General features: G+C 66.2%; 99 protein-coding genes (1 of these 99 only partly in view). 38 read left to right on the top strand and 61 right to left on the bottom strand.

The annotated features are described in order from the left end of the window. Nucleotides 1-335: 335 nt before the first annotated feature. The 9 genes from ACQR1L_RS03685 to ACQR1L_RS03725 all read right to left on the bottom strand — a co-directional run bounded on the left by ACQR1L_RS03685 (nucleotide 336) and on the right by ACQR1L_RS03725 (nucleotide 11405). Nucleotides 336-1508 (bottom strand): fumarylacetoacetate hydrolase family protein, encoded by a 1173-nt coding sequence (locus ACQR1L_RS03685; protein ID WP_434856583.1) that lies wholly within the window; start codon nucleotides 1506-1508, stop codon nucleotides 336-338. A 205-nt stretch (nucleotides 1509-1713) separates the two neighbouring features. Continuing rightward, nucleotides 1714-2667, bottom strand: a complete 954-nt coding sequence (locus ACQR1L_RS03690) for a DMT family transporter (RefSeq protein ID WP_434857225.1) — start codon at nucleotides 2665-2667, stop codon at nucleotides 1714-1716. A gap of 198 nt (nucleotides 2668-2865) precedes the next feature. After that, nucleotides 2866-3705 carry an aldo/keto reductase gene (locus ACQR1L_RS03695; protein WP_434856584.1) on the bottom strand — a complete coding sequence of 280 codons (840 nt, stop codon included), beginning with the start codon at nucleotides 3703-3705 and terminating at the stop codon, nucleotides 2866-2868. Nucleotides 3706-3864: 159 nt separating this feature from the next. Beyond that, nucleotides 3865-6558 (bottom strand): nitrate reductase, encoded by a 2694-nt coding sequence (locus ACQR1L_RS03700; RefSeq protein ID WP_434856585.1) that lies wholly within the window; start codon nucleotides 6556-6558, stop codon nucleotides 3865-3867. Nucleotides 6559-6575: 17 nt separating this feature from the next. Then, a complete protein-coding gene (locus ACQR1L_RS03705) occupies nucleotides 6576-7790 on the bottom strand; it encodes an NAD(P)/FAD-dependent oxidoreductase (protein WP_434856586.1) in 1215 nt (404 codons plus the stop codon). Nucleotides 7791-7795: 5 nt separating this feature from the next. Then, the gene (locus ACQR1L_RS03710) at nucleotides 7796-8221 is read right to left on the bottom strand and encodes a globin family protein (protein ID WP_434856587.1); all 426 of its coding nucleotides are present in this window, start codon (nucleotides 8219-8221) and stop codon (nucleotides 7796-7798) included. 87 nt (nucleotides 8222-8308) lie between these two features. Then, nucleotides 8309-9103 carry an ABC transporter ATP-binding protein gene (locus ACQR1L_RS03715; RefSeq protein ID WP_434857226.1) on the bottom strand — a complete coding sequence of 265 codons (795 nt, stop codon included), beginning with the start codon at nucleotides 9101-9103 and terminating at the stop codon, nucleotides 8309-8311. 10 nt (nucleotides 9104-9113) lie between these two features. Continuing rightward, nucleotides 9114-10022, bottom strand: a complete 909-nt coding sequence (gene ntrB / locus ACQR1L_RS03720) for a nitrate ABC transporter permease (protein WP_434856588.1) — start codon at nucleotides 10020-10022, stop codon at nucleotides 9114-9116. 66 nt (nucleotides 10023-10088) lie between these two features. Next, entirely contained in the window at nucleotides 10089-11405 is a 1317-nt protein-coding gene (locus tag ACQR1L_RS03725; protein WP_434856589.1) for a CmpA/NrtA family ABC transporter substrate-binding protein, read from the bottom strand. Nucleotides 11406-12108: 703 nt separating this feature from the next. On the opposite strand from ACQR1L_RS03725, the gene ACQR1L_RS03730 reads away from it, so the two are divergent. Both ACQR1L_RS03730 and ACQR1L_RS03735 read left to right on the top strand, forming a co-directional pair. Beyond that, on the top strand, nucleotides 12109-13383 hold the full coding sequence (locus ACQR1L_RS03730; protein WP_434856590.1) for a serine hydrolase domain-containing protein: 1275 nt from the start codon (nucleotides 12109-12111) through the stop codon (nucleotides 13381-13383). 239 nt (nucleotides 13384-13622) lie between these two features. Beyond that, nucleotides 13623-15137, top strand: coding sequence for a sensor histidine kinase (locus ACQR1L_RS03735; RefSeq protein ID WP_434856591.1), 1515 nt, complete (start codon nucleotides 13623-13625; stop codon nucleotides 15135-15137). A 10-nt stretch (nucleotides 15138-15147) separates the two neighbouring features. Here the strand turns inward: ACQR1L_RS03735 and ACQR1L_RS03740 are convergent, their stop codons facing one another. Together ACQR1L_RS03740 and ACQR1L_RS03745 are read right to left on the bottom strand one after the other, a co-directional pair. Next, nucleotides 15148-15882 carry a cytochrome c biogenesis CcdA family protein gene (locus ACQR1L_RS03740; RefSeq protein ID WP_434856592.1) on the bottom strand — a complete coding sequence of 245 codons (735 nt, stop codon included), beginning with the start codon at nucleotides 15880-15882 and terminating at the stop codon, nucleotides 15148-15150. A 310-nt stretch (nucleotides 15883-16192) separates the two neighbouring features. Further along, a complete protein-coding gene (locus tag ACQR1L_RS03745) occupies nucleotides 16193-16438 on the bottom strand; it encodes a hypothetical protein (RefSeq protein ID WP_434857227.1) in 246 nt (81 codons plus the stop codon). Between the two features lie 526 nt (nucleotides 16439-16964). Between ACQR1L_RS03745 and ACQR1L_RS03750 the strand changes: the two genes are divergently transcribed. The 3 genes from ACQR1L_RS03750 to ACQR1L_RS03760 all read left to right on the top strand — a co-directional run bounded on the left by ACQR1L_RS03750 (nucleotide 16965) and on the right by ACQR1L_RS03760 (nucleotide 19805). Next, nucleotides 16965-18191, top strand: a complete 1227-nt coding sequence (locus ACQR1L_RS03750) for a LysR family transcriptional regulator (RefSeq protein ID WP_434856593.1) — start codon at nucleotides 16965-16967, stop codon at nucleotides 18189-18191. Between the two features lie 7 nt (nucleotides 18192-18198). Next, on the top strand, nucleotides 18199-18594 hold the full coding sequence (locus tag ACQR1L_RS03755; RefSeq protein WP_015668220.1) for a helix-turn-helix domain-containing protein: 396 nt from the start codon (nucleotides 18199-18201) through the stop codon (nucleotides 18592-18594). 389 nt (nucleotides 18595-18983) lie between these two features. Further along, nucleotides 18984-19805 (top strand): enoyl-CoA hydratase, encoded by an 822-nt coding sequence (locus ACQR1L_RS03760; protein WP_434856594.1) that lies wholly within the window; start codon nucleotides 18984-18986, stop codon nucleotides 19803-19805. Here the strand turns inward: ACQR1L_RS03760 and ACQR1L_RS03765 are convergent. From ACQR1L_RS03765 to ACQR1L_RS03775, 3 genes are all read right to left on the bottom strand, one after another. Next, on the bottom strand, nucleotides 19802-20881 hold the full coding sequence (locus ACQR1L_RS03765) for an isocitrate/isopropylmalate dehydrogenase family protein (protein ID WP_434856595.1): 1080 nt from the start codon (nucleotides 20879-20881) through the stop codon (nucleotides 19802-19804). The two genes, ACQR1L_RS03760 and ACQR1L_RS03765, sit on opposite strands and share 4 nt — an antisense overlap. Before the next feature lie 137 nt (nucleotides 20882-21018). Beyond that, nucleotides 21019-22086, bottom strand: a complete 1068-nt coding sequence (locus ACQR1L_RS03770; RefSeq protein WP_434856596.1) for an alcohol dehydrogenase — start codon at nucleotides 22084-22086, stop codon at nucleotides 21019-21021. 232 nt (nucleotides 22087-22318) lie between these two features. Next, on the bottom strand, nucleotides 22319-23488 hold the full coding sequence (locus tag ACQR1L_RS03775) for a CaiB/BaiF CoA transferase family protein (RefSeq protein WP_434856597.1): 1170 nt from the start codon (nucleotides 23486-23488) through the stop codon (nucleotides 22319-22321). A gap of 239 nt (nucleotides 23489-23727) precedes the next feature. Here ACQR1L_RS03775 and glgA point away from each other — a divergent pair, with 239 nt between their 5' ends. Then, nucleotides 23728-25143 carry a glycogen synthase GlgA gene (gene glgA / locus ACQR1L_RS03780; protein WP_434856598.1) on the top strand — a complete coding sequence of 472 codons (1416 nt, stop codon included), beginning with the start codon at nucleotides 23728-23730 and terminating at the stop codon, nucleotides 25141-25143. Nucleotides 25144-25289: 146 nt separating this feature from the next. Here glgA and ACQR1L_RS03785 read toward each other — a convergent pair whose 3' ends face one another. The 13 genes from ACQR1L_RS03785 to ACQR1L_RS03845 form a co-directional block, all read right to left on the bottom strand. Beyond that, nucleotides 25290-26720 (bottom strand): methyl-accepting chemotaxis protein, encoded by a 1431-nt coding sequence (locus ACQR1L_RS03785; RefSeq protein WP_434856599.1) that lies wholly within the window; start codon nucleotides 26718-26720, stop codon nucleotides 25290-25292. Further along, nucleotides 26717-27406, bottom strand: coding sequence for a hypothetical protein (locus ACQR1L_RS03790; protein ID WP_434856600.1), 690 nt, complete (start codon nucleotides 27404-27406; stop codon nucleotides 26717-26719). Before ACQR1L_RS03790 ends, ACQR1L_RS03785 begins: the two co-directional genes overlap by 4 nt. A 194-nt stretch (nucleotides 27407-27600) precedes the next feature. Beyond that, entirely contained in the window at nucleotides 27601-28767 is a 1167-nt protein-coding gene (locus tag ACQR1L_RS03795; RefSeq protein ID WP_434856601.1) for a DUF3734 domain-containing protein, read from the bottom strand. 111 nt (nucleotides 28768-28878) lie between these two features. Then, entirely contained in the window at nucleotides 28879-29064 is a 186-nt protein-coding gene (ccoS, locus tag ACQR1L_RS03800) for a cbb3-type cytochrome oxidase assembly protein CcoS (protein WP_434856602.1), read from the bottom strand. Continuing rightward, on the bottom strand, nucleotides 29055-31250 hold the full coding sequence (locus ACQR1L_RS03805; RefSeq protein WP_434856603.1) for a cation-translocating P-type ATPase: 2196 nt from the start codon (nucleotides 31248-31250) through the stop codon (nucleotides 29055-29057). Before ACQR1L_RS03805 ends, ccoS begins: the two co-directional genes overlap by 10 nt. Nucleotides 31251-31263: 13 nt before the next feature. Then, on the bottom strand, nucleotides 31264-31764 hold the full coding sequence (locus tag ACQR1L_RS03810; protein WP_434856604.1) for a FixH family protein: 501 nt from the start codon (nucleotides 31762-31764) through the stop codon (nucleotides 31264-31266). 18 nt (nucleotides 31765-31782) lie between these two features. Further along, the gene (gene ccoG / locus ACQR1L_RS03815) at nucleotides 31783-33264 is read right to left on the bottom strand and encodes a cytochrome c oxidase accessory protein CcoG (protein ID WP_434856605.1); all 1482 of its coding nucleotides are present in this window, start codon (nucleotides 33262-33264) and stop codon (nucleotides 31783-31785) included. 97 nt (nucleotides 33265-33361) lie between these two features. Next, entirely contained in the window at nucleotides 33362-34234 is an 873-nt protein-coding gene (gene ccoP, locus ACQR1L_RS03820; RefSeq protein WP_434856606.1) for a cytochrome-c oxidase, cbb3-type subunit III, read from the bottom strand. A gap of 6 nt (nucleotides 34235-34240) precedes the next feature. Next, entirely contained in the window at nucleotides 34241-34405 is a 165-nt protein-coding gene (locus ACQR1L_RS03825; RefSeq protein WP_035639721.1) for a CcoQ/FixQ family Cbb3-type cytochrome c oxidase assembly chaperone, read from the bottom strand. A gap of 18 nt (nucleotides 34406-34423) precedes the next feature. Further along, complete coding sequence (gene ccoO, locus ACQR1L_RS03830) at nucleotides 34424-35158, bottom strand: cytochrome-c oxidase, cbb3-type subunit II (protein ID WP_035646365.1); 735 nt, start codon at nucleotides 35156-35158, stop codon at nucleotides 34424-34426. A gap of 11 nt (nucleotides 35159-35169) precedes the next feature. Beyond that, nucleotides 35170-36816: a cytochrome-c oxidase, cbb3-type subunit I gene (gene ccoN, locus ACQR1L_RS03835; protein WP_434856607.1), complete on the bottom strand. Its 1647-nt coding sequence runs from the start codon at nucleotides 36814-36816 to the stop codon at nucleotides 35170-35172. 509 nt (nucleotides 36817-37325) lie between these two features. After that, nucleotides 37326-37751, bottom strand: a complete 426-nt coding sequence (locus ACQR1L_RS03840; RefSeq protein WP_434856608.1) for a CBS domain-containing protein — start codon at nucleotides 37749-37751, stop codon at nucleotides 37326-37328. Between the two features lie 38 nt (nucleotides 37752-37789). After that, nucleotides 37790-38623 (bottom strand): universal stress protein, encoded by an 834-nt coding sequence (locus tag ACQR1L_RS03845; protein WP_434856609.1) that lies wholly within the window; start codon nucleotides 38621-38623, stop codon nucleotides 37790-37792. Between the two features lie 251 nt (nucleotides 38624-38874). Between ACQR1L_RS03845 and fixL the strand changes: the two genes are divergently transcribed. The 4 genes from fixL to ACQR1L_RS03865 all read left to right on the top strand — a co-directional run bounded on the left by fixL (nucleotide 38875) and on the right by ACQR1L_RS03865 (nucleotide 42278). Then, a complete protein-coding gene (gene fixL / locus ACQR1L_RS03850; protein ID WP_434857228.1) occupies nucleotides 38875-40386 on the top strand; it encodes a sensor protein FixL in 1512 nt (503 codons plus the stop codon). After that, nucleotides 40379-40996, top strand: a complete 618-nt coding sequence (gene fixJ / locus ACQR1L_RS03855) for a response regulator FixJ (RefSeq protein WP_434856610.1) — start codon at nucleotides 40379-40381, stop codon at nucleotides 40994-40996. The genes fixL and fixJ overlap by 8 nt, the downstream gene beginning before the upstream one ends. A gap of 77 nt (nucleotides 40997-41073) precedes the next feature. Then, nucleotides 41074-41478, top strand: a complete 405-nt coding sequence (locus ACQR1L_RS03860) for a response regulator (protein ID WP_434856611.1) — start codon at nucleotides 41074-41076, stop codon at nucleotides 41476-41478. Between the two features lie 110 nt (nucleotides 41479-41588). Continuing rightward, complete coding sequence (locus tag ACQR1L_RS03865; RefSeq protein WP_434857229.1) at nucleotides 41589-42278, top strand: helix-turn-helix domain-containing protein; 690 nt, start codon at nucleotides 41589-41591, stop codon at nucleotides 42276-42278. Between the two features lie 10 nt (nucleotides 42279-42288). On the opposite strand, the gene ACQR1L_RS03870 is transcribed toward ACQR1L_RS03865, so the two are convergent. The 4 genes from ACQR1L_RS03870 to ACQR1L_RS03885 all read right to left on the bottom strand — a co-directional run bounded on the left by ACQR1L_RS03870 (nucleotide 42289) and on the right by ACQR1L_RS03885 (nucleotide 48229). After that, a complete protein-coding gene (locus ACQR1L_RS03870) occupies nucleotides 42289-43608 on the bottom strand; it encodes an MFS transporter (protein ID WP_434856612.1) in 1320 nt (439 codons plus the stop codon). Nucleotides 43609-43699: 91 nt separating this feature from the next. After that, complete coding sequence (locus ACQR1L_RS03875) at nucleotides 43700-44203, bottom strand: PRC-barrel domain-containing protein (protein ID WP_434856613.1); 504 nt, start codon at nucleotides 44201-44203, stop codon at nucleotides 43700-43702. Further along, nucleotides 44200-46398 (bottom strand): amylo-alpha-1,6-glucosidase, encoded by a 2199-nt coding sequence (locus ACQR1L_RS03880; protein WP_434856614.1) that lies wholly within the window; start codon nucleotides 46396-46398, stop codon nucleotides 44200-44202. Before ACQR1L_RS03880 ends, ACQR1L_RS03875 begins: the two co-directional genes overlap by 4 nt. 67 nt (nucleotides 46399-46465) lie before the next feature. After that, complete coding sequence (locus ACQR1L_RS03885) at nucleotides 46466-48229, bottom strand: ABC transporter ATP-binding protein (protein ID WP_434856615.1); 1764 nt, start codon at nucleotides 48227-48229, stop codon at nucleotides 46466-46468. Between the two features lie 288 nt (nucleotides 48230-48517). Here ACQR1L_RS03885 and ACQR1L_RS03890 point away from each other — a divergent pair, with 288 nt between their 5' ends. Beyond that, nucleotides 48518-49588, top strand: coding sequence for a glycosyltransferase family 4 protein (locus ACQR1L_RS03890; RefSeq protein WP_434856616.1), 1071 nt, complete (start codon nucleotides 48518-48520; stop codon nucleotides 49586-49588). Nucleotides 49589-49625: 37 nt separating this feature from the next. Here ACQR1L_RS03890 and ACQR1L_RS03895 read toward each other — a convergent pair whose 3' ends face one another. The 5 genes from ACQR1L_RS03895 to bioB form a co-directional block, all read right to left on the bottom strand. After that, the gene (locus ACQR1L_RS03895; RefSeq protein ID WP_434857230.1) at nucleotides 49626-51491 is read right to left on the bottom strand and encodes an alkyl/aryl-sulfatase; all 1866 of its coding nucleotides are present in this window, start codon (nucleotides 51489-51491) and stop codon (nucleotides 49626-49628) included. Nucleotides 51492-51657: 166 nt separating this feature from the next. Next, nucleotides 51658-52923 carry an adenosylmethionine--8-amino-7-oxononanoate transaminase gene (locus tag ACQR1L_RS03900; protein WP_434856617.1) on the bottom strand — a complete coding sequence of 422 codons (1266 nt, stop codon included), beginning with the start codon at nucleotides 52921-52923 and terminating at the stop codon, nucleotides 51658-51660. Then, nucleotides 52920-53549 carry a dethiobiotin synthase gene (bioD, locus tag ACQR1L_RS03905; RefSeq protein ID WP_434856618.1) on the bottom strand — a complete coding sequence of 210 codons (630 nt, stop codon included), beginning with the start codon at nucleotides 53547-53549 and terminating at the stop codon, nucleotides 52920-52922. The genes ACQR1L_RS03900 and bioD overlap by 4 nt, the downstream gene beginning before the upstream one ends. Then, nucleotides 53480-54688, bottom strand: coding sequence for an 8-amino-7-oxononanoate synthase (locus ACQR1L_RS03910; protein ID WP_434856619.1), 1209 nt, complete (start codon nucleotides 54686-54688; stop codon nucleotides 53480-53482). Before ACQR1L_RS03910 ends, bioD begins: the two co-directional genes overlap by 70 nt. Nucleotides 54689-55004: 316 nt before the next feature. Further along, nucleotides 55005-56051: a biotin synthase BioB gene (gene bioB, locus ACQR1L_RS03915; RefSeq protein WP_434856620.1), complete on the bottom strand. Its 1047-nt coding sequence runs from the start codon at nucleotides 56049-56051 to the stop codon at nucleotides 55005-55007. 118 nt (nucleotides 56052-56169) lie between these two features. Here bioB and ACQR1L_RS03920 point away from each other — a divergent pair, with 118 nt between their 5' ends. Then, nucleotides 56170-56805 carry a GntR family transcriptional regulator gene (locus ACQR1L_RS03920; protein WP_434856621.1) on the top strand — a complete coding sequence of 212 codons (636 nt, stop codon included), beginning with the start codon at nucleotides 56170-56172 and terminating at the stop codon, nucleotides 56803-56805. An 873-nt stretch (nucleotides 56806-57678) separates the two neighbouring features. Here ACQR1L_RS03920 and ACQR1L_RS03925 read toward each other — a convergent pair. Then, entirely contained in the window at nucleotides 57679-58122 is a 444-nt protein-coding gene (locus tag ACQR1L_RS03925; RefSeq protein ID WP_434856622.1) for a CBS domain-containing protein, read from the bottom strand. Between the two features lie 496 nt (nucleotides 58123-58618). On the opposite strand from ACQR1L_RS03925, the gene ACQR1L_RS03930 reads away from it, so the two are divergent. The 8 genes from ACQR1L_RS03930 (at nucleotide 58619) to soxA (ending at nucleotide 66141) form a co-directional block, all read left to right on the top strand. Then, nucleotides 58619-60016, top strand: a complete 1398-nt coding sequence (locus ACQR1L_RS03930; protein ID WP_434856623.1) for an MFS transporter — start codon at nucleotides 58619-58621, stop codon at nucleotides 60014-60016. Nucleotides 60017-60156: 140 nt separating this feature from the next. Beyond that, a complete protein-coding gene (locus tag ACQR1L_RS03935) occupies nucleotides 60157-60606 on the top strand; it encodes a (2Fe-2S)-binding protein (protein ID WP_434856624.1) in 450 nt (149 codons plus the stop codon). A 10-nt stretch (nucleotides 60607-60616) separates the two neighbouring features. Continuing rightward, the gene (locus ACQR1L_RS03940) at nucleotides 60617-62800 is read left to right on the top strand and encodes a molybdopterin cofactor-binding domain-containing protein (RefSeq protein ID WP_434856625.1); all 2184 of its coding nucleotides are present in this window, start codon (nucleotides 60617-60619) and stop codon (nucleotides 62798-62800) included. A gap of 54 nt (nucleotides 62801-62854) precedes the next feature. Then, nucleotides 62855-64132, top strand: a complete 1278-nt coding sequence (locus ACQR1L_RS03945; RefSeq protein ID WP_434856626.1) for an FAD-dependent oxidoreductase — start codon at nucleotides 62855-62857, stop codon at nucleotides 64130-64132. Beyond that, nucleotides 64116-64562 (top strand): sulfur oxidation c-type cytochrome SoxX, encoded by a 447-nt coding sequence (gene soxX, locus ACQR1L_RS03950; RefSeq protein ID WP_434856627.1) that lies wholly within the window; start codon nucleotides 64116-64118, stop codon nucleotides 64560-64562. Before ACQR1L_RS03945 ends, soxX begins: the two co-directional genes overlap by 17 nt. Nucleotides 64563-64568: 6 nt before the next feature. Beyond that, the gene (locus ACQR1L_RS03955; RefSeq protein WP_434856628.1) at nucleotides 64569-65048 is read left to right on the top strand and encodes a SoxY-related AACIE arm protein; all 480 of its coding nucleotides are present in this window, start codon (nucleotides 64569-64571) and stop codon (nucleotides 65046-65048) included. Next, nucleotides 65048-65368 carry a thiosulfate oxidation carrier complex protein SoxZ gene (gene soxZ / locus ACQR1L_RS03960; protein WP_434856629.1) on the top strand — a complete coding sequence of 107 codons (321 nt, stop codon included), beginning with the start codon at nucleotides 65048-65050 and terminating at the stop codon, nucleotides 65366-65368. The genes ACQR1L_RS03955 and soxZ overlap by 1 nt, the downstream gene beginning before the upstream one ends. Further along, nucleotides 65365-66141: a sulfur oxidation c-type cytochrome SoxA gene (gene soxA / locus ACQR1L_RS03965; RefSeq protein WP_434856630.1), complete on the top strand. Its 777-nt coding sequence runs from the start codon at nucleotides 65365-65367 to the stop codon at nucleotides 66139-66141. The genes soxZ and soxA overlap by 4 nt, the downstream gene beginning before the upstream one ends. 155 nt (nucleotides 66142-66296) lie before the next feature. Here soxA and ACQR1L_RS03970 read toward each other — a convergent pair whose 3' ends face one another. Continuing rightward, entirely contained in the window at nucleotides 66297-67256 is a 960-nt protein-coding gene (locus ACQR1L_RS03970; protein WP_434856631.1) for a LysR substrate-binding domain-containing protein, read from the bottom strand. Between the two features lie 99 nt (nucleotides 67257-67355). On the opposite strand from ACQR1L_RS03970, the gene ACQR1L_RS03975 reads away from it, so the two are divergent. The 3 genes from ACQR1L_RS03975 (at nucleotide 67356) to ACQR1L_RS03985 (ending at nucleotide 68919) form a co-directional block, all read left to right on the top strand. After that, nucleotides 67356-67787, top strand: coding sequence for a DoxX family protein (locus tag ACQR1L_RS03975; protein WP_434856632.1), 432 nt, complete (start codon nucleotides 67356-67358; stop codon nucleotides 67785-67787). A 63-nt stretch (nucleotides 67788-67850) separates the two neighbouring features. Next, nucleotides 67851-68315, top strand: a complete 465-nt coding sequence (locus ACQR1L_RS03980; protein ID WP_434856633.1) for a hypothetical protein — start codon at nucleotides 67851-67853, stop codon at nucleotides 68313-68315. 112 nt (nucleotides 68316-68427) lie between these two features. Next, nucleotides 68428-68919 carry a TlpA disulfide reductase family protein gene (locus ACQR1L_RS03985; protein WP_434857231.1) on the top strand — a complete coding sequence of 164 codons (492 nt, stop codon included), beginning with the start codon at nucleotides 68428-68430 and terminating at the stop codon, nucleotides 68917-68919. Nucleotides 68920-69166: 247 nt separating this feature from the next. Here ACQR1L_RS03985 and ACQR1L_RS03990 read toward each other — a convergent pair whose 3' ends face one another. The 6 genes from ACQR1L_RS03990 to ACQR1L_RS04015 form a co-directional block, all read right to left on the bottom strand. Beyond that, the gene (locus tag ACQR1L_RS03990) at nucleotides 69167-70822 is read right to left on the bottom strand and encodes a regulator (protein WP_434856634.1); all 1656 of its coding nucleotides are present in this window, start codon (nucleotides 70820-70822) and stop codon (nucleotides 69167-69169) included. 73 nt (nucleotides 70823-70895) lie between these two features. Beyond that, nucleotides 70896-71582 (bottom strand): cysteine hydrolase family protein, encoded by a 687-nt coding sequence (locus ACQR1L_RS03995; RefSeq protein WP_434856635.1) that lies wholly within the window; start codon nucleotides 71580-71582, stop codon nucleotides 70896-70898. Nucleotides 71583-72740: 1158 nt separating this feature from the next. Further along, a complete protein-coding gene (locus ACQR1L_RS04000; protein ID WP_434856636.1) occupies nucleotides 72741-73775 on the bottom strand; it encodes a S1C family serine protease in 1035 nt (344 codons plus the stop codon). A gap of 67 nt (nucleotides 73776-73842) precedes the next feature. After that, entirely contained in the window at nucleotides 73843-75096 is a 1254-nt protein-coding gene (locus tag ACQR1L_RS04005) for a c-type cytochrome (RefSeq protein ID WP_434856637.1), read from the bottom strand. A gap of 8 nt (nucleotides 75097-75104) precedes the next feature. Further along, nucleotides 75105-76871 carry a GMC family oxidoreductase gene (locus ACQR1L_RS04010; protein ID WP_434856638.1) on the bottom strand — a complete coding sequence of 589 codons (1767 nt, stop codon included), beginning with the start codon at nucleotides 76869-76871 and terminating at the stop codon, nucleotides 75105-75107. Nucleotide 76872: 1 nt separating this feature from the next. Continuing rightward, nucleotides 76873-77664 (bottom strand): gluconate 2-dehydrogenase subunit 3 family protein, encoded by a 792-nt coding sequence (locus ACQR1L_RS04015; protein ID WP_434856639.1) that lies wholly within the window; start codon nucleotides 77662-77664, stop codon nucleotides 76873-76875. A gap of 278 nt (nucleotides 77665-77942) precedes the next feature. Here ACQR1L_RS04015 and ACQR1L_RS04020 point away from each other — a divergent pair, with 278 nt between their 5' ends. Next, a complete protein-coding gene (locus tag ACQR1L_RS04020; RefSeq protein WP_434857232.1) occupies nucleotides 77943-78659 on the top strand; it encodes a thermonuclease family protein in 717 nt (238 codons plus the stop codon). Between the two features lie 171 nt (nucleotides 78660-78830). On the opposite strand, the gene cyoD is transcribed toward ACQR1L_RS04020, so the two are convergent. The 6 genes from cyoD to ACQR1L_RS04050 all read right to left on the bottom strand — a co-directional run bounded on the left by cyoD (nucleotide 78831) and on the right by ACQR1L_RS04050 (nucleotide 85482). After that, complete coding sequence (gene cyoD, locus ACQR1L_RS04025; RefSeq protein ID WP_434856640.1) at nucleotides 78831-79223, bottom strand: cytochrome o ubiquinol oxidase subunit IV; 393 nt, start codon at nucleotides 79221-79223, stop codon at nucleotides 78831-78833. Continuing rightward, on the bottom strand, nucleotides 79220-79861 hold the full coding sequence (gene cyoC, locus ACQR1L_RS04030; protein ID WP_434856641.1) for a cytochrome o ubiquinol oxidase subunit III: 642 nt from the start codon (nucleotides 79859-79861) through the stop codon (nucleotides 79220-79222). The genes cyoD and cyoC overlap by 4 nt, the downstream gene beginning before the upstream one ends. 24 nt (nucleotides 79862-79885) lie before the next feature. After that, nucleotides 79886-80719, bottom strand: coding sequence for a COX aromatic rich motif-containing protein (locus ACQR1L_RS04035; RefSeq protein WP_434856642.1), 834 nt, complete (start codon nucleotides 80717-80719; stop codon nucleotides 79886-79888). 72 nt (nucleotides 80720-80791) lie between these two features. Continuing rightward, entirely contained in the window at nucleotides 80792-82114 is a 1323-nt protein-coding gene (locus tag ACQR1L_RS04040; RefSeq protein ID WP_434856643.1) for a PQQ-dependent sugar dehydrogenase, read from the bottom strand. Nucleotides 82115-82189: 75 nt separating this feature from the next. Next, nucleotides 82190-83992 (bottom strand): chloride channel protein, encoded by a 1803-nt coding sequence (locus tag ACQR1L_RS04045; RefSeq protein WP_434856644.1) that lies wholly within the window; start codon nucleotides 83990-83992, stop codon nucleotides 82190-82192. 257 nt (nucleotides 83993-84249) lie between these two features. Then, nucleotides 84250-85482, bottom strand: a complete 1233-nt coding sequence (locus tag ACQR1L_RS04050; protein WP_434856645.1) for an acetyl-CoA C-acetyltransferase — start codon at nucleotides 85480-85482, stop codon at nucleotides 84250-84252. 505 nt (nucleotides 85483-85987) lie between these two features. Between ACQR1L_RS04050 and dctA the strand changes: the two genes are divergently transcribed. Both dctA and ACQR1L_RS04060 read left to right on the top strand, forming a co-directional pair. Further along, nucleotides 85988-87304, top strand: a complete 1317-nt coding sequence (dctA, locus tag ACQR1L_RS04055) for a C4-dicarboxylate transporter DctA (RefSeq protein ID WP_434856646.1) — start codon at nucleotides 85988-85990, stop codon at nucleotides 87302-87304. Nucleotides 87305-87537: 233 nt separating this feature from the next. Beyond that, the gene (locus ACQR1L_RS04060) at nucleotides 87538-88455 is read left to right on the top strand and encodes a PepSY domain-containing protein (protein WP_434856647.1); all 918 of its coding nucleotides are present in this window, start codon (nucleotides 87538-87540) and stop codon (nucleotides 88453-88455) included. A gap of 3 nt (nucleotides 88456-88458) precedes the next feature. On the opposite strand, the gene ACQR1L_RS04065 is transcribed toward ACQR1L_RS04060, so the two are convergent. Next, nucleotides 88459-89211, bottom strand: a complete 753-nt coding sequence (locus ACQR1L_RS04065; protein WP_434856648.1) for a TetR/AcrR family transcriptional regulator — start codon at nucleotides 89209-89211, stop codon at nucleotides 88459-88461. An 84-nt stretch (nucleotides 89212-89295) separates the two neighbouring features. Between ACQR1L_RS04065 and ACQR1L_RS04070 the strand changes: the two genes are divergently transcribed. The 7 genes from ACQR1L_RS04070 (at nucleotide 89296) to ACQR1L_RS04100 (ending at nucleotide 99972) form a co-directional block, all read left to right on the top strand. Then, on the top strand, nucleotides 89296-90876 hold the full coding sequence (locus ACQR1L_RS04070) for an efflux transporter outer membrane subunit (protein WP_434856649.1): 1581 nt from the start codon (nucleotides 89296-89298) through the stop codon (nucleotides 90874-90876). Beyond that, complete coding sequence (locus tag ACQR1L_RS04075; RefSeq protein ID WP_434856650.1) at nucleotides 90876-91991, top strand: efflux RND transporter periplasmic adaptor subunit; 1116 nt, start codon at nucleotides 90876-90878, stop codon at nucleotides 91989-91991. The genes ACQR1L_RS04070 and ACQR1L_RS04075 overlap by 1 nt, the downstream gene beginning before the upstream one ends. 28 nt (nucleotides 91992-92019) lie before the next feature. Continuing rightward, entirely contained in the window at nucleotides 92020-95094 is a 3075-nt protein-coding gene (locus ACQR1L_RS04080; RefSeq protein ID WP_434856651.1) for an efflux RND transporter permease subunit, read from the top strand. A 120-nt stretch (nucleotides 95095-95214) separates the two neighbouring features. Next, nucleotides 95215-95919, top strand: coding sequence for a PadR family transcriptional regulator (locus ACQR1L_RS04085; protein ID WP_434856652.1), 705 nt, complete (start codon nucleotides 95215-95217; stop codon nucleotides 95917-95919). A 30-nt stretch (nucleotides 95920-95949) separates the two neighbouring features. Next, nucleotides 95950-96252 carry a DUF3861 domain-containing protein gene (locus tag ACQR1L_RS04090; RefSeq protein ID WP_434856653.1) on the top strand — a complete coding sequence of 101 codons (303 nt, stop codon included), beginning with the start codon at nucleotides 95950-95952 and terminating at the stop codon, nucleotides 96250-96252. A 208-nt stretch (nucleotides 96253-96460) separates the two neighbouring features. Beyond that, nucleotides 96461-98209 (top strand): glycosyltransferase, encoded by a 1749-nt coding sequence (locus ACQR1L_RS04095; protein ID WP_434856654.1) that lies wholly within the window; start codon nucleotides 96461-96463, stop codon nucleotides 98207-98209. Then, a complete protein-coding gene (locus ACQR1L_RS04100; protein ID WP_434856655.1) occupies nucleotides 98206-99972 on the top strand; it encodes a glycosyltransferase in 1767 nt (588 codons plus the stop codon). Before ACQR1L_RS04095 ends, ACQR1L_RS04100 begins: the two co-directional genes overlap by 4 nt. On the opposite strand, the gene ACQR1L_RS04105 is transcribed toward ACQR1L_RS04100, so the two are convergent. The 4 genes from ACQR1L_RS04105 to ACQR1L_RS04120 all read right to left on the bottom strand — a co-directional run bounded on the left by ACQR1L_RS04105 (nucleotide 99954) and on the right by ACQR1L_RS04120 (nucleotide 103844). Then, nucleotides 99954-101165, bottom strand: coding sequence for a glycosyltransferase family 4 protein (locus ACQR1L_RS04105; RefSeq protein WP_434856656.1), 1212 nt, complete (start codon nucleotides 101163-101165; stop codon nucleotides 99954-99956). The genes ACQR1L_RS04100 and ACQR1L_RS04105 overlap by 19 nt on opposite strands. Then, nucleotides 101162-102337 (bottom strand): glycosyltransferase, encoded by a 1176-nt coding sequence (locus tag ACQR1L_RS04110; RefSeq protein WP_434856657.1) that lies wholly within the window; start codon nucleotides 102335-102337, stop codon nucleotides 101162-101164. The genes ACQR1L_RS04105 and ACQR1L_RS04110 overlap by 4 nt, the downstream gene beginning before the upstream one ends. A 311-nt stretch (nucleotides 102338-102648) precedes the next feature. Next, nucleotides 102649-103485 (bottom strand): class III extradiol dioxygenase family protein, encoded by an 837-nt coding sequence (locus ACQR1L_RS04115; RefSeq protein WP_434856658.1) that lies wholly within the window; start codon nucleotides 103483-103485, stop codon nucleotides 102649-102651. A 5-nt stretch (nucleotides 103486-103490) separates the two neighbouring features. Continuing rightward, nucleotides 103491-103844 (bottom strand): protocatechuate 4,5-dioxygenase subunit alpha, encoded by a 354-nt coding sequence (locus tag ACQR1L_RS04120; protein ID WP_434856659.1) that lies wholly within the window; start codon nucleotides 103842-103844, stop codon nucleotides 103491-103493. Nucleotides 103845-103967: 123 nt separating this feature from the next. On the opposite strand from ACQR1L_RS04120, the gene ACQR1L_RS04125 reads away from it, so the two are divergent. Further along, a complete protein-coding gene (locus ACQR1L_RS04125) occupies nucleotides 103968-104900 on the top strand; it encodes a LysR family transcriptional regulator (RefSeq protein ID WP_434856660.1) in 933 nt (310 codons plus the stop codon). A 16-nt stretch (nucleotides 104901-104916) separates the two neighbouring features. Here the strand turns inward: ACQR1L_RS04125 and ACQR1L_RS04130 are convergent, their stop codons facing one another. The 3 genes from ACQR1L_RS04130 to ACQR1L_RS04140 form a co-directional block, all read right to left on the bottom strand. Beyond that, entirely contained in the window at nucleotides 104917-105303 is a 387-nt protein-coding gene (locus ACQR1L_RS04130) for a VOC family protein (protein ID WP_434856661.1), read from the bottom strand. 72 nt (nucleotides 105304-105375) lie between these two features. Beyond that, nucleotides 105376-106653, bottom strand: a complete 1278-nt coding sequence (locus tag ACQR1L_RS04135) for a flavin monoamine oxidase family protein (protein ID WP_434856662.1) — start codon at nucleotides 106651-106653, stop codon at nucleotides 105376-105378. Further along, on the bottom strand, nucleotides 106646-107365 hold the full coding sequence (locus ACQR1L_RS04140; RefSeq protein ID WP_434856663.1) for a RibD family protein: 720 nt from the start codon (nucleotides 107363-107365) through the stop codon (nucleotides 106646-106648). The genes ACQR1L_RS04135 and ACQR1L_RS04140 overlap by 8 nt, the downstream gene beginning before the upstream one ends. A gap of 160 nt (nucleotides 107366-107525) precedes the next feature. On the opposite strand from ACQR1L_RS04140, the gene ACQR1L_RS04145 reads away from it, so the two are divergent. Further along, on the top strand, nucleotides 107526-109052 hold the full coding sequence (locus ACQR1L_RS04145) for a serine aminopeptidase domain-containing protein (RefSeq protein WP_434856664.1): 1527 nt from the start codon (nucleotides 107526-107528) through the stop codon (nucleotides 109050-109052). Between the two features lie 48 nt (nucleotides 109053-109100). Here ACQR1L_RS04145 and ACQR1L_RS04150 read toward each other — a convergent pair whose 3' ends face one another. Together ACQR1L_RS04150 and ACQR1L_RS04155 are read right to left on the bottom strand one after the other, a co-directional pair. Then, entirely contained in the window at nucleotides 109101-109289 is a 189-nt protein-coding gene (locus tag ACQR1L_RS04150) for a hypothetical protein (RefSeq protein ID WP_434856665.1), read from the bottom strand. Nucleotides 109290-109433: 144 nt separating this feature from the next. Next, complete coding sequence (locus ACQR1L_RS04155) at nucleotides 109434-111035, bottom strand: GMC family oxidoreductase (protein ID WP_434857233.1); 1602 nt, start codon at nucleotides 111033-111035, stop codon at nucleotides 109434-109436. A gap of 265 nt (nucleotides 111036-111300) precedes the next feature. Between ACQR1L_RS04155 and ACQR1L_RS04160 the strand changes: the two genes are divergently transcribed. Together ACQR1L_RS04160 and ACQR1L_RS04165 are read left to right on the top strand one after the other, a co-directional pair. Next, the gene (locus ACQR1L_RS04160; protein ID WP_434856666.1) at nucleotides 111301-112410 is read left to right on the top strand and encodes an excisionase family DNA-binding protein; all 1110 of its coding nucleotides are present in this window, start codon (nucleotides 111301-111303) and stop codon (nucleotides 112408-112410) included. Between the two features lie 23 nt (nucleotides 112411-112433). Next, nucleotides 112434-112787 (top strand): DUF2200 domain-containing protein, encoded by a 354-nt coding sequence (locus ACQR1L_RS04165; protein WP_434856667.1) that lies wholly within the window; start codon nucleotides 112434-112436, stop codon nucleotides 112785-112787. Between the two features lie 18 nt (nucleotides 112788-112805). Here the strand turns inward: ACQR1L_RS04165 and ACQR1L_RS04170 are convergent, their stop codons facing one another. Then, nucleotides 112806-113723, bottom strand: a complete 918-nt coding sequence (locus ACQR1L_RS04170; RefSeq protein WP_434856668.1) for a PaaI family thioesterase — start codon at nucleotides 113721-113723, stop codon at nucleotides 112806-112808. Nucleotides 113724-114023: 300 nt separating this feature from the next. On the opposite strand from ACQR1L_RS04170, the gene ACQR1L_RS04175 reads away from it, so the two are divergent. Continuing rightward, nucleotides 114024-114678 carry the 5' portion of a hypothetical protein gene (locus ACQR1L_RS04175; RefSeq protein ID WP_434856669.1) on the top strand. It continues 20 nt past the right edge of the window, so only the first 655 of its 675 coding nucleotides appear in the window; the start codon lies at nucleotides 114024-114026; its stop codon lies off the right edge, out of view.

Raw genomic sequence — 114678 nt, forward strand, 5'->3', positions numbered from 1 at the left:
GCATTATGACGTGTCGGCTATGTCTCCGAACACCTGTCGGTGATGTATCCGGGCTGAACATCAAGCCGGGCGATGACAACTGAGTGCTGTGGGGCGTCCCGGGCCGTTCCTGATCGGCGTCCCATGACGTCTTCGCCGACGGCCACTCCAACCTGGTCGTCGCTCCGGGGCGCTCGCGATAGCGAGCGAGCCCGGAGTCCATAACCACGAACCTGCGTAGTGGAGCGCGATCGCAACTCAGACCATCTGCCTCACGCCCGCTGCGGCGTATGGATTCCGGGCTCGCGCTGTCGCGCGCCCCGGAATGACACCGAGTTTGTGGAAGCCGCCGTACCTCAGATCAGCTTCCGCCGCGCGAGACTCCGCATCAGCGCACTCACGCCGAACGTCCAGGGCTCGCATTCGTCGCTGTTGCGCATGCGGTTGACGAGGCGGCCGAGCTGGGGGGCGGAGATGGTGACAATGTCGTCGCGCTTGTGGGTGAAGCCCTGGCCCGCCGCGTCGCGGTCCTTGACGGGTGCGAACATCGTGCCGAGGAACAGCGCGAAGCCGTCGGGATATTGATGCACGGTGCCGATGGTCTGGGCGACGAGATCGGTCGGATCGCGGCTGATCTTGCTGATCGACGAATGGCCGTCGAGCACGAAGCCGTCGCTGCCGGTCACGTTGAGCGCGACGTCCATCTTGCGGACGTCATCCAAGGTGAATCTCTTGTCGAACAGGCGCAGCAGCGGGCCGATGGCGCAGGAGGCGTTGTTGTCCTTGGCCTTGGACAGCAGCAGCGCGGAGCGGCCCTCGAAGTCGCGCAGATTGACGTCGTTGCCGAGCGTGGCGCCGACGATCGCGCCCCGGCTCGACACCACCAGCACGACCTCCGGCTCCGGGTTGTTCCAGGTCGATTTCGGATGCAGCCCGGCGTCCATGCCGGTGCCGACGGACGACAGCGTCGGCGCCTTGGTGAAGACCTCGGCATCGGGGCCGATGCCGACCTCCAGATACTGGCTCCAGGCGTTCTGCTCGATCAGCACCTGCTTCAGGTGCATCGCCTGGTCCGAGCCCGGCTTGAGCTTGGAGAAATCGTCGCCGACCAGGCGCACCACTTCTTTGCGGATCGCCTCGGCCGAGGCCGGATTGCCGCGCGCGCGCTCCTCGATGACGCGCTCCAGCATCGAGATCGCGAAGGTGACGCCGGCAGCTTTCAGCACCTGCAGGTCGACGGGCGCCAGCAGCCACGGCTTGGCGGGATCGCGGCGGTCGGGCGGCGTGTTGGCAAGGATGGCGGCGAGGTCGCCGATGCGATCGCCTTTCATCGCATTCAGCGCCGCGGCGGGATCGTCGTGCTCGCAGAGCGCGGTGACGGTCGGGAAGGCCGAGGTGACGTCATAAACGCCATCGGCGCGCACAGCGACCACGGCCGGGCCGTCGGCCTCGGGGCGCCAGACCCGGCCGACCAGCGTGCCGCTGGCGCCGTCATCAGGCAATACGGTCTCGGGCGTCAGATCGATCATCGCGGCGTGCTCCCCATTGTTCTTGTTGCTCGGGAGCAGAGGTAGCATCGGCCGGAGCCAACTCCAAGCCACACGCTCCGTCATTCCGGGGCAAGGCCATAGGCCTTGAACCCGGAGTCCCGAGATGAGGCGCGGGAGCAAGACAAGCGCGAGATTCCGGGTTCGAGGCCTTCGGCCTCGCCCCGGAATGACGTGGGCTTAACGTCTAAGGATTCGGCGAACTCTCGCCGGCCACTTGCAGCAGTTGCGAGCGGCGGACGCGCTCGCGATGGGCGGTGTAGAGGCCGCTGGAAACGATGAAGGCGGCGCCGACGATGGTCCAGACATCCGGCAGCTCGCCGAACACCAGGAAGCCGAGGATGCTGACCCACAACAGCTGGGTGTAGGAGAACGGCGCCAGCACCGAGGCGTCGGCATAACGGAAGGCGAGCACGACGATCCACTGCCCCATGGTCGAGGCGACGCCGACCAGCACGCCGAAGCCGATGTCCTGCCAGGACGGCGTCACCCAGACGAACGGCACCATCGCCGAGAGCAGGCAGACCCCGGCGATCGACGAATAGGTCATGATGGTGATGGCATGCTCGCGACCACTCATCATCCGCGTCATGATCAGGGTGCAGGCCCAGGCGAACGCCGAGGCGATCGGAAACAGCGCGGCGAGATGGAAGGCGCCGGTGCCCGGGCGCAGGATGATCAGCACGCCGAACAGGCCGACGGCGGTCGCGATCCAGCGGCGCAGGCCGACCTTCTCGCTGAGGAAGACGATCGACAGCGCCGTCACGAACAGCGGCGCGACGAAGCCGGTGGCGGAGGCTTCCGCGATCGGCAGATAGCGCAGGCCGGAGATGAACATGATCGACGAGCCGAGCAGCGCGACGCCGCGCAGCAGATGGAACCCGACCCGCTCGGTGCGCATCGCAAACAGCGGCGAGGCCGGGATCATCGCCGGCACCATGATCAGCGCGAACACCACGAAGCGGATCCAGGTGATCTCGATCGAGGGCAACGTCTTGGAGAGATATTTCGCCGTGACGTCCGAGGTGCCGAGAAACACGGTCGACAGCAGGATCAGCGCGATGCCGCGGAACGGGCGGTCGGCGCGTGCGGGCGCACGCTTGGGCGAAGCGGCGGGCTTCTGCTGCACGGAGGTCGGCACGTCGTCGAGTCGCGCGGCGGCTGCCGCACTCGGGGGCGGGGTCACGGTCGAACTCGAAAGGTTGAGAGACGGAACGATTCGGTGAGAGGCGACAAAACGCCAATCACGCCGTGGCGACAACCCGTTGAAAGCGGGCAGCATCTATGCGCTGACCACGCGCCGGAGTAGCAAAACTCCGTAAGATTCCGTGATGCTGCACTACAGCATCGGCAAGCCCCGTGGCTTCGGCCCGCGCGGGAAGGCGCGATCGATCGCGGCGATCTCGGCCGCGGTCAGCTCGATGTCGCCGGCGGCGGCGTTCGCCTCGGCGTGCTCCGGGCGCGACGCTTTGGGGATCGCGAGCAGCGACGAGGCGCGGGTGAGGAAGGCGAGCGCGATCTGGCGCGGCGTCGCCTGGTGCTGATCGGCGATGCGCTGCAGCACCTCGCCACCGGGACTGCGGCGCTCGGGGAAGTCGTCATGGCCGAACGGCGAATAAGCGACCACCGCGACGCCGTGCTGGCCGCACCACGGGATGACGGCATGCTCGATGGCGCGCTCCTGCAGATGATAGAGCACCTGGTTGCAGGCGATCTTGCCGGGGCCTGCCACGTCGAGCAGCTCGTCGAGATCGTCGACGTCGAAATTGCTGACGCCCCAGGAGGCGATCTTGCCGGTGGATTTCAGCTCCTCGAATGCCGCGACCGTCTCTTCCAGCGGATAAGAGCCCGGCCAATGCAGCAGGTAGCAATCGAGACGGTCGGTCTTGAGCCGCGTCAGCGAGCGCTCGCAGGCCGTGATGGTGCCTTTGGGCGACGCGTTGCTCGGCAGCACCTTGGAGACCAGGAACACCTCGTCGCGGCGGCCGGCGATCGCCTCGGCGATGACGAGCTCGGCCTCGCCGTACATCTCCGCGGTGTCGATATGCGTCATGCCGCGGTCGAGCCCGCGCTGCAAGGTCGCGATGGCGCGCTTGCGATCGGCGTGGTCGAGATACCAGGTGCCCTGCCCGATCACGGACACGCCGGTGCCGCCGGTTCCGAATGTCTTGTGCTTCATGGAGGGGAGCATAGAGGATGCGGTGCGCGACGTCGATCACCGCACGCCGTCATTGCGAGCGCAGCGAAGCAATCCAGGATGGTGGACGGGACTCTGGATTGCTTCGCTTCGCTCGCAATGACGAGGGCTGCGCCCTCGTCTCAGGGTCGTCGATCGAGGCTAGCTCGCCACTTTCACGGCATCAGCCGCCTGCGCCGGCACCTGCGCAATCAGGCGCTTCATCTCGGGGATGCAGGAGCCGCAATTGGTGCCGGCCTTGAGCTGCGCGCCGATCACCGCCGGCGTGCGGGCGCCCGCGGCGATCGCGTCGCAGATGGTGTCGCGGCCGACGCCGAAGCAGGCGCAGACGATCGGGCCGCCGCCCGTGCCATCCGGCGCGCGTCCCGACAGCAGCATGCGACGCTGCTCGTCGTCGAGACGGTCGGCGGCGAACATCGTCTTGACAACGTTCCAGTCGCCGGCGTCATGGCCGGGGCCGACGAACACGGAGGTCGCGATGCGATCGCCATCGAACGACGCGGCGCGATAGACGCCGCCGCCGACGTCCATGTAGTCGGCGACATCCTCGGTCGCGCGCGCCTTGAACCAGCCGGGCCAGCGCATCAGGTCGCCATTGTCGGCGAACAGATAGCCGAAGCCGCCGGGCACGGTCGCGCGCACCCACCATAGATTGGACGGCAGCGCGAGTTCGGTGCGAGACAGGATGAAGCCGCGGAAGACGTACTCGTAAGGTGAGATCGCGGCCGGCGTCGCCTTGGCCTCGGGCTGCCCGGAGAACGGATCGGTGTGCGAGGCGACCAGCGCGCCGACGCGGCCATGCGAGGAGTTGGTCGCGTTCCAATGAATCGGCGCGAACAGCATGCCGCGCTGCTGGCGCTCGCTGACGACGACTTTCAGGATGCACTGTCCGTGCTCGGTCGTGACCTTGGCGAAGCCGTCATGCATCAGGCCGTAGCGCAGCGCGTCGTCCGGATGCACCTCGACGAACGGCTCCGGCAGATGCGCGCCGAGACGCGGGCTGAGGCCCGTGCGCGTCATCGTGTGCCACTGATCGCGAATGCGCCCGGTGTTCAGCCGCAACGGACGCGCGGCGTTGGTCTCGCTGCGCAGCGCCGGCACCTCCGGCGCGACGAAGCGCGCCTTGCGGTCGTTGGTGTAGAAGGCGCCGTCGGCGAAGAAGCGCGGCTCGGGCGGCTTGCCCGCGCGAACCGGCCACTGCACCGGCGCCATCGTGTCGTATTCCTCATCCGACAACGTCGAAAGGCCGCCGATGTCGAAGTCGCGGCTGCCGTCGTTCTCGAACGCCGACAGTGCGGCGTGCTCGCGGAAGACGTCGGCGGCGGAGGTGTAGTTGAACGCGGCCGCGTGGCCGAGCCGCTTGCCGACCTCGCTGAGGATCCACCAGTCGGGCTTGGCCTCGCCGGCCGGCGTCATGAACGCCCGCTGGCGCGAGATGCGGCGCTCGGAATTCGTCACGGTGCCCGACTTCTCGCCCCAGGCCTGCGCCGGCAACAGCACATGCGCGCCGACATCGACGGTGTCGTTGGAGCGGACGTTCTCGGAGACGACGAACAGTTCGAGCTTCTTCAGCGCAGTGCGGACAAGATCGGCATCCGGCAGCGACACCGCCGGGTTAGTACCGATCACCCACAGCGCCTTGATCTGGCCGCGCGCGATCGCCTCGAACATCTGCACCGCCTTCAAGCCCTCATGGGTGGCGATATCGGAGGCCTTCCAGAAGCGTCTGACACGATCGATGTCCGGCGGCGTGAAGCTCATGTGAGCGGCGAGCTGATTTGCGAGGCCGCCGACCTCACGGCCGCCCATCGCATTCGGCTGGCCCGTCAGCGAGAACGGCCCCATGCCCGGCCTGCCGATGCGCGCGGTGGCGAGATGGCAGTTGAGGATCGCGTTGACCTTGTCGGTGCCCTGCGCCGACTGGTTGACGCCCTGCGAGTACAGTGTGACGGCCTTGGGCGTGTCGCGGAACAGCTTGAAGAAGGCCGCGACATCGGCCTCCGAGAGACCGGTGGCAAGCGCGGTCGCGGCGGCACTGCCCGCGAGATTGCGGGCACGCGCCAGCGTCTCGTCGAAGCCGCTCGTGTGCCGCACGATGTAATCACCGTCGAGCGCGCCGCTGTCGGCGAGATGCACCAGCAGGCCGGAAAACAGCGCGGCATCGGTGCCGGGTTTCAGACCGAGAAAAAGGTCGGCTTCGCTGGACGTATCGGTGCGGCGCGGATCGATGACGACGAACTTCGCGCCCCGGTTCTGCTTGTTGGCCAGCATGCGCTGGTACAGAACCGGATGGCACCAGGCGGCGTTGCTGCCGACGAACACCAGCAGATCGGCCTGGTCGAGATCCTCATAGGTGCCGGGCACGGTATCGCTGCCGAACGCGCGGCGATGGCCGGCGACCGAGGACGCCATGCACAGCCGCGAATTGGTGTCGACATTGGCCGAGCCGAGAAAGCCCTTCATCAGCTTGTTGGCGACGTAATAGTCCTCGGTCAGCATCTGGCCCGAGAGATAGAACGCCACCGCGTCCTCGCCGTCGCGGGCGACGATGTGCTTCAGCCGTGTCGCGACGTGGTCGAGGGCGTCGCTCCAGGCCACCCGCTCCATGCCGTGCTTGCAGCGGACCATCGGATACAAGAGCCGGTTCTCGAGGCCCAGCGTCTCGCCGAGCGCCGAGCCCTTGGAGCAGAGCCGGCCGAGATTGGCGGGATGCACGGGATCCCCGGAGATGGCCGCGCCGCCGCTGCCGTCGGGCGTGGCGAGCACGCCGCAGCCGACACCACAATAGGGACAGGCGGTGCGCACCGTACGCAATTTCGGATCAACGCTCGTCATCGTGCGAGGCCCCTCTCTCACGCCGCCTTCGGCCGCGTCCCCACGCGGCCGAACATCATCTCGGTCCGGATCGATACGATCGATTCCCGGCTGCGGATCAGATCGCGATACCAGAGCGCATCCTGCGTATCGCCGATCAGCACGGCGCCGGTCAGGCGGCCGTCGGCGATCACGAGCTTCTTGTAGATGCCGCGCCTGACATCGTTGAGCACGATCGCCTCGCTGCCGTCGGCGCCGATGAAGTCGCCGGCCGAAAACACCGCGACGCCGGAGACCTTCAGATTGGTCGATACGATGCTGCCGCTATAGGCCGCCTTGCGGCCGGCAAGATGCCGGGCCAGCACCCGCGCCTGCTCGTAGGCGGGCTCGACCAGGCCGTAGCAGGTGCCGCGATGCTCGGCGCATTCGCCGAGCGCGAAGATGCCGGGCGCCGAGGTCTGCATAACGTCGTCGACGGCGATGCCGCGATTTACGGCGAGCCCCGCCTCCCTGGCGAGCGCCACGTTGGGCTTGATGCCGGCGGCGAAGATCACCGCGTCGGCAGCGATGCGCCGGCCATCGGCAAGCTCGACGCCTTCGACCCGGGCCTCGCCATGGATCGCCGCCGTGCTCGCCTGCAGCAGGACCTCGATGCCCTTGCGCTCGACCAGGACTTTCAACAGCGCCGCTGCGGGCGCATCGAGCTGCCGCTCCATCAGCCGGTCCATCAGATGCAGCAGCGTGACCTGGGCGCCGGCGCGCGCCAGACCGTAGGCGGCTTCCAGCCCCAGCAATCCGCCGCCGACCACGACGACGCGCGCTTTCTTTGCAGCGAGACTCAGCAGCACATCGGTGTCGCGGCTGTCGCGAAACGTGTGCACGCCCGCCAGATCAGCTCCGGGCACGGGCAGCCGCAGCGGCAGCGAGCCGGTGGCGAGGACCAGACGCGAGAACGCGACGTTTTCGTCGTTCTCGATCTGGAGCTCGCGCCGGCCGACATCGATGCCGGTGACACGCGCGCCGTACTTCAACGTCACGCCGCGTTCACGCCACCAATTGGCCGGTTTGAGCTCGATCTCGTGCAAGGCCGCCTCGCCCGCCAGCACCGAGGACAGCAGCACGCGGTTGTAGGCGAGCCGCGGCTCTTCGCCGATCACGGCGATCGCGTAACGGCCGAGCGCCGCGTGCGACAGTTCCTCGACCAGCTTCGCAGCGGCCATGCCGTTGCCGACGATGACGAGCGGCTCACTCAATGCGCTTACTCCGCGGCCTGCGCCTTGCCATAGGCCTCGGCGATCATGAAGCCCGACAACGTGCCATAGGCGGCGGTCCAGGCGTCGGCGACGTCAGGCGTCCAGGCCGCGCCTAATCCCTTCTCCAGCGTCCACAGCAGCGCGGATCCGACGATCGGGTAATGCTCGGGCTTCGCGCCGTAGCCGACATGGCGCTTGGCAAGCGCGCTCGCTGCAGGAAGGATCGCGGGCAGGTTAGACAACCCGTTCACGACCAAGGCGAGCGTCGCCATCAGCTTCTTGCGCTGCTCGGTGAGATCCTCGGGAAACATCGCGCGCACCTGCGGCGCGACCTCGAACAGGCGGTTGTAGAAAATCACGGCAGCCTGGTCGGAAATCGGGCCGACCTTGGCAAAACTCTCCTGGACCAATGCGATCTGAGACGGCGTCATGGGAAATCCTTTTGCTGAAACGAGAACCCGTTAGTCGCCGGAGGCGGAGAGCGGTTCGATCCGCTCTCCGATTCGGTCATGCAATGATCAGGCCGCCTCAACGAAGCGGTGCCGCTCGTAGAGGAATTCGAGCACGCGCTGGCGACACTTGACGTAGGTGGCATTGGTCGCGAGCTCGAGCCGCTTGCGCGGGCGCGGCAACGCGACCTCGAGCACCTCGCCGATATGGGCGCTGGGACCATTGGTCATCATCACGATGCGATCCGACAACAGCACGGCCTCATCGACGTCGTGGGTGATCATCAGGATGGTGTTGCCGAGCTTTTGGTGCAGCGCCATGACCGAGTCCTGCAGATGCGCGCGCGTCAGCGCGTCGAGCGCGCCGAACGGCTCGTCGAGCAGCAGCACCTTCGGCTCCATGGCGAGCGCACGCGCAATGCCGACGCGCTGCTTCATGCCGCCGGAGATCTCGTTCGGACGCTTGTCCTTGGCATGGGCCATCTGCACCAGGTTGAGATTGTGCATGGTCCAGGCGTCGCGCTCGGCGCGCGTCTTGGTCTTGGCGAACACCTTGTCGACGCCGAGGCGCACGTTCTCATAGACCGTGAGCCACGGCAGCAGGCTGTGGTTCTGGAACACGACGGCGCGGTCCGGTCCCGGCGAATTCACCTCGCGCTCCTCCAGCAGCACGCCGCCAGTGGTGGCCTGGGTGAGGCCGGCGACGATGTTGAGCATCGTCGACTTGCCGCAGCCGGAATGGCCGATGATCGAGACGTACTCGCCCTTCTCGATCGTCAGGTTGATGTCCTTCAGCACCTCGGTGGTCGCGGCGCCGCGGGTGAAAGTCTTGTCGACGTGGTCGAGCTTCAGATAGGCCATGATGCTGTCCCTCTCAGTTCGTCGCGGTGCCGCGGGTGACGATCTTGCCGACGACCGCGATCAGGCGGTCGAGCACGAAGCCGATGATGCCGACATAGAACAGGGCGAGAATGATCTCGCTGATATGCGAGGAATTCCACGCGTCCCAGATGAAGAAGCCGATGCCGACGCCGCCGATCAGCATTTCCGCCGCCACGATCGCGAGCCAGGACAGGCCGATGCCGATGCGCAGGCCGGTGAAGATGTAGGGCGCGGCCGCCGGGATCATGATCTTGGCGAAGAACTCCAGCGGATTGAGCTGCACGACGGCCGCGACATTGCGATAGTCCTGCGGGATGTTGCGGATGCCGACCGCGGTGTTGATGATGATCGGCCACACCGAGGTGATGAAGATGACGAAGATCGCCGAGGGCTGGCCGTCGCGGAACGCGGCGAGCGACAGCGGCAGCCAGGCGAGCGGCGGGATCGTGCGCAGCACCTGGAAGATCGGGTCGAGCCCGCGCATCGCCCACACCGACTGGCCGATCAGGGTGCCCAGCGCGACGCCGACGATTGCGGCAATCGCATAGCCGATCGCCACGCGGCGGAGACTGGCCTCCAGATGCCAGAACAGGCCCTTGTCAATGCCGCCGTGATCGAAGAACGGATCGAAGATCAGCTCGCGCGTGTCCGAAAACACGCGCGACGGCGGCGGCAGCGCCGAGCCGGCGCGGCGGCAGAGCAGCTCCCAAACGATCAGGAACAGCGCCAGCACGATCAGCGGCGGCACGATGCGCACCGCGGCCTCGCGGGCCATCTTCACATAGCGCTCGGCGCGCGGCTGCTGCTTCGGCGTCATCGTCACGATGGACGCGGAGGTTGAGGGTGACGCGGCAGGCACGATCTTCGGAGCGTGATCATTGGTCAACGCTGGCATGGACATCGGAAGCCTTTCTCCGTGCAATGAGAGGGGCCGCGCGCGTTGTCCGCGCGCGGGCGAAGGTCCTGATCAGGCGTCGATGCGCTTGATCGACAGCGACTTCAGATAGGCGGCGGGATCTTCGGGATCGAACACCTTGCCGTCGAAGAACGTCTCCTTGCCGCGCGACTTGGAGGTCGGGATCTCCGCCACTGGGACGTTCATCTCCTTGGCCGCCTCGCGCCAGATGTCCTCGCGGTTGACCTTGGCGATCAGCGACTTCGCATCGAACCCGGCCTCGTACTTGCCCCAGCGGATGTCCTCGGTGATGAACCAGAGATCGTGGCTCTGGAACGGATAGGAGGCGAAGTCGCGCCAGTACTTCATGATATGCGGCGAGTTCTCGACCACCTTGCCGGTGCCGTAGTCGAACTTGCCGGCCGTGCGTCCGGCAACGTCATCAACCGGGCAGTTCATCCACTGCCGCTTGGCCATGATGGTCGCAAGCTCCTGCTTGTTCTCCATCTTATCGGCCCACTGCTGGGCCTCCATGACCGCCATGGTCAGTGCCTTCGCGGCCTTCGGATATTTGTCGACGAAGGCTGAGCGCATCGCGAACGACTTTTCAGGATGCTTGTTCCAGATTTCGCCGGTGTTGACCGCGGTGTAGCCGATGCCCTGGTTGACGAGCTGCGCATTCCACGGCTCGCCGACGCAGAAGCAGTCCATGGTGCCGACCTTCATGTTCGCCACCATCTGCGGCGGCGGCACCACGATGGTCTCGATGTCCTTGTCGGGATCGATGCCGCCGGCGGCGAGCCAGTAGCGGATCCACAGATCGTGGGTGCCACCGGGGAAGGTCATCGCCGCCTTCACCGACTTGCCGGACGCCTTCTTCTTCTCCAGCGCCGCCTTGAACGGAGCGGTGTCCAGGCCGAGCTTGAAGTCGGCATATTCCTTGGCGACCGAGATGCACTGCGCATCGAGATTGAGCCGCGCCAGGATGTACATCGGCGTCGGCTGGTTGTTCTGCGTTACCTTGCCCGAGGAGATCAGGTAGGGCATCGGCGTGAGGATATGCGCGCCGTCGATGCCGTTGCCTTCGGAGCCGAGCACGAGATTGTCGCGCGTGGTGCCCCATGACGCCTGCTTCTGCACGTCGACGTCGGGCATGCCGTACTTCGCGAAAATGCCCTTGTCCTTGGCGACGAACAGCGGGCCGGCATCGCTCAGCGCGATGAAGCCGAGCTTGGCGCTGGTGACTTCCGGCCCTGCGCCTTGCGCGAAGGCACCAGCCGGCAGGTTCAGCTTGGCGGCGGCGAGCAGTGCAGCCGTGCCGGCGCCGGCCTTGAGAAGCTGACGACGGCTGATGCCGTTGCGGCGAGCGGGATGGGCAGTCTTCGTCATGAGTGCTGTCGTCCTTTGTCTGAAAAGCGCTCGATCGGTTGAAAAGGCCCGTCCGTCAGGCGCCGTTCGATCGCGCACAGGGGCGCGTTCCGAGGAGGTGCCTCGGAGGGGCAGCGTCAGATGTCGGATGGGGTTTGCGCAGACGGCATCGATGGCGTCGGAACCATCTATTCAAGCATTGTGCCAAGCATCGAGTTTGGGCGAAGCGTTGTATGATCAACAAGTTAGACGAAAGCGCCGGCGGCTCCGGAGGCACGAAGCAGCATCTAAAATTTGCGATTCGCCCACTTCCTGTGCGTTGCACAAGAAGTGGGCGGGGCGCTTTATGGTCTCACGGCCGGTCCGCCCCTGCGCCTCGCGCGCGCGCGTCTGGCCCACCTGCCCCGTCCCCAGGCTGAGATTCTCATGACCTGAATCTGCGGGCCCAAGACTGGTGACCCGAAGCTGCCCGCAGCCTCGTCCATCGCCGGATCGGCCCGATTTGCCGCGTCTCGAAAAAAGCGGCGTCTCATCTCTTGAGAACTCCAGCAGCCTCACTCAGCGGCGTGGATGAACCACTCCTTCTTTTCGCGGATGCGACTCCTACGGCAGGTGCCATTGGAAGGACTGGCGATTTCGGCTATCACGCTGGCGCCCCTCGGACGCGTGCAGCCGCGCTGCCACGCGCGTCATGACAACAAGATCAAGCTTGCGGAGACGCCCGATGCTCGCCCCCACCCCCGCCTCGCCCGAATCCGTCGGCATGTCCAAGGCTGCGCTGGACCGCATCGATGCGCATCTGCAGCAGCGCTACGTCGACGCCGGCCGCTTCCCGGGCACCCAGCTGATGGTCTATCGCCGCGGCAAGATCGTGCATGCGAGCTCGATTGGCTACGCCGATGTCGAGCGCAAGGTACCGGTCAGCGATCAGACGATCTACCGCATCTACTCCATGACCAAGCCGATCACCTCGGTCGCCTTCATGATGCTGGTGGAAGAAGGCAAGGTCGCGCTGGACGAGCCGGTCGCGAAGTACATTCCGGAATGGAAGAACCTCGGCGTCTTCGTCGCGGGCACGGCGCCGGCCTTCATCAGCCGGCCGCCGACGCGGCCGATGCTGATCGTCGACCTGCTGCGCCACACGTCGGGTTTGACCTACGGCTTCCAGCAGCGCTCCAACGTCGATGCCGCCTATCGCGACGCCAAGATCGGCGCGGTCGAGAAGGCCGGCACCTTGCAGTCGATGATCGATGACCTCGCGAAGATTCCGCTGGAGTTCTCGCCCGGCGAGGCCTGGAACTACTCGGTCTCGACCGACGTGGTCGGCTATCTCGTCGGCAAGATCGCCGACAAGCCGTTCGAGCAAGTCCTGAAGGAGCGCATCTTCGATCCGCTGGGGATGGCCGACACCGACTTCCACGTCCCCGCCGCCAAGGCGCACCGTCTGGCCGCATGCTACTCGGCCGATCCCGCGGGCATGATGTCGTTCCATGCCGCCGACCGCAAGGGCGGCCTGACCCTGCAGGACGATCCCGCCACCAGCACCTTCCTGAGCCCGCCCGACTTCATCTCCGGCGGCGGCGGCCTGTGTTCGACGACGGCGGACTATCTCACCTTCTGCCGCGCGCTGATCAATGGCGGCGAGCTCGGCGGCGTCAGGCTGCTGGGGCCGAAGACGCTGAAGCTGATGACGTCGAACCACCTGCCGGGCGGCGTCGACCTGCCGGCGCTGTCGCGCTCGATGTTCGCCGAGGCCGCCTACAACGGCATCGGTTTTGGTCTCGGCTTCTCGGTGACCATGGATCCGGCCAAAACGCTGATCGCCGGCAGCGCCGGCGAATATGCCTGGGGCGGCGCCGCCTCGACCGCGTTCTGGATCGACCCGGCGGAGGAGCTGATCACGATCTTCATGACGCAGGTGCTGCCGTCGAGCGCCTATCCGATCCGCCGCGAGCTGCGCACCATGGTCTACGCAGCGATTGCGGAGAGCAATTTGTAGTAGCCGCTGTGGCGAAAAAGCCGCTCAGGGAACCGGAGATTCGCGACGCATTGGTCTTGGCGGGCGCAGACCTCGCTCCTATGCTGACGGGGATGTGAACGGCCGCAACCGCAAAGCGATTGCGAATGCGGCCGCCGCAGCCTGATATCCGCTCGCCGCAGCCATCCACCTCCACGCTTCCGTATCTGTCCTTCCCGCGGCGCGGAACGGCGAACGCGAACGCCACCAACGGGGCATCAGTGCCGAAGCTCACCCTGCCGGTCCGGCTCGCTCTTCTGGTCGCAGGGACCACGCTTCCGCTCATCCTGTTCGCGGGCGGGATCGTGTTTCACAACTACATGCAGGACCGCAACGACGCGCGGCAGCGGGTGCTCGACACGGTGCGCAGCATCCGCCTGACGCTCGATGCGGAGATGCAGCGCATGACCGGGGGCATCCAAGTCCTCGCCTTGACCGATGCCCTGACATCAGGTGATTTCGAGCGCTTCCGTCCGATCGCGATGGGCTTCCTCCAGCAGTACGGCAAGGACGGCACGATCCTGGTCGCCGACCGCGAAGGACACCAGCTGTTCTCCTCGGCGACGACGGATACGGCAAATCTGCCGCTCCGTAGCAACCGCGAGATCACGCAGCGGGTGTTCGAGACGCGGCAGCCGCAATATTCCGACCTGTTCTACGGCATCGTGAAGAAGAGCCTGATCGTCACGGTCGAGGTGCCGGTGCTTCGCGACGGCCAGGTCATCTACGACATCTCGTTCAGCCCGCCGGTGGGCATGTTCCAGAACATGCTCGAAAAGCAGCTTCCGAGTGCGGACTGGACCTTGTCGCTGCTCGACCGTCAGGCCACCGTGTTCGCGCGCGTCCCCAATCCGGCGGCAACGATCGGCAAGAAGGCGTCGCCGACGGTAATCGATCGCATGATGAGCGAGCCCGAGGCGACGCTCTCGAGCACCTCGCTCGAAGGCGTGCCGCTGCTATCGAGCTTCACCCGTTCGAGCCTGACCGGCTGGATCATCGGCGCCGGCATCAGCGAGGAGTCGCTGGTCGCGCCGCTGTGGCGCAACCTTGCGATCACGAGCCTGCTCGGCGGCATCATGCTGGCGATCGGCCTTGCCTTCGCGGTGCGCATGGCGACGACGATCGCGCGCGCCGAGACGCTGCACGATCTGCTGATCGAGGAGCTCAACCACCGTGTCAAGAACACGCTGGCGATCCTGCAGGCGATCGCGGTGCAGAGCTTCCGCAGCGCCAGCCGCGCCGAGCGTGAGAAGTTCGAGGGCCGGCTTGGCGCACTGGCCGAAGCACATAACCTGCTCAGCAAGGAGAAATGGCAGGGCTCCGAGCTCGAGGACGTGATCGGGCGCGTCCTCAAGCCGTATCAATTGAACAATCCCGAGCGCATCCGCATCACCGGCCCGAAGGTCGCGCTGTCACCGCGGCTCGCGGTCGTGCTGTCGATGATCGTGCACGAGATCGCGACCAATGCGGCCAAGTATGGCGCGCTGTCCAACGACACCGGAGCGGTGGATCTGTCCTGGGAGTTCACTCAGCCGGACGCCGCCAAGAAACTGCCGGGCCGCCTGCGGCTGGTGTGGCGCGAGACCGGCGGCCCCGTCGTCTCGGCTCCGATCCAGCGCGGTTTCGGCTCGCGCCTGATCGAGCGCAGTGCGCGCGATCAACTGGGCGGCGAGGCCACCGTCGACTTCCTGCCGCCCGGCGTCGTCTACACCATCAGTTGCAAGCTGGAAGATTGAGCCACTGAACTCAGCCGAACTTCTGCAGCGCCGGGAAGGTCTCGAGCAGCCAGATGCTGAAGGTCGACACCGCGCCGGTGAGGAAGCCGATGCCGGTTGCGATCATCAGCACGCCCATCGCGCGCTCGACATTGGCGAGATGTCCGCGCATGCGCATGAACAGCGCCGAGAACTGCTCGATCATGAAGGCCGCGACCAGGAAAGGAATTCCGAGGCCCGCGGAGTAGACCGCCAGCAGCCCGGCGCCCTTGGCGACCGTGGATTCGGCAGCCGCGATCGACAGGATCGCCGCCAGGATCGGACCGATACATGGCGTCCAGCCGAAGGCGAAGGCGAGCCCCATCACGTAGGCGCCCCAAAGACCGACCGGCTTAGGGATCGGCAGCCGCCCCTCGCGCATCAGGAAGGCGATCCGGGTGAGGCCGAGGAAGTGCAGGCCCATCACGATGATCACGATACCGGCGAGGATGGAGAGCTGCTCGGAATAGGCCCGGATCAGGCCGCCGATCAGCGAGGCGCTCGCGCCGAGCATGACGAACACGGTGGAGAAGCCCAGCACGAACAGCGCCGCCGAGATCATCACCGCACGGCGGGAGGCCGACGGCGGCTCCTCGCTCTCGATGTGCTCGATCGTGGCACCCGTGAGATAGACCAGGTAGGGCGGGACCAGAGGCAGCACGCAGGGAGAAAGAAAGCTCACCAGTCCGGCGATGAACGCGGCCGGTATCGATACGTTCTGGATCATGCTGTTCCCGCGATACGCCCCACGAGCGGCGCGATCAGGCCGGGGCACGACGCTTCTTGCCGCCGATACCGGGAATACGCAACAGACGCGCCGATATTACGGAAGGCGCCGGACAGCGCGGGCCCCGGCAGCCGGCCCGGCCACGCCGGCCAATCGACCGCGCCGCGCGCTCCAGGCAAGCCGCAGCCCGCCCGCGAGCCCGGCATCGAGAGCTCAAGCCCGAATCGTGTGAGCGGAGCGCAGCCCAAATCTGTAAGGAAAGCATATCACGATTGCGCTAAATGCACCTTTGTGCACATAACGAACCGTGCTATTTCACCACGCGCAGGAGCGGCTGACGACGTTGGCCGGGCTGCAGCTTCGAATCACGCAGCTTGTCGGGGTTGTCGGCTTGGACCATCTCATCGCACAGCGACTTCAGATCGTCCTCGCTCAGCCGGTTGAGCTTCATGCGCAGGTCAAGGATGGCCACTGAGACCAGATGCGCCGATTCGCGATTGCCCGTCGCGGCGAGAGCCGCGCGGCACTGCTCCAGGGATGCAAGCACTGCAAGCATTTGTTCGTCTGAATTGGCCACCGGCGTCGTTCCGTTCTAGCGTGCAACGAGATGGAGCCGAGCAAGTCCCGACCACATGGCTTCCAAGTTCGTCGCGTCGTTGTTCCCCTGCGCGTTCTCCGTGCGTCTCGCCGAGACTCGTGTTCCGGCCGCACCATCGCGCCCAGACACATGACCCGTCCACACGCATCCTGCCATGACCCGTCGCAAAGACGAATGAGAAAATCCCGGCATTCGAGGAGTCAGCGCCACAATCCGTTCATCAAGATAGCATGACGAGGGGCCATCTTCGAATACCATTTCATTGCAGTCGGGACAAAAACCGTCGATGCTGGCGCCGACTCGCGCTAAACGTGTCCACATCGTACAAGACATGACCTTCCGCGCCGTTGCGGGCGGTAACAGCATGCTGCAGAGGACTGAAGACACTCGACCCAATCGATCCTCGATCTCTGAACCAACCCCGGCCACGACTGGCCATGTCCGTACTTTCTCGGAATCACTCTAGCAGGCGGAGACAGCTTGTATGCGCGTTGCGGCGGAACGGGGCGTTCCTCAAAAGGAACGCCAGGACCTGGCCGACCCTGGCGCGCCGCTGGCGCCGGCGAGCGAAAGTGATTGGTCCGTAGTGCCTGACTCTGACAGCAAGTCCGCGACCGACAGCGGCGCCAGCCCGAAGGGCGCGACCGAGACCAAGTCGTCGACGCGTAGCGCGATCGGCCGGCCCACGCCAAGCAAGGCCGCGATCAGCAAATCCGCGCTCGCCAGTCTCACCGACTGGGATGCCGCGCGCATCTTCCTCGAAGTTGTCAGGGCCGGCAGCTTCCGCTCGGCCGCCGAGCGGCTGACGCTTTCGATCAACGCGGTGCGGCGCCGGATCGACGATTTCGAGCGGCAGATCGGCGCGACGCTGTTCACGCGCGACGTTCACGGCGCTCGCCTCACCGACGAAGGTGCGCTGGTGGTCTCCGCCGTCGAGCGCATGGAAGCAGCCTCCTTCGAACTGCTGCGCGCCGGAGACGGGCTCGCCGGCGCGGCCTCGGGCGAGGTGCGGGTTGCCGTCACCGAGGGACTCGGCACGTTCTGGCTGGCGCCGCGGCTGGTGGAGTTTCAGCAGAGCTTCCCGAACGTCATGGTCGACCTCTATTGCGCGATGCGTTCGGCCGACGTGTCGCGCCATGAAGCCGACGTCGCCATTCACCTGTCGCGGCCGGCGGCGCTCGACGTCAAGCTGGTGCGGCTCGGCCGCATGCATCTGATGTGCTTCGCCAGCGAGAAGTATCTCGAAACCTATGGCACGCCGAAGTCGATCGACCAGCTGGTGAAGCACCGGCTGGTCCTGCAGGTGGCGGACGAGGCCGCGGCCAATGCAGCCTTCGCGACCATCTTCCCCGGCTACGAGCAGCGCGACCTGATCGTCATGACCACCAACGTCTCCAGCGCCAACTACTGGGCGGTCGCCCACGGCGCCGGTATCGGGGTATTCCCAACCTATGCGAGTGCGCTGGGCGGGAAGATTGTCCCGTTGGAGGTCGAGCTGAAATGGTCTTACGACATCTGGCTGTCCTACCACGCCACCACCGGCCGCATCCCTAGGGTGCGCCACATGATCGACTGGCTGGTGGAGGCTTTTAACCCTGGCAAATACCCGTGGTTTAAAGACGAATTCATCCATCCACAGCAACTTAAAACAGTATATATGGGTGAACCCCTGACCCATCTGTTCGGGGGATTTCCGATGGAAGGACGGTAAAATCAGTATGAATAAATCAGCGGCAAAGAAAATGAAGCAGCGCAGTGCCGGCAAGCCGGACATTGAGCTCGGCAAGCGCATTCGCCTCCGGCGTGTGGAGCAGAAGATCTCGCAGGCTGAACTCGGCGAAAAGCTCGGCGTGAGCTTTCAGCAGGTCCAGAAGTACGAGAAGGGCGTGAACCGGGTTGGTGCCGCGCGTCTTCAGCAGATCGCGACCGCGCTCGACGTGCCCGTGACGTTCTTCTACGACGGCGACAGCAAGGCCCGCGAGGTCGAGAGCCTCCTGTTCCTGGATTCGGCCTTCAGCCTGCGGTTGCTGCGCGCCTACAGCAAGATCAAGGACCAGACCGTCCAGCGTCAGCTGGTGTCCCTGATGGAATCGATCGCAGCGAACGAAGAATAGGCAACGCCGTCTGCTCCGTCAGACCGGCTTGCCCGTGATGGGTATGGGCCATCTTCGCTCGAGGGCGCAACTTGGGGGCGCCAGGCGCTCTGCCGGCTCGGGCGAGTTCACTGCATCGGCCTGAAGGCCGACCGATCGACGCGGCCGGTCCTCCCGGCCCCTCTCGTCCGCCCGGCAATGGCTGAGCGGTCCGAGGCTGCGTCACTGTTCTGATCTCGCGATCACTGCCGTCATAGGAAGTGGCGGCATGCCGGCGTCTCGCCTCGGCGGGTCGGGGCCGGAGCCATCCGCTTTTCGCAGCCGATCATTACCCGTTTGATCTCGCATTGACGCCGCAGCGCGAAACGGCGAACGATGCAGGCCGCCTGCCCTCCAGTCGACGGACTCTCATGCCGACCAGTCCCGCGCATTCCTCCGCTCTTGCCGACGGCAAGATCCTCATGGGCAAGACCGGCGACGGCGTCGGCACCATCACCTTCAACAATCCCGACAAGCGCAATGCGATGTCGCTGGAGATGTGGGAGGGGCTCGGCGAGGCGCTCGTCGCGCTGCGCGACGACCAGGACATCCGGGTCGTCGTGCTCACCGGCGCCGGCGGCAAGGCGTTCGTCTCCGGTGCCGACATCAGCCAGTTCGAGCAGAGCCGCCACAACGCCGCGGCCTCCGAGGCCTATGCGCAGAAGAGCGCCGCCCAGCGCGCGCTGCTCGCGGCCTATCCGAAGCCGACGATCGCCTGCATCCAGGGCTTCTGCCTGGGTGGGGGATTGCAGATCGCGATGTACGCCGACATGCGCTTCGCATCGGAGGACAGCCAGTTCGGCATTCCCGCCGCCAGGCTCGGCATCGCCTATGGCTATGAGGGCCTGCGCAACCTGGTGTCGCTGGTCGGCCCGTCCCAGGCGCGGCTGCTGCTCTATACGGGGATGCGGATCGATGCGGCGGAGGCGCTGCGGATCGGGCTGATCGACCGGATGATGGCCGCAAACGAACTGATGCCGGCCACGCTCGACATCGCCCGCACCATCGCCGCCAACGCGCCGCTGGCGGTACAAGCCGCCAAGATCACCATCGCCGAGGTGCTCAAGGACGAGAGCCGCCGCGACATGGACGCCATCAAGCGCATCGGCGACGCCTGCATGGACTCGGACGACTTCCGCGAGGGCCGCCGCGCCTTCATGGAGAAGCGCAAGCCGCGGTTCAAAGGACGCTAAAGCGCCTCCAGGACGGCCTTGGTGACGTCGATCGTGCCGGCGTGGCCGCCGAACTCGAACGGCTTGAGGCCGGACGCGTAGACTTGATCGACGGCCCGCTCGATCCGCTGCGCCGCCTCGGCCGCGCCCTCGATGCCGTGGGTGTCGGCCAGCCAGTCCAGCATCATCGCCGCCGACAGGATCATCGCGGTGGGGTTGGCCTTGCCCTGCCCCATGATGTCTGGCGCCGTCCCGTGGCAAGGCTGAAACACGGCGTGACGGTCGCCGATGTCGGCCGAGGGCGCCATGCCCATGCCGCCGACAAGGCCGGCGGCGAGGTCGGACAGAATGTCGCCGAACATGTTCTCGGTGACGAGCACGTCGAAATCCCAGGGACGCTTCACCAGCATCAGCGCACAGGCATCGATGTAGAGCCGCTCCGTCTTCACGTCAGGATGAAGCTCCGCGACCTCGTCGAAGATCTTGCGGAAGTAGGCGAAGGCCTTGAACACATTGGCCTTGTCGACGCAGCCCAACGTGCCCGGGCGGCCGCGCGCCTTGCGCCGCTCGGCGAGCTTGAAGGAGAAGTTGAACAGCCGCTCGGATGTCTTGCGGGTGATGACGAGCGTCTCGCGCGCCTCTTCATGTGTCACCACACCTTTGCCCATCGAGGCGAACAGGCCCTCGGTGGATTCGCGGATGACGACGAAGTCGATGCCTTTGCTGTCAGCACCGACGATCGGGCTCGGCACGCCCGGGATCAGCCGCGCCGGCCGCACACCGGCATAGAGATCGAAATGGAAGCGCAGCTCGATCTGCGGCGCGATCTCGGTGTTGTCGGGATAGCGCACCGACGGCAGTCCGCAGGCGCCGAGCAGGATGGCATCCGCCTCCTCGCACAGCCGGATCGTCGACTCCGCGATCGAGGCGCCGGTCGCGAGATAGTTGTTGGCGCCGGCCTGAGCCTCGGTGAAGCGGAACGACAGGCCGGCCTTGGCTTCCACCTTGCGCAGGACTTCAAGTGCCGGCGACATGACCTCAGGCCCGATGCCGTCACCGGGGAGAACTGCAATGTGGAGGGCGTTGCTGGAGAGCATGGGGCGAAGCTTTCTGACACAATATGGACAGCCGTCATGCCCGGGCTTGACCCGGGCATCCATCACTTCAAGCGACATAGCGCCCGGGGCGTGGATGGCCGGGTCAAGCCCGGCCATGACGAGGAGAGCACTGCCGCTTACGGCGTCAGCACCGCGCGGCCGACCAGCTGGCCCTTCTGCAAGCCGTGCAGGGCGTCGTTGGCCTTGGCGAGCGGCATCGGGGTCACCGGGATCGGCGGGATGTTCTTGGTGCGGACGAGGTCGAGCAGCTCTTTCGTCTCGCGGAGATTGCCGACATAGCTGCCCTGGATCGTCACCGCCTTGATCGGGATGAGCGGCAGCGCCCACGGCGCGCCGCCGCCGAACAGGCCGACCATGACGAGCTTGCCGCCCTTGGTGAGACAGTCGAAGCCGAGCTGCGCGGTGGCGGCATTGCCGACCAGGTCGATCACGGCGCGGATCGGCTCGCCGGCCGCCCTGTTCAGCTGCTCCAGCGCATCCGGCGCCTTGCCGTCGATCGCTGCCAGCGCGCCCGCCTCGAGCGCGGCCTCGCGCTTGCGCGCGTCGATGTCGACGACGATCGCGCCCTTGCCGCCCATGGCCTTCAGCAGCGACAGCGCCATCAACCCGAGGCCGCCGGCGCCGAAGATCACGATCGGCGTATCGAAATCCTTCTCGACCTTCTTCAGCGCGCTGTAGGTGGTGACGCCCGAGCAGGCGTAAGGCGCCGTGGTCACCGGATCGAGCCCCTTGAGATCGATCAGGTGGCGCGGATGCGGCACGGTCATGTGGTCGGCATAGCCGCCGTCGCAATACACGCCAAGCGACGCGGGCTTCAGGCACATATTCTCGTCGCCGGCGAGGCAGGTGGCACATTTGCCGCAGCCGATCCAGGGATAGACCAGCGCGACGTCGCCGACCTTCAGCCCGCCCTTCTCCGCCTCGGTGACATCGGGCCCGAATGCGACGATCTCGCCCGCGCTCTCATGGCCCATGGTCCGCGGCAGCGAAACGCCACGGTCCTTCAAGGACAACGGCTTGCGGCCGTGGCCGAGATCATAGCCGCCTTCCCAGATGTGCAGGTCGCTGTGGCAGACGCCCGCCGCCTTCACCTTGATCAGCACCTGCTTGCCGAACGGCTGCGGCGTCGGCTCGTCGACCTCGGTCAGCGGCGCATTGAAATCGGTGACCTTGAAGCTCTTCATCATTTCACTCCCGTGGTCCGGTTGGCTGGCGGGACCGGACGGCACATCGACGGGGCGAACGGCGGCTGCGCATCACAGCAGCGCCTTCGGACATCCTCCCGGCACGAGCGCGTCCGGCTGGTCCGGACTGTTGTTGCAACGCCGGGAACATTGGCGGGAAACGCGCGGAGCAGCAAGGCCGCGCGCAATGCGCGCGGTCATGGCTGCCCTGCAGCCTTTTGTCTCGGCCGAGTCAGCGCGGTTCGGCGGCGTCGGCGCCGACCTCGCTGAGAACGTCCGCCGTATGCTCCCCGAGACCCGCCGCCCATGGCGCCGCGCCGACCTTTGCCGCCGACATCCGGAACGGCAAATTGACGACCTTGAAAGTGCCGGCGGCATCCTCGACCTCCGCCAGCGCGCCGCGATGCGCGATCTGCGGATCAGCCAGCGCATCGGCGACGCTGCGATAGGCCGAACTGGGCACGCCGCCCGCGTTCAACGCCTCCAGGCATTCGGCCACGCTGAGCCGCCGCGACCAGGCCTCGACGCCATCCATCAGCGCACCCCAGTTTGCCCGCCGGTCGGAATATTTCTCGAACCTCGCATCCTGCACCCACTCCGGATGGCCGATGACACCCATCAGGTTCTGGAACGTCTTCTCGCTGGCGATCGCGATCATGACGTAGCCGTCGCGGCACTCCGCCGGACCGAAGGTCGGCCGTGACGGCGGGGCAACCGGAAATTGCGACCATTGGATTTCGTTGAGCGTCAGGCTCAGCATCGATTCCAGCATCGAGCAGTCGATGTGCTGGCCCTGCCCGGTGCGCTCGCGCTGGTAGAGGGCCGAGGCGACGGCGCCGAAGGCATAGGTCCCGGTCACGACGTCGGCGTGATAGATGCCGCAATGGTCCGGCCGGTTGCGTCCGGGCTGATAGGCGAGATGCGCCATGTCGTAGCCGGAAGCGGCATGGATCACCGGCGCATAGGCCGGGAGTTCCGCCGACGGGCCGGTCTGGCCGTAGCCCGAGATCGAACAGTAGATCAGCCGCGGGTTCAAAGCGCTCAGGGCGGCATAGGACAGCCCGAGCCGCTGCATCACGCCGGGCCGGAAATTCTCGACCAGGATATCGGCGGTTGCGACCAGCCGACGCACCGCGTCGATATCCCCTGCGCATTTCAGATTGAGCACGACGCTCTTCTTGCCGACGTTGAGCTGGCCGAAGGCGGTGGAGCAGCCGCTGCGCACGGGCGGCCGGGTGCGCATGGTTTCACCTTCGGCTGACTCGATCTTGATCACCTCCGCACCCATATCTGCAAGCATGCGTGCACAGTGTGGGCCGGCAATCGTGGTCGAGAAATCCAGGACGCGCAGACCTGCGAAGCACCCTGTCAAACGGCTCTCATCGTTCCCAACTAGACTCAAAGGCGTAGCTCCCTCGTGGAGTTCTCATTTCCGCAGACCAGGACGGCAGGATCCGCGGCGTGCTCGTTGATTCACGAAGCGGTAGCCATCCGTTGCGGTGAGCTCAGAGTCTAGATCGAACCATTCGATGTCGAAAGCGTTTGGCCTTTTGCGGCGCTGCGGCATCGCTCTTTTATTGATGGCAGACTTTGGACCCTTTCTTGCATAGGACGAACATGGGGCTTGATCGAGGACATCTCTTGCGGGTTCTGTTCGTTACGACCGAAATGGACGATTTCGTCCGGGTGGGCGGACTGGCTGCGGTTTCCGCAGCACTTCCCCGGGCACTGCGCTCTCACACCGACGTCAGGATCATGCTGCCCGGCTACCGGGACGTGATCGAGCAACTCACTCACATCGAGATCGTCGGCCACTGCGCGCCGCTGGCAGAGATGCCGGGATGCGCGCTCGGCCGATCATCGACCCGCGACGGCCTGCCGGTCTACGTCCTGCTCTGCGACGAGTTGTACGACCGGCCCGGCAACCCTTACGGCGACGAGAACGGCAACGACTGGGCGGACAACGACATCCGCTTTGGCCGGCTGGCCGCAGCCGCTGCCGAGCTTGCCGCCGGAACCCTGGACACGAGCTGGGCGGCGGACCTGGTGCACGCCAACGACTGGCAGGCTGCGCTGGTGCCGGCCTATCTGGCGTGGCGCGGGGTCGAGGTTCCCTCGATCCTGACGATCCACAACCTTGCCTATCAGGGCCTGTTCCCGCGGGAATCGCTGCGCCGGATCGGCGCGCCGGAGTCTTCGTTCCACATCGACGGTCTCGAGTTCTACGACAAGCTGTCGTTCCTCAAGGGCGGCCTGATCTATGCCTCGCACCTGACGACCGTCAGCTCGACCTACGCCAAGGAGATCACGACCTCCGAGCTCGGCTGCGGCCTGGAGGGCCTGCTGCGCCAGCGCTCCAATGCGCATGAGCTGACCGGCATTCTCAACGGCATCGACGAGAGCTGGGACCCGCGCTACTGCCAGCAGCTTGCGCAGCCCTTCGCCGCCGGCGACTGGAACGGCAAGAAGGCCAATGCGGACTACGTGCGCAAGCAGTTCGGGCTCGCGGTGTCGCGCGGCCCGATGTTCGGCATCGTGGCGCGGCTGGTGCATCAGAAGGGCATCGACCTGGTGCTGGAAGCCGCCGACGAGATCGTCGGCGCCGGCGGCCAGATCGTCGTCACCGGCACCGGCGAGCCGTCGATCGAGCGGGCGCTGATGGACGCCCATCGCCGCCGTCCCGATGCGATCGGGGTCGCGATCGGCTTCAACGACGCCCAGGCGCGGCGCATCTTCGCCGGCAGCGATTTCACCCTGATGCCGTCGCGCTTCGAGCCGTGCGGCCTCAGCCAGATGTATGCGCAGCGCTTCGGCTCATTGCCGATCGGCCATCAGACCGGCGGCCTCGCCGAGACGATCACCGACGGCGAGACCGGCTTCCTGTTCGAGAAGCCGTCGGCGGAATCCTTCCTCGGCGGCGTCAAGCGCGCCTTCTCGGCCTTCAAACGCACCGAGCAGCTAAACGCGATGCGGCTGTCGGCGATGGCGCGCTCGTTCAGCTGGGACCTCTCGGCCGCCTGCTACAACGCGCTGTACCGAAAGATGCTGGCGTCTTGATTGCAGTCGCCCGGATGAGCGCAGCGACATCCGGGTTCAACGCCAGCAGCGCGTGAGACCCCGGACATCGCTGCGCTCATCCCGGCAACCTTAAACAAAAAGCCCGGACACGGTCCGGGCTTTTTCCTTGTCGTTGAGCTGCTGGTTTACGCCGCGCGCACCGCTTCGAGGAAATTGCCGACTTCGCGCTTGAGGCGGTTGGAGTCGCCGGCGAGCGATTTGGCCGAGGAGAGCACCTCGGAGGACGCCGAGCCGGTCTCGGTCGCCCCGCGCTGCACGTCGGTGATGTTCGACGAGACCTGCTGGGTGCCGTGCGCGGCCTGCTGGACGTTGCGGGAGATTTCCTGGGTCGCGGCCCCCTGCTCCTCGACCGCGGCGGCGATCGCCGCGCCGATCTCGGCCAGCCGCTCGATCGTCGTGCTGATTGCCTGGATCGCATTGACCGATTCCTGCGTCGCCGTCTGCACGCCGGAGATCTGTTGCGAGATCTCGTCGGTGGCCTTCGCGGTCTGCTCGGCCAACGCCTTCACTTCGGTGGCGACGACCGCGAAGCCGCGCCCGGCCTCGCCGGCGCGGGCAGCCTCGATGGTGGCGTTGAGCGCCAGCAGGTTGGTCTGGCCGGCAATCGTGTTGATCAGTTCGACGACGTCGCCGATCCGCGCAGCCGCCTGCGACAGCTCGGCGACGCGGCTGTTGGTCTGGCGCACCTGCTGAACGGCGTCACCCGCCATGCGCGCGGAGGTCTGCACCTGCCGGCTGATCTCGTTGACCGAGGAGGACAGCTCCTCGGTCGCGGACGCCACCGACTGGACGTTGGCGGAGGCTTCCTCCGACGCCGCCGCGACCACCGTGCTGAGCTCCTTCGAGCGGTTCGCGGTGCTGGTCAGCGTATCGGCCGAGGTCTCGAGGCCAGACGCGGCCGACGACACGGTGTTGACGATGTCGGCGATCGTCGCCTCGAAATTGCGGGTCAGCGTGTCCAGCCGGCGGGCGCGATCGATCTGCGCCTGGGCATCGCGCTGCGCCGCCTCGTCCGACGCCTTCTTGGCGATCAGCGCATCCTTGAAGATCTTCAGCGCGCGCGCCATGGCACCGATCTCGTCCTTGCGGGTGTCGTTCGGGATCTCGGCGTCGAGCTCACCATTGGCGAGACGCAGGGTCACGCCGGTCAGGCCGACCAGCGGGCCGATGACGCCGCGGACGACACCGATGACCACAGCGACCGAAACGGCCGCGACCAGCAGAAGCACGCCGAGCGCAATGGACAGCCGCAGCCGCGCCGCGCCGATCGCCTGGTCGATCGACTGATGCGCCGTTTTCAACGCCGCGTCGCGCAGCACGATGACATTGTTGAGCATCGGAGAGGTCCAGCGGCCCCACTCCTCGGCGGTGATCGGCGATGGCTGGGCGTCGCGCGCGGCGGTCACGATGGCGCGATAGCGGCGCTCTCCGTCACCCATCAAGGTCGAGCGGACATGTTCGAGGGCCGCGGAGACCTCCGGCGCATTGCGAACGCTGCGGGCGGCGAGTTCGATCTGCTGCCACAGCAGGGTCACCTGCCCGCTATTTTCGGTCACATCGGCGAGACGGTCCAGCTGGTGTTTTGGATGAAGAAGCGCAGCACCGCCGAGCGGGCGCCATTGATCGTGCGCATCGACTGCGACAGCTGCGCCAGCTGGGCGGATGGCAGAAGGTTCTCGACCTCCCCGCCGGACCGCGCCAGCTCGATCGCCGTCTCGTCGATGGCAGCGCTGAGCGCGTCGGCCGCCCGGCCGAGACCATCGGTCGTCGCGGCCTGGCTATTGGCGGGGCGCTGGGCCGCCGCAAGCTGCGCTGCGCCACGGCCTGCCGAGCGGACATCCTTCAAGGTCTGCATGGCGGCGTCGACATTCCGGGTCGGCAACCCTGCCACCTGCACCGCGCTCTTGGCCTGTGCGAGCGCCTCGTCCGTCGTCGCGATCGCCTTGTCGAGCTTGGCCATGTCCTCGGCCGACGCCGCTCCGGGTGCTCCGAGCACGTTCCACTGGCTGCGTTCGAGCGGGATCAGCGCGTTCACCTTCATCACCAGTTCGAAGGCATCGAGCACGCGCGCGGCCTGCTCACGCTTGCCGAGATCCCCCCAACTGCTCCAGGCGAGCATGCACGCGAAAGCCATGGCAAACACGCCGGTCAGCAGATTGCCAGCCAGGATCTTCCATTTGAGACTGACCGCTCCAGCCTCCCGGTGAACGGGATCGTTCTGCATCATCGCAAGGTCGGACATCGGTCATTCCCAATCGATCGCCGTCGGCCGTGTGGCGACCCGCATGGTCAGCCGGCGCGGACCGCGTCATCTTTGCCGCGTCCTCATCATTAAGAACGAATGACCACCAATCCATTAAACCGCCTGGTTTTGGCGGTACTCGAGTGCCGATTAGTTCGATGAACTTGACAGTTTCGGGGATCGTTCACCCGCCGCTACTCGGCGGCGGCCTTCGTGACAACTTCCGGATCGTGCACCACGACGCCGGACAGCGGATCGAACTCACCCCTCCAGGGCATCCGCTCCAGCACCGAGCGCGTATGCTGATAGCCGGCGCTCCAGCGCGCGGCAATGCCGCGCTCGCTGAAGTCGATATCCTTGGTGTGGTTCTCGCGATCGAGCTGCGGCGCCAACAGCCTCACCACGTGCATCCTGGTCTGGCAGCCATAGCTCGCGAGCTCGCGCACGGCCGGATCGTTGCGGAGGGAGTCCGGCAGCCGCGCGGCCAGTTCCTTGATGATGTGGCGGAGCCGGTGGATCTGCTCCTGGCGGGCGATCTGGCTGCCCATACGGCTCGCATATTGGACATCCTTGTGACGGTTGAACACCTCCGCCATCGTCACCGGCTCGGTCCCTTCCGGATTCCACAGATTGACGGCGAAGATCAGCGAATCCCGGCGCGGATTGTCGTCGAACACGACCTCGGTCGGCGTGTTCGAAAGAATGCCGCCGTCCCAATAGAGTTCGCCGTCGATGCGGACGGCCGGAAACGCGGGCGGCAGCGCGCCGGAGGCGAGGATATGACGGACGTCGAGCGTCCCGTCGCGGCTGTCGAAATAGTGCATCCGGCTGGTCCGGACATGCGCGGCCCCGACCGTGACGCGGAGGCTACCGCCGTTGAGCAGATCGAAATCGACCAGTTCCCGCAGCGTCTCGCGCAGCGGAGCGGTGGCATAATAGCCGGCCTGCTCAGCGCCGAGTGGAAACCCATCGCCGGCGTGTGCCAGCGCGTTGGGCTTGAAGAACCCGGGAATGCCATGCGTCAGGGTCGTCCAATAGGACAGCCTCTCGTCGAGATCCGGAAAGGCGGTGCGGAGGCCCCAGATCGGACGCGCGTGCATCCGCATCCAGAACTCCCGCAGCCGGGCCATCCGCTCCTGCACCGCACTGCCGGCGATCAGGGCGGCATTGATGGCGCCGATCGAGGTCCCGATCACCCAGTCCGGTTCAATGCCGGCTTCGCTCAGGGCCTGATAGACGCCAGCCTGATAGGCGCCGAGCGCGCCGCCGCCCTGCAGCACGAGGACCACCTGCCCAGGAAGCGTGCTGCGATCGATCGTCGCGCGCCCCGTGTCGCCGCCCTCGGCCAAATCTGCGGCCATGTCTGCCTCTTCATCCGCGTGAACTCTTGGCCTGTTCGCAAGGCCCGCGTCATTGTTACGACAGGGGCGGTCGATGCGACAGGGGCAGCGCTTGCGCGGATGGTACGGGGATCACGACCTCGAAGGAGCAGCCTCCGGCTGAGCCGGGGCGGCCGGCTCATCATCATCGGCGATGGCGCGCCAGGCCGCGCCTTCGAGGTCCTCATACTGGCCGCTCTTCAGCGACCAGAGGAAGCCGACCAGTCCGGCCAGACCGAGCGCCAGCGCCAGCGGCACCAGGATGATCATCACTTCCATGACGCGGCCTCCTCGCGGACCTTGCGGGCCCGCAGCGCGTTCAGCATCACCAGGATCGAGGAGCCCGACATCGCCGCCGCCGCGATCAGGGGCGTGACGACGCCGCTGATGGCGAGCGGCACGGCAAGCACGTTATAAAGCACCGCGAGCCACAAATTCTGCCGCATCAGATGCAGCGCCTTGCGGGCATAGTCGACCGCCGCCAGCACCGGCGCCAAGGGGCGGCCGAGGAAGACGAGGTCGGCGGTCGCCTGGCTCAGATGCGCGGCCGAGATCGGCGACATCGAGACATGCGCGGCGGCCAGCGAGGGCGCATCGTTCATGCCGTCGCCGACCATCATCACCTTGACGCCCGCCCGCTTCAGCTCCTCGATGCGAGCGATCTTGTCGGCCGGCGTCACGCCCGCGCGCCATTCGCTGATCCCAAGCGCCTTCGCGGCCGCAGCCACGGCGGCCTCGCGATCACCCGAGAGGATCTCGACCTTGATGCCGCGGCGCTGCAGGCCGGCGACGATCTTGGCGGCATCCGGCCGCAGGCCTTGGCGCACGGAGAACAGGAACGTCTCGCTGCCACGGCGGAAGGCGACGACGGACGCCTCGGGATCGACATGCGCCATGAGCAACGCCTCGGCGCCGCAGAATGCCGGGCGTCCCAGCCTGATCTCGACGCCGTCGACGATGGCGCGGACGCCCTGCCCGGGCTCCTCGGTCGCACCCATCAGCGGCGAACGGGCCTGCGCGGCCTGAGCCACCGCCGCGGCGACCGGGTGATGACTTGACAGCGCGAGCTGGCCCGCGAGCGCGAAGACATCCGCCGGGATATCAGCCGCGTTGACCACTTCGAGCTCGGGCAATGTCAGCGTGCCCGTCTTGTCGAAGATGACGTGATCGGCCTCGGCCAAGCGCTCAATCGCGTCGCCGGCATTGAGCAGCACGCCGGACTTGAACATCGCGCCGGAGGCGACCGTCTGCACGGTCGGAATGGCAAGGCCGAGCGCGCAGGGACAGGTGATGATCAGCACCGCGATGCCGGTGACGATGGCATCGTGCCAACTCGCGCCGGCCAGCGCCCAACCCAGCACGGTGAGCGCTGCGGTGGCATGCACCACCGGCGCATAGAGCCGCGAGGCGCGGTCGGCGAGACGCATGTAGCGCGAGCGGGCCTGCAGCGCGGTGTCGAGCAGGCGCGTGATCTCGGCGAGCAAGGTGCCTTCGGCGGCAGCGGAGACGCGCACGCGCAGCGTGCCTGAAATGTTGAGCGAGCCCGCATAGACCGCGGTGCCCTGCTCGGCCGGCACATACAGCGTCTCGCCGGTGATCAGGCTCTGATCGATCTCGGAGCGGCCCTCGACCACGACGCCGTCGACGGCGCAGCGCTCGCCGGGGCGCAGCAGCACCAGATCGCCAGCGCGAACTGCGGCGACCGGCACCTCGGAGATCTCGTCGGCGCCAATGAACTTGGTCGCGGTCTCCGCCTTCAGCGCGGCGAGATTGCCGGCCACGGCGCGGGTCCGCCGCCGCATGTTCTGGTCGAGATAGCGGCCGACCAGCAGGAAGGTCAGCAGCATGATCGCGGCGTCGAAATAAGCGTGCTCGGCGTGATGGAAGGTCTCGACGATCGACATGCCCAACGCCAGGATCACGCCGATGCAGATCGGCACGTCCATGTTGACGTTGCCGCTTCTGAGCGCGCGCCACGCCGAGCGGAAGAACGGCTGGCCGGCATAGGCCGCCGCCGGCAGCGCGATCAGCGCCGACAGCCAATGGAAGAAGTCGCGCTGCTCCGGCAGCATGTCGCTGACATTGCCCGACCATACCGGGATCGACAGCATCATCACGTTCATGGTCGCGAACGCCGCGACGCCGAGGCAGCGCAGCAGGAAGCGCGACTCCTCGGCCTCGGTGGCCTCGGCGCTCGCCTTCTCGAACGGATAGGCCTTGTAGCCGAGCTCGGCCAGGCGATCGATGAACTTGGCCGGATCGAGCGTGCCCTGCTTCCACTCCAGCGCGACGCGGCGGTCGGTGAGATTGACACGCGCCAGCGTCACATCCGGCAATGCCGACAGCCCGCGCTCGATCTTGGCCATGCAGCCGGCGCAGCTGACTCCCTCGACCGCGAGATCGATGTGCTTCAGGCCGGCGCCGAGATCCTTGACGTAATGGGAGAAGTCACGCGTCGCGTGCATGATCGCAAATCCTTCAGTTCAGCAGCACGCGGTTCTTGGACATGAACAGCCGCCGGCCGCTGGAATCGCCTTCGAGCACGAGGTCCCACTGCCCCGGAGCGATCGCCTCCGCCGTGCCGCGATAGATGCCGATGCCGACCTCGGCCAGATCGACCTGCTGATCGGCACGCTTGTCGGCGGGACGCTCGAGCCGGCCCTGGAAGGTCAGGCCGGAGACCGGATTGCCGCTCGCGTCACGCGCATTGACCTGCACCACGGCCGCCCCGCTGGCGCCGCGCTCGATATGCGCCTCGACCTTCCAGCGCCGTGCGTCCTGATCGCGCGCCGCCGCGATCTCCTTCTCGTAGCCGAGGCTCGCGCTGTAGGCGCTGTCGACGTCGGTCCCGGGCAAGGTCGAGATCGCCATCTTCATCATGTAGACGTTGACGCCGATCACGAGCCCGAAGAAGCCGATCAGCATCGCGAGCACCATGCGTCCGGTCAGCTGGAAGGACGGTTGGGAACGGCTGGCCATGGACGGGCTCCTTCGATCTTACGGGCTGACGAAATTGTCGGTGGCGGAGGCGACGACGCCGAGGCCGATATCGGTGATGTGGAACTTCACCGGGATCGACTTCTCCGGATTGCTCTCCTCCGGCGCGGTCACCAGGAGCCGCAGCTCCTCGGTCTGGTCGCGGCCGATCACGATCATCGGGCGATCAGGCGTCACGGAGTCGGCGCCGACGACGTGGACGGTCGAGTTCACCGGCCCCTCGATGTCGATGGCGATGACGCGGTCGAAGCCGTGCTTGTTGAGCACGCGCACGGTGTAGGCGTTGCGGATCGAGCCGTCGGACAGCTTGATCGCGACCGGGTTGCGGTCGTGCAGCACGTTGACGTCGAGCAGCGAGCGGGTCGCGAGCTTGTAGACCATCGCGCCGCCGACCACCGCGATGATTGCGGCATAGGTGACGGTGCGCGCGCGCACCAGCCTGTAGACCGGCGCCTTGCCTTCCTGACGGCGATGGATGTTGATGTCGTTGTCATAGCCGATCAGCCGCGTCGGACGGCCGATCTTGGTCATGACGGTGTCGCAGGCGTCGATGCACAGGCCGCACTGGATGCAGTCCATCTGCGCGCCGTCGCGGATGTCGATGCCGGTCGGACACACCGCGACGCATTGCTTGCAGTCGATGCAATCGCCGGCCGGCTGGCCGAGCGCGCGCAGCTCGGCGGCCTTCTTGACCGACATGCGGTTCTCGCCGCGGTCGTAGCGATAGGTGACGTTGAGCGCCCATTCGTCGGTCAGCGCCGCCTGGATGCGCGGCCACGGGCACATGTAGACGCAGACCTGCTCGCGCATGAAGCCGGCGAGCGTGTAGGTCGTGGCGGTCAGGATCGCGATCCAGATATAGGCCAGCGGCGGCCCCTGGAAGGTGACGAGCTCCTTCACCAGGGTCGGCGCGTCGCTGAAGTAGAGCACCCAGGCGCCGCCGGTCCACCAGGCGATCATCAGCCAGATCGAATGCTTGAGGACGAGCTCGGAGATCCGTTCCAGCTTCATCGGGTCGCTGGAGGCGTCCTTCTTCATCCGCTCGCGGCGGTCGCCCTCGATCAGGCGCTCCACGGCGTAGAACAGGTCGGTCCAGACTGTCTGCGGACAGAGGTAGCCGCACCAGATGCGGCCGCCGATCGCGTTCATGAGGAACAGGCCGATCGCGGCGATGATCAGCAGGCCGGTGAAATAATACACCTCCTGCGGCCACAGCTCGATGAAGAAGAAATAGAAGCGATGATTGGGGAAGTCGATCAGCACCGCCTGATCCGGCGCGCCGAGACCGCGATTCCAGCGCACGAACGGCAGGAAGTAATAGACGCCGAGACAGAAGCCCATCAGGCCCCATTTGATCCGGCGGAAGGTGCCCGAGACGCTCTGCGGATAGACCTTCTTGGTGGGCGCGTACAGCGGACCGTAATCGTCCACCGGCTGCGCCTCTTGAGGCTTCAGGTCGTCGGGTTTTACCGTCTGGTTCATCGCTGGGGTCTTCTCGCAGTTGCGGCCGAAGGTATGCCCACCTCCGGCCGCTCAGTTGATCCAGCTCAATTGGAAGGAAAGTTCCGTTGGATTTCCGTTACTTTCCTCCGCCCAGCGAATGGACATAGACGGCCATCGCCTTGATCGTGGTCGGGTCGAGACGGCCCTCCCAGGCCGGCATGACACCGGCGCGGCCATTGGTGATGGTCTCGATCAGAGTCGCCTCGTCCGAGCCGTACAGCCAGATCTTGTCCGTGAGGTTGGGCGCGCCGACCTCCGGATTGCCCTTGGCGTTGTCGCCATGGCACGCCGCGCAGTTCTCGGCGAAGATCTTGGCGCCGGCCTTGGCGTCATAGCCTTGCCGCGTGGGCAGGCCGGCCAATTCGCGGACGTAGTTGGCGACCGTGACAATCTCCGCCGGCTTCAGGACACCGTCCTTGCCGAAGGCGAGCATCTGGCCCTCGCGGGTCTTCGGATGACCTGAGCGGATGCCGTACAGCAGGGTCTGCTGGATCTGCTCCAGCGAGCCGCCCCACAGCCAGTCGTCGTCGTTCAGGTTCGGAAAACCCTTGGCGCCGGCCGCACCCGTACCGTGGCAGGCGGCGCAATTGTCGCCGAACACGGTCTTGCCCTTGGCACGCGCCAGGGCGAGCATCGCCGGATCCTTTTCGATGTCGGCGAGCGAGGCGGTCGCGAGCGCCGCCATCTTGGCGCCGCGGATCTTCTCGAGGTTGGCGAGCTCGACCGCGACGTCCGCGCGGGACGAGTAGCCGAACAGGCCCGTCGTGTTGCTGGTGATGGTCGGCCAGGCCGGATACACGATCCAGTAGCCGATCGCCCAGACGATGGTGATGTAGAAGGTGATCACCCACCACCGCGGCAGCGGGGTGTTGAGCTCCTTGATGCCGTCCCAGGCGTGGCCCGTGGTGGCGGTGCCGGAGACGCTGTCGACTTCGTTGTGGTCAGCCATGTTGAATTACTCCTCCCGCAACGGCATGCTCGCCGCCTCGTCGAAAGCGGCCTTGTTGCGAGGCCAGAGGGCATAGGTCACGATCGCGATGAAGATCGCGACAAAGATCGGGGTCCACAGCGTCGTCACGAGTGACGACGCGATGTTCTCGACTGCAAGGATGGGCTTCATGATGTCAGGCTCCCGATCTCAGCGCAGATTGGCTTTTTCGTTGTAGATCTTGAAGTCGACCAGCGTGCCGAGCATCTGCAGATACGCGACCAGCGCATCCATTTCCGTCGGCGCCCCCGCCTTGCCGTCGAAGTTGCGCACCACCGCCTTCGGATAGCGCTTGGTGAGCGCCTCCGCGCCGGCATTGTCCGGATCGACCTGCGCCTTCAGATCGGCGGCTGCGTTGGCGATCTGGTCCTCGGTGTAGGGCACGCCCACGGCCCGCAACGTCTTCAGATGGTCGGCGACGTTGTCGGCGTTCAGCTCGGTCTCCTTCAGGAAGGGATAGCCGGGCATGATCGACTGCGGAACGATGGCGCGCGGGTTGGTCAGATGGGTGACGTGCCAGTCGTCGGAATACTTGTTGCCGACGCGGGCGAGGTCCGGACCCGTGCGCTTGGAGCCCCACTGGAACGGGTGGTCGTACATGCTCTCCGCGGCGAGCGAGAAGTGGCCGTAGCGCTCCACTTCGTCACGCAGCGGACGCACCATCTGCGAGTGGCAGAGATAGCAGCCCTCGCGGACATAGATGTTGCGGCCGGCCAGCTCCAGCGGCGTGTAGGGACGCACGCCGTCGACCGCCTCGATCGTGCTCTTCAGGTAGAAGAGCGGAGTGATCTCGACGAGGCCGCCGATCGCGATCACCAGCAGGATGCCGATGATCAGGATGATCGAGTTCTTCTCGAAGACTTGGTGTCGTTGCCAGAATGACATGGTTGGATACCTCACTCCGCCGGCTGAAGGGCGACGGGGGACTGAACCTCTTCCTCACCGACACGGACCGTCATCCAGAGATTGTAGGCCATGATGAGTGAGCCGATCAGGAACAGCGCGCCACCGGCGGCACGGATGATGTAGAAGGGGTGCATCGCCTCGACGGTCTCGATGAACGAGTATTCGAGGAAGCCGAGCGCCGTGTAGGACCGCCACATCAGACCCTGCAGGATGCCCGAGACCCACATCGCGGAGATGTAGAGCACGATGCCGAGCGTGGCCGTCCAGAAGTGCCAGTTCACCAGCTTGAGGCTGTAGAGACCCTTACGGTTCCAGATCCACGGCACGAGGCAGTACAGCGCGCCGAAGGAGACGAAGCCGACCCAGCCGAGCGCACCGGAGTGCACGTGACCGATGGTCCAGTCGGTGTAGTGGCTGAGCGAGTTGACCACCTTGATCGACATCATCGGACCTTCGAAGGTCGACATGCCGTAGAAGGCGACCGAGACGACCAGCATGCGCAGCACCGGGTCAGTCCGCAGCTTGTCCCACGCCCCCGACAGGGTCATCAGGCCGTTGATCATGCCGCCCCAGGAGGGCATCCACAGCATGATCGAGAAGGTCATGCCGAGCGTCTGCGTCCAGTCCGGCAGCGCCGTGTAGTGCAGATGGTGCGGGCCGGCCCAGATGTAGAGGAAGATCAGCGCCCAGAAGTGGATGATCGACAGCCGGTAGGAATAGACCGGACGCTCCGCCCGCTTCGGGATGAAGTAGTACATGATGGCGAGAAAGCCGGCGGTCAGGAAGAAGCCGACCGCGTTGTGGCCGTACCACCACTGGAACATCGCATCCTGCACGCCGCCCCAGGCGATGTAGGACTTCGAGCCGAAGAACGACACCGGAAGCGCCGGGTTGTTGCCGAGATGCAGCACGGCGATCGTGACGATGAAGGCCAGATAGAACCAGTTCGCCACGAAGATGTGCGGCTCCTTGCGCTTGATGACCGTCACCAGGAAGACCAGCAGATAGACCACCCAGACGATCGTCAGCCACAGATCGGAGTACCACTCCGGCTCGGCGTACTCCTTGCCCTCGGTGACGCCCAGCAGATAGCCGGTGCCCGCGATCAGGATGAAGAAGTTGTAGCCGACCACCACGAACCAAGGAGCGAGGTCACCGGCGAGGCGGACGCGGCAGGTCCGCTGCACGACGTAGAACGACGTCGCCAGCAGCACGTTGCCGCCAAACGCGAAGATCACCGCCGAGGTGTGCAGCGGCCGCAGGCGGCCGAAGCTGGTCCAGGGCAGATCGAAGTTCAGCGCCGGCCAGGCAAGCTGGGAGGCGATGATGAGGCCGACGGCGAAGCCGGCGATGCCCCAGAACATGGCCATGAACGAGGAGAACTTGATCGGGCCGAGATTGTAGTTCGGCCGGCCGTTGATCTCCTGCGGCGGCAGGTCGCCGCGCTCGAAGTAGCGGTTGAGGATGAAGAAGACAGACGCCGCGCTGGCGGCAGCCGCGAGCGAGGCGTGAAACGCGAAGGCCGTATCCAGTGCCTTCGCCGCAGCGAAGACGCACAAGAAGGCGGTGACGGCGAAAATGAGCGATAGCCCACTCTCACCGATGGTCATGGATTTTGTTGATGAGGACGCGCTCATGCGGAATCTCGCTGAAAGAACACGAGACCAGCAACCATAATCGCCCACACGTGGAATTGATCGAAATCAACCTTGCGACCCGTTCGCCGCTAATCACCCAGGATGTTGCCGAAATCAGCGCGGTTCCGAGGTGAGATGACGAGTGCAGCCGAGCCGCCCGAACTCGCCTGTGCACATCTTCGCTGCAGGCCGCTTTTTCGCTGCGAGCGGATCCGACCTCGCCCCGCTTGCGGGGAGAGGTCGGATCGCATCGAAGATGCCATCCGGGTGAGGGGGACTCTCCGCACGGCCGGTGGATGTGCCCCTCACCCCAACCCTCTCCCCGTGAAGGACGGGGAGAGGGAGCGCACCGTTCGTGCCTTCAAGAGCCCGAATCCAACTTTGAAGATGTTTGCTCAAACAAGGCTAAAGATCCCGAGAGAAGACGAGAACGACCAAGCTCGCAGATGGGACATCTGCGAGCTGGGCCGATCAAACATTGGTATGCGACGCGAAACAGGTCGCCGCGCTCAGTCCTTGGCGGCCGCGGCAAGCGCCCGCACGATATCCTCGCGGGCGACGATCCCGACGACGCGGTTGTCGGCATCGGTCACGGGAAGGCTGCGGATGCGGTGCTCGACCATCAGCTGAAGCACGCGCGTGAGCTTCGTATCCGGGCGGACATAGATGAACTCCGACGTCATCACGTCCGCCACCGTCCGGTTCATCAGATCGGCATAGCGCGGCAGCATCTGGTTCGGTGTGAAGGCGAAGCACTTCAGCACGTCGAACTTGGTGACGATGCCGATGACCTCGTCGTTCTCGACGACGGGGTAGGTGTTGAAATCGTCGCGATCGAACATGTCGCCGAGCTCGCGGATCGTCGTTTCCCGGGTCACGGTGGTGACGTTCCGCGTCATGCAGCTGCCGGCGGTTTCCTCGAGGAATCTGTACAAGGCGGCAATCCTGTTCTCGGATGGAGCGGGTGAAAACCTCAATGCGACAGCAGCACGCAACGTTCGGTGCGCGTCATCAGATGCTCGGTGACGCCACCGAGCACGAACTCGCGGAATCGCGAATGGCCATAGGCGCCAGCGACGATGAGCCCGGCCGACAGATCGGCGGCGACGGCGTCGAGCCTGGCCGTGACGCTGCGCCCCTGCCCCGCCTCCTCGACGCGCGCGGATGCGACGATCTCGTGACGCTTGAGCCAGCCGATCACATCCTCGAGGCGCGCCTCGCAGGCATCATATTCGGAGGCATTTTCCAGGATCTCGACCACGACCACGTTGCTGGCCTTCGCCAGCAGCGGCAGCGAATCGGCCAGCGCCCGGCGCGCCTCCGGCGTCTCCTTCCAGGCCACCAGCACCGTATCGAGATCGAGCCAGCTCGCAGTGTCGGGCACCGCGAGCAGCGGCCGTCCGGCCTGCATCACGAGATCCTTGGGGCTGGCGACCGCGAACGCATCGGAGACGCCGGTCGGAGCGCAGCCGGTGACCAGGATGTCAGCCGCGCGGGCCTGGGCCAGCGTGTAGCGGGCGGGGAAATCCAGCGCGCTGCGCCAGCCCAAGGGGGCGGCGCGGTCGCCGATCGTCGCGCGGAATTGCCGCTCCAGCTCCGCGAGCCGGTTCTGGAGCCCGGCCTCGCCCTGCTCGATCAGGTCCTGCGCCTGCTCGCCGGTCGTGAAATAGAGCGGCGGCGTGAATTCGCCCGCCGCCACGCCGATGACGCCTGCGCCAAAGCGGGCCGCGAGATCGCCTGCGACCTGAAGGCGGGCCTCATTCGGCTGGCTGAGCGCAAGACTCACCATGACAGTCGCGAGCGTCATCCCGCCTCTCCACACATTGCTTCCATGCCGCTCTTAGAGGTGAAAACACCGGCCGTGATGAGATAGATCAATATGACGCGATGGAACCGTCTCGCAGACCGGGCCTGGAACCGGCGAAAATCGGAGAAAGCCTTGAATTGTCGAACCAAAGTTTAAGCCGGCCGGGGTTGAAACAATCCAATCTGGTATAGGATGAGAGGGTGGCCGGCCCCGGCTGCGACATCAACGGCGAATCGATCGAAGGCTTAAAAGTGCGCGGCGTCACCCAACCTTTCCCGGACGCATCCGTCAGGCCCGAGGACGCCCGGGCGCTGGGTTTCGGCGCGTGGGATCTCGAACTCGCCTCCGGCGCGTTCTACTGGTCGGTGACGACGCGGAAGCTGTTCGGGGTCACGGCCGACGAGCCGGTGAGCTATGGCCAGTTCCTGTCATTGCTCGCCGCACGGGACCGCGCTCCAGTCGAGGCCGCGATCGAGCATGCGCGCCATCAGGGCACCGGGTTCGACATGTCGTTCCAGGTCTCCGGCGGCGGCCACTGGATCCGGGTGCTCGCCGGCGTGGTCCCCGACGAGGCCGGCAAGCCGCGGCATCTGCGCGGCATCGCGCTCGACATCGACCAGGAAAAGCGGCTGGAGGAGGCGCTGCGGCTGCGCGAGCAGCACTTCCGCTCGATCCTGGACACCGTGCCCGACGCGATGATCGTGATCGACGGCGGCGGCATCATCCAGTTCTTCAGCGCCGCGGCCGAGCGGATGTTCGGCTATTCGGAGGAAGAGGCGGTCGGCCTCGACGTCAGCGAGCTGATGCCCGAGCCCGACCGATCGCGCCACGCCAGCTATCTCACGCGTTATCACGGCACCCGCGAGCGCCACATCATCGGCATCGGCCGCATCGTGACAGGGCGCCGGCGCGACGGCACGACCTTCCCGATGCATCTGTCGATCGGCGAGATGCAGTCCGGCGGCAAGCCGTATTTCACGGGCTTCGCCCATGATCTCACCGAGCATCAGCAGACCCAGGCGCGCCTGCGCGAGTTGCAGTCGGAGCTGGTCCATGTGTCCCGACTCAGCGCCATGGGCGAGATGGCCTCGGCGCTGGCGCACGAGCTGAATCAGCCGCTGGCGGCGATCAGCAACTACATGAAGGGCTCGCGCCGGCTGCTCGCCGGCAGCAACGATCCGAACACCGCCAAGATCGAGAGCGCGATGGACCGCGCCGCCGAGCAGGCGATTCGCGCCGGCCAGATCATCCGGCGGCTGCGCGACTTCGTCTCGCGCGGCGAATCGGAGAAGCGGGTCGAGAGCCTTTCGAAGCTGATCGAGGAGGCCGGCGCGCTCGGCCTTGCCGGCGCGCGCGAACAGAATGTGCAGCTGCGCTTCCAGCTCAATCCCGAAGCCGATCTGGTGCTCGCCGACCGGGTGCAGATCCAGCAGGTGCTGGTCAATCTGTTTCGCAACGCGCTCGAGGCCATGTCGCATTCCGAGCGCCGCCAGCTCACGGCGACGAATCGGCGGGTCAGCGACGACTTGATCGAGGTCGCCGTGTCCGATACGGGGACGGGGTTCCCCGACGACGTCATGCCCAATCTTTTCAAGACCTTCTTCACCACCAAGGACACCGGCATGGGCGTGGGCCTCTCGATCAGCCGGTCGATCATCGAGGCCCATGGCGGGCGCATGTGGGCCGAGAACAACGAGGCAGGCGGCGCGACCTTCCGCTTCACCCTGCCCGGCGCCCCAACCAAGGTTGAGCAAGATGGCTGAACGGGCCAAGGTCTATGTGATCGACGACGACGAGGCGATGCGGGACTCGCTCAACTTCCTGCTCGATTCCTCCGGCTTCGACGTCACGCTGTTCGAGAACGCGCAAACCTTCCTCGACCGGCTGTCGACGCTGAGCTTCGGCTGCATCGTCTCCGATGTGCGGATGCCGGGGATCGACGGCATCGAGCTGCTCAAGCGCATGAAGGCCGCCGGCAGCAGCTTTCCGATCCTGGTGATGACCGGACATGGCGACGTGCCGCTCGCGGTCGAGGCCATGAAGCTCGGCGCGGTGGACTTTCTCGAAAAGCCGTTCGAGGACGAGCGCCTCGTCGCAATGATCGAGACGGCGATTCAGCAGGCCGCGCCGGCCGCGAAGACCGAGCAGGTCACGCAGGACATTCTCGGCCGAATCGCGAGCCTGAGCCCACGGGAGCGCCAGGTGATGGACGGATTGATGGCCGGCCTCTCCAACAAGCTGATCGCGCGCGAATACGACATCAGCCCGCGCACCATCGAGGTCTACCGTGCGAACGTGATGACCAAGATGGGCGCGAGCAGCCTCTCGGAGCTGGTGCGTCTGGCGATGCGCGCAGGCGCTTTGAAGGATTGAGCTAGATCAAGCGGCCTTGACAGATTCGGGTGTTATGTTGCGCCTTGGTTCAACATCACATTCGCGCGGCACGTGCCATGTCGGTTCACGCCAAACCCAAGGTCTACGTCGCCGACGACGACGCAGACGTCCTCGGTTCGCTGCGCTTCCTGCTGGAGGCGGACGGCTTCGATGTCCGCACCTTCCGCAGCGGCACGGCCCTTCTGAAGGCATCGACCCAGGCGCCGGTCGACTGCTTCGTGGTCGATTACAAGATGCCGGAGCTGAACGGGGTCGAGCTCACGGAGAGGTTGCGCAAGCAGGGCGCGACCGCGCCGGTGGTGCTGATCACGGGGCATTACGACGACCGGCTGGAAGCCCGGGCCGCCGCCGTCGGCATCCAGGATTTCCTGCTCAAGCCGCTGCTCGACGACAATCTGGTCAAGCGCATCCGCAAGGCGATCGCGAACGACCATTCGGATACCGCCCAGCACGTCTCCTGACCGGCCGCCTACGTACATCTACGTAAGGGAACCCCCTTAAGATAACGGCCCAAATGTCCTTAACGGGAGGCGCCGTGTACCACATCGCCATCCGCCGCAAGGAGATGGTCATGCTCAATCAGTCGCTTACCCATTCGGTCGTTACCCCCAGCGCCGCTGCCGTCCCCTCTCCTGCCGCCAACCCCTTTGCCGAAATCACCGGCCATGCCGGCCTGATCGCCAGCGAGTTCTCCTATAAAAAGGACGAGGAGATCTACGGCGAGGACGAGCCCGCCGAATACGTCTACCAGGTGATCTCCGGCGCGGTCCGCAGCTACAAGCTGCTGTCCGACGGCCGCCGCCAGATCGGCGCCTTCCATCTTCCGGGCGACGTGTTCGGTCTTGAATTCGGCTCCGCCCACCGCCTCGCCGCCGAGGCCATCATCGACACCACCGTGCGCCTGGTGAAGCGCCGCAGCCTCGAGCAGGCCGCCGGCACCGACGTCGCGGTCGCCCGCAAGCTCTGGACCATGACGGCCCATGACCTCCGCCACGCCGAGGATCACATGCTGCTGTTGGGCCGCAAGACCGCGATGGAGCGCGTCGCGACCTTCCTGCTCGAGATGGATCGCCGCCTTGCCGTTGCTGGCATGATGGCGCTGCCGATGTGCCGCCGCGACATCGGAGACTATCTCGGCCTGACGCTCGAAACCGTGTCGCGCGCGCTGTCCCAGTTGCATAGCCAGGGCGTTCTCGGCTTCTCCGGCGCCCGCCAGATCGTGTTGCGCAACCGTCAGCGCCTGCGCAGCATGGACGCTTGAGCGACACACCTTACGCCCTGCGAGCGCGCTGCCCCGTTTCCGGCATCAGCAGCGCGATCAGAATGAGGCCTGTCAGCGCCACGCCGGACAGGCCCATGAAGGCGGTGACGCTGCCGTAGCGGTCGCTGGCGAAGCCGGCGACCACGGTCGAGAGCGATCCGCCGATCCCCGACGCCGTTCCGACGATCCCCTGCGCCAGATTGAAGTGGCCGCTGCCGAACGCCACATCGGCGACCGTGAGCGGAATCATCACCGCGAACACCGCAGCCGTCACGCCGTCGAAGATCTGCACCGCCACCAGCAAATAGGGATCGTGCACGATCGCAAACAGCGCGCCGCGAATCGTGAGCGCCGCGAAGCCCAGCATCAGCAGCGGCCGCCTGCCCCATTGCTGCGCCACCGCGCCGACCGATGGCGAGCTCAGCGCCACGATCGCCTGCGGCACCACGATGCAGAACGCGATCAGCATCGGCGCCCACTCGCTCGACTTCGTCGTCACCACGCCGGCCATCAGCGGCAGCATCGCCGCATTGGCGAGTTGCAGCAGGAACACGCCGAGCGCGAACACCAGCAGCGCACGCTGTCGCAGCAGGCCGAGCAGGCTCGACAGCCGCGCGACCTCCTTGTCCTCCTGATCGGCGCGGCCATGCGCACGGGCGATGTCGATCTCGCTTTCGCGGATGCGCGACAGCGCGATCAGCGTCGGAAAAGCGAGGATGAAGGTGACGAGGAACACCGCACGGCTGGAGAGCAGATAGCCGCAAGTGCCCATCACCGCCGCCGCCACGCCATTGCCGAGTGAGGCGAAGCGCGCGTTGCGGCCGAGCCGTTCGGCCATGCCGCGCGGCCCGACCAGGCCGAGGCTGATCGCCGCGATCGCAGGTCCCAGCACGCAGCTTGCCGCCGCATGCAGTATGGCCGCGCCGGCCACCACCGGAAAGATCGGCCAGACCGCGTAGGCGAGCGCGCAGCAGCCGATGGTCGCAATGGCAAGTCCGGCGACGCGCCGCTCCGACTTGGCGGCATCGATGATCGCGCCGCCCGGCATCTGCCCGATCAGCCCGACGATGCCGCCGATCGACAGCACCAGGCCGATCTGCGCCTGCGTCCATTTCTGCGTCGTCAGATACACCGCGATGAACGGGCCGAAGCCGGTCTGCACGTCGGCGAGAAAGAAGATGAACCAGTCGAGCCCGCGCAGGCTCTGCTTGGACGGCGCAGGCCTCGCGGCCGGGCCAAGGTCCTGCACCTCGTCCGCGCGCACGTCCGCTGCCGCGCGCTCCGGTGCGGGCTCCCGATCGGATGATCTCGACGGCCGTGCAATCGGCATGCTCTCGACGCTTCAAGTCAGGGCTTGCTGGACAAATATACCCGCCATGCCCCGGTGCCCGTGTGGCCAGGAGCGGCGGTCTCACGCATACTCAATGATCGAAATCCCAGGGCAACAGCTTGCCGGCCGCGCCGAGCACGACGACCGGCTTGTCTTCCTTGTATTCGGGCGCGGCCTTCACCTGCTCCTTGGTGAGGTCGAGCGTGACTTGGTCGCTCTTGTCGGCAATGTGCTTGAAATCGAGCGCCGTCCAATCCACCACGATCTTGCGGCTGCCGACGCCGAGGAAACCGCCGAAATCGATCACCGCCGCACGCACCGTGCCGGTGAGATCGACGATGACGTCGACGATGTGCCCCATGTCCTCCCCGGTCGAACTGCGTACATCGCGCCCGAGCACGCCATGCGCATCGCGCGCGCCGAGGATGGTCACCGACGGCGGCGGCGCAGGCTCCTTAGCCGGCGCGGCGACATCCTTCGGCGCCGGCGACGCCTGCTGCGACCAGCCATCAGAGGTCTGCAGTGCGACCAGCAGCGGCAGCACGGCAAGCCGAAGTAAGATGCGCTGACGATCCCTGTGTGTCGGCTTCGTCATTGCGCCAGCACCAGCGAGACCTGAATCCGACCACGGCGGCGCAGCACCTCCATCGAAACGTCCTCGCCGTGACGGCGGATGCGCAGGTCAATGGCGGAATTGCCGAGCCTGAGGTCGCGCAGTACGACCCAGTCGAGGAAGGCCGGCAGCCGCGGATTGCGCAGCCGGATCTCGCCACGCGCGGCATCGAATTCCAGGCCGAGCACCGCCTCCAGCAAGGTGAACGGCGTCGCGCTGGCCCAGGCCTGCGGCGCGCAGGCGACCGGATACAGCGTCGGCCCGCGATGTTTCTCTCGCCGGAATCCACAGAACAGTTCGGGAAGCCGCCGCAGATCCATGTAGGACGCGGCCTCGAACAGGCCTCCGAACACCTGCTCCACGGCATGCTTGAGGCCGTAGCGCGACAGGCCGAGCGCGATCAGCGCGTTGTCGTGCGGCCAGATCGAGCCGTCATGATAGGACATCGGATTGTAGCGCGCTTCTCCACAAGCGACCGTGCGGATGCCCCAGCCGGAAAAGAAATGCGGCCGCAACAGGTCGGCCGCGACCTTGCGGGCGCGGTCCTCGCGCACCATGCCGCTGAACAGGAGCTGACCCGCATTGGAGGTGCGCACCCGGCACGGCTGCTTGTTGCCGTCCAGCGCCAGCGCATAGGTGTCGAGCTCCTCGCACCAGAACGCATCCTCGAACCGCCTCGCCAGATCAGACGCCTCGGCATCGAGCCGATCGGCCATCTCGGCCTTGCCGAGCCGCCGCGCACAACGGGCCGCGAGCTGCTTGCCGGCGAAGACATAGCCCTGCACCTCGGCGAGCGCGATGTAGCCCTCGGCGAGACGGCCATCGGAATGGAACACCGCGTCGTAGGAATCCTTCCAGCCCTGGTTCGCGAGGCCCTGCTCGGAGGCGCGCTGATATTCGACGAAGCCGTCGCGATCCGGATCGCCCGGTCCGTCGATCCAGGCGAGCCCCAGCTCGATCGCCGGCCACAGCTGCTTCAACGTGTCGAGATCGCCGGTGCGCTCGACATAGAGACCGGCCAGCAGCACGAACAGCGGCGTCGAGTCGACGCTGCCGTAGTAGCAGGCGAACGGCACCTCGCGCAGCGCCGCCATCTCGCCGCCGCGCATCTCGTGCAGGATCTTGCCGGGCTCGGCATCGGCGAGCGGGTCGGTCCGCTGCGCCTGGTACTCGGCGAGCCGGCGCAGAACACCACGCGCGATGCGCGGATCGACCCACAGCATCTGCATCGCGGTGATCAGCCCGTCGCGGCCGAACGTGGTCGAGTACCAGGGAATGCCCGCATAGGGGTAGCGTCCCTGCGGCGTATCCGTCATCAGGATGTTGAGATCGGCCGCCGCCTGGCACAGCACCTCGTTGAGGATGTCGTTCGAGGTCTCGATGCTGGTCGCGCCTTGCGTGCAGCGGCGCATCTCGCGGCGGTGTGCGAGCAGACTGCGGAAGAACCGGCCCGGCTGCTCGCCGGCAGCAGCGTTACAGCTCACCGCGATGAACAGCGACGTCGATTGCTGCGGCTCCAGATCGAAATGATAGGTCGCGACATCGACCGACAGCCGCGACGGACGCGGATCGAAATGCAGCGCGGTCGTGCGCGTCGTGCCGTCGAGGCCGCGATAGTCGAGCATCACGTCGAAGGTGCTCATCAGCTTGGCCGAGCCTGCGCCCCGCCGCGGCCGGACGCTGCCGCGCACCTCGAACAGATCCGCGAAATCATTGTCGAAGGCCAGCTTGAGATCGAAACTGGCGCGCCGATCGCCATGGTTCTGCACGCCGATGCGCTGGTACGCGGTGCCGCGCCATAGAAAAATGGTGCGCACGATGTGCAGCACGTCCTTCGGCAGCACCAGCCGGCCCTGCTCGTAGATGTCGGGATTTGTCAGGTCGATCGTCAGGGACGAATTGTCGTCGCGCAGGCTCGACCCGAGCAGCAGCGGCTGCACCTCGTCGAGCGTCAGCTCCAGCCGGGCCAGATAGCGCGTATCTGCGTTGAACAGGCCGTCCGGGCCGCCCGCGGAGGCCCCGATGTCGCCGTGACCGTCGAGCACGATGAAGGTGTCGTCGTGCTTGAGGGACCGTCGCGGCCGCGCCGCGGGTCCAGTCATCGGGATGTAGAACGGCTGCTCGGCAGGCTCATCTGCGCGGGCGATCGAGAGTGAGGTTGCGACTTCAGCCGACATTTTGACCTCGTGCGAAGTTGGAGTGATCACGCGACCCGGCGGGCAAGGTCGCGACGCGACGCAACGATCAGGCGGCGAACGTGGCGAGCCGGTTCATTTCCTGGGTGACGAGTTCCCGATACGGACCCTCGCTTTGCATCAGCCGGTCAGGCGCGCCGTCCTCGATGATCCTGCCCGATTTCAGCACCACGACGCGGTCAAAATTCCGCAAGGTCGCCAGCCGGTGCGCAATCGCGATCACCGTCCGGCCCCGCATCAGCCGGCTCAGCGCCTCGCGGATCGCCTCCTCGGATTCGCTGTCCAGCGCGGCGGTGGCCTCGTCGAGCAGCAGGATCGGCGCGTCCTTGAGGAAGGCGCGCGCGATCGCGATGCGCTGGCGCTGGCCGCCCGACAGCTTGACGCCGCGGTCGCCGACCATGGTCTGCAACCCCTCCGGCAGCGTCTCGACGAAATCGCAACGCGCGGAGATCGCCGCGCGCAGCACCTCGTCGTCGGTCGCGCTCGGCCGGCCGTAGCGGATGTTCTCCAGGATCGAGCGATGGAACAGCGAGATGTCCTGCGGCACCACCGAGATCGCCTCGCGCAGGCTCTGCTGCGTGACCTTCGCGATGTCCTGGCCGTCGATCTCGATATGTCCCGCCTGCGGATCGTAGAACCGCTGCAGCAGGGTGAACAGGCTCGACTTGCCGCCGCCGGACTGGCCGACGAGTCCGACACGCTGGCCGGGCTGCAGGCGCAGCGTGAACGCTTCGAACAGCTTGTGGCCGCCCGGGTAGTGGAAGGTGATGTCGTTGAAGGCAATGGCGGCGCCGCTCTTGACCAGCGGCTCGGCCTCGGGATGATCGCGCAGCTCATGCGGCTGCAGCAGCGTGGCGATCGCCTCGCTCATGCGCGCGACATGCTGCGTCACATCCACCAGGGCGACTGCGAGATCGCGCGTCGCATTGAGGATGCACAGGCCGAGCGTGCACACCAACACGACATCGCCCGTGGTTGCCCCGCCTCGTTGCCACATCGAGATCGCCCAGGCCATCAGCGCAACGGTCAGCACGATGGTGACGGTCGCGTGCAGGATGCGCAGCTTTTCGAGATAGCGGAGGCTGCGTCCGCGCGCTTCGAGTTCCTTGTCGACGGTCGCATCGAACCGGTCGTGCTCGTGGCGCAGGCCGCAGAACGCGCGCACCAGCGGCATGTTCGAGATCACGTCGACCATCTCGCCGTCGACCATCGCCGCCTTGTCGGCGAAATCATCATGCAGCGGCTTGCCCGCCGACGCCAGGCGGAACATGGCCAGGACCATCATGGCCGCGATCAGTAGCAGCGCGCCGGCCATCGGGCCACTCACGGTTCCAATCAGCAGAATTGCCGCAACCGTCGCGAGGCAGGGCGGCAGCACGTTCCAGACGAACATGTTCTCGACCGTGAACACCGCATTCGAGGTCGCCGTGATCCGGCTCGAGAGCATTCCCGGCAGTCGATCACCAAAGTAGCTCGGCGAATGGCCGGTGAGATGACGGAAGATGTCGCGCCGGAGATCGCCGGTGACGCTCACGAAGGTGAAGCTCGCGATCCAGCTGGCGACGCGCCAGAGGACGTTGTCGGTTGCGATCAGCGCCATCAGCAGGATGAATGCGGCCCACACGTTGCCGCTGCCACGGGGACCGGCCGACAGGCTGTCGACCAGGAACTTGACTCCGTATTGCGTGCCTACCGAACAGGCAACTGCACCGACAACAGACAACAAGATGATGAGATGCGCCGTCGGCCGCTTGCGCAGATAGCGCATGACGAAGGGGAACGGCCGGTGCGCGTAGCCTGATAGCTGATCCATGTTTGTCCTGTGCGACTGTTGGCGACACCTGTTGCGGCCAGATGAACGATGAACGGTTTCTTCTGTTCCGCGCCGCAGCAGCAGTGGCGCTCTGTCAACTTCGCATGAGCGCTGGTCGGCAGAGCTGAAGATGCCAGATGGCAGCAATGAGGTCGGCGGGAACACGTTGTGTCGAAGAAAGAGTGATCGCAAGCGCCGGAACTTCGCAGATGGGTCAACGTTCCTGCTGCGGCAGTGCCGGTGCCATCTGGGGGTTTCCATCCATGATCACGAATAGGAGACGATGAGATGCGCATTGCGCAGGTTGCTCCGTTGACGGAGGCTGTGCCTCCGAAACTCTATGGCGGCACTGAGAGGGTGGTGCACTGGCTGACCGAAGAGCTCGTCGCGCTCGGGCACGACGTCACGCTGTTTGCCAGCGGTGATTCGCAGACCTCGGCGAAACTCTCACCGACTTGGCCGAAGGCGCTGCGCCTCGACGGCTCGGTCCGGGATCCCAACGCGCTGCACATGGTCATGCTCGAAAGCGTGCGCCAGCGATGTGACGAGGAGGAGTTCGACGTTCTGCACTTCCACCTCGACTACTATCCCTTCTCGCTGTTCCACCGGCAGCCCACGCCGTTTCTCACCACGCTGCATGGCCGGCTCGACCTTCCCGAGCACCAGCCGGTGTTCTCCGTCTTCAAGGACGTTCCCGTCGTCTCGATCTCCGATGCACAGCGCAGACCCGTGCCGAATGCAAACTGGGTCCGCACCGTTCTGCACGGCCTGCCCGAACAGCTGCTGATGCCCAAGCCCGTGACGCCGAGCTATCTCGCCGTGCTCGGACGCATCGCGCCGGAAAAGGGCGTCGACCGCGCCATCAAGATCGCCATGCGCTGTGGCATCCCGCTCAAGATCGCCGCCAAGGTCGATCGCGCCGACCAGGACTATTATGACCAGCTGATCTATCCGATGATCAACGGCAATCCGCTCGTCGAGTACATCGGGGAGATCGGCGACCATGAGAAGCCGGAGTTCCTGTCCGGCGCGCTCGGCCTGCTGCTGCCGATCGACTGGCCCGAGCCGTTCGGCCTGGTCATGATCGAATCGATGGCCTGCGGCACGCCCGTGATCGCCTATAATCGCGGCTCGGTGCCGGAGGTGATCGACGACGGCGTCACCGGCTTCATCGTCGAGGACGAGCTCAGCGCGGTGGCGGCCGTCAACCGTCTGCACGATCTCAGCCGCGCGCGCGTGCGCGAGCGCTTCGAGCAGCGGTTCACCGCCCGGCGCATGGCGCTGGACTATCTCGCCGCCTATCGCGGCCTGATCGAACGGGCCGAGCCGCGCATCCGCCTGGTCAGCAGCGCTGAGTGATGCGCATGGGCCGGGCAATTCCGACGCCCGGCCCGCCTCAGGTCACCGCGGTCCGCTTCGGCTCGACGATCTCGAACATCCGCGGAAACTCATCCATCAGCGACATCAGCTCGGCGAGCCGCATCGGATTGCCGACGACGCTGATCTTGCCGGCGGCGACCGCTTCCGGAAAAGTCGTCGCCTTGGCGATGACCGCGTCGAGAGTCGATCGCGCCAGGGTGAAGCCGGCATCCGCCGTGGACGCCTGCGCGCCGGCCGCATAGGTCAGCGCGCAATTCTGCAGCGTGAGGACGAAGCGCTCGCCGGTGTCGGTGAAGCTCCAGTTCAGCACGATGTGCTTGCCCTCGGCCTTCGGTCCGTTCAGCCTGACGCCGAGCACGTCCCATATTTGCTCGGTGCGCAGCGCCGCCAGGGTTTCTCGCGGCATGCCCGGGCGCGCCGGGATCTCCGGCATGCCGTGGCGCAGCTCCTGGGCGCCGAACAGATAGGCGTTGCGCCACGTCGCGCTTTCGGCGGCATAGCCGAGCTGTTCCAATGTATCGGCGAGCAGCGCACGCGCCTCGGCATTGTCGGGCTCGGCGAACACCAGATGGCTGACGACCTGGGCGACGAAGCGAAACTCGCCCCTCTCGAAATCGGCGCGCGCCCGCGCCAGCAGCGCCTCCGCGCCGCCCATATAGTCGACGTATTTCCGGCCGGCCTCGACCGGCGGCAGCGGATCGAGATTGACGGGATTGGCGTCGTACCAGCCGAGATATTTCTGATAGATCGCCTTCACATTGTGCCGGATGTGGCCGTAATAGCCGCGCGCATGCCAGGCGTGCTCGAGGCTTTTCGGCAGCGCGATCTGCTCGGCGATCTCGCTGGCGGTCAGGCCGTGGTTCATCAGGCGGAGAGTCTGATCGTGCGCGAATTTGTAGAGGTCGCGCTGCTCGCGGATCATCCTGTCGACGCGGGCTGCGCCCCACACCGGCCAGTGATGCTGGCCGCACATCACGTCGGCCTTGCCGCCCCATAATTGCAGCGCCTCGCCGAGATATTTCGACCACGCCAGCGCATCGCGCACATCGGCACCGCGGAACGGCAGCAAATTGTGGAAATTGTGCGTGCAGTTCTCGGCGAGGTTCAACAACCTGTAGCGCGGCACATAGAAATGCATCTCCGCCGGCGCCTCGCTGTTCGGCGCCATCTGGAATTCGAAGGCGACGCCGTCGATCGTCCTGGTGTCGCCCGTCGCCATGATCAGATCGGTCGGCCGCAACAGCGCCACGCCGCCGGCGGCCATGGTCTTGCCCAGGCCGCAATCGACATGGCCCTTCGGCCCTTTCGCCAGCAGCGGCCCGAACTGATACTGCGCCCGGCGCAGCATCGCGGGACCGGCAATGATGTTCTCGGACACCGCGTGCTCGATGAACAGGTTCGGCGCGATCAGCGGCACGCGACCGCCGGTGACGGCCTCCTCGTCGACGACCCCGCGCGCCCCACCCCAATGGTCGGTGTGGGTGTGCGTGAACATCACCGCCATGACCGGCCTGGTGCCGCGATGCTGATAGTAGAGATCGAGCGCGGCACGGGCGCCCTCGATCGAGGTCAGCGTATCCACCACGATCACGCCGGTGTCGCCCTCGATGAGGGTCATGTTCGCGATGTCGAGCCCGCGCACCTGGTAGACCCCGGGCACGACCTCGAACAGGCCGTGCTGCATGTTGAGCTTGGCCTGCCGCCACAGGCTGGGATTGACGGTCGGCGGCGCCTCCTCGGCCTCGAGGAAGCCGTAGGGCGCGAGGCTCCAGACGGTCCGCCCCTGCGCGGTGGCCACCTTGGCATCGTCGATGGTGCCGAGAAAACCGCGGGCCGCATCGTCGAAGTCTGCGGTATCGCCGAACGGCAGCGTCTCGAGCATCGCCTGCTGCGCGGCCCTCACCGCCGCGGTCGCGTCCTTGGGCTCCTTCGAGCTGTTGTCGCTGACCGGCACATTCATGGCTTTAAGTCCCCCCGTCACGAATTTTGTTGGCGGGATGCTAGTGCGGGAGATCGTCGAGCGCAAATTGCGCAGAACGGAAGGGTGCTCAGAGCACGCGATCCACCGCCTCGTCGATCGCCGCGTAGACCGTGTCGAGATCCTCTGATGTGACGCAGTAAGGCGGCATCACGTAGATCGTGTGGCCGAGCGGCCGCAGCAGCACGTGGCTGTCACGGAAGATGCCGTGCAGCTTCGGCCCGACGTCGGCGAGGTAACCTGGCTTCTCGGCGTGCAGATCGAGCGCCGTGATGGTCCCGCACCGCCGCAGATCGGAGAACCGCTCGTCATAGCGGAAACGCTCCAGGCAGCACTGCTGCATTGCCGCGACAGCGGCGGCGCGGGCTCGCGTCTCCGGCTGGCGCCACAGCGCGAGATTGGCCGATGCCGCCGCGCAGGCGATCGGATTGGCCGTATACGAGCTGGAATGAAAGAAGGTCCGCCCGCGATCGGCCGACAGATGCGCCGCGAAGATGGCCTCGCTGCACAGCGTGACCGCGAGCGGCATCGCCCCTCCGGTGAGGCCCTTGGCATAGCAGGCGATGTCCGGCGTGATCTCCGCCTGCTCGCACGCAAACAGCGTGCCCGTACGGCCCCAGCCGGTCATGACCTCGTCGGCAATGAACAGCACGCCGTGCGCCCGGCAGATGCGGTGCATCTCGCGCAGCACCACAGCCGGATACATCAGCATGCCGCCGGCGCCCAGCACCAGCGGCTCGACGATGAAAGCCGCAGGACGATCCCGCTCACAGATGGCGGCGAGTGCATCGAGCGTCGCCTGCTCGCGGCCCTCGGCCGGAAACGGCACGACCGCGACATCGAACAGCAGCGGCTCATAGGCGGCGTTGAACACGCCGCGCGCGCCGACCGACATCGCGCCGATGGTGTCGCCGTGATAGGAATGCTGCATCACCACGATGCGCGTGCGCAGCTGACCGATATTCCTGAAATAGCCGAGCGCCATCTTCAGCGCGACCTCGACGCTGGTGGCGCCAGAGTCCGAGAAGAACACATGCGCCAGGCCCGGCGGGGTGAGGTCGAGCAGCCCGGCGGCCACCTGCTCCGCCGGCTCGTGCGTGTACCCGGCGAAGATCACCTGGTCGAGACGCTCGGCCTGCTGCTGGATCGCGCGCACGATCGGCGGATGACAATGGCCATGCGTCACCACCCACCAGGACGCGATGGCATCGATGATCGGCCTGCCATCGGCCGCGTGCAGATAGGCGCCTTCGCCGCGCGTGATCGGAATCATCTGCGGCTGCAGCGCGTGCTGCGTGAACGGATGCCAGATCGGCGAACCTGCCGCGCCGGTCATCGCGCGAAATCCTTGCACCGGAATGCGGTCGTCATCGCCTGCTGCAGCGTCGGTGCCGTGAGCGGCGCCAGCCAGGGCAAACGGCCGAGACGCGTGACCTTGCCGAGACGGCAGATCGTCTCCTCGCTCTCCGCGGCCGCGTCGCCGATGAAGGCGATGCCGAGCACGTCGATGCCGCGGCTGCGCAGCGCCGCCAGCGACAGCAGCGAATGATTGATGGTGCCGAGGCTCGTGCGTGCGCACAGTACCAGCGGACAGCGCCAGCGCGCGAACACATCGAGCGTGAGCGTGTCGTCGTCGAGCGGCACCATGACCCCGCCGGCGCCCTCGATCACCAGCGGCCGGCCGGTGTCGGGAGGATCGAGACTGAGCGGATCAATCCTGATCCCTTCGAGGCGGGCCGCGCGATGCGGCGACGCCGCTTCCGCCAGCCGATAATTTTCGGGGAGGACGCGATCCGCGGGGAGTTCGGCGAGACGGCGGACGCGATCGGAATCCGTCTCCTCCGCGAGGCCCGCCTGCACCGGCTTCCAATAGCAGGCACCGAGCAGCGCCGTCAGGCCGGCGGCGAATACGGTCTTGCCGATGCCGGTGTCGGTGCCCGTGACGACGATGCGCTGCGCCATCGCTGCTCTCCTTCAAGTTCAACAAGCGTGTCGAGCAGCGCCGTGATCGCGTCCTCGTCGACGTTCAGGGTCAGCGACAGCCGCAGGCGCGCGGTGCCGGCGGGCACCGTCGGCGGCCGGATGCCGCGCACGTCGAAGCCGCGCCGCTGTAGGCCGGCGGCGAGGGTCATCGCGCGCGCATTGTCGCCGACGATGTAGGGAATGATCTGCGTTGACGACCACGTCCCGCCGAACCGCGCGACGATCGCGCGGTGTGCAAAGGCCATGAGCTTCGTCAGCTTCTGCTGCCGCTGCGGCTCGTCCTGCAGGATCGCGAGCGCTTCGGTGACGGCCACGGCCATCAGTGGCGACGGCGCGGTGGCGAAGATGAAGGGTCGAGCGCGATTGACAATGATGTCGCGCAGCACGCGATGCGCGGTCACCAGCGCGCCGGCGGCGCCGAGTGCCTTGCCGCAGGTGTGCACGACGACGACATCGTCACGGCCTTCGAACCGTGCGGCAAGGCCACGCCCCTGCGGGCCATGCACGCCGGTCGCATGCGCCTCGTCGATCAGCAGGAACGCGTCGTGATGTTCGGCCACCGCGATCAGATCATCCAGCGGCGCGATGTCGCCATCCATGCTGTAGAGGCTTTCGACGACGATCCAGGGCCGGCCGACACCGCCGTCGCGGCGCCACGCCAGGATCTTGTCCTCGGCGGCGCCGGCATCATTGTGCGCGAACTGACAAATCCTGGCCCGGCCGGCGCGCGCGCCCTCATGGGTGCTGGCGTGCACGAGCGCATCGAGCACCAGCAGGTCGTCGGCTTGCGGCAGCGTTGCCAGCACGGCAAAGTTGGCGACATAGCCCGAGCCGAAGACCAGCGCGCTGTCGACGCCGAAGAAACGTGCCGCTTCGGCTTCCAGCCGCTCGTGCTCCGCGCAATTGCCGCGCAGCAGTCGCGAGCCGCCCGCGCCGACGGGCGTGCCCGCCTCCATCGCCGCAGCGATCGCGCGCTTGATCCGCGGCGACTGAGCGAGGCCGAGATAATCGTTGGATGAGAAATCGAAACCGGATCGCGGACTCAGGCGCCGGAGACGGTCGCGCGCCGCGAGATCTTGCAGGTCATTTGCATAGATCGCCAATTTGTCGGAAGGCATATTGTATCCGCGCTCTATCGGTCAGCCACATTCGCTTGGAGTCGGAGAACCATGCGGCCAACGTCCGGGCCTCGCTGTTCGAGACGCCCGCCTGAAGGGCATGCTCCTCAGGGTGAGGGAAAAGCGGTTCGGCGAAGCCGCCAAGCACCGCATGAGATCGAACGCTTGCTTGATGCGCACACGACTCATCGTCTTCGTGCAGCTCCGATTGCGGAGCCCATCCCTCATGATGAGGAGCGCCGCGCACGCGATCGAGCCGTTGCGAACGGTCGCAATGGCGGCGCGTCTCGAACCATGAGGCCCCGCTCCTGCGACATCACGCAGTGACTGATTGATGCGCCGCTTCGCTTGCATCTTCTCTCTTGCGCGCCATCAACGACGACGTCATGCCGAGCCGCGCCAGCAAGTCAGCATCGCGCTCGGCCTGCGGGTTGGCCGTCGTCAACAACACGTCGCCGATGAAGATCGAGTTGGCGCCGGCGAGCAGGCACAGGCTCTGCAACTCGTCGCTCATGTACTGCCGCCCCGCCGACAACCGCACGACGCTCCTGGGCATCATGATGCGCGCCACCGCGATCAGCCGCACCAGCGCAAGTCCATCCGGCCGCGTCGCGGTGTCGTTGACCGGCACGCCCTTGACCTCGTTCCAAAGGTTGATCGGCACGCTATCCGGATGCGCCTCGAGATTGGCGAGCAGCACCAGCATGCCGAGCCGGTCATCAACCTCCTCACCCATGCCGATGATTCCGCCGCAACATGTCTTGATGCCGGCCTCGCGCACATGCGCCAGCGTGTCGATGCGGTCCTGCAGGGTGCGGGTGGTGATGATGCGGTTGTAGAACTCGGGCGAGGTATCGACATTGTGGTTGTAGTAGTCGAGCCCGGCCTGCTTGAGCCGCTGCGCCTGCGGCGGCGTCAGCATGCCCAAGGTCACGCAGGTCTCCAGGCCCAGGTCCTTCACCGCGCTGACCATGTCGCAGACCTGGTCCAGATCACGGTCTTTCGGGCTGCGCCACGCGGCGGCCATGCAGAAGCGCTCGGCGCCGGCCTGCTTGGCGCGCCGCGCCGTCGCGACGACGGCGTCGTGGTCCATCAGCTTGGTCGCCTTCAGGCCGGTGTCGTAATGCGCGCTCTGCGAGCAGTAGCCGCAATCCTCCGGACAGCCGCCGGTCTTGATGCTGAGCAGGCTCGCGGTCTCCAGCCGGGTCGGGTCGAAGTGCCGGCGATGGGTCGACTGTGCCAGGAACATCAGGTCTGGAAACGGCAGGCCATACAGCGCCTCGGCCTCCTCCCGGGTCCAGTCATGGCGAACGGCGTCGCCCTGCTGGATTGGCTCCGACGACGAACTGCTGACACCAGTCATACTGACGCTCCACAATTATAGATTTTCATAGATATTATCTATGAAGTTTCGATCTTCCTGGACCGTAGGACGGCACAGCTTCCGTTGCACCAGCTTTTTCGATAGATAATCTATCACCATGACAGATGAGAACCTCACGACAGCCCATCGCATCGCCGAAGCCATCACCGAACGCATCGTCAGCGGCGCCCTGCCTCCGGATGCGCCGCTGCGGCAGGACCACATCGCCCGCGAGTTCAACTCCAGCCATGTGCCGGTGCGCGAGGCGTTCCGGCAGCTTGAGGCGCTCTATCTCGTGGTCGCAGCGCCCCGGCGCGGCGTGCGGGTGGCGCCGCTGGATGCGAAGTCGACCAAGGAGATTGTCGAGATGCGCGTCGCGCTCGAAGTGGTGGGCTTACGCAACGCCGCGCCGCGCTACACGCCGGCGCATCTCGCCGCGATCGAGCTCGCCCTGATCGAGGGCGACAATGCCGAGACGATCCAGGAGTTCGAGACCGCCAACCGCGCCTTCCACCGCGCCCTGGTCGCGCCTTGCGCGATGCCCCGCCTGCTGGCGAGCCTCGACGGACTACGCCTCGCCAATTCGCGCCTCGTCCTCACCATGGCCCGCACCGCCGGCTGGCGCCCGCGCAGCAACGGCGATCACCGCCAGATCCTGCAGGCGCTGCGCGAGCGGCAGATCGGGCATGCGTGTGAGTTGCTGACACGGCACAATCAGACGATCGAGCGGCTGGCGCGGCCGGGGAGCGCGTAGCTACACACAGCGACTCGGACGGTTAGATGGGGCCGCTGACATCCGACCCGATCAGGGCCAATCTGACTGGAATGGGCTGCGAGTTGCCCTGACGTGACATTGATGGGATGTCCGGCGCTCACCTGACGGCGAGCGACTTGCTCCACACACAATCACCGCGGCCTGCGTCAGAACAAAGTTGTTAGTCCACCCCTGATCATAACCAGCCCTCTGAAGATCGGTCGACATGTTTGATGTTGCGTCTCGGAAGCAGACATCCCCTGGCGCTAGCTGGACGTCAAACATCAACCAACAGCGGAATTTAGTTAAGCTCCTCACGTGAAGGCCCCGACAGGAGAGAGCAAAGACCCATACACACTACTCCTGCCATAACGATGGTCCACACGTGAGCCGAATAAGGCTGTTCTGTACGGCTCGCTATCGCAAAGAGGAGAAACGCCACAGTCGCCCCGCCAACGACCGCGATGAGCGGCGCCCTGAGCTGGGAGGAGAAAAAATGTGCGAGGTAGCCGTCAACCAATCCGGTGGAGATCGAAACGACAAGCGAGAACATGAAGGCCCAGATTATGCCTTCTTCGGGGATTCTTCCCGCAGCCAGCTCAATTATAACGGCCGAAGCGACACAAAGCGCAGGGCCTAGCAGCGAGAACACGAGAGTTCTTCTCATTGATATCACCGCAGCGGCCCCAATATCCTTTGCTTCACGCCTAAGCGCCACGGCGCATGGCTTCGTATATGGAACGTCCGGTTAAGAGGCGGTTGTGGGGTCCGGGTCATGTCGGCTTCGGGTCGAATGCAAACATCCACGGCGGCTACAAGAGTCGGCTTTGGTCATAACCAGAGATACTCTAGGCGCTGCACCACACTCCCCTATCACCCCCCAGGGCCGTCCTTCAGGATGTAGCCCATCAGGTCGTCGACATTGTGCTCCAGATCCCGGATGATGTTCTTGACGACGTCGCCGATCGAGATCACGCCAACGACCTGGTCTCCGTCCAGCACCGGCAGGTGGCGAAAGCCGCGCTGGGACATCATCGCCATGCAACTGTCCAGCCGGTGGTCCGGCCTGACCGTCACCGGATCGGCCGTCATCACCTGGCCGACCGGCGTCCGCGTCGCATCGAGCCCGGGCAGCAGCACCTTGATGGCGCAGTCGCCCTGGGTGACGATGCCGACGAGCACGCCGTCGTCGATGACCAGCACCGAGCGGACCCGGTTGTCGCGCATCTTCTGCAAGGCTTCGACGACCATCTCGCTGGAGCGAACATGGATCAGGGCGCCACTCTTCTGGGCCAGAGCGTCTTTGACTGTGCTCATTGATCTCCTCGTGGGCTCCCTGTTTTGTTCTGCCTTGATGGTCTGTTTGCATCGGACGATAGTCGAAATAGATGGCCGCGTCAGCACCGTGACGATGCCGCGGGCGACGCCATGACCACGCGGACCGCCCTCTCCGCGCGTCGTTCCGGGGCGCGCGGAGCTTGAGGCCGACGCAGCCGGCCGCAAGCGCAGCGCGAGCCCGGAACCCATACCCCACAGGCCTCGTATGGGGCACGCTAGTGGTGGGCGTCTCGCGCCCCACTTCCGTTCGTGGTTATGGATTCCGGGCTCATTCGTGCTGCTTCAAAACGGCTGCGCCGTTTTGCGCGCGAATGCCCCGGAATGACGGAGCAAGACGAGGGGCTCTTGCAAGCATCCGACAGTCTCGGCTCCGCCGCCGCGCATACGGCCATGCGCCAGCAATGGCTGGGGCTCTCGTCCGCTCCCGTGTACATGCTCATCGGAGACGCGCGCACCAAAGGCCCAAAAGGTCCCCATGTCCAACCGCCACCACGCTTTGAAGCTCGCCGGCGACGGCCCGGCCGACGGCCTGCCCGCCAGCCAGCGGCCCTGGGCGATCGCGGCGATCTTCACGGCGCTGTCGATGGCTTCGCTCGACGTCGCCATCGCCAACATCGCGCTGCCGTCGATCTCCAATGATCTGCACGTCTCGCCGGCCGAGGTGGTCTGGGTCGTCAACATCTATCAGATCGCCCTGGTCGCGACCCTGCTGCCGCTCGGCGCGCTCGGCGAGATCGTCGGCCACCAGCGCATCTATCTCGGCGGCCTCCTGCTGTTCACGCTGGCCTCGGTCGGCTGCGCGCTGGCGTGGTCTCTGCCATCCCTGGTGGTCGCCCGCGCATTGCAAGGGCTTGGCGCCAGCGGCATCATGAGCGTCAACACCGCGCTGGTGCGCTATGTCTATCCCGGCAAGATGCTGGGGCGCGGCCTCGGCCACAATGCGCTGGTGGTCGGCATCTCCTTCACTTTCGGCCCCACGATCGCGTCGGCCATCCTCTCGCTCGGCTCCTGGCCGTGGCTCTTCGCGATCAACCTGCCGTTCGGCCTGATCGCGATCGCCATCGGCATGAAGATGCTGCCGAAGACGCCGCGCGCCGAGCACGCGTTCGACTTCCTCGGCGCCGGCCTCGCCGCTGTTTGCCTCGGCCTGTTCATCACCGGCATCGGCAGCGCCGCGCATGGCGCGACGCCGGCGATGGTGGTCGCGGAACTGGTTGGCGCACTCGCGCTCGGCATCATCCTGACGCGGCGCCAGGCCGATCATCCCGCGCCGATGCTGCCGATCGACCTGTTCCGCCGCGGCGTGTTCGCGCTGTCGGCGGCGACCGCTGTCTGCTCCTTCTCCGTGCAGGGCCTCGGCTTCGTGTCGCTGCCCTTCTACTTTGAGGACATTCTGCAGCGCTCGCAGGTCGAGACCGGCTTCTTCATGACGCCCTGGCCGCTCGCGGTGACCATCATGGCGCCGATCGCGGGCCGACTGTCGGATCGTTTCCCCGCCGGCCTGCTCGGCGGCATCGGCCTCGTGATGCTCGGAACCGGCATGGCGCTGCTGGCGATGCTGCCGGAGAACCCGAGCATCCCGAACATCGTCTGGCGCATGCTGATCTGCGGCATCGGTTTCGGCTTCTTCCAGGCGCCCAATATGAAGGCCATCATGTCAAGCGCCCCGCCCCATCGCAGCGGCGGCGCCAGCGGCATCGTCGCGACGGCGCGGCTGACCGGCCAGACCACGGGCGCGGCGCTCGCCGCGCTCTGCTTCAGCCTTGCCGGACGCGAGGGGGCAACCCTCGCTTTGGCGCTAGGCGCAGGCTTCGCCGCGCTCGGCAGCGTGATGAGTTTCCTGCGGCTGGCGGTGGCGCCGCCGCGCGGCTGATGAGTTCGGGCGAACTCAAACCCCGCCCCATCACAAATCTTCCGCGCCGCAAACGCATATTCTTGATTTGAAGGATTCCAGGCTTCGCGCCACAGTGCGACCTTCAGTTCAACGGGCGCGTTGAACGAAAGGGATCTGCGATGGCAAACCTCACGATTAACGGAAAATCCTATTCGCTCGATGTCGAGCCGGACACGCCGCTGCTGTGGGCGATCCGAGAGAACGCCGGGCTGACCGGCACCAAATATGGCTGCGGCATCGCACAATGCGGCGCCTGCACGGTGCATCTCGACGGCACCGCCGTGCGCTCCTGCGGAGTCACCGTCTCGGAAGCCGTGGGCAAGCAGATCACCACCATCGAAGGCCTCGCGGCGGACAATGGCCTGCACAAGGTGCAGCAGGCCTGGCTCGAGAACGACGTTCCACAATGCGGCTACTGCCAGAGCGGAATGATCATGGCCGTCGCCGCGCTGCTCAAGGACAATCCGAAGCCGAGCGACCAGGCCATCAACGACGCCATCACCAACATCTGCCGCTGTGGAACCTTCGCGCAAGTGCGCGAGGCGATCCACGCCGCGGCGAACGCCTGAGGAGGCCGGCATGAACCAGCACGTGACGCCGCGCCTCAACCGCCGCGCCTTCGTCATCGGCACCGCCGCGCTCGGCGGCGGCCTTGCGCTCGGCCTCGACCTTCCCTTTGGCGGCCCGCAGGTGGTCCGCGCCGCGGATGGCTCGCCGGAGGTCAACGCCTGGGTCGTGATCCGGCCCGACGACACCGTGGTGATCCGCATCGCCCGCTCCGAGATGGGCCAGGGCTCGCTGACCGGTCTCGCCCAGCTCGTCGCGGAAGAGCTCGCCTGCGACTGGAGCAAGGTCACGACCGAATATCCGACACCCGGCCAGAACGTCGCGCGCAAGCGCGTGTGGGGCGATTTCTCCACCGGCGGCAGCCGCGGCATCCGCTCGTCTCAGGACTATGTCCGCAAGGGCGGCGCCGCCGCGCGCATGATGCTGATCCAGGCCGCCGCCGACGAGTGGAAGGTGCCGGCAGCGGAATGCACGGCCGCCAACAGCGTCATCACCCACAAGGCCTCGGGCAAGACCACGACCTACGGCAAGGTCGCGGAGGCCGCGGCGAGGCTCACGCCGCCGGCCGACGTCAAGCTGAAGGATCCGAAGGACTGGACCTTGATCGGCAAGGGCGTGAAGCGCCTCGACACCGCCGACAAGGTGACGGGCGCGATGGTCTACGGCGCCGATCTCAAGCTGCCGAACATGCTCAACGCCGCGATCAAGGACTGCCCGGTCACCGGCGGCAAGCTCAAGAGCTTTGACGAGGCCAAGATCGCCGGCATGAAGGGCGTCAAGAAGGTGGTCGCGGTCGACGGCACGGCCGTGGCTGTCGTCGCCGACACCTGGTGGCACGCGAAGACCGCGCTCGATGCGCTGCCGATCGTGTGGGACGAGGGCCCGAACGCAAAGGTCTCGTCGGAGTCGATCCGCAAATGGCTGGCCGAAGGTTTGGACTCCGGGCCGGCTTTCGTCGGCAATGAGAACGGCGATGCCAAGGCGGCGCTGGCGAGCGCGGTGAAGAAGGTCGAGGCGGTCTACAACTATCCGTACCAGAACCACGCCACGATGGAGCCGATGAACGCGACCGCGCTCTACACGCCGGAGCGATGCGAGGTGTGGTGCGGCACGCAGAATGGCGAGGCGGCGTTCGCCGCGGTGCTGGAGGCGTCAGGCCTGCCGGCCGACAAATGCGAGGTGCACAAGCTGATCCTCGGCGGCGGTTTTGGCCGGCGCGGTCAGACGGACTACGTTCGCCAGGCGGTCAAGATCGCCAAGGAGCTGCCGGGCACGCCGGTCAAGCTGATCTGGTCGCGCGAGGAGGACATGACGCATGGCCGCTATCACCCGATCACGCAATGCAAGCTGACCGGCGGCTTCGATGCCGACAACAATCTGACAGCGCTGCACATGCGCATCTCCGGCCAGTCGATCCTGTTCAGCCTGCGCCCCGATGCGCTCGTCAACGGCAAGGACCCCGCGACCTTCCAGGGGCTCGCGGCCTCGGGCGAGGCCACGATCGGCTATTCCGTGCCGAACCTCTTGATCGAACATTCGATGCGCAATCCGCACATCAATCCGGGCTTCTGGCGCGGCGTCAACGTGAACCAGAACGCGATCTATCTCGAATGCTTTATGGACGAGCTCGCCAACGCCGTCGGCCAGGATCCGCTGGAATTCCGCCGCAAGCTGATGAGCAAGAATCCGAAGCATCTCGCCGTCCTCAACGCCGTGGCTGAGAAGATCGGCTGGGGCACGCCGGCACCGGAAGGCGTCTATCGCGGGCTCGCTCAGCTGCACGGCTATGGCAGCTATGTCGCCGGCGCGGCCGAGATCTCGGTGATCGACGGCACCAAGATCAAGGTCCACCGCATCGTCGCCTCGACCGATCCGGGCTACGTCGTCAACCCCGCGCAGGTCGAGCGGCAGATCGCGGGCTCGTTCGTCTACGGCCTGTCGGCGCTGTTCTATGGCGGCTGCACGGTGAAGGATGGGCGGATCGAGCAGACCAATTTCGATACGTATAATTCGATGCGCATCGCCGAGATGCCGAAGGTGGAATCGATCATGATCCCGAGCGGCGGCTTCTGGGGCGGCGTCGGCGAGCCGACCATCGGCGTCGCCGCGCCTGCCGTGCTGAACGCGTTCTTCGCCGCGACAGGAAAGCGCATCCGCTCGGTGCCGCTGCGCGACCAGAACATCACCTTCGCATGAGACACGAGCGGCAGCCGTTGCGATCAATGGCTGCCGCCGTGCTAGTCTGACCATATGACATTCACCCGATCGCGCACGCGCAGAGAGGTTGGCGGCCTGATCGCGGCAAGCGCTGCCATGATCGCCGCACCGGCCGTGCTGCGCGCGAAAATGGGAGCATTCGTCGTCGTGATCGGCGGCGGCTTCGCCGGCGCCAGTTGCGCCCGCGCGCTGAGCAAGGCCGATGAGAAATTCGACGTCGTGCTGGTCGAAGCCAACAAGACCTTCACCTCCTGCCCCCAGAGCAACGAGGTCATCGCCGGCCTGCGCGACATCGGCGCCCAGCAGTTCGGTTATGACCGGATCGCGGCCGACGGCGTGCGGGTGATGCTGCAAGCCGCGACCGGGATCGATGCGTCCGCGCACAAGGTGACGCTCGCCGATGGCACGACGCTGGACTATGACCGACTCGTGCTCGCGCCGGGCATCGACATCGATTTCACGGCATTGCAAGGCTACGACGAGGCGGCCTCCGCTGTCATGCCGCACGCCTACAAGGCCGGCGAGCAGACGCTGCTGTTGCGCCAGAAGATCGAGGCGATGGCGGATGGCGGCACGGTCGCGATCTCGGTTCCCGCCAATCCCTCGCGCTGCCCGCCCGCGCCTTACGAGCGCGCCAGCCTGATCGCGCATTACCTCAAGACGCACAAGCCGAAGTCGAAAGTGCTGATCCTCGACGCCAAGGACAATTTCTCGCAGCAGAAGCTGTTCGAGCAGGCGTGGCAGCAGCTCTATCCCGGCATGATCGAGCGTATCCCGTTGTCGCAGGGCGGCCGCGTCACCGGCGTCGACGTCACCACGCGCACGGTCGTGACCGAGTTCGGCAACTATAATCCCGAGGTCGCCAACATCATCCCGCCACAGAAGGCCGGCCGCATCGCGCAGCTTGCCGGCGCCATCGACCGCACCGGCTGGTGCCCGATCGACGCCGCGACCTTTGCCTCGAAGCTCGTGCCCGATGTCCACGTCATCGGCGACGCCTGCCTCGGCGGCGGCATTCCGAAATCGGCCGGCGCCGCGCAGGCGCAAGGCAAGGCCTGCGCGGCGGTGATCACGCGCGACCTGATCAGACGGCACGCCGAGGTGCCGCCATTGACCGGCGTGTGCTACAGCACCGTCGCGCCGGACTACGCGTTCTCGCTGTCGGGCGTGTATCAGCCCAAGGGCGATCTGTTCGCCGAGGTCGAAGGCGGCAAGACCAGCCCGCACGACGCGCCGCGCAGCGCTCGCGCGGCCGAGGCCGATGCTGCGACGGCCTGGTTCAAGGCGCTGACACATGATGCGTTCGGCTAGCCGGGTCATCGCCGTGATCGTCACAGCCCTGCCCGCAGTCGCCGGCGCACAGGCGCTGAAGCCGTACACGATCAGTGGCGACGGCATCGCGCAATCCCTCACCAGCGAGCCAGGCGATCCAGCGCGCGGCCGCGCGCTCGTGCTGGCGCGCAGCTCGACCTGCATCCTCTGCCACTCCGGCCCGTTTCCGGAAGCGCGATTCCAGGGCGACCTGGCCCCGAGCCTCAATGGCGCCGGCAGCCGCTCGACGATCTCGCAATTGCGGCTGCGGCTGGTCGATGCCTCCAGCATCAATCCGGAGACGATCATGCCGTCCTACTACCGCGTCGACGGCCTGACCCGCGTGGGTTCCGCCTGGCGCGACAAGCCGATCCTGTCGGCGGAGCAGATCGAAGACGTCGTCGCCTATCTCGCGACCCTGCGCGAGTGAGCCCATATGGAGAGCATGTTCACCCCGCTCCACCTCACGCGCCGCCATCTGCTTCAGCTGGCCGCCCTAACCAGCTCGCTGCCGCTGATCACGGTCCGCGCGGCGCAGGCGACGCCCGCGATGCTCGCCTCCGCCATCCGCAATCTCGTCGGCGAAGCCAAGGTGCAGGTCGGCAAGGTCCGGCTCGACATCCCGCCGCTGGTCGAGAACGGCAACACCGTGCCGATGACGGTCAGCGTCGATCACCCGATGGCGCCGGAGAACTTCGTGAAGAGCGTCCACGTCTTCAACGAGAAGAACCCGCAGCCCAACGTCGCCAATTTTCATCTCACGCCGAACGCCGGCCGCGCCCAGGTAACGACCCGCATCCGGCTCGCCGACACGCAGAAGGTAATTGCGATCGCAAAGCTCTCCGACGGCTCGTTCTGGTCGACGACCGTCGACGTCATCGTCACGCTCGCCGCCTGCACCGAGGAGATGCCGTGATGCCCACAGCCCTGGTCAACGTGCCGCCCAAGGCCAGGCGCGGCGCGGTCATCGAGATCAAGACCTTGATGAGCCACGTCATGGAGCCGGGCTATCGCCACACCGCGGCCGGCGAGGCCATTCCGCGCGACATCATCACCAGCTTCACCTGCAGGTTCAACGGCGCCGAGATCTTCCGCGCCGATCTCTATCCCGCCATCGCCGCCAATCCGTTCCTCTCGTTCTTCACCACGGCAAGCGAGAGCGGCAAGTTCGAATTCGAGTGGATCGGCGACAACGGCTTCGTCGCCACCGCGTCGGCGGCGATCACGGTCGAATGACGCCGCGCGCCCTCCTCGCCGTGGCTCTGCTCGGCTTGGGCCTGCCGGCGCTGGCCGGCGAGATCGCGACCGCCGACCGCCGCTCCGGCTACGACTTCATGTCGCCGGAGACCAAGGCGATGCAGGACGACGACACTGCCAATCCCGCGATGCTGTCGGTGCTCGACGGGGAGACGCTGTGGACGACAAAGGCCGGCGCCGCCAACAAATCCTGCAACGATTGCCATGGCGCGGTCGACGTCAGCATGAAGGGCGTCGCCGCGCGCTATCCCGCCTTCAACGCCGCCAGCGCCGCGCCGGTCGATCTCGGCCAGCGCGTCAATCTCTGCCGCAGGCAGCACCAGGAGGCGGAGGCCTTTGCGCCTGAGAGCCGCGAGCTGCTCGCGCTGACGGCGCTGATCGCCAGGCAGTCGCGCGGCATGCCGATCAAGGCCGGCGACGATCCGCGGCTGTCGCCGTTCGTCGCGCGCGGCCGCGAGCTGTTCGTTCAGCGCCAGGGCCAGCTCAACCTCGCCTGCGCCAATTGCCACGACGACAATTGGGACAAGCATCTCGCGGGCTCCGCGATCACGCAGGGACAGCCGACCGGTTATCCGATCTATCGCCTGGAATGGCAGGGCATGGGCTCGCTACAGCGCCGCCTGCGCGGCTGCATGACCGGCGTGCGCGCGCAGGCGTTCGACTTCGACGCGCCCGACATGATCGCGCTGGAGCTGTATCTGATGTCGCGCGCGCGAGGCATGAAGATCGACGCCCCGGCGGTAAGGCCTTGAGCTCGTGCTTCTGAGCAGAAGCCGCTATCAGCGCGGGCGCTTCAACCTCTCCCCGCCCTTTGCGGGGAGAGGGAGCGCACCGGTTGCGCGGCGACAACTCCTATGGCAGGGGCAGTCATCAGCTCGGATCACCCGGACAAACATCCTCCCTCTCCTCACGCCCCCACATTCCGCATCTTCCTCCCGCCCGCCGCCGTCGCGTCGATCACCGGCGGCGGTCCCTCCGACGCCTGCTTCATCAGCGGATCGGCGGCGATGAAATCGATGAAGGTACGAACCTTGGCGGAGAGATATTTCCGGCTGGGATAGACCGCCATCAGCGGCGCCTTGATCGTCAACAGCTCCGGCAGCACCGGCTCCAGCCGGCCGCTCGCGAGGTCGTCGGCCATCAGCCAGCGCGGCAGCACCGCCATGCCCATGCCGGCGACGGCCGCGTGATGCAGCAGGGTCTCGTTGCCGCTGATCAGCACATCCTTGAACGTCAGCGCCACCTCGCCCTCGGGACCGGGGACGGTGACCGTCCGCAGCGGATACAGCGCATATTTCAGCATCGCATGGCCGTTGAGATCGGCCACCGATTTCGGCCGCCCTGCCGCGGCGAGATAGCGCGGCGACGCCACGAGCTGCATCAGCACCGGAGCCAGCGGCCGGGCGATCAGTCCATCCCCGGGTGTCGCCGAGACGCGCAGCGCGAGATCGAACCCCTCCTCGACCAGGTTCACCAGCCGACCGCTGAGATCGAGATCGATCACGACGTCCGGGTAGCGCGCGCGGTAGGCCGCGAGCGTGCCGGCGAACAGCGCATTGGCGAACCACACCGGCGCGCTGACCTTCAGGGTGCCGCGCGGGATCACCGTGGCCTTGCTGACGACCGCCTCGGCCTCGTCCAGCTGATCCAGCATCGGACGCACCTGGTCGAAATAGACCTGGCCGGCCTCGGTGAGGCCGACCCGCCGGCTGGTGCGGTTGAGCAGCCGCGTCGACAGCCGCTGCTCCAATTGCATGACGTGCTTGGAGGCCATCGCCGGCGACAGGCTCAGGCGGTCGGCCGCGGCCGCGAAGCTCTTGAGCTCGGCGACCTGGCAGAATACCCGAATACTGACGAGCGTATCCATCATCAACCCAGAGGAAACAATGCTTCAACGGCAAGCATAATGATCAAACCGGATGAAATCATCAATGTCGGCCGCAGGATTCAATCTCGGAGACCCCTGATGTCCGCGACGACGACCAACGACCTTCCGCTGCAGCCCTCGCTCGCGCTGCGCATCGGCCTGTGGATCGCACAGGCCCTGCTCTTCGCCCTGTTCGCCTTCGCCGGCGTGACAAAGCTGTTCACGCCAATTCCGGAGCTGGCGCAGATGATGCCGTGGACCGGCGATCATTCCGCGACCTTCGTCCGCATCATCGGCCTGATCGATCTGGCCGGCGGCCTCGGCATCCTGCTGCCGTCGCTGACCCGCATCATGCCGCGCCTGACCGTGCTGGCCGCGCTCGGCTGCGCCACCCTGCAGGTGTTCGCCTTCGTCTTCCATCTCTCGCGCGGCGAAGGCGTGGTGACGCCGCTGAACATCCTGCTGCTGGCGCTGTCGCTGTTCGTGCTGTGGGGCCGCAACGGCAAGGCGCCGATCGCGCCGCGCGGCTGAGCCGACAACCGGCGGCCCCGGCCAGGTCAGGGCCGTCACTCGCTCGCGACACGGAGGAAGACCATGAGCGAACCTGTTGCACCAGTGTCGCGCCGCGGCTTCCTCGCTGGCGCGACGGCCCTCGGCGCCCCAGCCCCCGCCGTGCCGGCCGTCGCCCAGCATCACGCCGGCATCGTCATCCTGATCGACCGCAATGACCCGCATGTGATGGGCCACGCCATCAGCTATTCGGGCAATTTGACGCGGCATTTCACCAGCCTCGGACAGTCGCCCATCATCGAGGTCGTCGCCAACGGCACCGGCATCGACGTGTTGCGCGCCGACAAATCTCCGTTGCAGGAGCCGATCGCCGCGCTGCGCCAGATGTATCCGCATATCGGCTTCAGCATGTGCGCCTCGTCGAAGGCGATCGCCGAAAGCAAGGAGAACCTGACGATCCAGCTGATCGACGGCGCCAGGCTGGTGCCGTTCGGCATCGGCCGCGTCGTCGAGCTGCAGCGCAAGGGCTGGGCCTATGTCCATGGCTAGCTCTGCGTCTGCGAGCGCGCTCACGCGCCGCGCGGCTCTGCTGGGCGCCGCGACCACCCTCCTCGAATCGTCACTGGCTGTCCGTGCCGCTGCCGATGATCCGAACCCGCCGATGTTTCGCAGCGGCCGCAGCCAGTTCATCGTCGAACGGCCGCGCAATCCACTGCCCCCGCTGAGGCTTCAGGAACTGAGCGGCAAGGACGTCACGCTCACGGCCAAGCCCGGCCCTGTCACGCTGATCAATCTCTGGGCCACCTGGTGCGCGGCCTGCAAGACCGACCTGCCGACGCTCGCCGCGCTGGAGCGCATGCGCCTGCCGGCGCTCGACGTGTGGACCATCTGCACCGACCGCCGCGACATCAGGACGATCCGCCGCTACGCGGAGACGATCGCGATGCCCCGCCTCTCCTTTGCCGATCCGCATGCGCAGGCGACCAATCCGGCCAACGCCGACGCCTCCATCTTTGCTACGCCGGCAATGCCGATCACTTATCTGATCGGGACCGGCGGCTTGGTCGAGGGCTATGTCACGGGCGCGGCCGAGTGGCTGTCGGAGCCGGGCCAGGACCTGCTGCGCTACTATCTGGATCGGCCGCCGGCGTGATGGTTGGAGATACAAGGTCCGCCTGCAGACGTTGGTCTCTGCTGGTGTCGGCGTCTGCATCACCACGATGTCATTCCGGGGCAAGGCCGGCAGGCCTTGAACCCGGAATCCCGACATTGTCTTGCACCCGTTTAACAAGCTCGAGATTCCGGTTTCAATCGCCAACATGCCGCCGCTTCGCGACGGCATGCTGACGATTGCCCCGGAATGACGGTCAACCCGACTGAGCTTTCGTGCCGCCCTCAACCTACTCCGCCGGCGCCGCGTGCATGTCGGCATGCGGCACGTAGCTCTCGGACATGCCGAGCCGGCCGAGCCAGAACAGCCCGGCCGCGACCACGACATAGGCCAGCGCCACCGCCGGCGTCACGCCGAAGCCGCCGCCGATGCCGACGGCTTCGCCATGCATGAAGCCGAAATAGGTCATGACAGCACCGGCGAGCGCAAAGGCCGCGGCCTTGGTGAAGTCGCGCTCGATCACGAACACGCCGATGGCGCCGAGCACGAGGCCGGCGAGGATCGAGCCGCCGCCCATCACCTCGAGCCCGTGATACAGCACGCCCTGCTGCGGCAGCGCGGCGACCGCCGCGGCCTTGACCGCGTCGACCTTGTCGGCCGCCAGCCCGCCGACGGCCTGCGCCGCCGTGACCGTCGAGGCCAGCATGGTGTCGATCTGCAGCTTGGCCCAGGCGGCGAGATGCGGCGTGAAGGCGAGCACGATCGCCGGCGCGTGCTTGACCGGCGTGGTCTGGAACGCCTGCGCGCCGATCAGCATGCCGATATAGAGCAGGATCGGCGAGATCGCGACCACCGGCACCAGCGCCAGCAGCACCGAGATGATGCCGAGCCAGGACAGCACAATCACCATCACGCCGGTCGCCGCGGAATAGCCGATGCGGCCGCCCATCGCCTTCCAGCCGGGATGGCCGATATAAACGGCGTTGATGAAGGGGTTGCCCATCATGCAGCCGATCAGGCTGACGACGCCGTCGGCGGTCAGCACGCGCGTGGTCGGATATTCGTCGCCGGCGGCCTCCGCGCTCTCGACATTGTCCATGGCCTCGACGAGGTCGTAGATGCCGAACGGGATCGCGGTGACCAGGATGATCCCCAGATATTCGAAGCCGGAGAACACCGTGCCGAACGCCGGCAGCGGCACCGAGAAGCCGAAGCTCGCGAAGGCATCACCGACGCCCTTGACGCTGAGCCCGCCGATCCCGAGCCCGAACAGGTTCGAGCCCCAGGCGATGATCATGCCGACGGCGATCGCGACCAGACCCGCCGGCAGACCCTTCGGATATTTCACGCCGCCGAACCAGCTCACGAGGATGATCGCGAAGCACACGAGCCCAATCTGCGGCGTTATGTACATTTCGAGCGCCGGCCGCATCGAGATGAAGGTGACGGAGACGCCGGCGAGCGTGCCGAGCAGCGCCGCCCGCGGTGTGATCTTGCGGATATAGGGCGCGATGAAGCCGCCGATCATTAGGATGAAGCTCTGGAAGAACACCCAGACGAGGCCGGCCGACCAGCCCTTCAAGGGATCGCCGGTCTTCAAGGTGATCGGCAGCATGATCACGAAGGTGACGATGAACATGTGCGGCACACTGACGCCGGAGGGCAGCGCGCAGACGTCGGTCCGTCCGGTCTTCTGCGCCAGCCGATAGGCGAGGAACGCGTAGTAGAGCGTCGACAGGCACATCATCAGGCCGAGCGCAGGCAGGATACGGCCGAACACCAGGGTGTCCGGCATCTTGAGCACGAAGCGCAACAGCCCGGTGAGGACGAGCATGTTGACGAGGATGTTGGTGCCGAAACCGAAGAACGCGTTCCAGTCTCCGGGTGTCCAGAGCACCGGCTTGAAATCCGCTTTGACCGAGCTTGCCGTCCCGCTTCCGCTCATCGCCTTGCTCCCCTGTTTGCCGTCAGCGACTACATGATCGAACTCATCCGTCTCAGATCTCTCAGTCCGTTTCTCAGACCATGGCCTTCAGCACCGCGGCGGAGTCCGCGACCCAGCCGAAGATGCCGCCCTGGGCCTTGATCATCCTCAGGCCCATCTCGTGGAATTCCGGAAAGTAGGACGCGCAGCCGTCGGAGATGACGACGCAGCGATAGCCCCGGTCATTGGCCTCGCGCACCGTGGTGTTGACGCAGACCTCGGTGGTGACGCCGCACACGAGCAGGTTCTCGATGCCGCGCTGCTTGAGCACATCGCCCATCTCGGTGGCGTAGAACGCACCCTTCCCCGGCTTGTCGATCACCACCTCGCCGTCGATGGGATAGAGCGCGGCAATGATGTCGTGCCCGGCCTCGCCGCGGATAAGGATGCGGCCCATCGGCCCGGGATCGCCGATCCGCAACGACGGCGCGCCGCGCTCGACCTTCGCCGGCGGCGCGTCGGACAGATCCGGCTTGTGGCCTTCGCGGGTATGGATGACCAGCATGCCGCTCTTACGCGCCGCCGCCAGCACATTCGCGATCGGCTGCACGGCGCGCGCCAGCTGCGACACGTCATTGCCCAGCGTCTCACCGAAGCCGCCGGGCTCCATGAAGTCGCGCTGCATGTCGATGATCACGAGCGCTGTCCTGGACAGATCGAGCGCGATCGGCTCCGGTTCGGCGATAATCGTTGCGGTTGCCGATGCAGCTGGGTTCGCCATGTCGCCGCGTGCCTCCCCGCGAAAGTGCGTCGCAAAAGACGAAGCAAGCGGTGTGCCATTGTGTACAATTGGGAAGACGGCAACGGCGATTGCGAAGTACGAACTCATTCAACAGGTTGGTGAGATCGCCGAAGCTGCCCGCTTGCTGAGCAGGCGAATTTGGCGCGAAGTAAGCCCATTTCGTGAGCGGTCATTGCATGCAATGGTCACCCTGATGCAACTCTGTGCGGCAGCAAACCGACTGAGTTGGACCTCATCCCATGCCGGAGGTCGACCACCGATCGCGCTCCACAACAGGTGTCGTTCCGGGCTTGACCCGGGACCCATAACCACCGGCCGCAATTTGTCGCGCAGACGTCGACCAGCTCGCTCTCACCACTCCCGCCGGGGCGTATGGGTCCCGGGTCAAGCCCGGGACGACGGCGGAGGACGACGCGAGACTTTCCAATAAAGATAATCTTATTGCTATTTTTCGGAAATTATGATTATCTCCCCGCATCCCGCCTCAAGCAGAGGGGCGTAGCGCGCGATCGTCACGACACGCGAGGCGGGGATGCGGTGGCCGCGAGAGATCGCAGCGTCCTCGGCAACGAGGGCGCGGACGAACGATCGATCGCGGACGTGAAGTCGCAGGGTCCTGATACCCCGATGCTGGTATCAAGCCGCGATGGCACCGATGTGCCGCGTGGTGATGGTGGCCAACAAGCCCGGCGCACCAGGGAGACTGCGTATAAGCGTGAAGACCATCGCGCAGGGAATGCCGGCGTGTTCCGGCTTTGCCTGTGGTACCTGCCGCCTGCATTTTTTTCCGCAGGCGGGCCATGGGTGAGGCTGTCACCCGGCATTCCCTGCGCCCTCTGCATGTTTGTGAGGGACGAACTGAGAGCAGGACTCGGGCATCGCATGCCGCGAGAACGAGATGCCATGCTTATCGCCGCCTGACCCGTATCGCCGCCAAAACCACCGCCGTCGTCCCGGACAAGCCGCGACGCGCGCCAGCGCGTCACGGCGCCGATCCGGGACCCATACTCCGCAGCAGATGTGTTGGGCAAAAAGCCGATGACCAGACTGCCTCAAACCGCTCTCTGGGGGTATGGGTCCCGGCGTTCGCCGGGACGACGACGGAGGTTGTGGCGACAGCTCTGGGTGCCGCGAAAACTAGGACGCCTGCCGCGCCGCCGGCTTGCGCTCCACCGGGTGGATGTCGATGCCGCGCAATCGTCCCAGCCGCAGCACGTCCATCGCCACGGTCCGGCCGATGCGGTCGCGATCGAGGACGCGGATCAGATCGTCGACGCCGTTGATGTCGACGCCGTCGAGCTTGATCACGACATCGCCCGGCAGCAGGCCGGCGCGCGCCGCAGGGCCGTCCGGCTCGATCTGCATCAAGAGCGCGCCCATCTTGTTCTCGACGCCGGCGAGCACGGCATGACGGCGCGGCACCGGCGCGGTCTGGCCGGAGACGCCGATATAGGCGCGTCGGACATAGCCGTGGCGGATGATCTCCGACAGCACGAACTGCGCGGTGTTGCTGGCGACCGCAAAGCAGATGCCTTGCGCGCCCTGGATGATGGCGGTGTTGATGCCGATCACCTCGGCAGCCGACGACACCAGCGCGCCGCCAGAATTGCCGGGATTGAGCGCCGCATCGGTCTGGATGACGTCCTCGATCATCCGGCCCGAGACGGAGCGGATCGAGCGCCCCAGCGCCGACACGACGCCGGCCGTCACGGTCGACTCGAAGCCCAGAGGATTGCCGATCGCGACCACGAGCTGGCCGCGCCGCAGGCTCTTGGAGTTGCCGAGCGCGGCATAGCGCAGGTCGCGGGCATGGTTGGCGCGCAGCAGCGCAAGATCGGTGTCGGGATCGACGCCGAGCACCTGCGCATCGGTGACCACGCCCTCGACGTCGCGCAGCCGGATGGCTTTCGAGCTGCCGACCACATGGCTGTTCGTCAGCACCAGCCCATCCGGCGAGATCACGATGCCCGAGCCGAGCCCACCGCGCTCCGCGCGGGAGCCGGCTTTCGGTCCGGTCTCGACGCGCACGACGGCGGGGCCGACCCGCTCGGTGACGTCGATCACGGCATTGGAATAGGCGTCGAGCAGCGCCCGGTCATCGGCCGGGGCAGCAGACGACGCTTGCGCCGGCGACAGCGCATCGCCGGCGAGATCTGAGGTAAAGTCCAACATGGCGAAATTTCCTTCGCCTCGTCAGATGGGTAGCAAGCAGCGTCTGTGCAAGGCGGCGCGACGGCCGTCAATCGGCGGCGCCCGTCACCTTGCCGCGAATGGCCTTCACGTCACCCGCCGTCACCGGAGATGCGGCATTGCCCCAGCTGTTGCGGACATAGGTGACGACGGCCGCGATCTGCTCGTCGCTGAGACGATAGCCGAAGGACGGCATCGTCGGCGCGGTCGGATGCGTCGCGGTGGCCGCCGCCTGCCCGCCGGTGATCACGACGTGGATCAGCGAGGCCGGATCGTCCTGAACCGCGATCGTCGCGCCCGCGAGCTTCGGGAACACCCGCGGAATGCCCTCGCCGCTGCGGACGTGGCAGGCCGCGCAAGTATCGACGAAGATCGCCTCACCCATCTTCATCCGGCCGTCACTGGCAACCACGGGGCTCGGCGCCGCGGCCCCCGCCGCGCCGCGTTCCTTGAGATAGACGGCCATGGCCTTGAGATCATCGTCCGGCATCTTCGAGGTCGAGTTCTCGACCACATCCTTCATCGGGCCGGAGGCGATGACGCCGCGCGCCTGGCCGTTCTTGAGATATTGCACGATATCGTCGACCGACCATTTGCCGAGCCCGAGCTGGGCATCGTTGGTGATGTTCGGCGCCGTCCAATTGTCGATCTGTCCGCCCTGGAACGCCCGGTCGGACTTGTTGGCGCCGAGCGCGTTCATCGGCGTATGGCAGACTCCGCAATGGCCGAGGCCTTCGACCAGATAGGCACCGCGATTATAAATCTCCGATTTCGCCGGATCTGGCTTGAACTCGCCCGGCGTGAAGAACATCGCGTTCCAGCCCAGCATCGAGGTGCGGATGTTGAACGGAAACGGCAGAGTGTTGCGGTTGACCGCGTTCGACACCGGCGCCAGCGAGCGCAGATAGGCGAAGATCGCGTCGGAGTCCGCGCGCGTCACCTTGGTGTAGGACGGATAAGGGAATGCCGGATAGAGCCGCGCGCCGTTCGGCCGCTTGCCCTCATGCATGGCGCGGGCGAAATCGTCCGCGCTCCAGCTGCCGATGCCGGTGACGTTGTCCGGCGTCAGGTTCGGCGTCATGATCGCGCCGAACGGGGTCTGCAGCGCCAGCCCGCCGGCGAACGGCGCGCCGCCGGGCGCGGTGTGGCAGGCGACGCAGTCGCCGGCCGTCACCAGCGCCCTGCCGCGCATCGCTTCGAGATAGGTGTCGGGATCGGCGATCGCCGCCGACGGGATCGCCAGCAGCGCGACGGCCAGCAGATGCCGCAGCCCATGTCCGCGCGTGGTCCCGTGCCTCGTCATGTTCGCGCTCATTGCTGCACCAGAGCTCCGGGAGATTTCAGATATTTGTTCTGAATGGCATCGAGCGCCCAATAGGTCAGCGCCCCCACCGTGCCCGTCGGGTTGTAGCCGGCGTTCTGCGGGAAGGTCGACGCGCCGAACACGAAGACGTTCGAGACGTCCCAGGACTGCAGATAGCGGTTCAGCACGCTGGTCTTGGGGTCAGAACCGGTGACGGTGCCGCCGGTGTTGTGCGTGCTCTGATACGGCACCACGTTCCAGGGCGTGTTGAGCCGGTTGATCTGCGTGGTCTTGGCGCCCATCGCCTTGGCGATCTCCTCGCAGCGCTCGGCCATCCAGTTGGCCATCTTTATCTCGTTCGGCTGGTAGTCGAACGTCATCCGCATCAGGGGCCGCCCGAGCTCATCCTTGTAGGTCGGGTCGAGATCGAGATAGTTGGCGCGGTAGCTCATCACGCTGCCCTGGGCGCCGACATTGGTGACGCGCTGATAGGTCTCGCGCACCGCCTTCTTCCAGGCCGAGCCCCAGGTCGGGGTGCCCCGCGGCGTCGGCCGGTACATGATCGGCCGGCCGTTGGTGTAGGCGTTGGTGATCGACGCGCCGCCCACGAAGCCATGCGGGCCGTGATCGAAATTGTCGCTGTTGTAGTCGTCGAGCGCCACGCCGAGCGAGCCCGCCGCCGCGAACGGATTGAAGTTGACGTTGTCGAAGAAGGCGGTCGCGCCGGAACCGGTCTGGTAGGCGTAGTTGCGGCCGACCACGCCCTCGCCCGAGTTCGGATCATAGGGCTTGCCGATGCCCGACAGCAGCATCAGGCGGACGTTGAACAGGCCGTAGGCGCACAGCAGCACGAGGTCCGCCGGCTGCTCCCACTCCTCGCCATTGGCGTCGACATAGATCACGCCGGTCGCCATCTTGCCGTCGCCCGACAGCTTGACCCTGGTGACCTCGCATTCGGTGCGGGCCTCGAAATTCGGCTCGCGCACCAGCGCCGGCAGCACGCAGGTCTGCGGCGACGACTTCGAATAGTTCGAGCAGCCGAAGCGCTCGCAGAAGCCGCAATAGGTGCACGGCGCCATGCTGCAGCCGTACGGATTGGTGTAGGCCGACGACAGGTTCGCCGAGGGGCGCGGGAACGGATGCAGGCCCATGCCGGTCGCGGCCTTCGTGAACAGCTCCTGCGAGTAGCCCTGCTTCATCGGCGGCGTCGGGTAGTCGCGCTCGCGCCAGCCCTCGAACGGGTTGCCGCCGGCTTGCGTCTGCCCCTTGATGTTGCCGGCCTTGCCGGAGATGCCGAGCACATGTTCGAACTTGTCGTAGAACGGCTCGAGCTCGTCATAGCTCATCGGCCAATCCTGGATCTGGTGGCCCTCCGGCATGATCTTTTCGCCGTAGCGCTCGATCGTGTTGCTGCGCAGGCGGAAGTCGTTGGGCAGAAACCGCCAGGTCTGGCCGTTCCAGTGCGAGCCGGCGCCGCCGACGCCGTTGCCCGGCAGGAAGCTGCCCCAGCGCCGGATCGGCAGCGCGGTCTGGGACGAATTGTTGCGCATCGTCAGCGTTTCCTGCCGCGTGCGCAGGAAGATGTCGTGGCGGACGGCGTAGCGCAGCTCGTCCGGCGCGGTGCCGATGTTGAAGTCGGTGGCTGTGTCGCGCCACGGGCCGCGCTCGATCGCGACGACGTCGAGACCGGAGCGGCACAGTTCGAGCGCCATGATCGAGCCGGTCCAGCCGAGCCCGACGATGGCGACATCCTTGCGTGGAAGACGGCGTGCCATGTCAGCGAACTCCCCAGGCCGGCTGGCCCTGCATGCTCACGGGAGGCAGCGTGTAAGGCTTGTTTGGATTGTCGATCACGTCGCGGAAGTCGTAGCGCACGCCGGGGAAACCGATCAGCTTCCAGCCCGCCATGTCCTTGTTGCCGCCGTAGATCGGGTCGGCGAAGAAGCCTTCCATGGTGTTGGTATGCACCGCATTGAACAGCATGCGGCTGGAGAAGCCCTCGAACTTCACATCGCCCTTCTCCATGCCGGCGAGCAGTCTGTCCTTCTCCTCGCCGGACAGATCGGTGAAGGCCCGGCCACCGAAATTGGCCTTGCAATAGGCGGCGAGCGCCGCGAGCCCCTGGCGATATTGCTGCCGCGGCGTCAGCGGCGACTGCAGGCCCTGCGTCGGCAGCGGATTAGTAGAGAACGGCCCCTTCATGTAGAGCCAGTCGTGACCGCCATAGGGGCCGGTCAGCTGCCGGTCGATGAAGGTGGTGACGCCGGAGTCCTTGGCGCCCGGGCCAAGCTCGTCGGCAGGGATCAGGCGGTCGACGATCGCATCGACGACGGCGGCTTCCTCGGCGGTGAAGAACAGCCAGCCTCCCGGCGTCACGGGCGTGACCGGGTAGACCTCGTTCGGCCGCCACGGCAGCACCTTGGTCACGACCTTCGCCGTTGCTCCCGACGTCGTGATCAGCAGCGCCGCCGTTGCCAACAGGCTTCGGCGCGACATGCCCGCATGGCGCGGCGTTTCGGTCGGCGGCGCGAACTTGGCGCGCATGGCCGAGCGATCGTCGGTGTGCATCTCTTCAGCCCCCTCTTGCCGGGTCTCCGCGATCCCAGCCTGGAATGCTTCTTAGACGAATTCGTTGGGAAGTCTTGTCGGGTTTTGCTGCGTCTGGCTCATGGCTCATCTGCGCGGGGGCGCAGGGTCCACCGCAACAAGCCTTCACAGCTTCGATCAGCACGAATTGATCATGTGTTGTTCCAGATGTTAGAACTCACAGCAGCACGGGCAAGGAGAAAGAAATGGAAATGTCGACCGCCGGGTTTCGGACAGCGATCGTTGTTGCGATCGCGTCCATGGCCGCGCTGAGCCCAGCGCTGGCCGCGACGGCGACAGTGCGCAGCGGCGACACGCTCCAGCTCGGCGACGCCGTGTATCGCCTCGACGGTATCGATGCGCCGGAGGTCGATCAGCTCTGCATCGACGACCATGCCGATCCCTGGAGCTGCGGTGTCGAGGCGCGTGAGCAGCTCAGCAAGCTGATCGGCGGCCGCTCGGTGCGCTGCGAGGATCTCGGTCCGGACAAGCCGCTGAAGACGCGCAAGATCGGGATCTGCGCCGTCGACGGCGACAAGGTCAGCCTCAACCAGCAGATGGCGCGCGCCGGCTTCGCGGTCAGCGCCGATCCGGCGGCCAAGGCACGGGTCAAGGACGACGTCGCCGCGGCCAAGGAGGCGCTGCGCGGGCTGTGGAAGGGGTGTTTCATCGCGCCGAACGAGTTCCGCAGCGACAAGAAGGATGGCGCCCTGCTCGGCGCCGCCTGCCGCGCCGATCGCGACCGCGAGATCCGCGCGGTGCTGTTCCCGGAAGCGCCGAGCGCGCCGCCCGGCTGCACCATCAAGGGCAAGTTCGCGGTGCGCGCCCGTGTCACCGGCAACATCGGCATCTATCATCTGCAGGGCTGCCCGAGCTATCCCGCAACCACCGAGCCCGACCGCTGGTTCTGCTCCGAGGACGACGCGAGAGCGTCGGGCTTCCGCAGGGCGTTCAATTGCCGGGCGCAGAAGAAGTGACATCGGCGTTGATGCGCGGAAGCAACGCAGACCGTTCGCGCGGCCCCTGGATTGCTTCGCTGCGCTCGCAATGACGATTGGGGTGGGCACCTCGCCCCGCAAACTCCGTCATCGCGAGCGCAGCGAAGCGATCCAGGGGCTCAGCAAAGGCTCGGTGATCGGCGAAGATGCTTACTGCTGCATCTGCATCAGCTGATTCATCGGCATCATGTTGTGGTTCAGGTTCGCCATGATCCACAGCGAGCCGCCGACCACGAGGAGGACGATCAGCAGACCGAAGGCGAGCGCGAGCACGTTGTTGGTGTTGTCGGGTCCGGTGGTGATGTGCAGGAAGAACACGAGGTGCACGCCCATCTGCGCGATCGCCAGCACGATGATGGCGACAGGAATGGAGGGTTGCCAGACGAGATGGGTCCCCGCGATGAAGAACGACGCGGCGGTCAGGAGGATCGCGAGGCCGAGGCCGGCCAGATAGAACAGGACGCGCGAGCGCAGGTCGCCGTGCTGCTGCTCGCCCGGCGCGAGATCGCCACGGTCGCCAAATTCCTGGGCGTGATCGCTCATGTCGCACTCCCGAGCAGATAGACCACGGAGAACACCGCGACCCAGATGATGTCGAGCGCATGCCAGAACAGCGCAAAGCACAGGATGCGGCGCTCGATGTCGGCGCGGAAGCCTTTCGCCACCACCTGCGCCATCATGGTCAGCAGCCAGAGAATGCCGGCCGCGACGTGCAGGCCGTGGCAGCCGACCAGGGTGAAGAACGCCGACAGGAAGGCGCTGCGGCTCGGCCCGTCGCCGCGGCCGACGAGATCGGCGAACTCTCGGATCTCCATCGCCAGAAAGCCCGCGCCGAGCAGGCCGGTCACGGCCATCGCTACCTGGAACCACAGCGCGTGGTGGCGGTCGGCGGCAATGCTCGCCATGCCGCAGGTGAAGCTCGACAGCAGCAGCAGCGCGGTCTCGATCGCGACGTTGCGGATGTCGAATAGCTCGGCCCCGCCGGGGCCGCCGGCCGTGCCGCCCGACAGCACCGCGAAGCTCGCGAAGAAGCACGAGAACATCACGATGTCGGAGAGCAGGAAGATCCAGAATCCGAACCCGGTCACGATCCGCTTCGGCGCCGGCCCCGGATGGTCGGCGGCACGCAGATGATGCGGATCGGCATAGACCGGCGATTGCCCGACCGTGGTCACCGACATCGGTCCACTCCGGCTGCAAACGGATCAATGGGCATGCGACGCTCCGCTCTGCTCTCGCGACCGGTTCTCGCTGAGCTGCGGTCCCGGCGCCGGCGGGATGTGCTGGCTGGCGATCTTGCCGAACAGCTCGGGATCGGCGAGCCGATAGGTCCTGGGCGTCTTCTCGACCGACTGAGCGGCAAGCTGCTTGTAGCTGGCTTCGTCGAGCACCTGGTCGCTCTTCGCCGCGCTGGTCGCCCAATTGGTGAAATCGGGCTGCGACACCACGTTGGTGTCGAACATCATGTCGGGAAAGCCGTCGCCGCTGAACTGCGAGGCGAGGCCCTTGTAGGTGCCGACATGATCGCCGCGCAGGTTCAACCGCGTCACCATGCCGTTCATGGTGTAGATCATGCCGCCGAGCTGCGGGATGAAGAACGCGGTCATGACGCTGCCGGAGGTCAGCTCGAACTGCAGCGGCGCGCCGATCGGAACGGTGAGGCTGTTGACGGTCGCGATGCGCTGGTCGGGATAGATGAACAGCCATTTCCAGTCGAGCGACACCGCCTGGATGCGAATCGGCAGCCCGGTGCCAGCGACCGGCTTGGCGGGATCGAGCTCATGCGAACCGATCCAGGCGACGCCGCCGAGCAGGATCACGGTAAGCGCCGGAATCGACCACACGACGAGCTCGACGGCACCGGAATAGGCAAAATCGGGGCGGTAGCGTGCGCGGGTGTTGGAGCTGCGGAACCAGTACGCGGCGGCCAACACCGCGATCGAGGTCGGGACGATGATCGCCAGCATGATGATCACGGAATCGATCAGGATCGTCTGCTGGGCGGCGGCGACCGGTCCTTTCGGATCGAAGATGTTCATGCAGGCTTCCGGCGTTCAACCCCGCACACAACCCATCCTGGGTCGGGAGGTTCCTGCGCCGCAGAACACACCTCAGCGGCTGACGCGCCAGATCGTGCCGTTGCCGTCCTCGGAGATCAAAAGGCTGCCGTCGCGCGCGACGGTGACGCCGACGGGACGGCCCCAGACCTCGCGGTCGTTGACGACGAAGCCCGTGACGAAGTCCTCGTATTCGCCGGTGGGCGCGCCATCCTTGAGCCTGATCCGAATGACCTTGTAGCCGGTGCGCTTCGACCGGTTCCACGAACCGTGCTCGGCGGCAAAGGCGTCGCCGCGATAGTCGGACGGAAACAGCGTGCCGTCATAGAACGTCAAGCCGAGCGAGGCGGAATGTGCCTGCAAGAGCACGTCGGGCACGGTGATCTTGCCCTTGAGATCGGTCCGCTCACCCGCATGGCGCGGATCGGGGTTGTCGCCCATGTAGTACCAAGGCCAGCCGTAGAAGGCACCCTCCCTCACCCGCGTGACGTAGTCCGGCACGAGATCGTCGCCGAGCCCGTCGCGCTCATTGGTCGAGCACCAGGGCGTGCCGGTCGCGGGCTGGATGGCGAGGCCGACACAGTTGCGGATGCCGCTCGCGAACAGCGTGCGGTTCTTGCCATCAGGATCGAACGCCAGCACGCCGGCGCGATCGGTCTCGCCGCCCCAGGCCGCGCCGAGCGGATGCGCCTTGATCCAGGCAGCAAGCCCGCCGGCCGGCTCGCCCAACGCCTCGCCGACATTGCCGGCCGAGCCGACCGAGACCAGCATGCGGGCATCGTCCTTGGTGAAGACGATGTCGCGGGTCGAGTGGCCATAGCCCGCCGGCAGATCGGGGACGACCACCTGCATCGGCCCCGAGGCCTTCATGTCGCCGGAGCGATACGGAAGGCGCATCACGCGCTCGGTGCTCGCGACATAGACCCATTGCGGATCGCGGCTCGGATAAAAGGCGATGCCGAAGGGATGGCCGAGCCGGTCGGCGAAGATCTCGCTCGACGCGACCTTGCTGCCATCCTCGTTCGGGCGCAGCACGCGGACACGCCCTGCCCGCGTCTCGGCGACGAAGATATCGCCGTTCGGCGCGGTGCGGATGATGCGCGGTCCGCTCAGCCCCTCCGCGAACAGCGCGATCCTGAAGCCGTCGGGCACCTTGGGAACGGCCGAGGCCGGCCGCTGCACCACGCGGGAGACGTTCGCGGCGGACGCCGTCGCCCCGGGCTTCGGCAGATCGTCAGGACGGATCAGCCGGATCGTCCCCGGCGTGTCGCCTTGCCAGCTTCCGAACGCGTCCTTGCCCTTGAGCACCGCAGGCTCGGCGGCAGCCGCCGTCGCCGTCAGGGCGCAAACGACAGCCGTTGTGATCCGTCTCATCATGTCGTCCTCGCGCGTCCCAAACGGCCGGCAGCCTATCCTGGCCCGGGGAGTACGTCGCGCGGTGATGCGACGCGATCACGACAGCGCGCCGAGCACACCGCGCGTGGCCTGGTCGATCTCCTCGACATAGCGGCGCCGGGCAAACGACTCGGTCAGGAAGCCGATCACCTTGCGGCTGTTCTCGGACTCCAGCACCGCCAGCACCTCGGCGCCGGAATCGTCAAAAATCTTCATCGCCGTCTTGACGTTCATTTCGGGCAACAGCGCGACGTCGAAATATTTCGCGAGCTCCACCACCTGGATCTCGTCGGCGATCGAATCCAACTCGCCCGAGAACAGGTCGGGCAACGACACCAGCCCGCAATAATCGTCGCTGTTGTTGACCACGACCACGGCCTGACGCGTGCCAAGGGCGAATTCGCGGCGGCAGGCGGCGATCGAGGTCGTGGTCGGCACCTTGCCGACGTCGGAGCGCATGAGGCGCTCGACCGTGAGGTTGCGCAGCCAGCCGACGTCGTTGGCGCTGCGGATGGTCTCGCCGCGCAGATGCAGGCGCCAGGTCGAGAACGAGTGCCCGAACAGCACGCGCACGCACACCGAGGTCACGATGCAGGCGCCGAGCACGACGGCGGTGACGTCGACGCTGCGGGTCATTTCCAGCACCAGGAAGGACATCGTCAGCGGGCCGCCGACGATGGCGACGCCGAGCGTCGCCATGCCCGTGAGCATCGCCACGACGGGATCGAGCGTGAGCCCGAGGCCGAGGCCGACCATCGCGAGCAACCCTGCGAACAGCTTGCCGAGCAGGCTGCCGATGAACAGCGAGGCGAAGAACAGGCCGCCGCGGAAGCCCGAGGCCAGCGAGATCAGGCACGCGGCGAGCTTGAGCACGATGATGGTGGCGATCATGCAGACCGCCATCTCGCGATGCAGGTCGAGCAGCATCGCGCCGTGGCCGGCCGCGAGCACCTGCGGCGTCACGATGGCCATGGCGCCGACGCAGAGGCCGCCGATCACCGGCCGCAGCCAGACCGGGATGCGAACGAACAGCCGCTCCACCGCCGGCGAAGCGCGCATCACCACGATGCCGATGAAAGCGACGAGCAGCGCCAGCACGAACAGCGCAATGTACTGCTCGAAGCCGACAGCGCCGACCTTCTGGATCTCCAGCGAATACGGCGCGCCGGTGAGATACTGCGAGGTCAAGGCGCCGGCGAGCGAGGCCGCCAGGATCGGCGCGGCGCTGGCGACCGAATAGACGCCGACGATCAGTTCGCAGGCGTAGAATGCGCCGGTGATCGGCGCGCCGAACGCCGCCGCGATCGCCGCGGCCGCACCGCAGCCCACGATCAGGCGGAGGTCGTTGCGGCGAAGCGTGAGGTATTGACCAAGCAGCGAGGCCACGCCGGCGCCGATCTGGGTGTAGCCGGCCTCGAGGCCGACGGAGGCGCCGGAGCCGTTGGAAATCAGCGTCTGACTGCTGACCACGACGCTGTCGCGCATCGACAACCGGCCGCCGCGCAGCGCATTGGCCTCCACGGGATCGACGGCCGCCGCGATCTTCCAGCGCCGCCGCTGCCATTCCATGAGGCCGAGGATCAGACCGCCGCAGGCCGGCGCGATCAAGGCGACCACCGGATTGACCCAGGCATTGGCGCTGAGCCGGACGTCGATCGGAATGCCGTAGATCACCACATGCGCGACTTGCGCGATCAGGCTCATCACCGTCACGATCGCGCCGGTGGACACGCCGATCACCAGCGCCAGCGGGATCAGGTAGAACTCGTTGCTGCGCAGCAGGGCCCGCAGCCGCGTGACCACCCGGTTCGAGGCCTTGCGATCGATGATATGCGACAGCGTCGAGAGCACGAGAGCCATTTCTTCTACGAGGAGGCCTCTGCGTGGCAATAACCTGTCGCCATTTGCGGAACAAGCGCGAATTCCTTTCCAGCCGAAACGTGGTTGGCTGGTCCGGAAACTGGAACCGCAGCGGAGCCATCGCGGGAACGTGGGGTGTCAACGAGCGTGCGGAAGGTCGCAGCGGGCACGGGCGTTCCAGAGCGGTGGGTTCCAAAAGCAACGCCCGCCGCGGGAGGTCCGCAGCGGGCGTCATGCCTCGATGGAGATGTGAGCGCTCAGACCCGCTCGATGATGATCGCGGGCGCCATGCCGCCGGCCGCGCACATCGTGACCAGGCCGCGCTTGAGGTCGCGCCGCTCAAGTTCATCGAGCAGCGTGCCGATCAGGATGGAACCGGTGGCGCCGATCGGATGCCCCAGCGCGATCGAGCCGCCGTTCACATTGACCTTGGCGCGGTCGAGCTTGAGGTCGCGGATGTACTTCTCGGCAACGACCGCGAACGCCTCGTTGATCTCGAACAGGTCGATGTCATCGATCGAGAGCCCGGCCTTGGCCAGCACTTTGCGGGTCGCCGGCACCGGGGCGTTCAGCATCAGGGTCGGGTCGTCGCCCATGTTCGCCGTCGCGACCACGCGGGCGCGCGGCTTCAGACCATGGGCCTTGGCGTAGGACGGCGAGGCCAGCAGGATCGCGGCGGCACCGTCGACCACGCCGGAGGAATTGCCGGCGTGATGCATGAATTGGATATCGAGGCCCGGGTAACGCTGCAGGATCAGGTTGCGATAGGTGGTGCCCTTGTCGTCGAGCGCATAGTCGGCGATCGCGGGGAATGCCGGCTTGAGGCCCGCCAGCGCCTCCGCCGTGGTCTGCGGCCGCGGATATTCCTCGTGGTCGAGCGCAAGGCTGCCGTCCTCGCGATGCACCGGCACCAGGCTCTTCTTGAAGTGGCCGCCGGCGATCGCCGCCGCCGCGCGCTTCTGGCTCTCCAGCCCGAGCGCGTCGACATCGGCGCGGGTGATGCCTTCCATAGTGGCGATGGCGTCGGCGCAGACGCCCTGGTGCGACTGCGGATGCAGCGCGCGCAGATGCAGATTGCCGGCATCCATCATCAGCGGCCCCTCGCCGCGCCGGCCGTCCATCGACATCATCTCGCAGCCGCCGGCGATGACGAGATCCTCCTGCCCGGCCATGATCTGGGCGGCCGCGATGTTGACGCTGGTGATGCCGGAGCCGCAGAAGCGGTCGAGCGTGACGCCAGAGGCGCGGATGTCGTAGCCGGCATCGAGCGCCGACATGCGTCCGAGATCGCCGCTCTGCGGCCCGCGCTGCGACGAGCAGCCCCAGATGATGTCGTCGACATCGCCGGTGTTGATGCCGGTGCGCTCGGCCAGCGCGCGCAGCACGGTGGCACCGAGGTGCTGCGGGTGCAGCCCCGCCAGCGCGCCCTTGCCGGCCTTGCCAATGCCGCGCGGGGTCCTGCAGGCGTCGATGATGAGCGCGTCGGCCATGGTGTTTCCTCTCCTGATGAGCTGCAACCGGCGATCCGGTCGTCCTTGGCGTCGTCGATAGCATTGCGCCGTCGCGCTCGACAACCGCATGAACTGCGGAGCAGGCTTGAATCCCGCGCGCTCAGGTGCTTGACGCACAACGCTTTTTTCGCGGTACGGAACCGCGAGCAACAGCCTCGGACGCGGTCTCGCTCCATTGCGGCTTCAACCTGTTTGAGCTGCACGGCTGGCACAGCGAACAGGCGACATCCGCCGTCGCAAGCCGCACGCGAAGACATCGCCATAAGCCGATAGCCGCAGAAGGCAATTTGCCTCTCGGTTCAACCATGACGTCAGGATGTGGGGGATATCGGATGGCGTCTCGCGCGATCCTTCTGCAACACGATAGCAGCGAAATAATGGAAAAATCGCAAACGCCCTTTGCATCCGCTGCATTTGACGCGATGACGCGAAGCTTCCATGAAGACGCGCCCCTTCCCGCGCCTTGCGCCCGACAGGACCTGACATGAGCAGTTCGAGTTCGACCCTCGCCGCGCCCGCCGGCAGCGCCCGCCGCGGCTGGTGGAAGGAATTGTGGGTCCAGGTCCTGATCGCGATGGCCGCCGGCATCCTGCTCGGCGCGGTGAAGCCGGATCTCGGCGCCCAGATGCAGCCGCTGGGGGATGCCTTCATCAAGGCGATCCGGATGCTGATCGCGCCGATCATCTTCTGCACCGTCGTCAACGGCATCGCCCACATGGCGGACATGGCCAAGGTCGGCCGCGTCGCCATCAAGGCGCTGGTCTATTTCGAGGTGATCACGACGCTGGCGCTGATCATCGGGCTAGCCGCCGTGAACCTGTTTCAGCCGGGCGTCGGCATGAACGTCGACCCCGCGACGATCAATTCCGCGACCATCGAGCCCTACGTCAAGCAGACCGCTGCGGTCGGCCTGGTGCCGTTCCTGCTCAACATCATCCCGCAGACCTTCGTCGGCGCGTTCGCCGAAGGCAACATCCTCCAGGTCCTCTTCATCTCCGTGATGTGCGGCTTCGCCCTGATCTGGCTCGGCGACCGCGCCAAGGCCGTGACCGACGTGATCGAGGTCGCCGGCCAGATGATCTTCGGCGTGGTCCGCATCGTGATGTGGGCGGCACCGCTCGGCGCCTTCGGCGCGATCGCCTTCACGGTCGGCAAGTTCGGGATCGGCTCGCTCGCCAAGCTCGGCCTGCTGCTCGGCAGCTTCTATCTGACCTGCCTGATCTTCATCGCCGCCGTGCTCGGCCCGATCGCCGCCTTCGCGGGCTTCAGCCTGTGGAAGCTGATCCGCTACATCCGCGACGAGATCCTGGTCTGCATCGCCACCACCTCGTCCGAGACCGTGCTGCCGCGCATGCTGGCCAAGCTGGAGGCCGCGGGCTGCGAACGCAGCATCGTCGGCCTCGTCATTCCCACCGGCTACTCGTTCAATCTCGACGGCACCTGCCTCTACCTCGCCACCGCCGCGGTCTTCCTGGCGCAGGCGACCAACACCCATCTCGACATCGGGCATCAGATCGGCCTGCTGCTGATCCTGCTGGTGACGTCCAAGGGCGCAGCGGGAATCGCCGGCGCCGCCTTCGTCGTGCTGGCGGCGACGCTGGCCGCGACCGGCACCATTCCCGTCGCCAGCGTCGCGCTCGTGCTTGGCATCCATCGCCTGATGTCACAGGGCCTGACGCCGACCAATCTGATCGGCAATGCGGTCGCGACCATCGTCATCGCACGCTGGGAAAATGGCTTGGACGCGGCGCGCCTCAAGCAGGTGCTCGATGGCGGCAATTTGGCATCTGATGCAAATTGAAATCATCCGCGTAAGACCGGATTCGCATTTGCTGCAATGACGCCGATCAAACGGCGCATGACCTAAAATTAATAGTTATCTCCTTCGTCCCAATGCTGCGCTCGGCTAATGAGAACACGACCGATCGCCCGCGTCGTCCCTTGCGCGATCAACAGAAACGTTCAGGGAGTGAGTGCTTAGGGGCAACGATCTCGCCCACGCCCCGTGTGCAAGACGATCATCTGGAGATGACGATGAACAAGCAGCTTCTGCTCAAGCTCCACCGCTGGATCAGCCTGACCTTTGCGCTGCCATTGCTCGTGATCATCGCCACCGGACTGATCCTCTCCTTCGAGCCGATCGCCCAGGTTGCTGCCGTGAAGCCAGGCAGCGTCGATCCGGCGCGCGTCGTCGCCCTGATCAAGCAATACGATCCCGACGGCAAGGCGCGCGGCATCTCGATCAATCCGACGACGCAGCATCTGACCTTGCAGGGTCGGCCCGGCACCGAGCTCGACATGGCCACCGGCGCGGTCGCCGACAAGCCCGCAGCGAGCAGCGTGTTTCAATGGGCGCGCATGACCCATGAGCACCTGATCGGCATCGAGGGTCTCACGACGATCTCCACCATCGGAATGATCGTCATCATGATCATCGGCATTCTGATGGGGCTGCCGCGGCTGCGCAACACGCTGTCGGGTTGGCACAAGGGCGCGGCGTGGTTCACGCTGCCGCTGATCATGCTGAGCCCCTTAACCGGCGTCCTGCTCGACCCCAGCAACAGCTTCTTCAGTGCGCCGGCGACAGCAGGCAAGCGCGTCTCCTTGACGGAGGCGGTCAGCATCGTTGCCAGGGATCATGATCTCGCCACCGTCAACATGATCGGCACTCGCGGCGGGCGGATGCTGGCGCGAATCATCGAGGGCGACGAACTGCGCGCCTATGCCGTGACCGCCGATGGCGTCTCCGCGCTGCCGCGCAACTGGGTACGGCTGCTGCACGAAGGCAACTGGTCGCTGATCGGCAGCACTGCCAACGTGCTGATCTCGGTGGTGCTGCTCGCGCTGCTCATCACGGGCGTCCTGATCTGGACGCAGCGCCGGCTGCGCCGGCCGAAGCGGACGGGCGATGCGCAAGTCAAACCGGCCGTCGCAACATCCGCTCCGACCTGACGTTCATCGCCGTCGCGAGGGCCGCTTGAGCTGTGGTCGAAGGGGCGTCTTTGAAGCGGCCCCTGAAGCAGCCTTCGACACTGGCTTGCAAGCCGCCTTTCGGCCTGCCGTCGGCCGCCCATAGGCTGCGATGAAGACCTTGATCCCGCCTTCGAGCTGAGCGCGGCATTCGGCCGGGCTCGGCGCCTGCATCGACAGCGCCCAGGTCAATGGCAGCCGCCCCTGGATCAGGGTGAGAAACTGCGTCGCGGCCAACCTGACATTGCCGATATCGAGCAGTCCCTGCTTCTGCGCCGCGCGCAGGAACGCCGCGACCTCTGCATCGCACCGGTCGGGCCCCGCTGTCATGAAGGCCTGCGCGACCGCCGGGTAGCGTGAGGCGCACGACATGATCAGCCGATGCATCGCCAATCCGCGGTCGTCCAGAAACATCGACAGGAAACGGCGCGCCATCTCGCGCAGATCCCGTTCGAGCTCGATGATCTGCCCCGTCTCGATCCACAGCGGCTCACGCCGCCGGCGGCAGTCGTCCTCGACCAGCGCCAGCAGCAGCGCATCCTTGTCGGCGAAATGACCATACAGCGTCGCCTTCGACACCCCGGCCAGCCGCGCGATCGCATCGACGCTGCTGTTGTCGAACCCGACCTCGAGAAACAGCGTCCGCGCACTGTCGAGAATTTGTCCGTGCTTGAGCTCGGAGCGGCCCGCGGCCGCGAGAGCGCCTGACGGACCGGCTTGCGAAGAAGATGTGACCATGCCGCTTCCTAGCACCAACGTGACTTGACTCAAGCCTGACACGGCAAGCATGGTCGCTCAATGAGAACGAAACGGTTTAGTTTTATGTATGATCATGTCGAAATGTTTCCCATCTCGTCGAGGCCGGTCCCGCGACGCGGTGGAATTCCCGTTTCGCTCGGGGTCGTCAGTTGCAGCGTGCTGCTGGCGTCCTGCGCTGTCGGGCCCGACTTCATGTCCCCGGACGCGCCGGCCGCCACCGGCTACGTCCGCGAGCAGCGCCTCGGTTCGACCGCGAGCGCCGTCACGCCGGGCGGCAACGCGCAGAGCTTCGCATCCGGGAGTGACCTCCCCGGCGTCTGGTGGGCGCTGTTTCACTCACGGCAGCTCAACGCCTTCGTCGAAGAGGCGATTCGCAATCATCCGGACATCGAGGCCGCGCAACTGGCGCTGCGCGCCGCGCGGGAGAACGCCCTGTCGCAACAAGGCGCGCTGTTTCCACAGGTGAGCGCGAGCGGATCGGCGGAGCGCACGCAGGCTTCGACCACGCAGCAGGGTCAGTGGCCGGGCCAGACCTCGCTTTATACGCTCTACGGCGCATCGGTCAGCGTCAGCTATGCGCTCGACGTCTGGGGCGGCACACGGCGGCAGGTCGAGGCACTGCAAGCACAAGCCGACTACCAGGCGTTCAAGATGGAGGCGACCTACCTCGCGCTCACGGCCAATGTGGTGACGGCCGCGATCACCGACGCCTCGCTGCGCGATCAGATCGCCGCCACCGAGGAGATCATCAAGGCCGAGACCGATCAGCTCGGGCGCATCCAGCGCCAGTTCGACGTCGGCGCCATTTCCAAATCCGACGTGCTGTCGCAGGAGGCGACGCTGGCGCAGGCCAAGGCGACCTTGGCCCCGCTGCAGAAGCAACTCGCGCAGCAGCGCAACCAGCTGATGGCCTATCTCGGCCGGCTGCCTAGCCAGGACCGCGGCGAGCATGTGACGCTCGCGGAGCTGCGGCTGCCGCGCAGGCTGCCGGTCTCCCTGCCCTCCTCGCTCGTCCGCCAGCGCCCCGACATCCGGCAGGCTGAGGCGACCCTGCACCAGGCGACCGCGACAGTCGGCGTCGGCATCGCCAACCTGCTGCCGCAACTGACGCTGTCGGGCAGCTATGGCGCGAGCGGACCGGAGCGATTGTTCTCGCCGACGACGCTGGTGTGGGAGGCGGCCTCGAGCGTCAGCCAGAAGCTGATCGACGGCGGCACGCTCTATCATACCAAGGAAGCCGACGTCGCGACCTTCGAGCAGGACCTGTCGCTCTACAAGAGCACGGTCATCACCGCGTTCCAGAACGTCGCCGACTCGCTTCGCGCCATCCAGTACGACGCCGAGGCGCTGAAGGCGCAGGCCGCCGCCGAGAAGGCCACGGCCGACAGTCTGGCGATGGCGATCGAGCAGTTCAAGAGCGGCGCCGTTCCTTACGCCAACGTCATCACGGCGCAGCAGTCCTACCTCAACGCGCGCGTCTCCCGCATCAAGTCGCAGGCGACACGCTTCACCGACACCGCGGCGCTGTTCCAGGCGCTCGGCGGCGGCTGGTGGAATCGCCAGGACGAGACACCAGCGGCGCTGCCACGCGCCAATCCCGGCTATTTCGCCGGCCCTAACCGCACGACCCAGGAAGCACTGTAATGAAGAAACGCATGACGATCATGCTGGCCGTCATGGCCTTGTTGTTTGGCGGCCTGTACGGCTTCCAGACGTTCAAGGGCATCATGATCGCCAAGGCGATCGGCGCGATGGCCAACCCGCCGCAGACGATCTCGACCGCTGTCGCGGCGACCGCGCCGTGGCGCTCCAATCTCACCGCCGTCGGCTCGCTGCGCGCCGTCAACGGCGCCGACCTGGCGCTGCAGGTCTCCGGCATCGTACAGGGCATCCAGTTCAATTCCGGCGATTCGGTCGAAGCCGGCCAGTCGCTGCTGCAGCTCGTGGCAACCGACGACGTCGCCAAGCTGCAGTCGCTGCAGGCCACCGCCGAGAACGCCGCGATCGTCGTCAAGCGCGACGAGGAGCAGATCAAGTTCAACGCCGTCAGCCAGGCGACGCTCGACAGCGACCGCGCCAATCTGAAGAACGCGCAGGCGCTGGTGGCGCAGCAGAAGGCGGTCGTCGAGCAGAAGACGTTGAAGGCGCCGTTCGCCGGCCGGCTCGGCATCCGCGCCGTCGATCTCGGCCAGTATCTCAGCGCCGGCACCACCATCGTCACCCTGCAGAGCCTCGATCCGATCTTCGTCGACTTCTATCTGCCGCAGCAGTCGCTCGCCGATATCAGGATCGGCCAGGATGTCGGCATCTCCGTCGATGCCTTTCCCGGCGAGCGCTTCACCGGCCAGATCTCGGCGATCAACGCCAAGGTCGATTCCACCAGCCGCAACGTCCAGGTCCGCGCCACCCTGCACAATGAAAAAGCGCGCCTGCTGCCGGGCATGTTCGCCAAGGTCGAGATCGACATCGGCCAGCCGGAGCAACTCGTGACCCTGCCGCTGACCGCTGTCGTCAGCAATCCCTATGGCGACCTCGTCTATGTCGTCGACGATCTCAAGGACGGCCAGGGCAAGGCGCGGCAGATGTTCATCAAGAGCAAGCCGGCCAAGGGCGACCGCATCGCGATCACCGAGGGCGTCAAGCCGGGCGAGACGGTGGTGATCGCCGGACAGATCAAGCTGCGCAATGGCAGCCCCGTGAAGGTCGACAATTCGCACGTGCCCGTGGCGGAAGCCGCTCCTGATGTCGTCGATCAGTAACCGCGCGCCAGCCGAGATCAGACCCCCCATGCGTTTCACAGACATCTTCATCCGCCGGCCGGTGCTGGCGCTCGTGGTCAGCGCGCTGATCCTCGTGCTCGGTCTGCGCTCGATGACGACGCTCGCCATCCTGCAATATCCGCGCACGCAGAACGCCATCGTCACCGTGAGCACCGCCTATGCCGGCGCCGACAGCGACATCATCGCCGGCTTCATCACGACGCCGCTGGAGAACGCGATCGCCCAGGCCAACGGCATCGACTACATGACGTCGACCAGCGTCACCGGCAGCAGCACGATCACGGTGAACCTGCGGCTGAACTACGATTCCGGCAAGGCGATGACCGAGATCAACGCCAAGGTGAACTCGGTGCTGAACCAGCTGCCGACCGGCACGCAGCAGCCGACCCTGACCCTGAAGGTCGGCCAGACCATCGACTCCATGTATATCGGCTTCGCCAGCGACGTGCTGGCGCCGAACCAGATCACCGATTATCTCACCCGCGTGGTGCAACCGAAGCTGCAGGCCGTCTCCGGCGTGCAGACCGCGGAGCTGCTCGGCGCCAAGAAGTTCGCGTTGCGCGCCTGGCTCGATCCGGACAAGCTCGCCGCCTATGGCCTGACCGCGACGGACGTGTCGACGGCGCTGTCCGGCAACGACTACATCTCCGGTCTCGGCACCACCAAGGGCCGCCTCGTGCAGGTCGATCTCGCCGCCGCGACCAACCTGCATTCGCTGGAGCAGTACCGCAATCTCGTCGTCAAGCAGGTCAACGGCGCCATCATCCGCCTGCGCGATGTCGCCAATGTCACGCTGGGGAATGACGACTACGACTCGGCGACGCGCTTCAACGGCAAGACCGCCGTCTATATCGGCATCCAGGTGGCGCCGACCGCCAACCTGCTCGACGTCATCAACGGCGTGAAGGCGGTCCTGCCGGACCTGCAGCGCCAGCTGCCGAACGGCATCACCAGCGAGGTTCTCTACGACTCCACCGACTTCGTGAACTCCTCGATCGACGAGGTGGTCCATACGCTGGTGGAAGCGATCGCCATCGTGATCTTCGTGGTGTTCATGTTCCTGGGCTCGTGGCGCTCGGTGCTGATCCCGGTGATCGCGATCCCGCTGTCCTTGATAGGCACTTTCGGCCTGATGCTGCTGATGGGCTTCTCGATCAACCTGCTGACCTTGCTGGCGCTGGTGCTCGCGATCGGGCTCGTCGTCGACGACGCCATCATCGTGGTCGAGGCGGTGCACCGGCTGATCGACGAGGGCGTCGCGCCGGTCGATGCCGCGATCCAGTCGGCGCGCGCGCTGGCGAGCCCGATCATCGCGATGACCGTAGTGCTGATCGCGGTCTATGTGCCGGTCGGCTTCCAGGGCGGACTGACCGGCGCGCTGTTCACCGAATTCGCCTTCACCCTTGCCGGCGCCGTCACGGTGTCCGCCGTGATCGCGCTGACTTTGTCGCCGATGAACTGCGCCTGGCTGCTGCGCCGGACCGAGCGCGACGCGCAGACGCTGGAGGCGCGGCTGGTCCGCACCATCGACCACGTGCTCGAACGTCTCGCCCACGCCTACCGCCGCGGGCTGGAGAGCGTCTTCACCACAAAACCTGTCGTCGTCGTGTTCGCGCTGCTGCTGCTGGCGATGATCCCCTGGCTCTATGTCAGCTCGACCAGCGAGCTCGCGCCCGACGAGGACCAGGGCATCGTGCTGTCGCTGACCAACTCCGCGCCCTCGGCCACGCTCGAACAGCGCGAGTTCTATGGCAAGCAGCTGTTCGGCCTGATCGCGCAGCGGCCGGAGACGCGCACCGTGTTCCAGATCGACACCCCGACGCAGGCGATCGGCGGCTGGGTGCTGAAACCCTGGGATCAGCGCAAGGCGACGACCAAGACCCTTCAGCCGGAATTCCAGCAGATGCTGAACGGCATCGCCGGCGCCCGCTCGGTCGCCTTCCAGCCCGCTCCGCTACCGGGCAGCAACGGCCTGCCGGTCCAGTTCGTGATCGGCACGACGGGTGCGTTTTCCGAGCTCAACGACGTCTCGCGCGACTTCATGGCCAAGGCGCTCGCGAGCGGCAAGTTCATCTTCCTCGACACCGACCTCAAGATCGACAAGCCGCAGACCACCGTCGTATTCGACCGCGACAAGGCGGCCGATCTCGGACTGAAGATGAGCGACCTCGGCGGCGCGCTCGCGACCATGCTGGGCGGCAACTATCTGGACTATTTCAGCCTGGAGGGCCGTTCCTACAAGGTGATCCCGCAGGTCCGGCAAAACGACCGTCTCACCGACAACCAGCTGCTGGACTATTCGATCCGCACCAGCGGCAATACGATGGTGCCGCTGTCGACCGTCGCCCGGCTCGAGCACAAGACGATCCCGGAATCGATCAACCACTTCCAGCAGATCAACGCAGCGACGATCTCGGGCGTGGCGATGCCGGGCGTCGCGATGGGCGATGCGCTCAACAGCCTGAAGGAGCTCGCGACATCGCTGCCGTCGGGCTATTCGATCGACTATGGCGGCGCCTCTCGACAGCTCGAGCAGGAATCCGGCGGCTTCGTCACGACTTTCGTGTTCGCCCTGATCATCATCTTCCTCGCGCTCGCCGCCCTGTTCAACAGCTTCGTCGACCCGATCATCATCCTGGTGTCGGTGCCGATGTCGCTCGCCGGTGCGCTGATCTTCATCAGCCTCGGGCTCGGCGGCGCCAGCATCAACATCTACACCCAGGTCGGCCTGGTCACCTTGATGGGGCTCGTCAGCAAGCACGGCATCCTGATGGTCGAGGTCGCCAATGAGCTGCGCGAACAGGGCAAGGACCGCACCGAGGCGATCATCGAGGCCGCCACCATCCGACTGCGGCCGATCCTCATGACGACGGCGGCGATGGTGCTCGGCGTGATCCCGCTGATCACCGCCAGCGGCGCCGGCGCGGTGTCGCGCTTCAACATGGGCCTCGTGATCGCGACGGGGCTCGCCATCGGGACGCTGTTCACGCTGTTCGTGGTCCCCGTCGCCTACGCCCTGATCGCCCACCGCGGCACAGCGCATGCGACGAACGCGGACACCGCCGTGGCGGCCGCTCCATAGCAAACGAAAGGCTCAATATATCAGTCACTTGGCTCATCATTCGAGGCGTCCAATCGATCGCTATTGACAAACGATGCCTATAAACGATATATCGTTCGTACAAAACGGAGATCATATCGTATGAGACATCATCATCATCATCATTGGACTTTCGATCGCCAGGGCTGGGACGAGGAGCACGAGCATCGCGGCTGGGGTCATCATCGCCGCCATGAGCGACACCACGGCTTCGACAAGGGGGGTGAAGACGCTCGCCTGGCCGGCCGCGGTCCCGGTTTCGGCCGCCATCGCGGGCCGGGCCGGTTTGAAGGCGATGGACGGCGCGGCGGCCGCGAGGAGTTCGGCCGTGGCGGCGGCGGTCGCTTCTTCGGCCCCGGCGACCTGCGCAGCCTGCTGCTGTGGCTGATCGGCGAGAAGCCGCGACATGGCTACGAGCTGATCAAGGCGGTCGAGCAGTTGGTCGGCGGCGCCTACTCGCCGAGCCCCGGCTCGGTCTATCCGATCCTCAGCCTGCTCGAGGACATGGGCCAGATCGAAGCCGCATCAGCCGAGGGCGGCAAGAAGCTGTTCGCCATCACCGAGGCCGGCCGCCAAGCGCTGAAGGACGACGCAGCCGCCATCGAGGGCCTTCTCAGCCGGATGCGCATCATGGCCCGCGCCATGGGCGGCATGCACCCGCCGGAGCAGGTGCTGCAGGCGGTGCAGACGCTGAAGATGGCGCTCAAGATGCACCGACCGGGCTGGAGCGAGGCGGAGGCCAAGCGTGTCAGCGACATCCTCACCAGCGCGATCGCCGAGATCCAGGGCGACGACGGCGCAGCCTGATCCGCGGCCAATCATCGAGAGATCGACGAGATGCCCCACGCCTATGCCATCGAAGTCACCGACATCAGCCCGCGCAGCGACGGCCACGCGGGCCCCAGTTATGATTTCACATTCCAAAGCCATGACGATCTCAACGAGATCGTCGCGCGCATCCAGCGCCGCGGCCTGTTCAACGACGACCACGAGCGCAAGGCGTTCGTCACCGGGTTGAAGCTGCTCGGCGGCGTGATGCTGAAGCATCGCCGCGAGCCGCTGTTCGCCGAGTTCGGCCCGGCGTTCAAGCAGTTCATGATGAAGCTGAAATCGGGGAACCACCAGACGAAGAGACCGTGACCTTCGTCACGCGGCATTCGCTCGATGCGTCGCGATGCGGCGTGCCGGCACCGACTCGACATCATCAGGTCTGCTCGATAAGAAACATGGACTGTGTTTCTTGTCGATGCCGGCTGAGATGTTGCTGCCGGCGCCCCGTGTGTAATGTCATTGCTGACGTTGGTTCATTGTGGAAAGTCCGGATCAGAGCTCCAGATTTCGCGCGACCTTGGAGCACTGGAGCAAATTCCATCCTTATGAATTCGCGCAGGACGTTCGCGAGAGCCGCTACGTCGAAGGCGACAGCGGCGGTCTCGCCGACCTGCTCACGCTCCTGTCGGCTCACAATGAATACGCGGTCGAAGATCTGATCGCTCTGGACGGCCGCGACTTCGTCGCGTCGGCGACGGCCGCGCTGCGCGGGCGCCTGCCTGATCCGGCGCAATACCAGATCGCCGCCAGCGATCTTCACATGTGGCAGAAGCTCGACCTCCTCATCGAGCTCGATGCTGCGAACCGCAAGGACGGGCGCCGCATCCGGACCAACATCCGCCAGGTCGATCGCCTGCTGTGGCATCTGCATCGGCGCCTGACGGGGCTCGGCCTTGCCACAGCAGGGCGTCTGGCATTTGCCTTCTTCCGCTGGCGCGCGCGCCGTCTCGGGACCCGGCTCGCTCCGGACACGTCGCTGCGCCGGATGTTGCTGAGATCGCTGCGACAGCCACAGGGCAAGCCTTCACCCGCGCCGTCGCGCCGCCGTGTCGTGATCGCCAATCTCTATCCCGTCTGGCCCGTGATGCACGGCGGCCAGCGGCGCATCTTCTTCCTTGCGCGCGAGCTGTCGCGGACGTTCGACGTCGAGATCGTCACACCGCAGATCAGGGGGCGCGACCGCATCATCACCTTCAATCCGCACCTGCGGGAAATCCGGATCAAGACCGATCCCGGCTACGACCGGCAACTCGACGCGATCGAACAGACAGTCGAGATGGCCTCCGATGCGGCCTATGCGCTGCATTGGGCCAAGTGCCGCAACTACCAGGCCGCGTTGGCCGCACGCCTCGCCGGCGCCGACCTGTGCGTCAGCTCGCACCCCTATTCCATTCATGCGCTGCTGGACGCCCGCTGCGCGCAGCCGATTCCGCTGATCTATGACGCCCACAACGTGGAAGTCCGCCTGAAGGCGCCGTTGCTGGAGCAGCACCCCGCTCTGCTGGACGCCGTCCGCGCTGTGGAGACCACGGCCGTTGACGAGGCCGATCTCATCGTGTGCTGCTCGCCAGACGACATTCAGGGGCTGCGCGACGACTACGATGTCGAGCGTGTCCCGCTTCATCTGGTGGCCAACGGCGTCGACGCGCGCGGCGTCCCCACATTGACCGCCGAGGCGCGCGGGCGCATTCGTCACGCCTTGCACGACACGCGTACGGGGCGGCTGGCCATCTTCGCGGGCTCCTATCATTATCCGAACTTCGAAGCGGCCGACCGCATCCTGGCGCTGGCTGCCCGGATGCCCGAGATCACCTTCCTTTTTGTCGGATCGGTCTGCGGCTATCAGGCGTTGAAGCGATCCCATGCCGTCAACGTGATCCGTCTCGGCGAGGTCGACGAGAGCACCAAATGGCTTGCCTTCCAGGTCAGCGACATCGCGCTCAACCCGATCGAGAGCGGCTCGGGATCGAACATCAAGACCTTCGAATATGCCGCCGGCGGGCTGGCGGTGCTGTCGACCCGGTTCGGCGCGCGCGGCGTGCCGCCGGAGCTGCGCGATCAGTTCATTCTATGTGAGCCCGCCGAATTCGGGCGGCGCCTTGCGGAGCTCGCACTGCGCGATGACGAGACGTTGCGGCGGATCGGGGCGGCGACGCGCGCGGCCGCGCTCGCCTGCGCGGATTGGGCCGTCATCGGCCAGCGCTACCGCGAACATGTCAGCGCTTTGCTCGACCGGTACGACGCTCCGGTGATTTCCGTCGCATGACAGCCACTGTCCTGATCGTCGAGCCGCACCTGCAAGGCAGCTTCGGTCATCCCTGGCGCTATGCGATCGCGCTGACCCGCCGCCTGGAACGTCTTGGATGGTCCGCCCGTATCCTGGCGAACGCCGCCTATCGCGGCCCGTCACGAATCGAGGGCGCGGAGGTCATCCCGACATTTGCGCGGTCCTACTACGAACGGCGAGACAGCTCTGCCGCGCGAGCGGCCACCGACCGGATGTTCGAGACCAGCACCTTCTCTCCTTTCGCGAGCGCGGTGCTCGAGGCCATCGACATCGAGGCCGCCCGGTCGGATGCGCTGCGCGTGCTGGTGCCGACAGCCACCGTCGCGATGCTTGCCGAGTTGCTGGCGCTGCCGCTGTTTCTCGCCGCCCCGCCGCGCATGGCGCTCATGTTTCACGAGAAGCCGGAGCTTTACACGTCGTGGTACCGGCCGCTCGACGTCGGCGCCTTGCGCTGGCGCGTGCAGGGCAGCGGATGGGCCGATCGGATCGGCTGTTTCGCAACCAACCGCCGTTTGGCAGCAAGACTGCAGGACCTGCTCGGCGTGGCCGTCGACGGCATCGGCGATGTCTTCGACGACGACGAGATCGCGCGCCTGACGGGTTCATCAACTACAATGTATGAGACGCCGCTTCCACCGCAGGAACGAGCGCTCCTGGACAGCCTGACCGCATTCCGGCGCGACGGAGGACGCTTGGCCTGGTGCCCCGGAAGGATGCGGTCCGACAAGGGCGCAGCTCTGCTTCCTACCATCATTGGAGCGCTAGCCGACGCAAACCCACGCTATCGGCTGCTGCTGCAGCGGCCGGACATCGGTGACGGAGCACGGCCGCAAATCGATGCTGTCTCGACCCATCCCGGTACGCTGGTTCATCCCGACGATCTTTCGGACGAGGCCTATGGCGCGCTGCTTCGGCTCGCCGATGTGATCCTGCTGCCTTACGATCCTGATGCCTATGGCTGGCGGGTGAGCCGGGTGTTCCTTGAAGCGGCCTTGGCGGGAAAGCCGGTGCTCGCCGCCTCCGGCATGTCCGCCGAGCAGGAGCACTCGAACGGCGCCGCGCTCTTCCTGACCGACTGGCGCGGCTGGCCCGACATGGCCGCCGCATTGATCGCGCGCCCGCGCAGCGGTGAGGAGATCTTGGCTGCCGATGCCGTGAGGCAATGGCATCGGATGACCGCCTGGCTCACCGATACCAGCGAGCACACAGTGCGGCCTCGCCTGCCTGTTCTCCATGTCAGTTCGGTCAAGACTGCGAGCGGCCCGGACTCAGTTCGGGAGCAGCGCCTCAGATTGCTCGCCGCGCGGGGATTCGCCGTGGCCGAACTGCTGGTGTCGCAGCGCGAGTTCCGGCGCTCCGCGATCCGCGAGATGGTCGAGCAGCGTGGCGCATCCAGCGCGGCGCTGCTTGGCGCTTGCCCGCAGCCGCGCTGGATCCGGAAGCTGCTGCGGTTGCTGGAGCCGGTCAGCCGGATCATCGGCGGCCCCGGTGCAGCCCCTCTGCCCGCTGTCATCGAGACCGTCCGCCTGCGCCGCGGCTTCTCCTTCGTTCTGCTGAATGAGCCCGATCACGCGCGGGACATCGCCGCGGTGCTGGCCGACGTGCCGCAATGGATCGGGGCGCGCGGGCCAGCCCAATGCGATGACCGCGCCATTGCAGCGGATGTGGAGGCCGCCATCGCGCGTCTGACGCCGACCTCCGATCCGTCGCCTCGTCCCACGAATCAGGAAAGGCTTCGGTAGAGCTCGGCGACGCGATCCGCGCTGGCTTGCCAGCTGAAGGAGCGGGCACGGAGAAGCCGCTGCTCGCGCAGCAAGGGATCGGCATGGGCGTCACCATTTGCCGCCTCGTCGAGGACGTGCGTCCACCCCTCCACATCCAGCGCCGCGGCGCGCCGGCCGAGACCGGCGGTGATCTCGTCCATCGCCGTATCGCTGCTATGAGCGACAGCCGTCCCGCACGCCAGAGCCTCCACCACCGGCATGCCGAAGCCCTCATAGATGGACGGCATGATCAGCAGCCGGGCGCCCTCGTAAAGCGAGCGCAGTTCGCGGTTGGTCACTGCGCCGAGAAACCGGAGGTGGCCGGAGGCCCTCAACCGCTCGGTGGCCGCCGGCAGCGCGAGATCGCCCCACCCTGTCATGCCCACGACGACCATCGGGCATCGGGCTCGGGTTGGCGCCGGCAGGCGGCTGAAGGCGTCCACCAGCGTGCAGAGATTCTTGCGCGGCTCGAGCGTGCCGACCACCAGCACATAGCGGCCGAAACGCAAGTCCCGCGCGGCGAGATGCGTGGTGCAGGCCGCCTCGCCCAACGGCCTGAAGATCGCTGCCGCCGCAGGCGGGGCGACGACGATCTTGTTGCCGGCGATCCCCAGGATTGCCTCGATCTCTCGCTTCGAGAACTCGGAAACGGTCTGGATCGCTGGCGCCCGCGCCGCCACATCGGCCAGTCCGCGGAGCAGCCTGACCCGGTCCGCGGGATGGAATTCCGGATATCTGACCACGGATAGATCGTGAATGACGGGGACGACCGGCACCGACAAACTGACCGGCGGCATGAAGTTGAAGGCGTGGAACAGATCGAGCCGCGCAGGAAGCGCCGCGTTTCGAAAACGCCGGCGCCGCAACGCGCGATAGGCTGCGCGGAGCGGTGAAAACCGCGCCAGACGATGGCGCAGGGCAGCCTCGATCCGCACGGTTGCGGGCCGCGGCGTCGAGGCGATCCCGTCGGCATCGCCTACCAGCTCATCGAGCCCCTGCAAATCGAGAGCGGACCAGCGCCCGCCCCCCAGCGCCGCGAATTGTGGCGGCAGATCGCGGGCCAGCAATGCGCGCACCATGTGGATCGTATAATTGACGACCCCGGTGCGCGGCCCTCTGATCAGGCCGGCTTCGACGCCGATCACGAGCGATGCGCCGCCTTGCGCCCTCATGGCGCGGCCATCGCGACACGGCGTCGCCGCCGCGCCAGCGCGTCGGCGTAGACCGCTTCGATGCGGGACTGAAACACCGACTGATCGAACTCCGCGAAGGCCCGCTGTCGCCCGCCGGCCGCAAGCCGCGCGGCAAAGTCGGGATCAGCAAGCAGGCGCGCGATCGCCTTGGCGAGCGCGGGCGCATCACCGGGCAGCACCGTCAGTCCTTCAAGTCCATGACGCACGACGCGCGGCACGGCGGTTCGCAGCGCCGTGTTGATGACCGGACGTCCTGCGGCCATCGCCTCGATCTGCACAAGTCCGAAGGCCTCGGCGTCCGTGACCGACGGGACGACGACGACGGCGGCGGCGTGCATGTGCGCCTTGACGTCGTCGCGGTCGGCGCCGCCGCGAAACTCGATACGCTCGGCGATCCCGAGTTGCTGGGCCAGCCGTGACAGCGGCTGCCGAAGCACGCCGTCGCCGATCACGACGACATCGGTATCGACATGCTTTGCTGCGTGAAGCAGCACGTCGAACCCCTTGTAGCCGACGAGCCGCCCGACGGCGACGACCAGACGCGGCTTCCGGCGGCGGAGCTCGGCGACCCGTTGCGCCATTGGTCCGTCCAGCGTCCCCCAGTAGCGAACATCGCATCCCAGCGGCACGGTCGTGCATTTGTCACGGAAGCAGGCGAGAGCCTTGCTCTCCAGCATCGTATCGTCGGTCACGACGATGCGGTCGGCCCTTGTCAACGAACGCCGGATCAAGGGCGCGACGCCGCGCTTCAGCCATTCCCGACCAACGATATCGGCATGCCAATGGATGACGAGCGCGACGTGTTCGGGCAGCCCGAGCAACGCCAGATCCGTCAGCGGAAACGGCGCGTGATGAGCGACGACATCTGCATCCCACGCGAGGCGCGCCATCGCGAACGGGTAGGTCGGGGCCAGCGGCACGGACGACAGCGTGCCGAGCGATGCGACCCGTTGAACCCTCGTCGTCCCGCGCTGATCGCGACCGCCCCACCCAAACGACCGTGGCGCGACCACCGCGGATGACATCGCGGCGGATGCGGTGATCGTCTCGATAACATGCGGAATCCCGCCGAACATATCGGGGACAAAGACCTTGTAGGCGTGCAGCACCTTGATGCGGCCCGGCGGAGCGCCGGCCATGCTGACTGTCACGCCGGCGTATCCGGAAATGGTCTCCGCACGGGATCCCAATGATCCACGCGGGGTTCAAATCGGTGTCTGAAATCTAGCAACGCGCGCGAGTCCAATATACACGTCAATGTGCATATAGGGAGGTAGCGCGTTTGAGTTGACGCGGCAATGCGACGTTTCAGCCGGTTTTTCGCCGCGAGCCGCCCAAAATTCGACTCAGTGTGGCGGTGGGCCGTTCACTCTCCCCTCAATAGGAAGGCGCGAGGGGCGAAATGCCCGCCCTCGTGCCTTGATCGTGCCATTGGCCAAACCGCGCCAGAAGGGGTCCCTCGCTACGCCGGCTCCAGCACCATCAGCCCCGTCGCCGTGTTGGAGATCGGGATGTGATAGTTCGCATGCTCCTTGCGGACCTTCTCCGGCAAGGCGCCGCGCGCGACCATCCAGTTCAGCAATTCGACGCCCTGCGTGCCCGACAGCTCGACCAGCTCCGTCGTCGAATACTTCGTCGCCCAGGCGGGGTCATCGACCATGCTGGCCATGAATTTCTCGTCAAAATCCTTGTTGATGAAGCCGGCGCGCTCGCCGTCGAGCTGGTGCGACAGGCCTCCGGTGCCCATCACCACGACGCGCTCGTCCTTCGGCCAGGACTCGATCGCGCGCGCCAATGCCTGGCCGAGCTTGTAGCAGCGCGCGGCCGAGGGCAGCGGCGCCTGCACGGTGTTAACGACCACCGGTACCACACGCACCGGCCATTTCTGATCCGGCCAGCACAGCGCCATGGGCAGCGTGAAGGCGTGGTCGACCACCATCTCCTGGCAGGTGGTGAGGTCGAAATCCTCCTTCACCAGATGCTCGATCAGGTGCCACGACAATTCGCTGTCGCCCTTGAACGGCGCGGTCTGCGGAATGCCCCAGCCCTCGTCGGCATTGCCATAGCTCTCGCAGGCGCCGATCGCAAAGGTCGGCATCTTGTCAAGGAAGAAGTTGAGGCCGTGGTCGTTGTAGACGAGCACGACGACGTCCGGCTTCACCTTGGCAAGCCATTCGCGGACATGCGGGAAACCGTCGAAGAACGGCTTCCAATAGGGATCCTGCTGCAGTCCCTTGGCGATCGCGCCGCCGATGGCCGGAACGTGCGAGGTGGTGATGCTGCCGACGATCTTTGCCATGATGATTACCCCCGTGCCGCCAGAAGCTTGGCCTTGAACTGCTCCTTGGTCAGTCCGGTCTGCTGCGCGCCGATGTCCTGCATGTCGAGCCCGAAGATGCCGGCGAATTTGGCGAGGTAATAGGCGTTGCCGCCGGCCTCGATCAATTGCAGCACGTTGCGGTTCTTGATCGCGGCGCGCTGCTGGTCGTTGAGACCATACTTCGTGCAATAGCCGTCCTCGTCGGCGACGAAGGCCTTGCGGTTGGCGGCATCGTTGAACGAGTAGCACATCTTGTTCAGCGCATAGCCCTTGCGAGCCTGCTCGCCGTCGAAGATGGTGGTGCCGGGCACGGGCTGCCGGGCCGATGTGGCGGACATTGAAACCTCCCCTGAAAGCGTTCTGACCGCGCGCGTTTGATCTGGATCAAAAGCGGCGTGATCCATGCCCGCCAGTATCGCCGGGAAACACATCCGATAAAGGCTGCCCGCCTGATCTGATCCATGAGCCAATTCGATCATTTGGACCTCGACGGCCATCTGCTGCAGCTCCTGCTCGCCGTGATCGAGGAGGGTTCGGTGACGCGCGCCGCGCAGCGGCTCGGCGTGACGCAATCGGCCGTCAGCCATCTCCTCGACAAATTGCGGGCGATCACCGGCGATCCGCTGTTCGTGAAATCCGGCCGCGGCATCGTGCCGACGGCGCATGCGCAGTTGCTGGCGTTGCGCGCCCGCGCGCTGCTCGACGATCTCCGCGGCTTCTCGCATGCCGCCGCGTTCGAGCCAGCGAAGATCTCCGCGCAAGTGACGATCGCCGCCAATGACCTGCAGCGCGACCTGCTGCTGCCCTCGCTGCTGCGCTACGCCCGCGCGCAGGCGCCGGGCCTGAGCCTGCGCGTGATCCCGTCGGGCGCGCCGACGCCGGAGATGCTGCGTGAGGAGCATTGCCAGCTCATCATCACGCCGCGCCCGCCCGAGGGCAGCGACATCCTGCAGAAGCGGCTATTCGAGGACAGCTACCGCGTGTTCTACGATGCAAGCCAGCGCGAGCCGCCGCGGAGCCTGGAGGACTATCTCACCAGCGATCACCTCACCGTCGTCTACGAGCCGCGACGGCGGCTCGATATCGACGAGGTCCTGGCCGAGCGCGGCCTCGTCAGGCGGTTCGTCGCACAAGTGCCGGGCTTCGGCGGCATCGGCCCGTTCCTGCGCGGCGGCCGCATGATCGCGACCCTGCCGGGCCTGCTGCGCGCCTACATGCTGCGAGGGCTCGCCGTGGCGCCAGTGCCGGTCCCCTGCCCGCCCATGCCGATGTACATGGTCTGGCACCTGCGCCACCATGATGACCCGATGCACCGCTGGCTGCGCCAGCAGCTCGAGATCGTGGTGGCGCCGAGCCTCGCCGCCGCAGCGGAGCACATGCCGGTGATGGCGTAGTCCGCCTGGGGATCACTCACTCCGGCGTATGACAGACCGCCTCGACATTGTTGCCGTCGGGATCGCGTACGAAGGCGCCATAATAGGTCGCATGATAATGCGGCCGCAGTCCCGGCGCGCCATTGTCACGGCCGCCCGCCGCGATGGCCGCCTGGTAGAACGCATCGACGGTCGCGCGATCCCTAGCTTGGAACGCGACATGCGTGGAGGTCGCCGCCTTGCCGCCGGTGCCGATCCAGAAGTCCGGGCGGCCGTCACCGAAGCCGGCGTGATCGCCGTGGCCTCCGGTCTGCGCGTCGGTGATCTCCATCATCAGGACGTAGCCAAGCGGCGCGAGCGCCGCTGCATAGAAGGCCTTGGCGCGAGCGAAGTCGGAGACGGGAAAGCCGACGTGGTCGAGCATGACGATCCTTTCTGGTCCGGGACAATTGACGTCCGCAGAGCGTACGGATGTCACGTCATGCACGCGACGCGCTCAGATGGCAAGCAGCCGCCGCGCCGTGTCGAGGCCGCTCGCCAGCGCCGCTTCGACGGTGCCCATGTCGCGCCCGCGATACAGCGCTTCGCCGGAGATCAGCAGCGGGCCGTCCGCGCGCGACAATGCGTCCTGCGCCTGATGCGAGGCGAGCGTCGCATAGGAATAGGCGCCGCGCGCGAACGGATCCTTGGACCAATCCACGGCACGCGCCGCGATCAGCTCTTGCCGCAGCGCGCTCACCGGCCGCGCGAAGATCGACGCGAGCGCCGACAGGCCGCATGCGATCAGCTCCGGCTCGGTCATGGCCGCGAACGCGTGGGTCGGCGGGCCGGCGAGCCAGCCGGTCAGCACCGCGTGCTCGCTCGGATGCTGCGTCCACCACACCGGCACCTCGGCATCGGACAATACGAACAGCATATCCGAGAGATCTTCCGTACGGCTTCCGCGCCACCAGCAACTTTCGAAGCGCAGCAGCAGCTTGATCACGTTGCCGAAGCCGATGGCGTCGGCCGCGGCCTGCGGAGCGCGCATGCCCGGCGGCAGTGCAATGGTCTGCAGCAGCGGCAATGGCACCGTCAGGATGACGCGATCGCCGTGCTCGGCTCGCCCGTCGGCGCAGCGGATGACGACGCCCTCCTCTGCCGTCTCGACAGCGCTGACAACCGCGCCGAACTGGAATGCGACGCCAAGACGTCGGCACTCCACCACGAGGAAATCGACCAACGATGCATAACCGCCGACGATGCGGCCCTGCGCCCCGCGCTCGCCGCCCATCCATTCGTCGCGCAGCGCGAACACGCTGGCGCGGCCGGGATCGGCGGCGTCATAGCCCTGCACCGTCCTGAGCACGGATTGGCGCAGCGCCGCGAAGTCCTCGCCGGCGAAATGGCGATCGAGCAGCGCCGTCACCGTCATGTCCTGATCGAGCTGCCGCGCAACCTCGTACAGCCGCCGCATCTGCCGGTCGGCGGGATCGTCCGGCGAGAACGCGCCGTTCCTCACATGCCAGCGCGCGCCGTCGACCGGCACCGACCTCAGCCCCGCCTTGGCCATCAGCGCGTGCGTGACCGGCGCATCGCCGTGAATGAACTCGGCGCCGGCGTCGGCGCGATAGCCGAACTCGCTCTCCGGCAAGGGATGAATGCGGCCGCCGCAGCGCTCGCGCGCCTCCAGCAGCGTGACCTTGCGGCCGGCCCGCGCGAGCTCGCGCGCGGCCATCAGGCCGGCGGCGCCGGCCCCGACGATGATGATGTGGTCGCTGCGCTGCTCAGCCATGGCTGGCCTGCGCCGGCAGATCAGCGCCATTGGCGAGCTTGTAGCGCAGCCACAGCGCACCGCCCTCCAGCGCCGTCGTGCTCTCCAGCGTCATCGCTGTCAGCGGCGCGCGCTGGTCGGACTCGTCCTCCGAGGAATCGAACACCATCGGCGCGCCCTTCGCGCCGTCGATCGCCGGGCACAGCACGAGATTGAGCTCATCGATCAGCCCTGCCCGCAGGAACGTACCGTTGACATGGCCGCCGCCTTCGAGCAGCAGGCGCTTCACGCCGAGCTCGCGCGCGAGGATGTCGAGTACGCGCGGCAGATCCAGCCTGGTCTCACCCGCGAAGATATAGGACACGCCCTCGCTGCGCAGACCCGCGAGATGGGCATCCGAGACGGCTTCCGTCAGCACGACGACGATCGGATCGCCGCCGATGTCGGAGCGGCCCCAGCAGATCTTGCCGTGGCCATCGAGCACGACGCCATAGACCTCGGCATCGCGCCGGCTGATCCAATGCTCGCGCGGAAAGCGCTCCGTGGTCGTTGCCGTATAAGACTTGCCCTTGGCGAACTCCTGGCCGGTGACGCGGCCGATCAGCCAAGCATCACCGCCGAGCTTGTCATGCACCTGCTCGAACAGGTCGCCCGAGCCCTTCGGGCGCCAGCGACTCGGCCAGGTCCGGCCGTCGACGCTCGAGGCCATCAGGCAGATCACGTCCGGTTTCATGCATCCTCCTTGTTGCCGCGGCGGGCTCATCGAATATGGTTCCCGCAGCGCTGTCGTCAACGAAGCGGCCCCGGTTTCGTTCGATGCCGGCCCTCTCCACGCACGCCGACTGTTTACCCCGGATGTCCCTGCGCTAAAATCGGCTGCAATGGAGCAGGTCATGTCAGGCGCGCCGCGCCCATCAACTGCGAAGCGTGCGCGCGCGATGGCGCTGCTGGCTGCGGCGCTTGTCGGGCTTGCGCTCTGCGCGGCCGGCATCTGGCGCCTGGAGACGGAGCGCGCCGGCCTCACCATCACGCAAGGCCAGGTCGACACCACGCCCATCACCATCTATCGGCGCGGTGACGCGGTCTCCGCACCGGTGGTGGTCATCGCCCATGGCTTCGCGGGCTCGCGCCAGTTCATGGAGGCCTATGCGCTGACGCTCGCGCATGCGGGTTATCTTGCCGTCTCATTCGACTTCGAGGGCCATGGCCGCAATCCCGAGCCGATGTCGGGCGATGTCACGCGTATCGACGGCACAACGCGGAAACTGATGAGCGAGATCGGGCGCGTCACCGACGCGGCGCTGGCGCTTCCGGGCGCCGATGGCCGCGTGGCCCTGCTCGGCCATTCCATGGCGTCCGACATCATCGTACGCCAGGCGCTGGCCGATCCGCGCATCGGCGCGACGGTGGCGATCTCGATGTTCTCACAGGCCGTCACCGCGAACGCGCCGCGCGACCTGTTGATCATCACGGGGGAATGGGAGTCGGCGCTGCGCCGCGATGCGCTGCGCAATCTGAGGCTCGCCGATGCCGCCGCGGATGAAGGCCAGACCGTGGGCGATCCCGCTCAAGGCGGCGGCCGTCGCGCCGTCGTGGCGCCTGACGTCGAGCATGTGAGCGTCTTGTATTCGGCGACGGCGCTGCGCGAGGCACGCAGGTGGCTCGACCAGGCGTTCGGCCGCAGCAGCAGCGGCCCGGTCGCCGCGACCGGCGGCGCCATCGTGCTGCTGCTTGCGGGCATCGTGCTCTTGGCCTGGCCTCTGGGCCAGTTGCTGCCGCAACGCGCTGCGCCGCCGCCTGCGATCCCTTTGCGCCAGTTGCTGATCGCCACGCTGGTGCCCGCAATGGTGACACCGGTCGCGCTGCGCTTCGTCGACACAAGCTTCCTGCCGGTGCTGGTCGCCGACTACATCGCGGTGCATCTCCTGGTCTATGGCGGGCTGTCGCTGGCGCTGCTGCGTCTGCAGGGCGTTCGCTTCGGCCGCGTCGCCTGGCTCGCGGCGCTCGCGCTGGCGACCTACGGAATCCTCGGCTTCGGCGGCGCGCTCGACCGTTACGTCGCCTCCTTCATGCCGATCCCGGCGCGCCTGCCGATCATCGCCGCGATCGCCGTGGGCGCCGTTCCCTACATGCTGGCCGACAGCATCGCCAATCAGGGCGGCCACGCCGCGCTCTGGCGCACGCTGTTCATCCGTGCCGCCTTCCTGGCGTCGCTCGGCGGCGCCGTGGCGCTCGATGTCAGGCGGCTGTTCTTCCTGCTGATCATCATCCCCGTGATCGTGCTGTTCTTCATCGTGTTCGGCCTGATCGGCGGCAGCGTCGGCCGCAGGACCAATTCGCCGGTCGCCGAAGGCGTCGGCCTCGGCCTGATCCTGGCATGGTCGCTCGGCGTGTCGTTTCCGATGTTCGTGGCGGGATAGCGGGTGACTACGCCGGTGACAGAGCAAGGCAAGACGATGCAGGCGGCCTCAGATCAGAACCAGCACGAGCCGCCGGGGCGCGCCCGACGAGATCGGCATCGTCACGCTGTCGAAGGGTCGAACATCGCCCCGCGCCGCCCGCCGGTTGCGTGCCTGAATTATCGCGGCCCGCCGCTGAAGATAGGCCGCAACCCGCATGTCGAGCCAAACACGGACGTGCAGGACGAGCAGCGTCAATTCGTTTGTCATTGAAAAATCTCTCTTGATAGCTGTCAGCAGAGCAAGCTGGCGTGCCGCCCGCAACCGAGCGGCACGAGAATGGATCTGTGTGACATCGAGCGACCGGTCCGTGAGGATACGATGCGGGCCAGCCGCGCCATGTCAGTTCACGCCATGCGCGGCCTTGATGATGTCGGCGGCGCGCTCGCCGATCACGACGCAAGGCGCCATCGTATTGCCGCTGGTGATCTCAGGCATGATCGACGCATCGGCGATGCGCAGCCTGTCGACACCGTAGACCTTCAGCTTGCCATCGACGACGGACATCGCGTCGTGTCCCATCTTGGCCGTGCACGACTGGTGCCAATAGGTGACGGCGGCGTTGCGCACGAAGGTTTCCATCGCGGCCTTGTCGCGCTTGCCGGGAAGCGCTTCGCGCTTCACGAGCCTGTTGAAGGCTGGATCGCCGCCCAGGGCGCGGCACAGCTCGATATTGGCGTAGGCCGCGGCAAGGTCATCCGGGTGCGACAGCGTGTTGGCTTCGATTCGGATGGGATCGTCCGGACCCGGCCCGGACAGATGCAGCGTGCCGCGGCTCTTCGGATGTGCGAGGCCCGCGAACATCGTCCAGCCATGCTCCGGAACGTCGGGCCCCATGATCTCGGCGCTGACGACCGGGAACTCCACCTGGCAGTGAAACATGTCGGGGCAAGCCAGCCTCGCGTCGCTCGTCCAGTAGAGAGTCGCTTCCGAGCCGCCGTAACCGACGGCCTGCGGCTCGCGATATTCGAAGACGCAGGCGAAGGCGATGTGATCCTGGTGATTGCGGCCGACGCCAGGCAGATGCTGGATCACCGGAATGCCGTGACGGCGGAGTTCGTCCTCCGGGCCGATGCCGGACTGCATCAGAACCTTTGGCGTATTGATGGCGCCGAGCGAGAGCACGACCTCGCGGCCGGCCATGAACCGGCATTGCTGCGAATCCCGCATCGCTTCCACGCCCACGACGGAGCGGCCGTCGAAGATCAGCCGTGTGACCATCGTCTCCGTCAGCACCGTGAGATTGGACTGGCCGAGCCGCGGATACACGTAGGACCGGTAGATCGACGAACGCCGCCCGTCCTTGACGATCAGGTCGTTGATCGCAGCTCCGCCGCGCCCTTCCATCATGGCGCCGTTCGGACTGTCGAATGCCGGCAGCCCCAGGGATTGTGCGGCCTCGATCATCGTCCGCGCGATCGGCTGCGGGTGGGCCGCGGGACCGACTTGCACCGGCCCGCCAGTGCCGCGGCGCCGCGGGTCCGGGGTGCCCTGCCAGTTTTCGATGCGGCGATAGATCTCCAGCACCGACTCATAGCCCCACGCCGCATCCTGCGCCTCCGCGGCAAAGCGCTCCCAATCGTTGCGGTGTCCGCGAGCCCAGACCATCACGTTGATGCTCGAGCCGCCGCCCAGCACCTTGCCCATGTTGAGCGGAATGGCCCGACCGTTCAGATGCGGATTGGGTTCAGCCCTGAAGTCCCAATCGCGCGCCGAGCCGAGGTTCAGCGGCCACTGCGCCGGGCTCATGACTTCGGGAACATCGTCGCTGCCGCCCGCTTCGAGCAGGAGCACGCGCACCGCCGGATCTTCCGCCAGCCGCGCGGCCACCACGGACCCCGACGATCCGGCGCCACAGACGATGAAGTCATAGTGCCCTGTGCTGATTTCGGGTGCTCGCAGGCTGGTCCGCTGCGGATCGTCGTCACGGGTCACGGTCGTCATCATTGGCTCTCTCTCCGTTTGAAGTGGACACAACACATCCACAACGTGCAGACGCAGGCGGATCATACCGACAATAGGTAATATGATGCCGCAACGCGAAGAGAAAATATCAAATCTATCGATTTTATCAATATCACTAAATATGATTGTTTCGTGATCACGCAGGCGCGCTTGCGCTTGAACCAAACCGGCCCATGTGGTGAACGCGGGTGCGGCGGTTCAGCGGAAGCTGCGAACCATGCTGCCAGCCGATACGGTGCGGTCGATGGATAAGGACGTTCTGACGACATCCGAGGCGGCGAAGCTGCTCGGGATTTCGGTGCGCACGGCGCAATTGCTGATCGAGGGCGGCACGCTCACCTCCTGGAAGACTCCGGGAGGACACCGCCGGGTCTACCGGACCGAAGTCCAAGCGCTGATCGCTCGCACCAAGCCGGCGCCTGTCCTGGACTCCACGCTCGTCATCGTCGTGTGCTCCGCGGACCGGCGAGCGGCTTACGAAACGGCGCTGGCGGACGTGCCGGAATGCACCGTCGCGATCCACCAGGATGCTCACACCGCGGCCTTCGTCATCGGCTCGCGACAGCCAGCCGCGGTGATCGTCGACCTGACCGACGCCGATCCGGACCGGCTGGCGTTCCTGAAGCATATCGACATGAATCCGGCGTTCGGCTCGATCGCCCTGTTTGCCGTCGCAGGAGCCGAGGCCGCGGCGAGCGGCGATCTCTCAAGCTTGCGGCGCGTGACCGTGACGCCGCGAGACCAACTGCCGGCTGCGTTGCAAAGCCTGCTACAGGACCGGGACGCGCCGCGGGACATCGTCGTGGACGGCGCGCCGTTTCCGCTCGCCGCGAATGAGGGCCGGCGCCTTGCAGCACTGAAGCGCTCGGGTCTGGTCGATACTGCGCCTGAGGACGCCTTCGACCGCCTGACCTGGCTCGCGAGCCGCAGCCTCAAGGCCCCTGTCGCGCTGCTGACGATTCTGACCAACAGCCGCCAATGGTTCAAGTCGCGGGTCGGGCTGCAGATGACCGAGACGCCGCGAAGCTGGTCGTTCTGCAATCACACCATTCTGCAGAAGGGCGTCTTTGCCGTGGACGACCTCGCGGGCAAAGCTCCGTTCGATACCAACCCGGCCGTCGCCGGCGAACCGCATTTTCGCTTCTACGCCGGCGCGCCCGTCACCGACCCCGACGGCTTTGCCGTCGGAGCGCTGTGCGTCATCGACTACGAACCGCGCACGCTCGACGCCGATCAGGAAAAGACGCTGCTCGCGCTGGCGAAGCTGGCATCCGACGAGATCCGGCTGCGCGCTACCGAGCGCCAATTGCGCTGGGCCTTGGACTCGCTCGACAGGCAGCATGAACGATCTTGACGGCAGGCGGAGCGGGAGCAGCCATGGCGAAACACAAGATCTACACGATGAGCTTTGCGAGCGTGTACCCGCTCTACGTCGCGAAGGGCGAGAAGAAGGGACGCAGCAAGGCCGAGGTGGACCAGATCATCTGCTGGCTGACCGGCTATGACCAGACGGCGCTCGAGGCCCAGCTGCAAAAGCAGACCGATGTCGAGACCTTCTTCGCGCAGGCGCCCGAGATGAATCCGGCGCGGTCGGAGATCAAGGGCGTGATCTGCGGTGTCCGCGTCGAGCAGATCGAGGAGCCGACGATGCGCGAGATCCGCTATCTCGACAAGCTGATCGATGAGCTGGCGCGCGGCAAGGCGATGGACAAGATCCTGCGCAAATCCTGATCGCCCTCAGTCCTGCTCTCAGTCCTGGTCCTGTCCCGCCTCGGGCCGCAGCATGAAATGGCCGAACGCCGTCGCGTGCGGCTTGGTGGCGTCGTCCTGCCAGGCGCGGGCCTCGAAGGCGACGACGCGGCGGCCCTGCTTCACGATCGAGGCCGACGCGATGCTGTCGAGCGCGCGGCCTGACCGGAGATAGTTGACGGTCAGTCCGATCGGCTTCGGCGGCGCGGCCACGCCGAGCTCGCGCATGACGGTGACGATCGCCGCGGTCTCCAGGAACGCGCCGGTCATGCCGCCGTGGATCGCGGGCAGCACGGGATTGCCGATGATCCGGTGCGAGAACGGCATGATCGCCGTGCCGTCATCGGCGACTCGAATGCCGAGGCACCGCGCGAACGGGCTGTTCGCGAACCGCCCCGTGGGATCATCGGGCGCATCGAGCGGCGGCGGTTCGCCGCCGAAGGCCGGACGGTCCGTCAGCATGTTGGTGCGGTTGGCGCCGATCATGAAGCAGGCCGTGGCGGTCGCCACCGGCGCGCTCTCCTCCTCCTGATAGGCGGTGGCGCGCACGAAGGCGATCGAGCGCGTGACGCGGTAGCATACGGCATGCGCCTTGATGTCGAGCCCGGGCGTTGCCGGCTTCTGATAGTCGATGCGCAGGTCGAGCGTGGCGATCGCACGGCTGCCGTCGAGCGCAAGCTGCACCGCCATGCCGCAGCTCTCATCCAGCATCGCGGTGACGACGCCGCCATGGATCACGCCGGTGTCGCTGTCGCCGACGAACACCGGGCGATAGGGCAAGGTCGACCACGCCTCGCCGGGCGCGAAGCGGTCCATTCTCAAGCCGCTGATGTGACCATAGACCGAGCGGCGGTGCCTGATGGCCTCGGCGAGGTCGTCGAAAGCCGGCGGCGCGGCGGAACTCGGTGTGTCGGACATGGCCCGAGACTTAGCGCATCGCCGTCACAGGCGCGACGTCTTTTGCCCGAATGCAAGGCTTGCGGCGAACCATCCACCTCGCGCTTCGCCCGGCATCCACGCATTGCGGACACGCTCGCAAAACCCGAACGGCACGCTTCGACCGGACCGCCAGTGTCGCGCCGCGTGTCCATCTCATCACTGCAAGCGAGATTCCGGAAAACTACGTGGATGAAATGTTACGACGGCACGGCGCGCTTAGAACATTGGAAACCTTAATACGGTCATAATTGCCGCAATCGAATCCCTGGAGACGTGTCGATGCGCAAGACTGTGAAGACGCCGGATGCTCCGCCGAGCAGCGGCACAACCTCTCTACGAATTGTCCTGAGCCTTGCGCTCGCAGCGAGCGCCGGCGTGATGTGGTGGAGCAGCGGCGGGGCCAACAGCTTGTCCTTTGCCGGCATCGGGTCATCATCGCTGGAGACCCGCGTCGCCGCATTGACCTCCGAGATCACCCAGCTCAAGGCCGAGACCGCGCAGCTGCGCGACCGCCAGAACGACACCTCCGGCGAGCTGCTGCAGCTCCGGGCCAGCCTGTCGACCGCCGAGACCGGCCTCGCGACGCTGCGGACCACCGCCGACGACAGCGAGATCCGCCGTCGCGAAACCGCTGACAAGATCGAGCAGGATCTCGCGCTGCTGAAGCGCCAGGCCATCCGCCTGCGCTCCGCGCAGGAAGACGTCACGACCGAGCTCGGTGGAATGCGCACCGCCGCCGCGAACACCGACATGGCCATCGAGCAGTTGCGGACCAGCACCGGCGAGATGCGCAAGCAACTGACGCGGATCGAGACCGCGCGTGAAGCCACCAGCTCGATCTCGCGCAGCCGTCCTCACCGCGTCAAGCGCGTGGCGCGCGCGCCGGAGACTCAGTCGGAGCCGCAGCCTTTCGTGATGCAGTGGCCCGGCGTCA

This window comes from Bradyrhizobium sp. HKCCYLR20261, assembly GCF_051168435.1.
GTDB lineage: Bacteria > Pseudomonadota > Alphaproteobacteria > Rhizobiales > Xanthobacteraceae > Bradyrhizobium.

What these genes read in the sequence shown, in the direction of transcription:
- ACQR1L_RS03710 (WP_434856587.1), bottom strand. Translation starts at nt 8,221, where the DNA reads ATGACGCCGTCTCAGATCGCATTGGTCCAGGAGAGTTTTGCCAAGGTC.
- ACQR1L_RS03700 (WP_434856585.1), bottom strand. Translation starts at nt 6,558, where the DNA reads ATGACGAGCGTTGATCCGAAATTGCGTACGGTGCGCACCGCCTGTCCC.
- ACQR1L_RS03920 (WP_434856621.1), top strand. Translation starts at nt 56,170, where the DNA reads ATGACAGATGAGAACCTCACGACAGCCCATCGCATCGCCGAAGCCATC.
- ACQR1L_RS03845 (WP_434856609.1), bottom strand. Translation starts at nt 38,623, where the DNA reads ATGACGCTCGCGACTGTCATGGTGAGTCTTGCGCTCAGCCAGCCGAAT.
- ACQR1L_RS03685 (WP_434856583.1), bottom strand. Translation starts at nt 1,508, where the DNA reads ATGATCGATCTGACGCCCGAGACCGTATTGCCTGATGACGGCGCCAGC.
- ACQR1L_RS03980 (WP_434856633.1), top strand. Translation starts at nt 67,851, where the DNA reads ATGAGCGAACCTGTTGCACCAGTGTCGCGCCGCGGCTTCCTCGCTGGC.
- ccoG (WP_434856605.1), bottom strand. Translation starts at nt 33,264, where the DNA reads ATGAACCAGACGGTAAAACCCGACGACCTGAAGCCTCAAGAGGCGCAG.
- fixJ (WP_434856610.1), top strand. Translation starts at nt 40,379, where the DNA reads ATGGCTGAACGGGCCAAGGTCTATGTGATCGACGACGACGAGGCGATG.
- ACQR1L_RS03790 (WP_434856600.1), bottom strand. Translation starts at nt 27,406, where the DNA reads ATGTCCGACCTTGCGATGATGCAGAACGATCCCGTTCACCGGGAGGCT.
- ACQR1L_RS03900 (WP_434856617.1), bottom strand. Translation starts at nt 52,923, where the DNA reads ATGACCGGCGCGGCAGGTTCGCCGATCTGGCATCCGTTCACGCAGCAC.
- ACQR1L_RS04015 (WP_434856639.1), bottom strand. Translation starts at nt 77,664, where the DNA reads ATGCACACCGACGATCGCTCGGCCATGCGCGCCAAGTTCGCGCCGCCG.
- ACQR1L_RS04120 (WP_434856659.1), bottom strand. Translation starts at nt 103,844, where the DNA reads ATGTCCGCCACATCGGCCCGGCAGCCCGTGCCCGGCACCACCATCTTC.
- ACQR1L_RS04170 (WP_434856668.1), bottom strand. Translation starts at nt 113,723, where the DNA reads ATGTCCGACACACCGAGTTCCGCCGCGCCGCCGGCTTTCGACGACCTC.
- ACQR1L_RS03725 (WP_434856589.1), bottom strand. Translation starts at nt 11,405, where the DNA reads ATGACGAAGACTGCCCATCCCGCTCGCCGCAACGGCATCAGCCGTCGT.
- dctA (WP_434856646.1), top strand. Translation starts at nt 85,988, where the DNA reads ATGAGCAGTTCGAGTTCGACCCTCGCCGCGCCCGCCGGCAGCGCCCGC.
- ACQR1L_RS03955 (WP_434856628.1), top strand. Translation starts at nt 64,569, where the DNA reads ATGGAGAGCATGTTCACCCCGCTCCACCTCACGCGCCGCCATCTGCTT.
- ccoS (WP_434856602.1), bottom strand. Translation starts at nt 29,064, where the DNA reads ATGGAAGTGATGATCATCCTGGTGCCGCTGGCGCTGGCGCTCGGTCTG.
- ACQR1L_RS04080 (WP_434856651.1), top strand. Translation starts at nt 92,020, where the DNA reads ATGCGTTTCACAGACATCTTCATCCGCCGGCCGGTGCTGGCGCTCGTG.
- ACQR1L_RS04070 (WP_434856649.1), top strand. Translation starts at nt 89,296, where the DNA reads ATGTATGATCATGTCGAAATGTTTCCCATCTCGTCGAGGCCGGTCCCG.
- ACQR1L_RS04000 (WP_434856636.1), bottom strand. Translation starts at nt 73,775, where the DNA reads ATGTTGGACTTTACCTCAGATCTCGCCGGCGATGCGCTGTCGCCGGCG.
- ACQR1L_RS04060 (WP_434856647.1), top strand. Translation starts at nt 87,538, where the DNA reads ATGAACAAGCAGCTTCTGCTCAAGCTCCACCGCTGGATCAGCCTGACC.
- ACQR1L_RS04090 (WP_434856653.1), top strand. Translation starts at nt 95,950, where the DNA reads ATGCCCCACGCCTATGCCATCGAAGTCACCGACATCAGCCCGCGCAGC.
- bioD (WP_434856618.1), bottom strand. Translation starts at nt 53,549, where the DNA reads ATGGCGCAGCGCATCGTCGTCACGGGCACCGACACCGGCATCGGCAAG.
- ACQR1L_RS04045 (WP_434856644.1), bottom strand. Translation starts at nt 83,992, where the DNA reads ATGGCTCTCGTGCTCTCGACGCTGTCGCATATCATCGATCGCAAGGCC.
- cyoC (WP_434856641.1), bottom strand. Translation starts at nt 79,861, where the DNA reads ATGTCGGTGACCACGGTCGGGCAATCGCCGGTCTATGCCGATCCGCAT.
- soxA (WP_434856630.1), top strand. Translation starts at nt 65,365, where the DNA reads ATGACGCCGCGCGCCCTCCTCGCCGTGGCTCTGCTCGGCTTGGGCCTG.
- ACQR1L_RS03940 (WP_434856625.1), top strand. Translation starts at nt 60,617, where the DNA reads ATGAACCAGCACGTGACGCCGCGCCTCAACCGCCGCGCCTTCGTCATC.
- ACQR1L_RS03750 (WP_434856593.1), top strand. Translation starts at nt 16,965, where the DNA reads ATGCGCGTTGCGGCGGAACGGGGCGTTCCTCAAAAGGAACGCCAGGAC.
- ACQR1L_RS03990 (WP_434856634.1), bottom strand. Translation starts at nt 70,822, where the DNA reads ATGAGCGGAAGCGGGACGGCAAGCTCGGTCAAAGCGGATTTCAAGCCG.
- ACQR1L_RS04005 (WP_434856637.1), bottom strand. Translation starts at nt 75,096, where the DNA reads ATGACGAGGCACGGGACCACGCGCGGACATGGGCTGCGGCATCTGCTG.
- cyoD (WP_434856640.1), bottom strand. Translation starts at nt 79,223, where the DNA reads ATGAGCGATCACGCCCAGGAATTTGGCGACCGTGGCGATCTCGCGCCG.
- ACQR1L_RS03880 (WP_434856614.1), bottom strand. Translation starts at nt 46,398, where the DNA reads ATGTCGGCTGAAGTCGCAACCTCACTCTCGATCGCCCGCGCAGATGAG.
- ACQR1L_RS04085 (WP_434856652.1), top strand. Translation starts at nt 95,215, where the DNA reads ATGAGACATCATCATCATCATCATTGGACTTTCGATCGCCAGGGCTGG.
- ACQR1L_RS03995 (WP_434856635.1), bottom strand. Translation starts at nt 71,582, where the DNA reads ATGGCGAACCCAGCTGCATCGGCAACCGCAACGATTATCGCCGAACCG.
- ACQR1L_RS03795 (WP_434856601.1), bottom strand. Translation starts at nt 28,767, where the DNA reads ATGGCCGCAGATTTGGCCGAGGGCGGCGACACGGGGCGCGCGACGATC.
- ACQR1L_RS03985 (WP_434857231.1), top strand. Translation starts at nt 68,428, where the DNA reads ATGTTTCGCAGCGGCCGCAGCCAGTTCATCGTCGAACGGCCGCGCAAT.
- ACQR1L_RS04115 (WP_434856658.1), bottom strand. Translation starts at nt 103,485, where the DNA reads ATGGCAAAGATCGTCGGCAGCATCACCACCTCGCACGTTCCGGCCATC.
- ACQR1L_RS03760 (WP_434856594.1), top strand. Translation starts at nt 18,984, where the DNA reads ATGCCGACCAGTCCCGCGCATTCCTCCGCTCTTGCCGACGGCAAGATC.
- ACQR1L_RS04145 (WP_434856664.1), top strand. Translation starts at nt 107,526, where the DNA reads ATGTCAGGCGCGCCGCGCCCATCAACTGCGAAGCGTGCGCGCGCGATG.
- ACQR1L_RS03945 (WP_434856626.1), top strand. Translation starts at nt 62,855, where the DNA reads ATGACATTCACCCGATCGCGCACGCGCAGAGAGGTTGGCGGCCTGATC.
- ACQR1L_RS04125 (WP_434856660.1), top strand. Translation starts at nt 103,968, where the DNA reads ATGAGCCAATTCGATCATTTGGACCTCGACGGCCATCTGCTGCAGCTC.
- ACQR1L_RS03975 (WP_434856632.1), top strand. Translation starts at nt 67,356, where the DNA reads ATGTCCGCGACGACGACCAACGACCTTCCGCTGCAGCCCTCGCTCGCG.
- ACQR1L_RS03810 (WP_434856604.1), bottom strand. Translation starts at nt 31,764, where the DNA reads ATGGCCAGCCGTTCCCAACCGTCCTTCCAGCTGACCGGACGCATGGTG.
- ACQR1L_RS03870 (WP_434856612.1), bottom strand. Translation starts at nt 43,608, where the DNA reads ATGCCGATTGCACGGCCGTCGAGATCATCCGATCGGGAGCCCGCACCG.
- ACQR1L_RS03745 (WP_434857227.1), bottom strand. Translation starts at nt 16,438, where the DNA reads ATGCTTGCAGTGCTTGCATCCCTGGAGCAGTGCCGCGCGGCTCTCGCC.
- ACQR1L_RS04135 (WP_434856662.1), bottom strand. Translation starts at nt 106,653, where the DNA reads ATGGCTGAGCAGCGCAGCGACCACATCATCATCGTCGGGGCCGGCGCC.
- ACQR1L_RS03770 (WP_434856596.1), bottom strand. Translation starts at nt 22,086, where the DNA reads ATGAAGAGCTTCAAGGTCACCGATTTCAATGCGCCGCTGACCGAGGTC.
- soxX (WP_434856627.1), top strand. Translation starts at nt 64,116, where the DNA reads ATGATGCGTTCGGCTAGCCGGGTCATCGCCGTGATCGTCACAGCCCTG.
- ACQR1L_RS03875 (WP_434856613.1), bottom strand. Translation starts at nt 44,203, where the DNA reads ATGACGAAGCCGACACACAGGGATCGTCAGCGCATCTTACTTCGGCTT.
- ACQR1L_RS04065 (WP_434856648.1), bottom strand. Translation starts at nt 89,211, where the DNA reads ATGGTCACATCTTCTTCGCAAGCCGGTCCGTCAGGCGCTCTCGCGGCC.
- ACQR1L_RS04165 (WP_434856667.1), top strand. Translation starts at nt 112,434, where the DNA reads ATGGCGAAACACAAGATCTACACGATGAGCTTTGCGAGCGTGTACCCG.
- ACQR1L_RS03695 (WP_434856584.1), bottom strand. Translation starts at nt 3,705, where the DNA reads ATGAAGCACAAGACATTCGGAACCGGCGGCACCGGCGTGTCCGTGATC.
- ACQR1L_RS03865 (WP_434857229.1), top strand. Translation starts at nt 41,589, where the DNA reads ATGCTCAATCAGTCGCTTACCCATTCGGTCGTTACCCCCAGCGCCGCT.
- ACQR1L_RS03755 (WP_015668220.1), top strand. Translation starts at nt 18,199, where the DNA reads ATGAATAAATCAGCGGCAAAGAAAATGAAGCAGCGCAGTGCCGGCAAG.
- ccoN (WP_434856607.1), bottom strand. Translation starts at nt 36,816, where the DNA reads ATGAGCGCGTCCTCATCAACAAAATCCATGACCATCGGTGAGAGTGGG.
- ACQR1L_RS03765 (WP_434856595.1), bottom strand. Translation starts at nt 20,881, where the DNA reads ATGCTCTCCAGCAACGCCCTCCACATTGCAGTTCTCCCCGGTGACGGC.
- ACQR1L_RS04100 (WP_434856655.1), top strand. Translation starts at nt 98,206, where the DNA reads ATGACAGCCACTGTCCTGATCGTCGAGCCGCACCTGCAAGGCAGCTTC.
- ACQR1L_RS04035 (WP_434856642.1), bottom strand. Translation starts at nt 80,719, where the DNA reads ATGAACATCTTCGATCCGAAAGGACCGGTCGCCGCCGCCCAGCAGACG.
- ccoO (WP_035646365.1), bottom strand. Translation starts at nt 35,158, where the DNA reads ATGTCATTCTGGCAACGACACCAAGTCTTCGAGAAGAACTCGATCATC.
- ACQR1L_RS03805 (WP_434856603.1), bottom strand. Translation starts at nt 31,250, where the DNA reads ATGCACGCGACGCGTGACTTCTCCCATTACGTCAAGGATCTCGGCGCC.
- ACQR1L_RS03740 (WP_434856592.1), bottom strand. Translation starts at nt 15,882, where the DNA reads ATGATCCAGAACGTATCGATACCGGCCGCGTTCATCGCCGGACTGGTG.
- ACQR1L_RS03935 (WP_434856624.1), top strand. Translation starts at nt 60,157, where the DNA reads ATGGCAAACCTCACGATTAACGGAAAATCCTATTCGCTCGATGTCGAG.
- ACQR1L_RS04155 (WP_434857233.1), bottom strand. Translation starts at nt 111,035, where the DNA reads ATGACGACCGTGACCCGTGACGACGATCCGCAGCGGACCAGCCTGCGA.
- ACQR1L_RS03970 (WP_434856631.1), bottom strand. Translation starts at nt 67,256, where the DNA reads ATGGATACGCTCGTCAGTATTCGGGTATTCTGCCAGGTCGCCGAGCTC.
- ACQR1L_RS03885 (WP_434856615.1), bottom strand. Translation starts at nt 48,229, where the DNA reads ATGGATCAGCTATCAGGCTACGCGCACCGGCCGTTCCCCTTCGTCATG.
- ACQR1L_RS04010 (WP_434856638.1), bottom strand. Translation starts at nt 76,871, where the DNA reads ATGGCACGCCGTCTTCCACGCAAGGATGTCGCCATCGTCGGGCTCGGC.
- ACQR1L_RS03890 (WP_434856616.1), top strand. Translation starts at nt 48,518, where the DNA reads ATGCGCATTGCGCAGGTTGCTCCGTTGACGGAGGCTGTGCCTCCGAAA.
- ACQR1L_RS04075 (WP_434856650.1), top strand. Translation starts at nt 90,876, where the DNA reads ATGAAGAAACGCATGACGATCATGCTGGCCGTCATGGCCTTGTTGTTT.
- ACQR1L_RS04130 (WP_434856661.1), bottom strand. Translation starts at nt 105,303, where the DNA reads ATGCTCGACCACGTCGGCTTTCCCGTCTCCGACTTCGCTCGCGCCAAG.
- ACQR1L_RS03925 (WP_434856622.1), bottom strand. Translation starts at nt 58,122, where the DNA reads ATGAGCACAGTCAAAGACGCTCTGGCCCAGAAGAGTGGCGCCCTGATC.
- ACQR1L_RS04140 (WP_434856663.1), bottom strand. Translation starts at nt 107,365, where the DNA reads ATGAAACCGGACGTGATCTGCCTGATGGCCTCGAGCGTCGACGGCCGG.
- soxZ (WP_434856629.1), top strand. Translation starts at nt 65,048, where the DNA reads ATGCCCACAGCCCTGGTCAACGTGCCGCCCAAGGCCAGGCGCGGCGCG.
- ACQR1L_RS03930 (WP_434856623.1), top strand. Translation starts at nt 58,619, where the DNA reads ATGTCCAACCGCCACCACGCTTTGAAGCTCGCCGGCGACGGCCCGGCC.
- ACQR1L_RS04105 (WP_434856656.1), bottom strand. Translation starts at nt 101,165, where the DNA reads ATGAGGGCGCAAGGCGGCGCATCGCTCGTGATCGGCGTCGAAGCCGGC.
- ACQR1L_RS03895 (WP_434857230.1), bottom strand. Translation starts at nt 51,491, where the DNA reads ATGCTCGAGACGCTGCCGTTCGGCGATACCGCAGACTTCGACGATGCG.
- ntrB (WP_434856588.1), bottom strand. Translation starts at nt 10,022, where the DNA reads ATGTCCATGCCAGCGTTGACCAATGATCACGCTCCGAAGATCGTGCCT.
- ACQR1L_RS03910 (WP_434856619.1), bottom strand. Translation starts at nt 54,688, where the DNA reads ATGCCTTCCGACAAATTGGCGATCTATGCAAATGACCTGCAAGATCTC.
- ccoP (WP_434856606.1), bottom strand. Translation starts at nt 34,234, where the DNA reads ATGGCTGACCACAACGAAGTCGACAGCGTCTCCGGCACCGCCACCACG.
- ACQR1L_RS03730 (WP_434856590.1), top strand. Translation starts at nt 12,109, where the DNA reads ATGCTCGCCCCCACCCCCGCCTCGCCCGAATCCGTCGGCATGTCCAAG.
- bioB (WP_434856620.1), bottom strand. Translation starts at nt 56,051, where the DNA reads ATGACTGGTGTCAGCAGTTCGTCGTCGGAGCCAATCCAGCAGGGCGAC.
- ACQR1L_RS04040 (WP_434856643.1), bottom strand. Translation starts at nt 82,114, where the DNA reads ATGATGAGACGGATCACAACGGCTGTCGTTTGCGCCCTGACGGCGACG.
- ACQR1L_RS04160 (WP_434856666.1), top strand. Translation starts at nt 111,301, where the DNA reads ATGGATAAGGACGTTCTGACGACATCCGAGGCGGCGAAGCTGCTCGGG.
- ACQR1L_RS03825 (WP_035639721.1), bottom strand. Translation starts at nt 34,405, where the DNA reads ATGAAGCCCATCCTTGCAGTCGAGAACATCGCGTCGTCACTCGTGACG.
- ACQR1L_RS03860 (WP_434856611.1), top strand. Translation starts at nt 41,074, where the DNA reads ATGTCGGTTCACGCCAAACCCAAGGTCTACGTCGCCGACGACGACGCA.
- ACQR1L_RS04050 (WP_434856645.1), bottom strand. Translation starts at nt 85,482, where the DNA reads ATGGCCGACGCGCTCATCATCGACGCCTGCAGGACCCCGCGCGGCATT.
- ACQR1L_RS04020 (WP_434857232.1), top strand. Translation starts at nt 77,943, where the DNA reads ATGGCCGCGCTGAGCCCAGCGCTGGCCGCGACGGCGACAGTGCGCAGC.